The organism is Trichococcus sp. TS_SC_9, from assembly GCF_056156325.1.
On sequence record NZ_CM149591.1, the window covers coordinates 288357 to 403699 of the forward strand.

The window sequence follows — 115343 nt, forward strand, 5'->3', positions numbered from 1 at the left end:
TCCGCCAGCGGTCCGAAGATCAGCATCCCTAGCGGCATCATCGAGCTTGCGACCATGCTTTGGACGCCGAAGACGCGGCCAAGGAAATCTTCCTCGACTTTTTCCTGCAGCAACGTCATGCTCGGCGCGTTCAGGAGAGGGATGACGAGACCGACGAGACCCATCAGGAAGAGGTAAATCCAAAAATTCGGGATCACGCCCATCCCGAAAGTGCACAGGCCCATCGCCCCGATCGCAAATGCGATTGAATGGATCCGGTTCTTGAACCCTCCCCATGACGCAATCCAGAGGCCCCCGCCTATCATCCCGATGGAAAAGGCGATTTCGATCGCCGTCAAACGCCAAACATCTTCACCGAATGAACGCGCGACCTGCAGCGGGGAAAGAAACGATACCGGAGCTGCCATCAGGAAAGCTAAGGAAAAATACAGGAACAGCCTTTTGATGAAGGCGTGATTTTGGATGTAGCTGAAACCAAGCTTCATGTCCTCCAGATAATTACTGATCTGTTCTTGGCTGGCTTTTTCATGCGTAGGGACTTTCAGAAGGAACACCATAATAGCGATCGCCAAAGCCGCAGTCACGATATCAATCATGAAAATACCTTCCATCGGCGCAAATTGGTAAAGCGCGCCGCTGATCATCGGGGAAATCAGCATGACGACGGCCTGGACGCTGCCGTTTAGTCCGTTGATCCGGGTCAATTCCTTTTCCGGAACGATCTGAGGCAGGATGGCGCCGACCGCCGGCATCTGGATGCCCGCACCGACTGCGCGGATGGCCGATGTCGCCAGCAGAATCCAGATTGAACGTTGCCCCGCTAAGAACAGCAGGACGAGCACCAATGTCGAGAGTGCGGTGATGCCATCGGAAAAGACAATCAGGCGTTTCCGGTTATAGCGATCGGCCCATACCCCGGCAAAAGGAGAGATGAAGAAAGTCGGCAGAAAGCCAAAAATGGTCGATAAAGTCATGATGACGCCGGATTGCGTTTCCAAGGTCAGGTACCAGAATATCGTGTATTGGACAAGTGACGAGCCAAACAGGGAAATCGTCTGGCTGCCCAAAAAGAGAGCGGTTTGACGCTGCCACTTTTCATATTTCATTTGCTTGATCACACAGTTTGCACTTCCTTGCTGGAGAAACGGTTTTTTTCCCCTGAATGACTGCGTCAACCGTCCTTTTCGGAATCAAACGGCTGAACGTATGTTTCCATTCATGTTATACTATTCTTAACAAAAAGTAAAAGGATTGAAACGGATGAGCAGAGAAGAAATTAACCAAAAATTGGCGTTGCTGCCCGACTTGCCCGGCTGCTACATTATGCGGGACAAGGATGACGAAATCATCTACATCGGCAAGGCCAAAAATTTGAAGAACCGCGTGAAATCCTACTTCCACAGCAAGCACGAAGGCAAGACGCAGCTGTTGGTCGCGGACATCGACCGTTTCGAAACGATCGTCACCAAAACGAACAAGGAATCGCTGTTGCTGGAGATCAACCTGATCAAGCGTTACCAGCCCAAATACAACATCAAGCTGAAGCAAGGGACGATGTATCCTTATCTGAAGGTCACGAACGAAAAGGATCCTCAGCTCATCATCACTTCGACGGTCGAGGATGACGGTGGCCTCTACTTCGGCCCCTATCCGCACGTCTACGCGGCGACTGAGACGCAGGAGTTCATCCAGAAGATCTACCCGTTGCGCAAGTGCGCCAAGAATTCCAAGCGCGCCTGTCTTTATTACCATTTGGGCCAATGCATCGGCTGCTGCGACCACGAGGTGTCGAAAGAGGAATACGATGCCCAAATCAAACGCATTGCCGCTTTCCTGAACGGCGAAGTCAAGGAGATCAAAAAGGATCTGCGGGAAAAAATGCACCGCGCCGCCGACATCCTGAACTTCGAACAGGCTGCCGATTACCGTGATCAGATCAGCTACATTGAAGCGACCGTCGAAAAACAAACGGTCATGTCCCGGGACTACACGAACCGCGACGTCTTTGCTTTCCATATGGACAAAGGCTGGCTGTCGATCCAGGTCTTCCTACTGCGCAGATCCTCGATCATCAAACGTGAGGCCGCCCTTTTCCCTTGCTACGATACGCCGGAGGAAGAGCTGGCTTCCTTCATTATGCAGTTCTATCAGGATCCCAATCACATCCTGCCGCAGGAGGTCCTCGTACCGAAAGGCGTCGACACGGAGCTGCTGCAGGAAGCACTCGGAACGAAAGTGCACACCCCTGTCCGCGGCAGCAAGCGCAGCATCCTTGAACTGGCAATCACGAACAGCGAGTTGGCATTGACTGAGAAGTTCATGCTGATCGAGCGTGACACCCACAAGACGGTCGGCGCCATCCAGGAACTTTCCGAGGCGCTCGGCATCGAATATCTAGAGATTATCGAGTCATTCGACCATTCGAACATCCAAGGAACAAATCCGGTCTCCGCGATGGTCGTTTACAGGGACGGCAAGCCTGAGCGCAAAAACTACCGGAAATACAAGGTCAAAACGGTCGAAGGCAGCAATGAATTCGCGACGACGCAGGAAGTCATCCGCCGCCGCTACAGCCGGTTGCTGCGCGAAGGACGTGCCATGCCGGACTTGATCCTGATGGATGGCGGAAAAGTCCAGGTGCATGCCGCCAAGGAGGTGCTTGAGGACGAACTCGGACTGGACATCCCGGTGGCGGGCATGGTCAAGGACACGAAGCACAAGACCTCCTCGCTCATCTTCGGCGAGAAGGATGAAATCGTAGAACTCAGTCCGAACAGCCAAGCCTTCCATCTCGTGCAGCGGATCCAGGAAGAGGTCCACCGCTTCGCAATCACCTTCCATCGCCAAGTGCGCGCCAAGAACAGCATCTCTTCGCAATTGGATGAGATCGAAGGCGTCGGACCGAAAACCCGCACGAAGATCCTGAAGCATTTCAAGACGATGAAGAACATCCGTGAAGCCAGCTATGAAGATTTCAAGGCGTTGGGTATCCCGGAGAAGACTGCGCTACTGATCAAGGAGGAGCTCGGCGAACTGAACGATTGAGCCTGGATTTTAGCAGAGGCTCGGCTCCTCTCGGGGAACCCTCGCGCCGAAATTTTCCAACCATCCGAAACGTGCTATACTGTTGAGTGGACCACGGAATATCCCGTGATAGAACTCGCGCTGGAGGAGGCGTTTATTATGAAAATATTTACCGATAGTGCTTGTGATCTGGCTTATGACTATCTGCAGGAAAATGATGTGGAAGTATTCCCGTTGACCACTCTGCTGGATACCGGCGAATACGAAGATATGATCGAAATCCAAGCCGATAAAGTCTATGAAATGATCGCGCGCGGCGGTCATCCGAAAACGAGCCAAGTGTCCTTGGAAAAATTCCATTCCGGTTTCCGGAAAGCGGCTGAAGCCGGTGAATCGGGCATCTACATTTCCCTTTCCGCCAAGCTGTCCGGCACTTACCAAGCAGCCTTTCTGGCTTACCAGCAACTGAAAGAGGAGTTTCCGGATTTTGATCTGCGTTTGGTCGACTCCATGAGCGCCTCCGTAGGTGAAGGCTTGTCCGTCGTTGAAGCAATCGAAATGCGCGAGGCCGGCTTCACTTTGGATGAAATTGAATCGCGTGTCCGTTTTACAGCTGCAAACGTCGTGTCTCTGTTTACGGTCAAGGATCTGAATTATCTTGCCGAAGGCGGCCGACTTTCGAAATCCAGCGCCTTTTTGGGGGGATTGCTGAATATCCAACCTTTGCTTGAAGTGATGAACGGCGAACTGATCCCCGTCGAAAAACTCCGTGGGCGCAAAAAAGTCATGAACCGGATGTACGAACGCTTGCGCGATGAGGCTGAGATGATACAGGAACAGAATGTCTTCCTCTGCCACAGCGACGATCCCGAAGCCATCGAAGAGATGCGCCAATACATCGAAGAACATTTCCATCCGCGCCGCATCTATGTGAACACAATCGGTTCCACGATCAGTTCGCATACCGGACTTGGGACACTGGGATTGTTCTTCCTGAAGAAATACGAATAACAGCAATTGTAAAAAACAGTGAGGCGGAGAATCCGATTCGGATTTTCCGCTCCACTGTTTTTTTGCTTATTTATTGATGTACGTGCTGATGATCCGGACAAAGATGGGCATCAACAGAATGACCGAGAACAGCCGTACGAGATGGATGGAGGAGACTATGATCGTGTCCGCCTCAAAAGCCGCCGCGAGGATAGTCATATCCGTCAACCCACCCGGTGATGTCCCTAGCAATGCCGTGATCAAATCGATTCCGGCCACTTTATGCAGGATATAGCCTGCAATCACCCCGACCGTCAACAAAATAAGCACGGAAGTGACGGCAGGGAAAAACACCTGTTTCATTTCGGCCAAGCTGCTCTTCGTGAAGTTCATGCCGATCGTCCCACCGATTATGATTTGGCCGATGATCTTCAGATTGGCCGGCATATAGCCCATCTGCGAAAAATAATTGTAGATTGCGACCGCGACTAGCGAGCCGATCATTCCACCAGCCGGTACACGGAAACGGATCCCAGCCCAGCCTCCGATGAATGCCACGATCAATGTACCCAATAGTTTCCCAAAATTCATATATTTATGCCCCTTTATGTCAAATTAACGCTCTCTTCCCATTTTCGACTTTCCGGCGAAATAGTCAAGTTCATTTCCGCGCAAAAAGAGGAACACCCTGTTCTTTCGGTGTTCCTCTTTTCCTTACATAAAGCAATTTATAAAATTATTCAAACCAAAAGAGCATCACCGCAGGTGTTTCACAGGATTGCAAAATGTTTCATGCAGTCCAAGCCGTTGGCTAGCTTCACGGGTTAGCCCTTCGGAAATTAGATAAATCTGACCCATTGCGCTCTACGATGCTCATTCAGGGCCAGATTTCCTAAATTTCTTTCAGGGCTGAACGAACCCGTTCAGCTTTTATTCTTATTCGTATTTCTTTTTCTTGGGCGGTGGGAACGGCAGGATGATGCCTTGGCCCTGCTCGGTCGGCTGCGCCTGGAAAAAGGTCCGTTTCAGAACGATGGTGATTTTCGGCCGTTCCATCTCGACTGTCGGCGATTCCAAGATCGCGTAAAGGCGCTCTTCGGCATCCAACAAATTGGCCAGAACTGCATTCTCCGACCGTGGCACATAACCCAACATGTAGCCGGCTTGCGTCGCAACGGCGATGGCATTCGCGTCGTAGGCATTATCGGTCTCGCGGACGAGCTGAAGTAGGTCCCCCGGTTTCAGGAAATCGGCGGCTCCGCTCAGCTCATGGAACTGTGTGCCGGCGATATACGTATGCAGTAATTCCTTATCCGTATGGGCATGGCTCAATGGCGGCTGCTTTACCTTCAAATAGCGACTTTCTTTTTGGTTCTTCAGATTTTCCGGCTGCAACAGTCTGTCGATTTGCCGCTTCAGTTTGATGTTCGGCTCTTTTTCAAGGGCAACCTGGAGTTCATGTTCCACCTGGTCGGACCATTTTTTTCTGTGTTGTTGCAGTACTTGGACTGCTTTTTTGCGCACGCCGGCATGGCGGTAATGGATGCCGCGGATGCACCAGGCTTCATTGTATTTGCGTTTCTCGCTCATCACTTCGAACAGGCGCAGCAACCATTCGTCGGCGCGCATCAGATCCGTAACGCTCGGATTTTCCGGCTCTTCTGTTTCCAAAGGGAGCGCATAAAGATCCGGGTTCAGGATCGCTTCGAGGTATTCGCAGACATCGTCGAAATAGAATTCGGGATTGATTTTCAGGAAGAAATCGAGCATGTTGAATCCCAAAGGTTGCCGACTCAGCACTTCCATGAAGGCCGGAAAATCGGGATGCATGTTCAGATAGACGAGCGCTCTCATGATCAGGCTATCCGATTCCTGAGGGGCAGAAATTTCTTGATACACGATATGGCGCCATTTGGGCTGATGCAGGAAACTTTCGACTTTATGCACCAGCTTTTCGTAGCGGGCGATGCGGGTATCCCACATGGTTTTGGTGCGACGGTATTTCGTCTCATTTTGACTGATGAAATCGTAATCCTGCTGCCAAAAGTCGACTACCTGATACCAGATGCTGACGAGCGCGCCCAGATCGATGAAGCTTGCCGCATAGTCGCGCTTGTCGATGAACTTATACAGGAAATCCAACTGGGCATCAATGGTCACGCTATCATTGTTGTAGTCCGCATAACAGATCAGATAGGCGAAATCCGTGAAATTGGCGGCCGTGATCTCCGTCTTTTTGAAATAGGCGCGCATGTCCGTTTTCTGAATGCAGAGATTGGTATAGATGTTGGCTAGGAAATCGCTCTTGATGCCTTCATGCAGCATCCAGTGCTGCTGTTCCCAGGTAACCGGCTTCAGCAGGAACATGGCCGCTAGCTTCCCGTAACCGACCGTGTGCTTGGCCAATTCGAAGATGAAATTGTTCTGCAGAGGGAAAACGAACTGGATGCTCTCGAGCACGTACAAGCTGTACTCGCTGTGGTAACCCAGTGTGCGCATGATCTGTTTGGTCGTATCATATGGAAAGAAACCCAAAAGGATGATGCCCAATTTCACCTGCTCCGGATCGGTGCCGCTGCGGGCCAGCCGCATGCCGAGGTGATAAAGACGTTCCCGCGCTCCCGATTCCGCTTCCAAAGTTATCCGCACCCTTTCGCGCAATTCCAGGAAATAACTGCAGATCGGATAATGCTCCAGGAAATGGCGCAGGACAGGATCTGTCAGGATCGCTTCTTCTTTGTTGACAAGGTCCTTCAGGATGCCGCAGCACTCCTTCGCCAAGTCCTCTTTCCGCCAAAAAGGGATCCCTTCGGAAGCAAGGACATAAAGCACATCTTTTTGCCCAGCCGTCCGCTCATCCTGAAATCGATAAGGCAGGCCCGGCTGTTCTTCCCGCAAACGGCAAATTGTATCGAAAATGCTCTGGTTATTCTCCAATTGGCAACCCTTCTTTCCCATTGACTCCGATGCTCTCTTACTTCAATATTACCATATATTATAGAGTGTCACTATATTAGTTTTAAAAATTATTAAATTAACAGGAGCAAAATGTACAAAAAAACTCCCCAGTTATAGGGAGTCCGTTGTGATAAAATATAAACAATATTTTAAAGTGCAGCCGTGTAGACGGCTCTTGCATCCTCTGTAGTAAAATCACCGCGCTCGGAAATGTTCTCTTTCTTGTGGCGGACGAGCGCTTCGACAAGACCCGGAATGTCGGTTTCATCCAACTCGACATCGGAGAAACGGATCGGTGCGCCAAGACTGGCAAAGAAGTCTTCGGTCTTTTTGATCGCCAAATCGATTTTTTCTTCATCGGTCAGATTGGATTCGCTGCGGATATCCCACACGCGTTCCGCATATTGAAGCAGTTTATCCCATTTCTGTTGCTTGCGGACTTTCATCATAGCTGGAAGGACAATCGATAAAGTGCGGGCGTGATCGATCCCAAACGCCAACGTCATCTCATGGCCCAGTTGATGCGTAGCCCAATCCTGGGGAACACCTGGGGAAATGAAACGATTCAGCGCATTCGTCGCTGTCCACATGAAATTGGCGCGCGTCGCATAGTCGTGGTTGTCCTCATCGACTACGTCCGGGCCTATTTCAATCAATGTTTGTAGCAACCCTTCCGCCCAACGGTCCTGCACTTTTGCGTCAACCGGATACGTCAGATAGGCCTCCATCACATGGATAAAGGAATCGATGACACCGTTCGCCAGTTGGCGTTTCGGTAATGTGTAGGTCGCTTCCGGTTCAAGGATGGAGAATTGTGGATAAGTATGTGGACTGGCGAAACTGATCTTCGCTTGCTTTTCCACAAAGGTGACAACCGAATTGTTGTTCATTTCCGATGCAGTGGCAGGCAACGTCAATACTGTACCGAAAGGCAGTGCTTGTGTGACCGGCAGTCCCTGGCCTACGCCGCTGCCGAACATATCGACAGGATCACCCGCGAAGACCGCAGCGGCCGCAACGAATTTCACGCCGTCGATGACGCTGCCGCCGCCGACTGCCAACAAGTAGTCATAGCCTTCCGCTTTGATCTTGTCGACTGCTTGTATCAGCGTTTCGTAGGTCGGATTCGCCTCGATGCCGCCGAATTCAGCCCACTCACGGTTGCCCAAGGCTTCGACAACGCGGTCGAAAGTGCCGAACTTCTTGACGCTGCCGCCGCCGTACAAAATCAGCACTTTTGCGTCTTTCGGGATCAAATCATTGATGCGCTTGATCTGGTCTTTGCCGAAAACTATTTTTGTAGGATTTTGAAACTCAAAATTACGGATTCCGTTTTCCAATCTCATCACTCACTTTTCGTTTTTTATTCTTTTTTCATTGTAGCACAGCCGTGTGGATAATCCGCTTAGGAAGCTTTAAGGTATGTGGCGGACGCCAGCGTCCACGTCAGTTCGCCTGAACTCCGGGGAACGTGGGCCTCGCCGGAGGACAGAAGCGCAGCTAAGACCCCAACTCCGATGAAGGAAGCCTCCCCGGAGTTCAGCCAAATCTTATTCGCACTACATTCGGTCAGCCATGCGCTCATCGGAGCTGACGCTCGTTTGCAACGCGGTGCTCCAATGAGCGCCGGAGCAGACAAAAAATAGGGACCGCTGGCGGCCCCCACATACTAACGATTATTTTTTCAGGATGCGGATGCTGTTGAGGACAGCCAACACGGTCACGCCGACATCGGCGAAGACCGCTTCCCACATTGTAGCGATGCCGAACGCACCGAGAACCAGAAACACCCCTTTGACCGACATTGCAAAAATGATGTTCTGCCAGACGATTTTACGTGTTTCTTCAGCCACGGTGATTGCGGTCAAAATCTTCGATGGCTGATCGTCCATGATGACAATGTCGGCCGCTTCGATGGCGGCGTCGGATCCCAATCCGCCCATCGCCATCCCGATATCGGAACGGGCCAGCACCGGCGTATCGTTGATGCCGTCGCCCACGAAGATGACTTTTTCGCCTTTGCGTTTGCTCGCCAACACTTCCTCCAGCTTCGTCACTTTGTCCTGCGGAAGCAGTTCCGCGTGGACTTCATCGATGCCGATTTCTTTGGCGACTGCTTCGCCTACCGCACGGGAATCCCCGGTCAGCATGATGGTGCGGATGCCTCTCGCCTTCAATCCGGCGATAGTGGCCTTCGCATCAGCTTTGATGGCATCAGCAATCAGGATGTAGCCGGCATAGTGTTTATCCACAGCGATATACACAACCGTCCCGGTTTCAGGAGCCGGGGCATGGATGATGCCGAATTTCTCCAACAGTTTGGCATTACCGACCAATATCTCTTGCTCATCGACAACGACCTGCAAACCCTGCCCTGGGATATCATTTGTGGTGCCAATCCGCTCTTCAGCTATCGCTTTGACGTAGGCCTCCTTGATGGAATCGGCAATCGGATGGCTGGAATGCAGTTCTGCATAGGCCGCCAGTTCCAGCAATCGATTCTCCGTCAACTCGCCGGCGCTTTCGATCTTGGTTACGGCGAACTTGCCTTCCGTCAACGTTCCGGTCTTGTCCATCACGACCGTTTTGACATCATTCAGACCTTCGAGGAAGTTGCTCCCTTTGACGAGGATGCCTTTGCGTGAGGCCGAGCCGATGCCGCCGAAGAAACCGACCGGAATCGAAACGACCAAAGCGCAAGGACACGAGATGACCAGAAAAATGCTGGCCCGGTAAAGCCATTCATTGAAGCTTTCGCCCGGGATGACGATCGGCGGTACGACCGCCAGCATAACGGCCGCGATGACGACAACTGGCGTGTAATAGCGGGCGAATTTGGTGATGAAGTTTTCCGTCGGCGCTTTTCGGCCGCTGGCGTTCTGCACCAAATCCAAAATCTTGACGACGGTGGACTCAGCAAACAGCTTTTCGACTGCGACTTCGATGACCCCGTTTTTGTTGATGAACCCGCTCAGGATGTTGTCGCCGACTTTCACGCCACGCGGTACCGATTCGCCGGTCAACGCCGAGGTGTCGACAGCGGAGGTTCCACTCACTACTTTCCCGTCCAACGGAACTTTTTCACCAGGGCGAATCAGGATGATGTCGCCGATTTTGACAGTTTCCGGTGCCACTTTTTCGATACCGGCTGCTGTTTTCACGTTTGCGTAATCAGGTCGGATGTCCATCAGTTCGGCGATGGAACGGCGGGACTTGTCGACAGCGATGTCCTGGAAAAGTTCCCCCAGCTGATAGAACAGCATCACAGCTACCGCTTCTGGATACTCCTGAATGTAGAAAGCGCTCAGAGTTGCAATCGTCATAAGAAAGTTTTCGTCGAACAATTGGCCGTTCTTGATGTTCAAGAGCGCGCTCCAAACGATGTCATAGCCCGCAACCATGTACGCAGTCACAAACAAGATCAGCGAAATCGTTCCGCTGACCGGGGCGAAAATCGCCGCCAACAAGATTCCAAAGCCTACAACCAATCGGATGACGGCTTTCCGGATTTCGTCCTTACCCCCTTCGCCGTGCGCATGCGTGTGTTCATGTGCAGCATCCTGGTCGTGATGTTCGTGCCCGTTTGTGGATAAGTCATCTTGGGGATGTTTCAATCCTATCGGAAACCCATCCACTCCAATAGGTGCGCCGCTTTTTTTCAGAGTCGGATGGATATCCGGCTCAAGTACACTGAGTTTTTGTTTCACTTTCGGTAAAATATCCGCCTCTTGATCCCCTTCGATTTCGATCCGCAGAGTCTTCGTCATGAAGTTCACATTGCTTTCGAGTATCCCTTCTATTTTCGCGATGCCAGCCTCAACTTTGCTGGCGCAATTGGCGCAATCCAATTCGTCCAAATACCATTCAATCTGCTTTACTTTCTCGGACATCTCATCACTCCTTAGCCCTAAGTATTCGTATTATTTATCCGAAAACGGAATGATTCCGCATTACATATGATTAACTGTTCATGTGTTAGTTATATTATAATCCTACAGACTGCTTGTGTCAATCGGATGGAAGTACATTGAATGCCCCCAAAAAAAGCCTGCCGCAGCGCGACAGGCTCAACTAAATTCTTCATAAATTAAAGTTCATCATATCCGATATTGAACGTATCTCCGCCGCTCAGGTTGCCGATTTCGAAACCTTTCGTGAACCAGCGCATGCGTTGCTCGGAAGTACCGTGCGTAAAGCTGTCGGGTACGACATAGCCTTGGTTCTCTTTCTGCAAGGTATCATCCCCTACAGCATGTGCTGCTGTTAAGGCTTCCTCGAAGTCGCCTTCCTCAAGGACGCCCTGCTCCTGGACATAATTTGCCCAGACACCGGCCAGGTAATCGGCCTGCAGTTCCAACCGCACATTCAGCTCATTGTATTCCGTTTCGCTTAACTGATTACGACTGCTTTGCACCTGATCCATAATGCCTAGCAAATTCTGGACATGATGTCCGACCTCATGAGCGACGACATAGGCCATCGCAAAGTCGCCGGACGCGCCATACTCTTGCGAAAGCTGATCGTAGAAACTCAAGTCGATGTATAATTTTTGATCGGCCGGACAGTAGAACGGTCCGACTTGTGAACCAGCTACACCGCAAGCAGATTGCACCTGTCCGCTGAACAGCACCAGTGTCGGTTCGACATATTCCATATTGTTGTTGGCAAATTCTTGTGTCCAGGCATCTTCAGTATAGGCCAATACAACGGATACAAATTCTGCCATCTCGTCCTCGGTCTTGTTGCTCGTTTCAGTGACACCTGTCTGTGGCGTTTCAGTCGGCGTGCTGCCGCCACCGCCAAACAGGTCTCCCCCTCCGAACAGGGCAATGATGATCATGATGATTATCCCAAAAATCCCGCCGCCTGCCATACCGCTCACGCCTAGTCCGCCGCCACCCGTCGAAAAGCCGCCACTGCCGCGTCGATCTTCCACGTTGGAACTTCTTCTTCCACCCTTCCATTTCATACGAATACCTCCAATATTCTATTTTTCACATCGCTGGCTCTGGTTCTGCCAACCTCACCCAGACAATCCGAAAATCGTTTTCATTTCATACCCTTATTATATATTATTGGCCGATAATTTAAAAAAAATACACCTGAGTCAAGTCTGTCTCGGCTCACTTCCGTTGATTGGCTGAAGCACTTGAATCCAGACAAGTCCCACTGATTCCTATCATGATTACACGCATATTGATCAAATTATTCCATTGTCGGCATAAAGGACATTTGTTCATTTTCTGTTCAAATGTTTAAATATGCCTAAACGGGCGTTAATAATGCAATGTTCACACCCACTCACGAATTTTGTGGAAGCACTTCATTTGTGAATAGATAAATATGCTGCAATAATATTGATTCCGATTCATTATAGGATTAACATGATTGTAAGCCTATACAAGTTATCCCAAACAATTAGGGAGCGGCAAAACAAAGAATCCAAAGGAGCTATCTACAATGGGTAAATTAGACAACAAAGTAGCAATCATCACAGGAGCAGCACAAGGGATGGGTGCCATGCACGCACGCAAATTCGCGGAGGAAGGCGCCAAAGTAGTCGTGACCGACATCAATGAAGAGGCCGGACAGGCTTTGGCTGAGGAAATCGGCGAAAATGCCGTCTTCATGAAGCTTGACGTCTCAAAATCAGCCAATTGGGAAGAGGTCATTGCATTGACCGAGGAAAAATTCGGTCCGGTTACGGTGCTCGTCAACAATGCCGGCGTCGGCATCTTCAAAACATTGGATCAATTGACGGAAGCGGATTTCCGTTTGACATTTGAAATCGACGAACTGGGCGTGTTCCTGGGCATGAAAACTGTCGTGTCTTCCATGAAAAAAGCGGGTGTCGGCTCGATCGTCAACATTTCCTCTGTTGACGGATTGGTCAGTGCGCCTACCGCCATCGCCTACAGCGCGTCCAAACACGCAGTCACTGGGATGACAAAGGGAGCTGCTGCTGAACTTGGCCCGTTCAACATTCGCGTGAATTCCGTCCACCCAGGCATCATCGAAACACCGATGGCTGAACAGGGTGATGTCTATGAATACATCAAACAATTGGAAAAGGACATTCCTTTGAGACGGACCGCTAAACCGGAAGAAGTCTCCAATCTGGTCATCTACCTTGCATCCGATGATTCGAGCTACTCGACCGGCTCGCAATTCGTCGTCGACGGCGGTATGATTTCCGACTTGTAGTATTCTTTCTCATGACACCAAAAAAAAAACGCGCAAACAGTTGCCGGGACAGTCCCGGCCGCTGCTTGTGCGTTTTTTCAACAGGTTAATCTCTGTGATCTTCCAAGTCTTCGACTTCTTCGATCGTCATGCCTTGGTGCTCCTGCATGTAGCGCTCGCGCTCTTTGTTGCGGTACTTGTCCATCTTGCGGCGGAACAATTCGCCGTTGGAGGGAGGCGTCCAGCTGATGGCATTGGCTCCGGCGTTGATCGCATCGAGAATCGTTTCATCCGTCGGTCCGCCCGTCGCGATGATCGGAACATCTGGGAAATTTTCCCGGATGCGGCTCACGATGTAGGCCGTATCCTTCCCGCCGCTGACGTTCAGAATATCAACTCCGGCATCCAACCGTTCCTGAATATCCATGTATTCCGTCACGATCGTACAGACGATCGGGATATCCACGGTTTCCTCGATTTGTCTGATGGTATCGATCGGTGTCGGCGCATTGACGACGACAGCCAAGGACCCCTGCGCCTCCGAAAACAAAGAGATGTTGGCACTGCGTTTGCCTTGGGTTGTCCCCCCTCCGACACCGGAAAGGATCGGAATGGTTGAGACATTGGCAATGCTTTGGATAACCGCCGGATGCGGGGTAAATGGATAAACCGCGATGACGGCATCCGCATCGTTATTCAGGATAATAGCAATATCCGTCGTAAAGATCAGGGATTTGATTCGTTTTCCAAAAATCCGGATTCCTGAACAGTTCCGGATCACGCCCGGGACTTGCACTGTATCACTGCGCAAATCGGTTGTGATGCTTGGTGCTTCTCTTTTTATTCTTTGCTCCATTATTTCGCTCCTTCTCTGAAAATTTAGTTAATAAGATATGGGCCGATCAGCCGATAATGAGATTTTCTTCCTTCAGAACTTCGGAATAGAAGACCGCGCGCGCAGCTTTCCTTCTCGGTTCAACGATGAAGGTCAGGATGCCGAAGATGGCGAACGCCGCCAACATCAAGCCAATCAACAAAAGCAGTTGGTAAAGCAAGGCATCGGGATCAGCGGTCGCAGATCCGGCATACATGTTGAAAGCGGCTATTCCGACACCCATGAACAACGCGACAGGAATCAGGTAGATGACAAAATAAGTCAGATCCAGTTGGAAAAGTCTCATCTTCTTGCCTTTCATGAAGGATTCGCTTTGTCTCAGGATGTCCGTCGTTTTCATATCCGGATTATCGAAGTAAATGAAGTTCGATAATGCCAGAGCGTAAAGCTTCATGATGCCAGGTATGATGAGCAACACGGACCATAGAATGACATAGATAGCCTGCAGCGCCAGAACGCCAAGCGTCTTAAACAACTGATTTTCAAATGGTTTCAGCAGATGGCCTGACGAAAGCGGCGTACCGTCCAGCATGTCCAGGTACCCCCATTCGTTCCCCATCTGCATGGAGCCGATAATCAGCGCCACGATGATCGAAAGGACCACATTCAGGGTCGTTTGGAAAGGTGAGGATTGCATCGAGAAGACGGAATCCCAATTCGGCAAGGTTTCCCCTGTCATCTGCATGTTCAACGCGCTTTCGCCCGTCAGCGTTCTGACTACCGATTGCATGGTACTATTCGCGATCGTGATAAGGATCAGGTTGATGACCGCCATTTTATAATTGCCGCGTAAATATTCTCTGGCCGTGGATCTGATTTCTTTATTCGTTAACATATAATTATGACCACCCCTTACAATTTTCGATAGTGATAGTATACCATAATTGGACATTTTGCAACGCTTACAGATAATCGTCTTTCATTTATTTCCTGGACAATTCCTTAACGATCCATTTCATCCACTTTCACTCCGCAATTCGGACAAAAATGTGCGCCCTGAGGATAGGAGGCACCGCAGTTGGGACAGCTACTTTCAAGCGGTTCGCCAGTCTGATACATTTGCAGATCGCTGTCGCGGATCGAGACCGTTTCTTTCCGTTCAATCGCTTTGCCTACATGCGGATCCAGCAGATACCATGTGTCGCAACAGGTTGTGCGGACGAGGTACTTTTTCCCGAAGGTGATGACCGGGATGAAAAATAGGCGGAAGCGATTGCCCACGAGATAGACCTCATAGCGTCCAAAATGACCGCAACGGCTACAGGTGATGGTCTGGTTGTATTCAAGTTGCTTTCGGAATGGCAATACGTCAAAAAATAAAAACATCAGTCAGTTCCCCTTTCAAATTCTTCGAATGCCTGCTCATAGGCGTACACTGTCGCATCGTCAAAGCAGACAAAGGTTATTTCTGTGATGTCGGATTCCGGCTGATTTTCCAGATATTTCAGAACGGTACCGACAGCGATTGCGGTCGCCTGTTCCAGCGGAAAGCCGTAAATGCCGGTGCTGATCGCCGGAAAGGCAAGCGTCCGGATTCCATGGGCATCGGCCAATTCCAGCGATTTTTGGTAGCACGAGGCCAGCAAATCAGCTTCACCATGCATTCCGCCTCGCCAAATCGGACCGACCGTATGGATGACATGAGCCGCTTTGAGCCGGAAGCCGGGTGTGAGCTTCGCCTCACCGGTAGGGCACCCGTTCAAAAGACGGCAGGCGGCCAACAATTCCGGACCGGCGGCACGATGGATGGCGCCGTCGACTCCCCCACCGCCGAGCAGACTCTCATTGGCGGCATTTACGACGGCATAGACTTCGCAACGGGTGATGTCGCCTTTCGCCAAGAATAATGTTGTTTGATTGAACTGCAATCTGTTCATTCCGATTCCTCCCTCAAAACCTGTTCAGTCCGGACATCTCAACACGTACACTTTACCAAAAATCCGTTTGATTATCCATTTGGCCGAATTGCGCGGAAAGGACATGCCTGAGTGGTCCCTCTGCTAGACTTTTTACCCGAAAAGGAATTTAATGAAGATGACGAAATAATCGGAAAGAAGGTTTTCGAGATGGCGGATAATCAGAAAAATAAAAAGCGGATCCTCGGCGTCGAGAGCAATATTTTCTTTGTCGGCTTGACTAGTTTCCTAACGGATACGACGACAAAAATGGTCTACAGCATCCTGCCTTTATTCCTGACGACATTGGGCGCTTCGAAAACGGAAATCTCCCTGATCGAAGGGATCGCCGAAAGCACTGCTTCCGTCCTGAAATCCCTCTCCGGCTGGTGGAGCGACAAGATCGGCCGCAACAAGCCATTCATGATCATCGGTTACGGCATCACTGCCCTCCTTTCTCCACTCTTCGCCTTCGTGACGACGCCGCTGCAGGTCCTGTCGATCCGCTTTGTTGAACGCGTCGGAAAAGGCATCCGAACAGCTCCCCGGGACAGTCTTGTGGCCGGCTCTTCGGAAGAAAACAACAATGCCGGCCTGAATTTTGGTTTCCATAAAGCGATGGACAATAGCGGCGCCATCGTCGGCCCACTGATCGCCTTCGCCGTATTGGCTTCCTTCCCCGGCGACTACCGGCGTGTCTTTCTATTTGCGGCTATCCCGGGATTTCTGGGGCTTCTGTCAATCATCTTTTTTGTTAAGGAAGCCAAACGCGCTAAATCGGAGCGGCTCGGAAAACTAGCCTTTCGGGATTTCCCCAAGGACTTCTACCTTTTTCTGGCCATCGTTTTCTTTTTTACATTGGGGAATTCGACGGATGCCCTGCTCTTGATCAAAGCCAGTGACGTCGGCGTCAGCGATGCGTTCATCCCGATCATGTATCTGGTATTCAACGCGATTTCGGTTACCTTTGCCGTTCCACTCGGGAAACTGTCCGATAATATTGGCCGCAAGCGGATCATCATCGGCGGCTATCTAATGTTCTCGCTGATCTATTTTGGTTTCGGCAAGGCCACTACCCCTTTCGCCATCGTCGGTCTATTCGCTTTTTACGGTCTTTACAGCGCCGCAACGGATGGCATCCAAAAAGCCCTGGTATCCGACATCATCGGCAAGGAAAAGAAAGGGACCGGTCTGGGCCTCTACAACGCTATCTTGGGGATGACGCTGCTGCCGGCCAGTCTGATTGGAGGATGGTTATATGATACTTTCAACAACCAGGTTCCTTTCTACTTCGGTTCCGCCATGGCATTACTTTCCGCCTTTTTGATGTTCCTCTTCTATCAACGCGGAAAACGCAACGGATCGGCCCATGCTTAATATAATGCTGAAATCGAAAAACCAGCTGAAGCAAATACACTTCAGCTGGTTTTTTCGGTTATTTCAGGATTTTGGCGAGGGCCGCCATCTCTTCTTCGCTGAAGGTCAGTCCTTTACCCATCTTTTCGTGTTCTGGACTCCATTCGCGGATGTCGTATTTTGGTGGTCTGCCGTTCCAACTGACCAAGTTCAATTCTTTCGTCCAACCTTTTGCGGATGTGGACAGGATGCCGAGTTCTTCGACGATTTCAAATGTGATGTCTGCCATAGGGAGGATCCTTTCTTTTTGGAGTTTGAGGTTCGCTGCCTAGATGCTTTGTGGATTGGCAGCTTGCCACTTAATTATAACGCAAATTATAGTTCATTTAAAATATCCGCGGACTATTGAAAAATGGATTTCTTTTTCCTTTTCTTCTTCTGAGCGCCGGTTTATCAGATATATATGTTTTATCAGACAACCTCAGACGCAATGGCAATCGAGTTATCGGTCGGAGCCGCATATTGGGCTTCTGACGCCATCATTTCTGTGCATGCTGACAGGCTTCCCATTGATCCAGCACCTTGATAGCCAAAGCCGAGAAGTAATCCGCTGCGACCACCAAGGCTTCTTCTTTGAGATTGAATTCAGGATGGTGCCATTCACGCGTGCCTTCGACGCCCATGAACACAAAGAATCCGGGCATCAGCGTCTGAAAATGCGCGAAATCCTCCCCGCCAGCAACTGGGTTCGGCTCCACGAAACGATAGCCTTGTTCGGCAGCTGTATCTTCCATGATTGCTTTGAAGCGAACATCATTGTCCACGATGGAAACATACGGGTGCCAACGGAAATCGGCTATTGCGCCGAAACCGGCCGCGATCCCTTCGGCCGTCCGGCGCATCAAGGCCGGGATTTTCTCGCGGTCTTCTTTTTGGAAGGCGCGGACGGTCCCTTCCATGTAGACTTTCTCGGGAATGACGTTCCATGAGTTGCCGCCGTGGATCTGTGTGATGCTGATGACTGCGTTATGGAATGGACTTGTATTTCTGCTGATGATCGTCTGCAGACCGATGATGACCTGGCTTGCGATGACGATTGGATCGATGGTCGAGTCCGGAATGCCGGCATGTCCGCCGACTCCATGGATTTCCAGTTCGAAACGATCTGCGCTAGCCATCAGTCCACCTTCACGGATGCCAATCGTGCCGACAGGGAGATCCGGCTTGTTGTGCATCCCGAAAATGGCAGAAACGCCCTCCAAAGCACCGGATGCTTCGACCCACTTCGCGCCCTGTGCGATCTCTTCAGCTGGTTGGAAAATGAAACGGACCGTGCCTTTCAGTGCCACTTTTTTACCCTGAAGCAGGATTGCTGCTCCAATCATGGAGGCTGTATGATAATCATGACCGCAGGCATGCATGAGCCCTTCCGTTTCGGAAATGAACGGCAAACCGGTTGCTTCTTTGACTGGCAAAGCGTCGATATCGGCACGCAATGCGATGGTCGGACCAGGTAGTGCGCCCACGACTTCTGCAATCAGACCCGTCTCCAGCGGATAATCCAAGATTGTGATTCCTTCCTCCGACAGCCAGCGGCGGATACGCTCAGTCGTCGCAAATTCCTTTGCGGACAATTCCGGATGCGCATGCAATTCACGCCGGTAAGCGACCAACTTTTCGTAGAGTCCTGTTTTAGTTTGTGTTTCCGTTTGCGTTGCAGTCATCGTATCATGCTTCCTTTCGATGGTTCACTATATAAATCCGGGCATATCAAACCCGTTCAGCTTTTCTTATTCTCCAGTTGGTTCAAGAATTATTTGGTTCGGGCTTGCTGCGGATTATCGAATAGGCTCTCTTCTTCAGAACGACCTTATCCGGCTGCTCAAGGAAATACAGGCAGCGCAAAAAGGTCGATCTCCCGGAACCGGAAGCCCCGATAATAGCCAAAACTTGCCCTCGTTCCACTACTATATCGATTCCGTTCAGTACCGTCAACTTATAAAAATTTTTATTGAAACCTTTCACTTTAATCATCAGCCTTCCTCCATGATAGCCCGTGTTATCGAATTTCGTACTCGAATTCGGTTTCCCAATCCAATAACAACACAAGTCATCCCCGATCGCGCATCTGCAGTCTGGAAAAATATAAAACACGTACAAAACAAATAAGCCGCAAAACGCTCTTTCTCAGTGTTTTACAGCTTTATGACCATTCTATTTTTCTGAATTTTTCAGGTACAGCACCGTTTCCTTGTCGGAAGCAGTCGGTAAGGCATAATCCGTCTTGTATTTCTCATGGCCTTTGCCGGTTATCAGAATCCAATCGCCTGCCCGAGCCTCATTTACTGCTGCTTGGATGGCCAAGGTCCTGTCCATTATGATGTCGATTTTATGCTTCCCAGCAAATTTATGCTGATAATCAGCATATTCCTGCCTCATCGCTTCTTCCTTAACGCTATTCAAATCGTCGGTGGTTAAAATCACACGCGCACTCTGATCCATCGAAGCCGCGATCATTTCATCCCGCTTCGATGCATCCCGGTTGCCACGGAAGCCGAAAATGTGAGTGATTCTTTCCGCTCCGTCCTTATGCATCGACGTCAGAATCGAAGTGACCGCTTCCGGCGTATGCGCGTAATCGATGATACAGTGGACGCCATCCTTCAGATGGACGATTTCGTACCGGCCCGGCACGCCCGCAAACGAACGCATCTGTTCCGTAACATCCGCCAACGGATAGCCGAGATCCTGAATCACCGCACTAGCCATCGCAATATCATAGAGATTATGTTCGCCGGGCATATGCGGATCCAACACCGACGTTTCATCAGAAACGTCCAACGTGACATCCTGATTCGTCATCTTTTTGATCGACAAAGTGGCATCTTCCTGATGACCCACGGTGATGACCACTATCCCCTTGGCGACCAGCCGCTGCGTCAGTTTTCCCCCCCAGGCGTCATCGGTATTGACGACCGCTTTCCCATCCGGCTTCAGTTTGTCGAACAGTAGCGCTTTGGCTTCGAAATAAGCCTCCATCGTTTTGTGGTAATCCAAATGATCGTGCTGCAGATTCATGAACAGGGCGTAGTCGAAAGCGACGCTCTCCAGACGGTATTGGGTCAGCCCGTGCGAAGAGACTTCGATGACGACAAAGTCATCCTTTGACGCCGCAATCAACTCATGCACTTTTTCGGCATTCGGTGTCGTGTTCGGCGTTGGATATTGGATCCCATTGATTTCATTGTAGAGGGTACCGATCATGGAAACGGTAAAGCCTTGCTGCTCCAGCAAATGCTTGAGGAAAAAAGCAGTCGTCGTCTTTCCGTTCGTGCCGGTTATGCCGATGACGCGTTTCCTATCGGACGGATGATCATAGAATTTATCCGCCAATTGGCCCAGCGCTTGGCGACTGTTGGCAACTTTTAGGTAAGGAATCGGCAATGCCTCTGGGCAATCGTGCTCGCCAACAATCAAAGCGGCGCCTTGTGCGATTGCATGGGGAATATAATCATGGCCATCCTTTTCAAAGCCAGCAATGGCGACAAATACCATTCCGTCCGTGATGTCCCTGGAACTATCGGTAATGCCGGTGATTATTTGTTCTCCATCCCACTTTGGCTGCTCTCCCAGCTGATAATCAGACAGCATTTCTTTCAGTTTCATGGATATGCTCCTTTAATGATGTTTCTAGCGAGCTTCAGTATACTTATCAAATGCGAAGTTTGTGTGAATTTTTGTAAGTAACACGCGTTGCCTTGTATAGGATATAACATCACGGCGCTTCTCGGTACTGTTATGTTGCAGAATTTTTTTTGCGTTGGGCGGAAATATTATGATAGCTATGGGGCTTTCCAGTATACCTTTTCGATTCTGAAAGACGATCCCGTCAAGCCTTTTGTGAACTCAAGATTTCCCAGACGATCGTCACGGTATCGCTGTTGCTGATGTCTTCCGGCTCGAGATCGATCATCGGCGCGCTGTCATAGGCCATCTTCGATGAAGCTGCATAGACGCGGGAGCGCACTTCGATTTCGCCCCAGTCATAATCGATCGACAAGATTTTCCCAAGCATGACACCACCCGCAGCAGCCAGTATCTGCGCCTTCTCCTTGGCGTCACGCACGGCATCCTCCAGTAAGGCTTGCTCGACTGCATGCCGATTCTTCAGGAAAAAGTAGACCGAAAATTCCGGACTCGCTTCGCAAGTCGACAAAGCCAACAGAATTTCGCCCAGGCGCTTGCTGTCATTTTCAAAAGTTATCTTAAGATCATTCCGGTAGCGGTAGCCTAGGAAGTAGCGCTTGTTTTCGCCGCGGAAATCGTTCCTGTGCTCATACGCGCTGTCGATTGAAAAGTGTGTGGATCGGATTTCCTTTTTAGAGAATCCGAGCGGCAACAACGTTTCCCGGACTTGCTCCAGCGCCAAGGCGGCATGCTGCATCGCCAATTCGTACGTATCCTGGATATCCTCCAACTGCTGTGAAATGGCGATAGCATCTGGTGGCGCGCTGGCAAAACCTTTGCCCTTGACCGTCATTCTTGAAATTTCCATGTTGGTCATCCTCTTTTTGAATGGATCTGGTTCATTTTCCTTAAGCCTAGCAATAAGTAAGCGGTTTCACAAAATTAAGGGCTGACTATAAAAAAACAGCCGTTCAAGACGACTGTCGGGTTTCTTCCGCATTCAGTTTCTTTGCTGAGAGCCAATCTACAAATGTACGCACACCATACGTTAAAGGGATCGAAAGGTGCAAGGCTACCTGCAGACCGTGCAGCATCATAAATTCCACCGTATTGATCGGATTAGGGAGATCCATCCCCAGCTGATACAACTGGTAAGCCTGCTGCGCCTGCAGCCCAGCCATCACCAAAAAGAAAGCATTGCTCCAAAAAGGTCGGCGCGTATATTGGTCAAAGAAAGCATGCCGATAGACAACATTCACCAAAAAGAAAAGGGCACTAATCATGATGATGACCATGATCGCGCTTCGGTGAGCTATCCCGCCAAGTCTATCATCCGGCATTGAGATATAAACAAAAAGTAGTGCTGTCATGATCAACAAGCTATAAAAGCCGAATTTGTAACGAATCTTTTTTTGATCCTCATCGTAAAATTTCACAGTAATCCCTCCACAACATACTTAATCTGACGATGCATGCGTCTGATTTCAAGCAAATTTTTTTTCGAATCTACGCTTCCGCGTAAGATTTCACCAACACCGCCATCTCCTGCTCAAGCATGTCGATTTCGCAATAGGCAAGCGTCGGATTATTCGCGGCGAAATAGCGGTAAACTTGGTTCACGCGCACGCGGAATTGTTTTGGGCTGATCGGCAACTGGTTCGCGCGTTTCACGCCACCCTTCTCGTTCAAGAGGAACTGCCGGTTCAATGCATGGATGACCTGAACCCATGAACATGCCGCTTGGAAGAAGCTGCCGCTCGCGTAATGGATGCCCCCCTGCATAGCGGCACCATGGCCATTTTCGAGCGAAAGTGTTGCTTCCTTCATGAAATAAGCAATCGTCGCTTGGCGCAGCTTTTCCGGATATGTTCCCTGCATTGCAAGCATTTCCTTCATCGACTTAAGCGGATGGTCCGGTGCTTCCCAGAGAATCCGGCCATAATGGATTTCCGCCGCGTAACTGCTGTTCACGACGCCGAAAGGATGGCCGCTCTTATGCTTGATCGAAATCTTCCCGTCAAGGCAATCGGAAATGGCGTGCACAACAGGATCGATTTCCCTTAGTTTGTAATGTATGGACACCCCGGTATCATCCATCCGGCAGACCACATGTTCCAGTTCCTGGTTGGACAGTCCTCCGGCGACATGATACAGCAAGATGCCTGATTCCGTTATATTGTCTCCACCACCGTGCCCCACGATGCCTTTCAATCCAGGAATGCTTTTCAGTTCACTCACAATTTTCTCTCTGTTCACTTCGTTCACACATGCCACCTCACATTTTTCTGATGGAAAAACTTGTCGGAGCAGCCGGTCGAAAAATTGAATAGTCCCACAACTACGGGCTCCCAGCCTTAGATCGTGCAATTTGCTTACTTTTATCCTATCATTTTTAGGCAATTATCGCAATTTTGACAAGGTACACCTTCTCAGAGTAATTCGCTCTGGCAATAGCGCCAAAACAAGGAAGCGATTTCTGTTTCCCCTTGTCTGCCTTCTGAAAACATGCTATCATTCTATCTATAACGAGGGAATGAATGTCTCCCGAAGCAAATCGATTAAACCGCTTATACAAGCTGATGACTTCTGCGCAATAGGCGCAGTCCGTCATCAGCTTTTTTTAGTGGAAACAATATGGAGGTGCAGCTTTTGATTTACAGTATCGCGCTTATTCTCATACTCGGTTTTCTTCTCAGTTCGCTCTTTACCCGGTTCCAACTTCCCGGCTTGTTGGGCTTGATTTTGACCGGCATCCTGTTGGGCCCTTACGCAATGGATCAGATGGCGCCGGAATTGCTGGCCATTTCCGCGGATATCCGGAAAATCGCCTTAATCGTCATTCTCGTGCGCGCCGGCTTGACGATGGACTTGGGCGATCTTAAAAAGATCGGCCGTCCTGCTGTCCTGATGACCTTTTTGCCGGCTACGTTCGAGATCCTGGCGGTCATCCTGTTGGCGCCGAACTTGTTGGGCATCACTTTACTTGAGGCTGCCATCCTTGGGGCCGTTCTCGGGGCTGTTTCCCCGGCTGTCGTTGTTCCCCGCATGATTATGCTGATTGAGAGTGGCTATGGCAAGGCCAAAGGGATCCCACAGATGATTCTGGCTGGCGCTTCAGTCGATGATGTCTACGTCATCGTTCTGTTCACCTCGTTCATGGGCATGTACACCGGCAGCGGGTTCCAGGCAATCACGTTGCTTTCCGTTCCGGTTTCGATCGCCTTGGGTCTGCTTGGTGGTCTGTTGGTTGGTTTGGGTCTGGTTTTTCTCTTCAGGACGTTCCACATCCGTGACACGATGAAAGTCATGCTGGTGCTGAGCGCTTGTTTCCTGTTGGTGGCGACGGAGGATTCCTTTGCCAAATTCATCCCCTTCTCCGGATTGCTCGGTGTCATGGCTGTCGGAGCCACCTTATTGAAAAGACGCCCGGAATTGGCCAGACGTCTGAATGATAAATTCTCAAAAATCTGGTCCGCAGCCGAAATCTTCCTGTTCGTACTGGTCGGGTCGGCTGTCGACATCACTGCTTTGGGCGACGCCGGTTTAGCGGCTGTTGCCTTGATTTTCGGAGCTTTGATTTTCCGGATGGCTGCGGTCTTCCTGGCGGTTTCAGGCACAAACCTGAATGCGAAGGAACGTATTTTCTCCGCGATGGCGTACACGCCGAAAGCCACTGTCCAAGCGGCCATCGGTTCGATCCCTTTGGCTGCTGGAGTCGAAGCGGGCAGCATCATTTTGAGCGTCGCCGTCTTGGCGATCATTTTGACTGCGCCGATCGGAGCCACCTTCATCGACCGCACCTACAAGACCTTATTGACGAAGGATCCCGCATCAAGAAAATAAGAAAAGATACGCCCTCAAGTGCATAAGCGCTTGAGGGCGTATCTTTTCTTATTCATCCAATTCTTCGACCATGCGGTAACCGACTCCGATTTCAGTCAGGATATATTCCGGTTCCGCTTGATTTTTTTCTATTTTTCGGCGGATATTGGCCATATTGACCCGCAAAGTCCGGTTCTCATCCATATACGGCCCCCAGACAGCCTTCGTGATGAAGTCATGCGTCAGTACCCTTCCCGCGTACTGCGACAACAGGACAACTATTTTGTATTCGTTGGGAGTCAAATGGACCTCTTTCTTCCTTACGGTCACTTTCCTCTTTTCATAATCGATCATCAATTCTCCGACACTGAAACTGCCCTCTGGCAATGCTGAAGTATTCACTTGGTGCAGGCTATGCCGCAGGGCAGTACGAATGCGCGCCAACAATTCCGAAGTGCTGAAAGGTTTGGTGACATAGTCATCCGCACCGCAATCCAGCGCCTCCACTTTTTCCCGTTCATTGCCGCGCGCGGATACGACCATGACAGGAACAGCGGAGAAAGTACGGATTTTTTTCAGGACCTCCATCCCATCCATATCCGGCAAACCCAAATCCAACAGAATCAAATCTGGATTGTAAGAGGTCATCAGCGCCATCCCTTCCTTGCCGCTCGCCGCTTTCAGGACGGCATAATCATTCGAAAGCAGGATTGCTGTCAAAAAGTCGGTAATGTGCTGCTCATCCTCGATCAAAAGTATCGTGAGTTTATTATTCATGCTCTTCTCCTTCTGTCAATGGCAGTGTGAATTCGAAGACAGCACCGCCTTCGAGACGGTTTACTCCCTTCATTTTCCCGCCATGCGCCTGCACAATCGTCATGCAGATGGACAGGCCAATTCCCATACCTCTGGATGAATCTGAACTTTTTTGGTTAGCACCCGAATTTGCTTCAAACAGGAAAGGAAATTGTTCATCTGAAATCCCCTCTCCATAATCGACTACGGCAAAGACTGCCTCATCTTTCTTTTCATGCAGATAGAGATCAATGACAGAATCATCCGGGGAATGCGTAATGGCGTTCTCCATCAGATTGATCAGTACCTGCATGATCAATGTGGCATCCATAGGTACAAACAGCGCCTTTTCGGGAATACTGACTCTGAACTTGCGTTTCGGAAACCTCTTCTTGATTCGGCTGAGCGCATCGGAAATGACCTCCTCAGCGATCTCATCCGTTTTGTTTACGGACACGGAACCCTCTTGAATACGGGTAACTGACAGAAGGTTTTCCACAAGCCGAATCAGCCACTGCGCCTCGCTCTGGATCGAGGTCAGCAACTTATGCTGCGTTTCTTTGTCGAAACTTTCTTCGTTTTCCAGCATGGCGGAGCTCGCCCCCAAAATCCCTGTCAAGGGCGTCCGCAAATCGTGGGAAATGGAGCGGAGCAAATTACTCCTCATCTTTTCCCTTTCATTTTCCACAATCGTTTCCCTTTGTTGATCGGACAGTTGTTGGCGTTCAAAGGCTAAAGCTATCAGCGAAGAAATCATCTGGAGTGTCGAACGGCTTTCTTGGTTAACAACACCTTCTCTGCAGCCGATCCCGACTACGCCCAACACGTTCCTTTCAGATGCAATCGGCATGTAAAAACCATCCGCTCCGCTCAGCGTATCCGTACCTGATCCGGCAATTTTATTGTTCAAAAACACCCAATTGGCGACCGCTTCCTCGTCCCGGGTGAGTAGGTAGTCCGCCTCTGCCCTATTTGAGCTGCGGACTGAGGTCTTCGGGATGCCACCCTTTTCGTCGATGGCATAAAAAACAACCGGGCGATTGAACGAACGGCTGATATAATCATTCGCAATAGTAACGATGCTGTCGAGGCCGCGTGTTTTTAATAACTGCCTGTTGATATCATACAAGACTTGCAGGCGCTGCTCCCGCTCCACTATCAGACTGGCCTGGATCCGTGAACTCGTGATGAGGCTTGAAGTGATCAAAGCGATGATCAATAATATAAAAAAGGTGACCAAATACGATGGATCATCGGTTTTGAAATGGAAAATCGGATCTACGAAAAGGACATCGAACAAAAGCACACTTACCACGGAAGCAACAATTCCATAAGCATAGCCGTCCGTCGCCCGCGAAGTCAAGATGACCGCAAGCAGATAAACCATTGCCAAATTATGCTGTTCCACTCCCCAGGATTTCAACAGATAAGAAATCACGGTTGTCACAAATAAAATACCCACCATCTTGCTTGTCTGTGTGCTGGACATTGTCCACCAACTCAACCACCGCTTGAATGAAAAGCTGCGGAGCGCCGTCCCTTGGGAACCATCTGGGTCGTTGTTGGAAAGGATATGGATCTCGCTTTTATCCAACAAGGAAATGAGTCTGTCCTCAAAATCATGTTCCCATAAACTGCGGATGCCTTTTTTCTTTTTACTTTTTCCGATGACGATATTTGTGATTCCAGACATATTAGCAAATTCCGCCAATGCTTCAGCAACATCGTTCGCATGCAAAATCAATGTTCTGGCACCCAACTTGTCCGCCAGCTTCATATTTTCCTCTAAGTCATCCTGCTGTTGCGGAGACAGCCTGCTCTCGTCTCTGGTCACAACATGGACGGCTGTCCATTTGCAGTGAAAAGCCTCAGCCGTCCTTGCAGCCCAACGAATATTTTGCGCAGAGAAAGGCGAGGCAGTGACACATGCCAAAATATTTTCATTCACTTGCTTATCTAATGAACCTGCATTCGCCTGCTGCTCGGCACTGATCCGGTCAGCCAACTTGCGCATGGCAATTTCACGCAGCAGGCGCAGGTTTTCTTTCGTAAAAAAATTCTGTTGGGCCAGTTTCACCTTGTCTTCCCGATAGATTTTGCCTTCCTTCAACCGTTGGATCAGTTCTTCGGAATCGATATCGATCAGCTCAATACTGTCGGCCCGTTCAAAAATATAATCAGGTATTGTTTCATTTACGATCACATTGGTTATTTGAGCCACGACATCCTTCAAACTCTCGATGTGCTGCACATTGACTGTCGTATAAACGTCAATGCCCGCCCGTAGAAGTTCTTCGACATCCTGATACCTTTTTTTGTTCCGGACACCGATTGCATTCGTATGCGCCAATTCGTCGACCAAAATCAACTCTGGGTTTCGTTTCAACGCGGCATCCAAATCAAACTCCTGAAGCTTGATGTTCTTGTAGCTGATCTCTTGCGGCGCAAGGACAGGCAACCCCGGCAAAAGGAGATTCGTCTCAGGACGGGTGTGCGGTTCGACGTATCCGACGACGATATCCACACCTGCAGCCAGTTGATCATGGGCGTCTTCCAGCATCGCATAGGTCTTCCCTACTCCAGCCGCATAGCCAAAAAATATCTTCAGTTTACCGAATTTTTGGCTGTCCCGTTCTTCCGTTTTCTTGATCATTTTCAACAACTGCTCCGGGTCAGGGCGCACATCCTCCTGTCTTCTCATTGCCATCCTCACTTTCCTGTGTTATTGCTTCTTATTCAGCGGCGGATGCTTCATCCAGTGCTAAGTTCACTTCCAGTACATTCACTGCAGGTTCGCCGAAAACAAACAAAGCCCGTTCGGACGTCTTTTCATTGATGATGGCTTGTACCCGTTCCGGATTCATTTCACGTTCCGCAGCTATACGTTCCACTTGGTAGGCGGCTGCCTCCGGTGAGATATGCGGATCGACACCGCTTGCTGATGCCGTCACTAGCTCCATTGGGATATCTGCTTCATTCAAAGGATTCAAATCTTTCCAAAAGTCGATTCTTTCCGAGACTGCTGCCGCCTGCTCCCCGCTTGAAGGGGATGCGTTGCTGACGGTTTGCGGCCGTCCAATCAGATATTGCGGTTCCGTGAATGCTTGCCCCAACAAGCTGGAACCCACAAGTGCTTCTGAACCCTCCTGTGTTTCTATAGTTATCATACTACCATTCGCTTTGTCTTGAAAGAGCAACTGTGAAATCCCCGTAACAGCGGCTGGATACATAATCCCGCAGATGACGGTGAAGACTGCCATCACTCGGATGCTTGTACTAAATTTCTTCATGATTTCCTCCTATACTAATCCGAGCAATGTGATGATTAAATCGATCAGCTTGATCGCGATGAATGGCGCCACCAAGCCGCCTAGTCCGTAGATCAAGATGTTCCGCTTCAGCAGCTTTCCGGCAGGTATTTCTTTATACGGCACCCCTCTTAACGACAAAGGGATCAAGAAAATGATGATTAGCGCATTGTAGATGATCGCTGACAGGATTGCGCTGTTTGTGCTCGTGATGTTCATGAAGTTCAGCACACCCAGCTCCGGGTAGATGCTCAGGAACAGCACCGGGATGATGGCGAAGTATTTCGCAACGTCATTTGCGATGCTGAACGTGAATAAAGCGCCGCGTGTCATCAGCAATTGCTTCCCGATACGGACAATTTCAATCAACTTCGTCGGGCTTGAATCCAGATCGATCATGTTTCCGGCTTCTTTGGCTGCCTGCGTTCCGGAATTCATCGCCACGGCCACATCGGCTTGCGCTAATGCAGGAGCATCATTGGTGCCGTCGCCCGTCATGGCCACCAGATGGCCTTCCCGCTGATATTCGCGGATCAGGTTCATCTTATCTTCAGGTGTCGCTTCCGCCAAAAAATCATCCACTCCTGCTTCGGCTGCTATCGCCGCAGCGGTCATCGGATTGTCACCGGTGATCATGATCGTCTTAATGCCCATGCTGCGCAAATTATGAAATTGCTCCTTCACGCCGTTTTTCACGATGTCCTTCAAGTAGATAACGCCCATAACTTTATAGTTCTTCGCTACCACAAGTGGTGTCCCACCTTTTGTGGCGACTTCCCTGACGATTGCGTCACACTCTTCAGGAAAGGGTTCGCCGTGGTCAAGCACATAAGTCTTGACGGTATCAGCTGCTCCCTTGCGTATTTCATTCCCTTGGTAATCGATTCCGCTCATCCTCGTCTTCGCGCTGAATTCGATGAATTCTGCCTGCAGCGCGCCCATATTGCGGCCTCGAATGTTGAACTTTTCTTTCGCCAAAACGACGATGGATCTGCCTTCCGCTGTTTCATCCGCCAGCGACGACAGCTGCGCAGCATCCGCCAAGTCCTCTATGCTGACGCCGGCAACCGGATAGAATTCAGCGGCTTGACGATTACCCAAGGTGATGGTTCCTGTCTTATCCAGCAGCAAGATGTCTACATCCCCGGCTGCTTCTATGGCACGGCCACTCATTGCCAGTACATTCGCTTGATTCAAACGGCTCATCCCGGCGATACCGATCGATGACAGCAGCGCACCGATTGTCGTCGGAGCCAAACAGACAAGCAAGGCGATGATGTTCGTGATCGTAATGGCATTCCCTTGACCAGTTTGCTGCGCTGAAAAGGCGGTGAACGGAAAGAGCGTGCCGCTCACGACCAAGAAGATGATCGTCAGCGTGACCAGAATAATTTGCAGAGCAACCTCGTTCGGCGTCTTCTTTCGCGAAGATCCTTCAACCATTGCAATCATCTTATCCAGGAAACTTTCTCCGGCCTCCGCAGTCACTGTAATGACCAGCCAGTCGGACAAGACGGTTGTCCCGCCTGTCACAGCACTTCTGTCGCCGCCCGATTCACGGATTACTGGCGCTGACTCGCCAGTAATGGCACTCTCATCAACGGATGCGGCCCCATCAACCACATCTCCGTCCATCGGTATTTGCTCGTTGGCTTCCACGAAGACCAAATCGCCTTTCTTCAGGCTGCTCGAGATGATCCACTCAAATGTGTCATGATCTTCTTTCGTCAACAACCTTTTCGCTTGGACATCGGAGCGGGCACTGCGTAAGGTATCCGCTTGTGCGCGGCCGCGTCCTTCGGCTATCGCCTCCGCAAAATTCCCGAAGAGCACAGTGAACCACAGTATCAGCGTGATGATGAGCGTGTAACCTGAAGACTCATCCTTTGTTCCCGTCAGCGACAGGAAAAACAGGATGGTCGTGAAGATGGCACCCAAGTATACGACCAACATGACCGGATTACGCACTTGTATTTTCGGTGACAGCTTCTTGAAGGACTGTTTGACCGCATCCAGCAATATATCTTTTGATATGGCATTATTTTCCATTTTTTAGTTTCCCCTCATCATTATCGTGTGACAAAAAAATCTGCAATCGGACCCAGCGTCAATGCCGGCAAGTAGCTCAGCGCCCCAATGATGAGGATGACACCCAAAAGGAACGCCGTGAACAGGCCATCACTTGTGGAAAGCGTCCCTTCGGTTACAGCGACCTGTTTTTTCCCGGCAAAATTACCGGCCAAGTAGATGGCTGCAATCATCGGCACGAATCGCGCAATCACCATGATGCCTGCACCAACCAAGTTGGTGAATAACGTATCCGACGCAAAGCCAGCAAAGCTGCTCCCGTTGTTGTTGGCGAGTGAGGTGTAATTATAGAGCGCTTCGGTAAATCCGTGAGCGCCAGTAGTATGGAGCCATTCCGTGATCATCGGCAGCATTATGGCGACAGCCGTGCCGATCAAACTCAACAGCGAAGGCGTCAAGATGATAACACTCGCCATCTTCATATCGAATGGATCGACTTTCTTGCCCAGATATTCCGGCGTCCGTCCGACCATCAATCCCGCTATGAATACAGTCAGCAATACAAAGGCCAGCATCCCATAGATACCTGAGCCAATGCCACCGAAGACGATTTCGCCTAACTGCATCAAGAACAAGGGCGCTAGGCTTCCTAATGCGGTATAGCTGGACAAGCTGGAATTGGTCGCTCCCGTGGAAGTAGCCGTAGTTGCTGCTGTCCACAGCGCCGATCCGCCAATTCCATGGATCACTTCTTTCCCTTCCATGTTTCCGCTAGCCTGTACGCCTTCAAATATGGGGCCCAACGACCATTCACTGTAGGTCACCAAAGCCAGCAGACCCACGAATAATGCCGCCATCGTAATGAAAAGGGCCCGTGCATGCAATCTGTCCTTCACGGCTTTTCCGAAAGTGAAGAGCAAGGATACCGGGATCAGCAAGATGGAAAGTAGCTGCAGCACATTCGATAAGGCTGTAGGATTTTCCAAAGGATAGGCTGCATTCGTTCCGAAGAAACCTCCCCCATTTGTCCCCAGTACCTTAATGGCTGCTTGACTCGCTACCGGTCCTAAAGAAATAGAGAACAGCTCTCCAGATTCCAAAGCGGTTGCTTGTTGTGCGCCTTGAAAAGTCTGGATTACGCCCTGAGATGCGAGTAAAACGGCCAAGACAGTAGCCAATGGCAGCAGGATGTACAGGACGGCCCGCGTCAAATCCTTCCAGAAATTACCGATTGCTTGGCTTTCCTTTAAGATCAATCCGCGGATCACTGCAAAAAGAACAGCAAGTCCGACAGCTGCAGAAAGGAAATTCTGCACCGTCAACCCCAGCATCTGCGACAGATAGGACAAGCTCACTTCACCAGCATAGGCTTGCCAGTTCGTATTGGTGATGAAGCTGGCTGCGGTGTTCAACGCTAAGTCCCAGGACATCCCGGCTTTCCCTTCCGGATTCAACGGCAGGAAGCCTTGGAACATCAAGAGCATCCATAAACCGGCAAACCCAGCGAGCGAAAATCGGACGACTGCAAGGGCATAGGACTTCGCATCCATCTGTTCTTCTTCATCGACTCCGATGAGCCGGTATACAGCCTGTTCTATCGGCGCAAGAATTTTGGTCAACATCACTTTCTTTCCTGCCATCACTTTATAGATCCCATTTCCGACAACCGATGCCAGCAGCACCAACAGTACGAAGAAAACGACATATTGCACAACTATGAAACTCATAGATCTTCACCCCTAAACAAGACATAAAATAAATACAACAATAAGCTCACTCCCAATAAACAGGCAAAGATGGACACAATACCCACTATTCCCACTCCCAACTTTTAATTCTTTAGTTCTTTACTATGTCAATCATACTGCCAAAGCGTGTTAAGAAAGTGCTAAGGAAAGGGACGACGGTGTTAAGATTGCATATAGATGACGGTTTCAGTCCAAAAAAAGATTCCCTCTTTCGAAGGAATCCGTCTCTGATCTTACTATTTTGTTTCCCGTTTCTGCAAAATATAGAAAACATAGTTGTAGTAGGCACTGTATTTTTCGAAATGTTTCATTTCCTGGCGGTTCTCTTCCACCAGTGCTTTTGCGTCATCACTGTGGCCGTGCCTTTCCAGGAATGCCGCTTCATTGGTTTCATAGTAATGATAGTAATGGCTCGTCCAGTCCGATTCGGGCAGGATGAAATGCGCCACCGGAATATAGCCGGCTTCCTCGATTTGAGCGGTCTTCTCAGCAATCGTCGCCATTTCCGGGTAAACTTCGGTCCAATATTTGTCCACGATTTGAGGACGTTCCGGTGTCAGCCAGGAAATTTCGGAAACGACCAAAAACCCGTCTTTTTTCAACAACGGACGCCATTCCCGGATGCCTCTGGAAAAGCCGATGTTGTAGATGGCGCCTTCTGCCCAGATGACGTCCAAAGATTCGGGAGCGAAGGCAAGCTGTTCCATATCCATTTCCTTAACCGTCAAGCGGTTTGTAATGCCATGTTCCAGGACTTTGTGCTTGAGTATATTCAAAAATTCTTTGCTGCTGTCAACCGCCGTGATGTGGGCCGGCGTCTGTTCACTCAGCACCATGGTTTGCGCGCCGGTTCCACAGCCGACGTCCAATAATTGCGCTTGCGGGGTCAATTGCGGCAGAAACTGCAGTGCTTTGATGGTGCTCTGTTGGCTGCCGGGACCTTGGCGCGGGTTGCTTTTATGAAAATCGATGATCAAATCCAATGTTTCCATGAATTTCCCTCCTGATCTGCGTTTTCGTACCTGTTAGCGTAAGAATCTATTGTCGTTCGCCGACGACTGTGTAGCGTTGCCTTAGATGTCTTTGCCTTTCGATCTCGTCCACAAATGCAATCGCATAATCCGCGTAACTGATGTAACTCTCGCCTTCGCTGTTCAGCAGCAGCGTTTCTGCCCCTTCGGCGTAGTTTCCGGTCCGGTTGCCGTTTGGGTCAAAATAAGCGGATGGCGAAAGATAAGTCCAATTGACGTTGCTTTCCTTCAGTATGTTGAGGGCTTTTGCCATGTTCGTCGCAGTCGGTTTGAAAGCTTCGGGAAAATTGGCTGTTTCCATCACGCGGATCGTTTTTCCGGGATCCGCATAAAGGCTGCCGGCGCCGCCTACAACGATCAAGCGCGTTTCCGGCAGGTGTTCCAGCTCATCAATCAACGACTGCAGCGAGGTGACATGCTCCTCTTCCATCCCCGCTGGCGCATTGAAAGCATCCACGATCACATCGAATCCTTTCAGATCCTGCACTTGCACATCAAAAATATCCCGCTCCATGATAGTTACTTGTTTGTCTGCGAGCTTGGCGGGATTCCGGATGATGGCCGTCACCTCATGTCCCCTGGCATGCGCTTCCTCCAAAATCAACCTGCCTTGCCTGCCTGTCGCTCCGATGATTCCGATCTTCACTCAAATCCCTCCGTTCTGGTTTCAAACGTCCATCTGTCTCCTTCATTTTAGGATTCCGGGGAATAAAAGTAAAGCCGGACACTTATCCAGAAGCGAAAACACAGCCTCTCGCGAATCCAAGAAAAAAAGCCCCGCAGAATCCTTTCGGCTCTGCAAGACTTCGTTTTTCGCATCATTTTTCTGATTATTCCGGAATAGACTCCCCAATCGTATGCGGGTAGATGTTCGCAATGACCTCTTTGTCGATTTTCTTGTTGAAATATATGCTCATGACCAATGCGAAGACTTCCGCAATCGGAAACGCCCACCAGACAAACGCAACGTTGCCCATCAAGGAAAGCAGATAAGCTGCCGGCAGCAGCACCACGACCTGGCGGATCATGGAGACCCAAAGACTCAGGCCACCTCTTCCAAAGGCCTGGAACACAGAACCGGAAACGATGTTGTAGCCTGCAGCAACATAGCAGAGACTGATGATCCGCAAAGCCGGTATCCCGATTTCCAGCATTTCATCGGATGCGTTGAACAACTGCAGAAGTGTGCCGGGCATCAGCAGGAAAATGGCTGCACCGATGAACATGATTGCCATCGCATATCTTTTCGACAAGGTGATAGTCTGCTTGATCCGCTCTTTTTGATCGGCACCGTAGTTATAGGCAATGATTGGCACCATCCCATTATTCAGGCCGAAAACCGGCATGAATATGAAGCTTTGAAGCTTAAAGTAAACACCGAATACCGCAGTCGCAGTCGGTGTGAAACGGATCAGAATATTGTTCAGGCTCAAATTCAGGAAGGAGCCGACAGCTTGCATCAAAATCGACGGGCCGCCGATAGAATAGATTTTTTTGATTGTTTGCATATCCGGGCGGAACCCTTTAAACGATAAAGTGATTTCCTTATTGAACCGGACATTGAAAAAGAACGCCAGTGATGCAGCGGTTATCTGTCCGATGACGGTTGCGATTGCAGCGCCTCTTGTCCCCATTGCCGGAACGCCGAACCAGCCGAAGATGAAGATCGGATCGAGGATGATGTTCAGGATTGCACCTGTCGCTTGGGTCGTCATCGTGAACAAGGTTCTGCCTGTGGATTGCAGCAAGCGTTCCATGCTGACCTGCATAAAGACTCCGATTGAGAAGACGCAGATGACTTGCAGGTAATCGATTCCGTAGGCGATGATTTCTGCATCCTTCGTCTGGAAAGAGAAATAAAGCGGGATGAAGAACAGGCCCAACGCCAAAAATAACAGGAAATGCATGGCATTCAGAAAAATGCCGTTATCGGCTGTGCTGTTTGCAGCCGCGTAATCCTTTTCCCCGAGTCGTCTGGAAACCAACGCATTTATCCCGACCCCTGTCCCGACCGCCAAAGCGATCATCAAGTTCTGCACCGGGAACGCCAAGGATACCGCAGTCAGGGCTTTTTCACTGATTTGGGCCACGAAGATGCTGTCCACGACATTGTATAAAGCCTGTACCACCATGGAAATCATCATTGGTACGGACATGGAGATCAATAATTTGTTGACGGGCATGACACCCATCTTATTTTCCGCCATTGCTGGCTGTTTGTTTTGTTGCATATTTTTTCCTTTCCAAAAAAGTGGAGCCGTCTATTCGACGGCTCGCCTTTTTGTAGCTATAATTTTTTATGATTCATCTGCCTCTTGGATAGGCAATTCGATTTTGGTCAAGTATTCCTGCGGCGTGAAGCCTTCGCCGTTGTAGTAGGTTTCATAGGAGATGCCGTTCGTCTCGAAATCATGGAATGTCAACCACTGGTCCATTTCCTGATAAAGTTTCGGGATTTCATTATAAGGGCCGATGTTCAGACAGGATACACGTTTACCTGCCGGAATGATGGACATGCGGATATCATCCTGCGGCGGCAATAATTTTGCGATCGGATAACCAACTTCAATTTCGACATTTTGCTTCGTGAATGAGTAATAGATCGTGAAACAGGGACCTGCAGGCAGTTCTTCCAACAAATTCAGATAGGTCAGGACTTTTTCGCGGCAGTCCCCTATCTTCGTCTGCATATTTTTCAGCGTCGTTTCCGTTTTGATGGAAATGATGCGCTGCTCCGGTTGATTGGTCAATGTGATGTCTGAAATTCTTCCCATTTTACAAAACCCCCTTTAACAAGGCTTGCGATGCACCGACTTTGAAAACTTCAATATAAGGATAGCATACTTTTCAGAAAAAAACCGTTTTGGTGCATCAAGTGTCGAAAAACCGCCTTATTTCCGGGTGTTCTCAACGCAGGGAAGAGTTTTTTTGGAACAAATCAAAAAGCCCAAAACTATGTGCATAATTTTAGGCTTTTTGGTTTTTTTAAGAAGGATGATTCATCTCATCCTATTTAGTCGAACTCTGAATCCCAGAAATCTCCGTCTAAGTTGACAACCCCACGCGGACAAAAAACGTCCGCTCTGTGTCTGTCCCCTTAGTGCTCGATTTCTACCCGGGATTCATCGTATCCTACATTTTTTCTGGGGATTGGACGCCTAGGAGTCTTAGGCCTTCTTGCAGGACTGTGGCTACGGACTGGACAAGTGCTAAACGGGCGTTGCGTTTGTCGTCTTCCACCAGCACTTTGGTGTTGCCGTAATATTTATTGAATGCTTGGGACAAGTGGATCGTGTATTTCGCGATCACGGATGGCTCGAATTTTTCGTAGGCTTGTTGGATGATTTCAGGGAAACTGTTCAACAGTTTCACGACTTCCCATGCGTAAGCATCATCCAGACCAAGGTCGGCTGCTTCGGTTGTGTCCAGTTCGACTGCCGCTTTGCGCAGGATGCTCAAACCGCGTGCGTTTGTATATTGGACATAAGGGCCTGTTTCGCCTTCGAATTGCACGACTTCCTCCAAATCGAAGTCAAAATTGTTCAGACGATCATTTTTCAGGTCATGGAAAACGACAGCGCCGACGCCGACTGCTTTGGCGACTGCTTCTTTGTCTTCCAATGTCGGATTCTTCTCGTTGATTTGCTTCAAGGAAAGCTCGGTCGCTTCGTTCAGGACTTCCTCAAGCAAGATGACTTTCCCTTGACGCGTCGACAGTTTCTTGCCGCCTTGCGTGATCAGGCCGAACGGGATATGGTGCATGTTTTCTGCCCAGTCGTAGCCAAGCTCTTTCAGAACGGCTTTCAGTTGTTTGAAGTGGTTGCTTTGTTCATTGCCGACTGCATACAGTGACATCGCAAAATCATAGTTGCGTTTGCGGTAGATCGCTGCAGCCAAGTCGCGGGTGATGTACAAGGTTGCGCCGTCCGATTTTTTGATCAAAGCAGGATTCAGGTTGTATTTTTCCAAATCAACGATGGTTGCGCCGCGGTCCTGAGTCAGGATACCGGCTTTGTCCAGCAGTTCAACGACTTCTTCCATTTTATCGTTGTAGAAAGCTTCGCCGTTGAAGGAATCGAAAGTGATCCCCAACATATCGTAGATTTTCATGAATTCCTGCAGCGATTCAGAACGGAACCACTCCCAAAGATGCAAAGCTTCCTCATCGCCATCTTCCAATTTCTTGAACCAAGCGCGGGCTTCGTCGTTCATGGTATCGTCTGATTCTGCTTCCGTGTGGAAACGGACATACAGAGTCAACAATTCATTGATCGGCTCAGCTTTGACTTTTTCTTCGTCGCCCCACAATTTGTAGGCCACGATCAGCTTACCGAATTGCGTGCCCCAGTCGCCCAAATGGTTGATTTTGATTGGATTGAAGCCGACTTTCTTCATAATGTTGGCCAAAGAATTTCCGATGACCGTAGAGCGCAAATGACCCATCGAGATCGGTTTCGCGATGTTCGGCGAGGACATATCAATCGGCACATTGCCGCCTTTTCCGATATCGGCTGTTCCGAATGCTTGCTTCTCGGCCGCAATTTCATGCAGGACCGTATTCGTTACCGCTGCTTTTTCAAGGAACAGATTGACGTACGGGCCCACTGCTTCCACCTTTTCGATGTAGGGATGGTTCAGTTGTGCCGCCAAATCTACGGCGATGGCTTGCGGCGCTTTGCGCAAAGCTTTCGCTAGTGCGAATGCCGGAAATGCGACATCCCCGTGCTCTGTATATTTAGGTACTTCCAGCAATTGGTACACTTGATCGTAGCTTAAATGCTCCGGTACCAACTTTTGAATCTCTTCAGCAACAATCTTTTTATAATCCATATTTTTCTGCTCCTTTATTATATGCCTCTACTTATCCATATGATGAATGGATCACTTGTCTTCTCTTTAGGTGCCGCCAATCTGCGATAACGATAAAAAAAGCCCCTATTCTGCCCTGGCAAAATAGAGACGAATATCCGTGGTACCACTCTAATTCGATAAAGCAACACAGATGGGCTCTGATTATTTTATCCTTTTGAACCGCTAACGGGGCTAAACCGAATGACGCTACTCACAAACGTTCTTTCTCAGATGTCCGATGAACAGGGGGATCACGTTTGTCTTCAAGTCACTTTCTCTGAAGTGCGTTTCCTTCTTCGCTCCGTTGCGGGCTTCCACCTTCCCCGCTCGCTGTGAACATTGCACGAAGTACTTTCTTCATCAATGAATGTGTTTAGTATCTGTAATACTATATCAAAGCCAGCCCTGTTTGTCTAATTGATTTTTGACTTCCCCATCATTCCGATGGATTCGGCAAATGCTTCGGGCGGCTCATCCAAATGCTTTCCGAATAGTCCATGAAAATTTTTCCAATCCATGATTTTTTCCGATGCACTTCGCGGAAGCCGATCCGTTCGTAAACACTTTGAGCCCGTCCGTTGCTGTCAACGACATCCAAGGAGAAAGTTCGGTAAGGTTCCGTTTCGATCAACTTGAGCAGCATCTTACCGGCAACACCTTGGCGCCGATCCGCTTCATTGGTTGCCACGCACTCAAAATAAAGCGTCTCATCGTCGATTGGCAAGGGCTCCCCGTATTCTTTATGGAAGCTGAAATAACCGACATGCCCCCAGATGAATCCGAAGTTTGCCAAGAAATCTTCCTTGTTCACTTCCATGGCACGGCGTTGGTTGGTCGAACAACCTACCATCGCGACCGGGCGATCCCCGTCCATCGCAACCTGGATCAGGTCCTCCTGCAGCAGCCTGCGGAATCCGCCCAGCAAGCGCTCGGTATCCCGGTGCAACGTCTTCATGTCCTTGTAATAGCTGGTGACGAAAATTTTTCTGACTTCCTCTTTTTGGGCTTCCGTTAATTGGCTCATTTTCGCCATCGTTATTTCTGTCATATTTTCTTCCCTTCGTGCAAATCTTAGGTAAATTTTGCTTATTATTTGATCCGCTGCATTATGGCTGGCGGTTGTTTTCGATAAATGATGTGATGACTTCAACAGTCAGTTGTTGCTGCTGATTGGTAGAGATGGTTGCAGTCCCATCCTCCGCTTGCATTCCGTAATCGCCGAACTGGCCATGATTACCGCCATCCAGCACGATTTCCGTATAGTCATCCGGCAGCTTTTCTTGCGCTTCACCGTAGCTTTCGCGATTCAGGACTTCATCCTCCGAACCGTAGATGGAAAGAACCGGGAACGGCGCGTCGGTCAAATCACTGGACGGATAGGACGCCAGGAAAATCAAGCCTGCTACCTCATCAGCTTGGTCAGCCGCAAAACTGGAAGCCATGACTCCACCCAAGGAATGCCCGGCGAGATACCAATCCTGCACACTCTCTTCCTGTTCCATGATCGTTTCTGCCGCATTGGCATCAAAGACCGCCAAATGGAAAGGCATCTTGGCGACGACCACCAACAAATCCGCTTCGGCCAAGCTGCGCAACAAAGGCGCATAGGCTTCCGCTTCCACCTTTCCGCCCGGATAAAAGATGATGCCTTCCTCTGGATCTTCCCCATTCGGCGCAAAGGTGATCGCGTCATCGGTTTCGGTGATCGTGACCGATCCATCCGACTGCAGCGCCTCGACCGCACTTGCTGTCGCTTTATAATAGTCATTTACGTACCAAAAGAACGCACCTGCAACAATCACTGCAACTACAGCCAATCCGATGAGTAGTTTACGGATCCAGCTGGATTTCCTGTTTTTTTCCATAGTATCCTCCTTCGAATCATGATTGCACTTTTACAAAAACTGTTCTAAAGTGATTATGACGAGTGACTTACAAGTCGCATCCACCTATGAAAGGCAGGTTAACACCATGTGGTATGATGGCATTTTTGAATCTTTGCTGGCATTGCACGATGAAGAACGCGCTCCCCAGATGTCGGCCTATATGCGTAATCAATTCCCGTTCTTAGGAATCGCGACGGGCCCGCGGAAAGCAGCATATAAAAAATTTCTTGCAATTGCAAAAAAAGAAAAGAGAGTCGACTTCGATTTCGTCGATCAGTGCTTCGAAAGGGATGAACGGGAATTCCAGTATGCGGGCGTCGACTATCTTCTGGCGATCCAAGATTGCCTGGGTCCGGAAGACTTACCGAAGCTGAAGAAGTACATCCAGACAAAATCTTGGTGGGATACCGTCGACGGGCTGGATGGAGTTGTCGGATCGATCGTCCAACGTTATCCGGAATGCAAGCCGACCCTGCAGGAATGGAGCCTGGCGGACGACATTTGGCTTCGTCGCGTCGCCATCGACCATCAACTCGGTTTTAAATCCAAGACGGACACGGCTTTACTGGCGGAAATCATCCAGAACAATCTTAACCAGAAAGAATTCTTCATCAATAAAGCCATTGGTTGGAGTCTGCGAGATTTCAGCAAAACGAATCCCGATTGGGTCCGCGCATTCATTTCCGCGCATAAGGAGGATCTGGCCAATCTGAGCATCCGCGAAGGCAGCAAGTATGTCTGAAACGAGTAGCCTTTATTTTTGGATTGGCTCGTAGGTGAGCTGCACCAATCCGGATTCAAAAGTTGTTGCTTCAACCAATTTCAAAGACAGCTCCTTTTCGTTCTCTTTGAACAACGGAATGCCTTCTCCCAGCAAAATTGGGATGATGGATACAGTATAGCTATCAATCATCCCCTTTTTCCGGAACAGGTCGATTGCTTCAGAACCGCCATCGATAAAGATGTCTTTTCCGGGCTTGCGTCGTATCTGATCCAACAATTTTTCGGGAGATCCGCTGTAAAAATGGACCTGATCATCAGCGATGCGCTCCGTCCGGGAAAGGACATAACAGTCCCGGCCTGCATGCGGGAATTCCCCGCCGAAAGACAGCACTTTTTCGTAGGTCTTACGTCCCATGATGACCGTGTCGATCGTTTCGATAAAAGCAGCATAGCCATAATCTTCGTCATCTCTGGCAACACTATCAAGCCAATCGATATTTCCGTCCGAATGCGCGATGTAACCATCGAGACTGGCTGCGATATAGACTCTGACTTTTCTTTTTCCCATCTGAACACCCCTAACTTGTCTACCCCATACAGTCAACTATACGCTTGGTTGACAATCAAGGAAAGAATTTTTCGTTCGGAAATTGAGAAAACCGCAAAAAAGACGATTCTGTACGAATCGTCTTTTTTGCGTGGACCGCGATTTTTAGGTTGACAATCAGTCATTGTCCCATTCATTTATTTGCATAAACTTCCCAGCGGGTAGGCAAGGACCAAACGTATGGCGGAATTTGCCGCAGCAACTTCCTTGAATAGGCGGACCAATGCATCCCCATAATCGCCGAGTTGATTTTGCACCCATTGCGGATTCTGAAGGATGATCATTTTGCCGGAAAAATCGGTCGTCAGACAATCCCATAAGGCATCCAAATTGTTACCATAATATTCGGGTAGGTGCAATTTCATTTTCAGATACGCATGCGTTGCTTTCCGGTCGGTCATTTCGCCGCCTTCCAAACGGATGATTTCCATCTTCAATCAGTCCCCTTCCCCGTACAGCTGTTCGAACGATTCGTAATGATCATCCGTGTAAAAAATCAAGCCGTCATTCGAGTACACAATGCGCTCAGCCCCGCGGAATCCGCCGTCATAATCGATATCGGCCTCGTAATAGGTCCTGCCCGATTTCTTTGGGAGCAGGCCCTCCCGATTGCCGAAGAAATCACCGCCGATGGACATTCTATCCGTGACTTCCCATAAGTTGCCTTCGGAGTTATCCCAACCCAGTTCCTCGGCTTCGTCCTTCGTCAGATAGTTGGGCGGCAGCTCGTTGAACTGGTGAATGTAGGCGGCCACTTCGTCTTTCGTTGAATAGGATTGCCCTTCCATGACTCCGCTGCTGGTTATCGTTTCAGCCGATTCCTGCGTCTCATTTTGCGGGATAGCTTCTTGGGTACCTTCTTCAATTGCTTGCGAGCTGCTGGCGGCGATGCTGATCGAAGAATCGGGTGTTTGATCCTCTAAAAGCGAATCTACGCCATTGACCCATACGGCCAGAATGATCGCCAATAAAGCGAACAAGCCTTTCAAGCCGCTTTTTAAGTTTTTCATGCATTAGTCCCCTTTATGTTAAGTGTGTTCCCTGATACGATACAAAAGGAACGCCGAATTGTCCAGAATTTAATCGGAATCCTGTTGATCCGTTCCGACCCGCACCATGATTTCGTTATGCCGGAACATCGGCGGCACGAACGGTGCGTTGAAGGACGCCAGCATATAGTTCGAAGTGGGCTGGTACTTTTTCTCGTGAAGCCACTGCGTCAATTTCTCCAGCATGTCGCGCTCTTTCCGATCATTCGAAAAGCCGCCGTACTGGATGACCGCAAAAAGACCGCTGTCGAACTTTTTGACGGTCAACGAAGGGCTGTTGGGCTGCGGAATATCTTCCCATTCCGACTTCGGGACAACGAACGCCATCTTCGTGCGATCGTCCGACAGTTCCTGTATCACAGGAACTGTCATGCTGATTTTTCGGTCCGCTTGATTGTCTTTTGAAATGTAGCGGAACAAGGTGCCGAACCCGCTGTCCACATCCGGATCAGCGGCATTGTCGTATTCAACGATAAAGAAATCGCGGTATTCCCTCAATTCAAATGGCTCCTCCGACAACAGTACCGTGTATTCCGGGCGTTCATATTTGGCCATGTCTTTCTCTTCTCCATTCTGTTCCCTATTCTACAAATGTGCATATTCGATAGGATATCGGCAGTTACTACTGTCTATTCTTTATGATTGAATTTTACCATGTTTTTCATTTTTCCCACAAACATAGGCTGCTTGACTAGTTTGGGGCTTGTGCTATCTTCTAACAACTGATATAAATATATTAAAGACAAATGAGAACGTTATCAAATTTGGGGATAGGGGGCGGAAGCCATGCTGAAAAGTTTTTCGTTGCAAGAAAAAAGTTGGATCATGTACGATTGGGCAAATTCCGCCTACTCCATCATCATTTCTTCGGTCATTCTGCCGCTTTTTTATAAATCGATCACGACCGGCGAAGGCATCGCCCCGAACCTGGCAGATTCCTATTGGGGCTATGCGACCTCTGCGGCGACATTGGTGATTGCGATCAGCGCCCCGCTCCTCGGGACGATCGGCGATTATCCGAAATGGAAAATGCGGCTGTTCAAAAGCTTCTTCCTGGTCGGAGTTGTCGCTACCGCAGCGCTCAGCTTCACGGACAATTGGCGCCTGCTGCTCGTTTTCTACATGCTTACGACAATCGGTTTTTCAGGCGCCAACATTTTCTATGACGCCTTTTTGGTGGATGTCGCGACGGAGGAACGGATGGACCGGGTCTCCACTTACGGCTTTGCGATGGGTTACATCGGAGGCAGTACGATTCCATTCGTGCTTTCAATTCTGCTGATCATGTTCGGGGAAAACATCGGCATTCCCCGGACGACCGCCATCAAAGTCTCCTTCCTGTTCACGGCATTTTGGTGGATCGTTTTCACGATTCCGATGCTGCGCAATGTGAAACAGCGCTATTTTGTCCCGGCCAGCGAACATATCATCCATGACAGTTTCGCCCGGCTTAACAAAACGCTGCACCAGATCCGCAGCCGCAAGAAAATGTTCCTGTTCCTGATCGCCTACTTCTTTTACATCGATGGACTGAACACAATCATCCACATGGCAGCTGTCTTCGGCGACAGTATCGGGGTTGTGTCTGACATGCTGATGATTGCCGTGCTGGTTATTCCGATCCTGTCTTTTCCTTTCACGATCCTCTACGGAGTACTGGCCAAGCGCTTCGGCAGCAAAAAGATGATTTTGGTGGGCATTGTCATTTATCTGCTTGCCTGTCTGCTGGCTTTCCGGATGACCACCGCTGTTGAATTCTGGATCCTCGCCACCCTTGTCGCAACTTCGCAAGGCGGTATTCAGGCTCTTTCGCGTTCCTATTTCGCCAAGCTTGTGCCTAAGGAGAACGCCAATGAATATTTCGGTTTCTACAATATCCTCGGCAAATTTGCCGCAATCATGGGTCCGGCCCTTTATGCGCTCACGAGCCAATTGACCGGCGACTCACGCAACGGGCTCGCTAGCATTTCCCTACTCTTCATCATCGGCGGCATGCTGATGTTGCGGACAGAGGAAAATTGATCCCGCGTTGCTTCTGATCAATACCCAAAAGGCTGACTCCCACGCGGAATCAGCCTTTTCTGGTTCTATCTCTTTTTGACGAAACCGGACAACGGACGTTTGACGAGCTCCGTAACGACAAGATAAGCGGAGGCGATCCCAAAAATGATCCCCAAATGCGCCAGTGTCGGCGTTTGGAATTCAAAGAAGGCGGCAGTAGCGGGAATCATCGGCAAGCTGACGGCAAGTACCATGGCAATCACCGATAGGACCACAATCGACGGCGCCGGCCAGCCTGCTTTGGTGATTGGCAACAAGGAACGTATCGAGAACATCAACAATATCTCCGTCAATACGCTGGCGATGAACCAATTGGTCTGCAGCACTGCAGGGGAAATCCGATAGAACAGCCCGAAACAGATGAAATCGAAGACCGTGCTCACGAGTCCCATCGTGACAAAAATGATGTAGAGGGAATGCAGATCATATCGCTGTGGCCGTTCCACTTCCTGGGCCGATACCCGGTCAAACGCGATGGCCATCATCGGAAAATCGGAAAGCAGATTCAGGAGCAACAGCTGTTTCGGCAGCATCGGCAAAAAGCTGATGAAGAGCGAGCCGATGGCGACTGCATAAAAATTACCGAAGTTCGAGATCAAAGTGGCGCGGATGTATTTCATTGTATTGGCGTGCGTTTCTCGCCCGAAGCGGATGCCTTCAATGATCACCCGCAGATCGTTCTGGAGCAATACGATATCAGCGGTCTCGCGGGCGACATCGGCCGCGGATTGCACGACCATCGAGACATGCGCAGCCTTCAATGCCGGCGCGTCATTGATCCCTTCACCCAAGTAACCGACCGTGAACTGTTCCTTCAGAAGTTGGATCACTTCCAACTTCTGCTCGGGCGTCGTCCGGGCAAAGACGCGGATTGAGGATAGGCGTTTCTTCCTTTCGGCCAGAGATAATGCCAAAAACGCAGCCGCCTCCGTAACTTCAGCGCTCTCCGTCACCAGACCGGCTTCCCTTCCGATGGCCTCGGCAACCTTCAAAGCATCTCCTGTGATTACCGTGATAGCGACATTCATTTGTTTTGCGGCCGCTACGGTCGCAATAGTGGAATCCTTGATGCGGTCCACGAAAGAGACAAATCCGCCGAAATGTGCACCACTGCCGTCATCGTAGCTCACGCCCAGTACCCGGTGCCCTTTTTCTTCTTCCGCCTCTAGCCAATCCGCGACTGCATCCCGGGAAATCTGCCCTTCGCCAAAGAAATATTCAGGGCTTCCGCGGCGGATATGCAGTGTTTTGCCGTCCGCCTTTTTCACGAACGCACCGTTGCTGCGCAGCGCCGGATCGAAAGCCTCCTCCTGCACGAGACTGTAGCGGTCCACAATTTGCCGTTGCTCGGGTGTGAGGGCCTCATCGCTTGCATGGTCGAAAGGTTCCGGTATCCGATCATGCAGGTTGATGGCGCTCAAGCGTGCCAAGACCAACGGATCGTAAGGTGAGCCCGCCATTAGGTAGACATTGCTGAAAACAAGATGGTTTTCCGTGATTGTGCCGGTCTTATCGGTGCACAACAGATTGACTGATCCCAAGTCCTGGACTGCGGAAAGCCGCTTGACGATAACGTCGTGCTTGGCGAATTCCAAAGCTCCACGTGAAAGTGAAAAAGTCAGCACCAATGGCAAAGCTTCAGGTATGGCCGATACGGCCAGGGCAATCGCGAAAATCAGCAGGTCTGTGACATCCGCTTGACTGCCTTCGATCAAGATGTTCGCCACCACAACGAATGCGAGCGTCAATAGTGTCACTTTCATGATGAAGTTGCTGATTTTGTCCACGCTCTTGACCAGTTCGCTCTCAGCCTGGACGGTTGATGCCGTCGAAGCGATATGGGCCAACTTCGTCTCCTGTCCGATAGCCGTGACCTCCGCTAAGACATTTCCACGCACGATTACAACCCCTTGCAGCAGGAGTTCTTCATCGGTGGCGACCGTATCCTTGTCGGCGGCTGTTGCGCTTGATGAGGACGCCCGTTTCGTAACCGGAATGGACTCTCCCGTAAAGGTCGTTTCATCGACCAACAGATCGCGGTCTTGGCGGACGATGGCATCGGCAGGGACGATATCGCCCGACTCGAGCTTCAGGATGTCCCCGGGCACCAACGAATCGGTGGGAACTTCTTTTTCTTGTCCATCCCTCACCACCGTAATCGTGCTCAACAGGTAAGCTTTCAATTTATCGGCCGCCTGATTCGATTTGTGTTCCTGATAGACGTTGAGGGCTGTCCCAAGGAACACAAACAACAGGATAAAGGCGCCGTCGATTGGCTCTCCTAGCGAAAAGGTCACTCCCGCTGCAATCAGCAGCATCAGATTGAAGATACCCCGGAATTGCCTCAGAATCAGGCCAAGGAGCCGATGTTTTGGTACCGGCAAGGCGTTCGCTCCGTATCGGACTCTCCGTTCAGCAACTTCGGCCTCAGACAATCCTTTCCATTCATTCCAATCATTCTTGTTTGCCATAGCTAATCACCGCAGCTTTCGCATCAAAGTAAGTGAAATCCCCTTCGTCATAGTGCCAGACCGCCTTCAGTTCTGTCGGCTGACGGATTCCGTTGATTTCCTTGTACCCGCCGCAGATGGCCGACCATCTGACTTTTTCGCTTTTCCCATCCATTGTTGTGGCTTCCCGGTCGTTGGTCGAAAAGGCAATCATCTCATCATCTTCATTGAATGTGAAAATCCCTTCAGCAGTGGTACCATGCGCCGTGATCACCGCCTTGGCATGGTGCGCGTCGATTGCTTCCCAGTGGATGTAGTCCTGAAGAGCCGCATTCGGAACGAAGAGGCATTCGGAGAGAAACGTCACCAAGCTGGCCTTGTCCATCGCTTTTCCGTCAATATCGAACAGGGTGATATTTTTAGCCACAATCCCTTTCATCGATCCTTTGCCGTTGACATAGGCATCCACCCCTTCGAAAGGTATGCCATAGAGTGAACTGTCGATGTAGGCGATCCGGTCAGGTCCGTCCACAAAATTATATTGTGTGTAGGCAATCTTGATGGTCTTTTTTCCTTTTCCGAGCGAAAAAACGACATCCGGAAAAACTACCTTCATGTAGGCCATTTTCGGTTTCCCGAGATGTCCGCAACGGCGCAGATGACGTCGGACTGGTCCAGGCAGCGTCGCAATATCAGCTTCCTTGAAGCGGCCTTTGACCGGCTTCATTTCCTTCAATAAATCCTCCGCTAAATCGGTAAATTCTCTAGCAGCCTTCGAAGGAGCAGTGCGCAGATAGGCATGCACAACGCCGGCAGTCCCGAGCAAAACCCCACCGACCGCAATGATTTTCTTTATCGCTATCATTTTCTCTTCCATCCTTTCGAATCCTCAAAATCGTTTTATTATTTTCTATGCAGAATCACTTCACAACAACACTCACACGTAAATAATGCTTACACGAAAGAAACTTTCCGTAGCATCAAAAGTGAACTTTAAGTGTACTTTTTCCGAAACAGATTGACGACAGCAATCAATATGGATATAATCACCCTGACATTATTTTCAGATTTGAAATCAAAGGAGAACAGACTACTAATGAAAAACGCATCAAATACACAGAACAACACGATCGTGAGCTTGAAAGAATTCACTGCTAATCCAGCGCCGCTTGGCTTATTGGGCTTCGGAATGACAACAGTCTTGTTGAATATCCACAATGCGGGTTACTTCCCGATGAACACGATGATTTTGGCTATGGGCATTTTCTTCGGCGGTATGGCGCAAGTTATTGCCGGTATTATGGAATTCAAGAAAAATAACACTTTCGGTGCAACTGCCTTCACTTCTTACGGCTTCTTCTGGCTTTCACTTGTGGGAACGATCGTTATGCCAGGCCTTGGCATGGGCGAAGCAGCATCAGCTCAAGCGATGGCCGCTTACCTGTTCATGTGGGGACTGTTCACATTGGGCATGTTCGTCGGAACGTTGCGCATCAGCAAAAACCTGCAGATCGTCTTCGGTTCTTTGACATTGCTTTTCTTCTTGCTTGCTTTAGGAGACTTTTCGGGCAATGAAATGATTTCAAGAATCGCTGGTTACGAAGGCATATTCTGCGGACTCTCAGCAATCTACGGCGCTTTGGCACAAGTTTTGAATGAAGTCTACGGCGAAGAAGTCCTGCCGTTGGGCAATGTGACGACTGTCAAGAAAACAGCAAACGTTGAAGTAGCTACAAGCAAATAAACAACTGAATCCAATAAAAAAACGGGCGCTATGCAACATGATTGCATAGCGCCCGTTTTTTGCCTTTTCGGTGGCGTTCCTCGACTATCTGTCTAGGAGTGTCATTCGAAGTCAGCAGCAATTTTTTTACGGGGCTGGCTTGTGCAACCTGACCTGAAAATTTGCCTACTGCTCTGTCCTGAATAATGACTGGTTTAATTGATTACTGCTGGTTGCCTCTTGGTAGTCTATCTGCTGACTATCCGGCAGCAATGGATTCTGGCGGCTTTCTTTTTGCCCTCTTCGATTTCCTGATCGAATGCTGCCCGTTCTTCCGGCGTCAAGTCATTGATCGACAACAAGCTCAGATTGGACAGTCTGTATGTTTCCTTCACATCACTGTCGTTTCCGAAGGCTGTCGCTTCGATGTTGTTCAGCACCTTTTCCGGATTGCCGGCTCCCATCGCATCAAGGTTCTCTTTATCCTGTTCGGAGAAACGCATTGCCAGATCAAGTGTCGTCGTCTTGTAGACGGTGCTGCCCATAAAGGTGACCCTCGTCAGATATTCATTCGTGATTTCATTGAAAAGGATGTATTCTTTCGCTTTTGACTGTTCCATGATTAAGTTGTTCCCTCCAAAAATACCGGTCCGCCGCTCAGCGGGAACCCGTTCTGTTTGCAATTCCATTATAGACCATCCGTTCCGCTTTTCACATACCCGTGCCAATTGTTTGCCGGTTCAGGCCGGCTTTTTGCTATTTTTGTAGGCATCATGGAACCCCTCAAAGGAGTCCAGCAGGAAGATGAAAAGGAAGACAGCTTTGATTGAGTTGAATGCAGTATTAAGTACCCTTTGCCCATCCGTGGCTTCCGCGATTTTCGCGACGAGCTCGGGATTCAGAATGGCTGTATCTCGAAGGATGAACCACAACAACAGAAAGGACAGGATATTCAGGATCAGATTTGCGGTCGCGACCGGATAAGTCCACTTCCTGAAAACGAGCTTGCTAGCGGAGAAAAGCAATTGCATCACCAACATGCCGTCGATGTAAGGAAGATAACTGCGGAACACTTCCTGATTCAACATCGGAATCATTTCCTGGATATTGCCATCTAGCGTATAGTAGAATCCCAGCAGATGACTGTATTGGTTGACGAGGACGATGAAAAGCACCGTGAAGATGATGCCGACGATGACCCCGACCCTACTGAATGGTTTCTGAGGGACTTCCTTTTCGGGCAGATCAGCCAGGCTCCAGTCCTCTTGGATTTCCGTCAGAATCTTCTCTTTTGCCGTCCTTTCCATGATGGCGAACACGAGCGTCACCCATCCGAAAGCCCCGATTGCCACACCGATTGCTGCCGCAAAACTTTGGGCGAGATAACGCAAAAGGGTTTCGCCGTTGACGATGAAATCGACGGTATTCCCAATCAGCGTGCCGATGACCGCCACCGTCATGACTATTTTAACAATCAACATATAGGTGCCGTACAATTCAGGTCCGATCAGATGGGGCGGTTCCTTCAGTTGCTTTTCAGCCAGAATCCTTGGACTCCCCAATCCTCTCAACACTTCGCGTTCCGTCTCTTCGGAAGGATCGCCGCGTCCTTCAAGCCGCTCCGCGATGATGCGGCGCATCCCCTTTTCAACTTCATCCTTTTCGGTCGGCGGAATATGTTTCAGGCCCGCCGCGATGTACCTTTCCTGCAATTCCATTTTTTGTACCTCTTTTCTTTTCAACCCTTGATTACAGCGACGGTCTTGAGGCGGCGAACCGGTTCGACGAGATCCATTTCCTGTGAGAGCACAAAATCGATGGCCTTATAGGCAAAACGCGATTCTGTGCCGACGTCGGTCCGTTTGGCTTTCGCCAGAAAAACGCCTAAAGCCCTCAAATCCAGAATGGTGTCCTGGACACTGAACTGTTCCCTGGCATCCAAACGGCTCATGCGCCTGCCCGCCCCATGCGAACAGGAAAGGAAGCTTTCCGGATTGCCCTTGCCTTTCACCAGATAGGAATACGTTCCCATCGCTCCCGGGATGATGCCCATTTCGCCCGCACCGGCGCGGATGGCTCCTTTGCGGTGGACCCAGACTTCTTTGCCGTAGTGTTCTTCCAGTGCGGCATAATTGTGGTGGCAGTGGACGGCATCCGACAAATTGACGTGGTTGATGCCGGCGTACTTTTTCACCCAGAGTCGGACGATATCGAGCACCTTCTCCATCATCTGGTTGCGGTTTTCTTCGGCGAAATCCATCGCCAATTTCATCCAACGCAGATACAGTTTCCCGAGATCACTTTCGGTGGAAAAATAAGCCAGATCCCACTCGTGAGGGACCGGAGACTGGTCCTGTCTGTTCACTTCCTTGGCCAGATCGTTGAAATAATGGCAGATTTTGAAGCCCAGATTGCGTGATCCGGAATGCAACATGATGCCCAGCTTTCCTTGGTCGTCCGTCTGCAGTTCAATGAAATGGTTGCCGCCTCCGAGTGTGCCTACCTGATAAGCTGCGTCATCCAGTTCCTTCATCAATTCCTGCGGCATCGTTTCTTTTTCCTCGGGCGTCAGTCCTTCCAGGAAGCGGGTAACCGATTCACATTGCTGTTTTTTCTTGTGGTGTTCGAAACCAGTCGGAATGTTCCGCAAAATGTCGCCCGCAATCGCCTGGGCCAGTTTCCCGTTCGGTGTCTCGATTTCAATCAGTCGTTCGACCGGGATGTTCGTCTGGACAAAGCTCATCCCGCAGCCGATATCCACCCCGACCGCATTCGGAATGATGACCTTTTCGGCAGCGATGACACCCCCTATCGGCATCCCATAGCCGGAATGCGTATCCGGCATCAGCACAACCCATTGATGCAGAAACGGTAGATTCGACAAATTTTTCGCCTGTTGCAGGCATTCCTCACCCATTTGTTCCTCATTCTCCAGCCACACCTTAATCGGCCACTTTTGTTCCTCGGGATTGAAGATGGTAATCATCTCTTGATGCCCCTTTCCGGATAACTTGCGCGGCTTCCTATTTTATTTTTTTGTCCATCCGCGTTGCCAACTCGCTGAACTGTTGCAGCAAATCTATGATTTGCCTTTCGCGGTGCGGATTCTTCCAGTTGATAACGCCGCTGCCGATGACGTCGACGCCGTGTTCTGCGCAAAGTACCGTCATCTGCTTCAAGGCATTCTTGCCGCCCATCCAAGGGAATGGGAAAAACTCAGTCACAAACAGGAGCGTCGGCTTATTCTCAAATTGGCCGATCCGCGAAAAATAATGCTTCAGGATAGGGGAAGCCGAAGCTCCTCTAACCGGTCCGGCAATGATCAGGAGATCATGCGCTTGCGGATCCGGATAGGACTTCAGTGTGATGTTCCCGCTGTTGGTTTCGTTCGTGTTTTCCTCCCCAATAGTCTTGAGCTGTTCGATTTCTACGTCATGCCCGTCAGCTATCAGTCTTTCCTGCAGCCGCTCCGCTACCGACAATGTATTTCCTGTCAACGAGTGGATGATGATGCCGATTTCCATATTCTTTCCCACTTTCTGTTTTTTAATCTTAACTATTAATGGATGTGTTTCGTCTGTCCGAATGGAGACCTTACCGCAACCTCGACTTTGATCCGATCGGGGTCTTCGAAAAACACAGCGTAGTGTTCCTTTCCGCCTGCGAAAGGATGCCTTTCGGGATACAGCAACGGGATGCCGAGACTTTGCAGTTCCCTGTACAGTTCGTCCACCTCATGATTTGTATCGGCCGCGAAAGCGATATGGTTCAATCCGGTCTGGCCGCGGTGATAGGATTCGGCCAGGAAGCGGTCGGCTGTCTGGACGAAGACGATGTAGGTATCGTTTTCCCTGTAGCTGAACCCTTGATCCCATTCCTGGTATTTGCGGAATCCCAGCTTTTCCAGCAGCCAAGACCAAAATACCTTACTTGCAGCCAAGTCGCTGACATTGATTTCGATATGATGGATGATGCTCACATTCCCACTCCTTTTCTGTTAAGTCAGTTTCTTGAACTTGGCGTACAGGATCGGCCCAAGGAAGACCCCCAGCAACAAGATGTAGAAGCCGTACGAGCCGAAAACAGGCCCGACATTATCGTTCCCTACTGCGATGATCGTGTACAACCCCAACACCACAGCCGTCCAAATGATGCTCTTACGGTAGGCGCTGACGATGGTCGGCACCTTTGTGACCATCGCCGCCGTATAAGTGAGGATTGCGGCCGGAATTGCGGTCAACAGGAATTCCCGATTCAGATAGACGGCAAGATCTCCACTCTCATTGCCAGGCTCCCCGAACGGCAACGTCACCGCAAATTCCAACACCATAATCAGTACAAAAATAAGTAAGCCCGACAGTACATCTTTTATGATTGCTTTCATTTTCGACCCTTCTTTCGCTATTTTCGCTTACATTTTAAAAGCTGATTCTTTGTCCCAACCGACTGGGTTTGTTATAGTCATCTTATCAGCATTTCGTACAAAGCCTGCACAAATTTATTCAGAATAAACAATCGGAGGAAAATATGAAACTCAGTATCTTGGACCAAGTCCACATCACCGCAGGAGGCACTGCCGAGCAGTCCCTGCAGAACGCCAAAGAACTCGCCCGTTTGGGGGACAACCTCGGGTACGAACGCATCTGGTTCGCCGAGCATCACGGCAGCCAACTGATGGCGAGCGCAGCACCTGAAATCATCGCCGCCTTCATCGCGGCCGCGACGGATCGGATCCGTGTCGGGACCGGCGGCGTCATGATGATGCACTACTCCCCTTTGAAAATAGCGGAAGTCTTCAAAACATTGTCCGGCTTTGCGCCCGGCCGGATCGATCTGGGTGTGGGCCGTGCCCCCGGAGGCGATCGCCAATCCATGCACGCATTGGCGCAAGGCAACACGCCCCAGTTGGATAATCACTACGAAAAACTGCAGACGATTTTGGATCTGTTGGAAGACCGGAAACCCCAGGATCCGCTTTACCGGGACACTCCCGCAGCTCCAGTCGCTGTGACGATACCTCAGACTTGGTTGTTGGGGTCAAGCGGCAATAGTGCCGTACAAGCCGGTAGAATGGGCGTCGGCTATTCCTTCGCGCAGTTTTTCACCGGGACGCTCGACAAGAGCATTTTCGATCTCTATAAGCAGCATTTTGTTCCGTCCGCAGCCATGCCCGAAAAACAGATCAGCGTCGCTTTCCATGCCATCGTCGCGGATACGCGCGAAGAAGCGCTCTACGAAGAGTTGCCGTATGCAATCTTCAAAATGCAGCTCTTCCGCGGCATGATGCGCAACCATCTGATGACCCCGGAACAAGCCGCCGCTTACCCGTTGACGGAAATCGAGAAGCAACTCATCAACGACATCCGCAAAACGCATATTCTTGGGACCGCAAAAGAGGCCGGTGAAACATTGCTGAATCTGCAGGACCAGTACGGATTCGACGAAGCGATGATCATCAGCATGCCGCATTCCCAACAGGCGCGGCTCAAAACCTATTCCCTATTGGCGCAGGAATTGCTTTAGGCAGCCTTAGAATCAAGCTTAGTCATCCTCTTCACGGGGATGGCTTTTTTTGGCTTTTGCCCGTTCCAATGTTTCGGTAATCCTTTTTTGCCGGGTATCGGGACGTTTTGCGTGGGCGATCCAGAAAAGATAGTGGGCCTTTTCGCCGGTCGGCCAGCCTTCGAAATGCTCGCGGGCATCTGGGTCATCCTTGAATGCCTGCTCCAATTCCTCGGGCAGATCCGGAACTTCCTTCGAGGAATAGGCCGCTTGCCATTTCCCGCTGTCCTTTGCTGCTTGGATCGCTGCCAAACCAGACTCAGTCATCCTCCCAGCCTCCATCAAAGCCTCCGCACGCCGCCGGTTGACCAACGACCAGACGCTTCCTGATCTGCGAGGCGTGACGCGAATGATGAAACTTTCTTCATCCAAACTGTACATCTTGCCGTCGATCCAACCGAAACAAAGAGCCTCTTCGACCGCTTCCGCTAGCAGGATACCCTCACCTTTAGCATGGGCTTTTTTGATTTTTAGCCAAATCCGATCTTTTTGGTCATAATTTTTCGCCAGCCAGTCATGCCATTCCTGTGGGTTACGCAAAATGAGCCACTCCTCGGGAAATCCGGATTCCGTCATAACCAGCTCTCCTTCCATTTCAGGGATGCTTCTGCTTATTCATGGAACTGTCAATCTCTGTCATAATATTCCAACACCCGCAGGCATCTGAGCGTATTCCAGCGGCTAGGCTTTCCGGCCTGTTCCATCAAGAAATGCACCTCGCCGGGATGATGAGCCTGCGTTTTCCAACGTCCGTCCGGCAAGCGTTTAGCGTTCAGAACGTCCAAAGCATCCTGTAGCCTTTCATCGTATGGGAAAAGAGCATTTTGGAAATAATCGAGTGCGCGCAAAATATCGTAGCGCCAACGCGGCGGATAGACCAGTTTCAAAAAGCTTGGGTGGATGATTGCGCCGGTATGGTCGGATTTGTACAGCCTATGCCGCAGTAGGAATTCCTGGCCTTCGCTTTCCATCTTCTTCAACTCATCCAACCGATAGGCATAACCGGCAGCGATGTATTCCCGGATGCCCTCAAGGACGCTCAGCGTGGAATGCACCGAACTGTGGCGGGCACCGGAACGGTTCAGGCGGCAATTGGAGCCACCGTCCGGCAACTGCTGGCTCAGGATGAAATCGACAACTGACTTGAGTTTTTCCTCTTCCGTACCGAAATAGCAGGCGTAGTTCAGGAACATGCCATTTAGGCAGACGTCGCTCTGATTGATGTCTTTCGACGGATTGACGCCACCGTCCGGTCCAATTGCAGTAGCAAGGATGAGTTCCAACGCCTTCTCGATTTCCGGTGTCACCGGTGCGCACAAATTCCGCAAATCCAGTAAGGTGTAATGACTGCTCGTCCATTTCGGTTGATAGAACGCACGGCCCCAATGCCCGTCAGGCTGTTGCCGTTCCAAAAAAGCGCGGCCCCAACCTTCCTCCGCAATTTTGTCCCTTAAACCGGACAAAGCGACCGGGTCTTCGTGCAACAGATCGCGCCTTGTCTGATATTGAATCGCTGCATCGCCTTCCAGAAGCCACGCGATGATTTCTTCCCTATTCATTTCCATCGGCCTTTCCTCTTTCGGTTCAATCATAATAAATGCTGCCGCCGATGAATTCCCTCAGAATGGAATTGAACGGCACTTTTGATACGTCCAGCGGCTCGAAGAAACTCAGCAGATTCAACAGCCGTTCGCGAGTGTCGTAATAGGGGCTGTCGGCAGGAATCTTCTGCAGCGCCGTTTCCGCAAAGGGGCGCAAGGCGTTCATTTCGTAAATCATGCTGGAATTGAACATGACGTCGGCCTCTTCCTGGAACTTGAAGATATTCTGGTACTCGCCGCGGCGCACGCTGTCCCATTGGTGGATCGTATTTTCCGGGGTGACGCCCCTGTATTTGTCGTCCCTGACCAAACGGCGGAGCAGACGGATTTCCGAAGTCGGAACCCGGCTCATTAGATCTATATTGAGGCCGCCGAGTGCACTGATGTAGATTTTATAGATGAGGTTGCGGTTGATGCTCGTGACCAATTCCGGATTCAGCGCATGGATGCCTTCAATGATAAGGATCTCCGATGGACCGACCTGCATCGGTTTATATTCAATCAGACGCTTGCCGGTGACAAAGTCGAATTGAGGAACAGCTACTCGCTCACCCGCGATAAGCTGCGCGATTTGTTGCTTCAGCAAGGGGAGATCCAACGCCTCCATACTGTCGAAGTCGTATTTTCCGTCTGCATCCCGAGGCGTATGCTCCCTGTCCACGAAATAATGGTCCAAAGACAGTGCGATCGGCTTCAGCCCGTTCACTTCCAGCTGCGTCGACAATCTTTGGGTGAAGGAGGTTTTCCCTGAAGAGGAAGGCCCCGAAACCAAAAGTAGGCGCAAAGCGCGCCGATGCTGCAGGATGGCGTCCGCAATGATGGAAATTTCTTTTTCATGCAAAGCTTCGGCGATGCTGACCAACTTCATCGTGCGGCCGGATCGGATATAGTCATTCACGTCTTGAACCTGTTCAATGTTGATATTATCCATCCATCGTTGATTCTTTTCGAACGCAGCAGATAGCTGCACCGGCGGAATCAGTGGTCTGTCGCTGCCTTTGTCGATGTCCCCGAAATCCACGATGAACCCATAGGAAAACGGCAGAATGGTAAATGGTTCCACGAGGAAGGTATCCGTAAAAGCCGGATAGACGGCCTTCACGATGATATCACCCACCTGATAATGGTAATAGCCGCCTTCTTTCCGGAGCAACACGATGCTGCTGTCTTTTTTGACCCACTCCCGCAATTTCCATTCGATCTGCTTCACTTCCCTTGTCGACAGAATCGATCCGTAAAGGTTGCAGAAGACCCCTTCCAAAATGGAATAGGATGTCTTCAGTGTCTCCTCCGGAAAGAGTTCATGCACAACCTTGATCAAACCCAATTTGACTGTCTGGCGTCCTTTGTGCAGATGCGTCTCACTCATGATGTTTCCCCCTTGCGCTCGCTTTGCGGTTGCTTATATCTTTGAACCAGGCTGCCGGCCCCGCGTTTCCGAGAACCGGTACGCTTCCCGCAGCCAAGCATCGACAACCGCCGTCAGATCCGCTTCCTCCGCGATGATGACGTGGTGCGTCCATCTGCCGGGGTTCGGTTCGATGGCTTCGACAATCTGATCATGCACAATCTGGCGCCCGCAGCCGAAGCTCAGCACTAGGCTGTGCAACGGCCGCTTTCTGTCCGTCGGCTGGGGCATCCAGACCCAAGCGAATTGTGTCCGCGTGGCAAAAGAAATCTGGGTCTTTGTCACCGTGATGATGGCTGGTCCGATCGCCCGGATTTTCCTTTCTACCGCCATGAACAATGCTCTCACTTCAGGTTTCCCGGCAAAAAATGCTTCCACTTCTTTGTTGATTATTACGTCCGTCATGTTATCGCCTCATTTTTTAAATAGGGATTGGCGGATTCTCACTCCACCAGGAATACGATTTTCGTCAGCAGTTCGCTTTCGGGAACCTCTTCCGGAGAATTGTAATAGTGTTCATAGACCGGACCAAGCGGCTTGTAGCCTTTATCCTTGATCCATTTCTGGATTTCCTCATAAGCGGGCGGCATCTCCCTATACGGACCTTTGTACATGCACGTGACCTGTTTTCCGGCCGGGATGTTTCCGGCTAGGATATCGCCTTTGCCGGGCAGCGCTTTGGATACCGGAAAACCGATTTCCAATTCGAGCCTTTCCATATCCATGTTGAAATAGCCGACGAAAGCCGGGCCAACCGGCTGTTCACCCAACTCCATGATGTACGTGACGATGTCCATGAAGGACTTCCCCAATATTTTCGGAAGCTCACTTACCGGAGTAACCGTTTTCAAAATTAAAGTCGGTTGTTCCTGCGTTTCCACCATTTCGATCACAAAGCTCATTTTCTCCACGTCTCCTTTTCTGAAGCCCATTGTCTCATGCTTATTTTATCACTTCCGCATCCGCACGACCATCAATACGATGGCAGCCGAAAGGAGCTGAAACGGCGCAAATACAGGGCTGTTCCCGATGTTCCCGAGATAGCCGTATTCCTTTTTCACTGCAAACAAAAAGACGCCCTATAAGAGCGTCTTCCTTACTGCACAAGTGACTGATCCGAACAGAATACGGACCCTATTCGCCTTCAGCCAAAAGTGCCGTAATCGCGGCCTGCGAATCCGCGTGGTCAACATAGTCTACTATTTCGCCCTTCTCGAGCTTCACCAATTTCGGTAATGTCACGACCTCATGAGCATCCAGAATGTCCTGAATATCTTCATCGGCTTTATGCTCGTCCGTGTCGTAGTGGTAAACGATGGCATCCGTTTCGGCGATGGCTTTCTCCAAAAGTGGCTCGAAGGTGCGGCAGTCGATGCTCGTGTCCCGGCCAAAGTAAATATAGGCGATATCCTGACCCATCACTTCGGCATATTCTCCCGGTCCATAGATATATTGGTAACTTTTCCCCGATGCAGTCGTCAGACCGAACAACACCCACAAAAACGCCAGCGGGAATAACCATTTCAAATATTTTTTCATCACTGCTTTCCTCATTCCGAAGCTTATTTCGTCGCCAGGCTTCTCTTGATCCTTACGGAAACAGCCTCAAGCAAGAAGCATGTCAAAAGGATCAGGAAAGTGACAGCCCCGACTTCCCGCATATTGTAGTAGAAATTTCCGGCCATAAACAGGTTGAAGCCGATCCCGCCAGCGCCTGCGGCCGCCCCCATGCCCAAAGCCACGATGTAGTTGATTTCGAAGCGCATGAAGGTCCAAGCCACCAGCGAACGGATCGTGGTCGGCAATACGCCTTGGAAGACAATCTCCCACCAGCTGGCTCCGGTAGCTTTCAATGCCTCAATGACGCCGCCATCCATTTCCTCAAAACTTTCCGAAAACATCTTCGTCAAGTAGCCCAACGAGTGGAAGGAGATGCCGATGACTGCTGCAACGCTGCCCAAACCGGATACGATGGCAAAGATCAGCACCCACATGACGGTAGGGATCGCGCGGATCAGTGCGACAAACCCTTTGATCAACGCAGAGGACCGCTTGCCGCCCAGATTCCGTGCAGCCAACAATCCCAAAACGACCGACAGAACGGCGGAGAACACGGTCGTCAAAAAGGCGATCGCAAAGGTGATGAGCACCTGCAGCAGGGCATCTGTCAGGCTGATGCTGCTCAATTCCGCTTCCAGAAAGATCGTCTTCAGGTTGGCAAAGGTTCCACTTATCGCAAGTCCCCAATCGATGTTCCCGTAGTCGAAACTGACGAAGGCGTACAGACTGACGAGCGCCAAACCTGTCAGGACGAACCAGACATTGCGCAGGCTGCTTTTTGGGCCGATTCCATTCGACAGCTGAGGCTCTTTGGATTCGCTTCTGCGTTTTTTCTCGTTCAGGAGCGCCTCCAATGGCAAACCGTTATCGCTCATAAGATGGACCTCCTTACTTGGTTCGAAATGGCTTCCAGCCCGAGCACAACGATCATGATGCAGAGCACAATCAGGCTGCAGGAATGGTAATCCAGGTTTTTGTAATAAAGATTGAAGATATGGCCGATCCCCGATCCGGTCAGCATGCCGATCAAAGTGGCGCTGCGGACGTTGTTTTCGATGCTGTACAGGATCCAGGAAATGACACCCGAGATGCTGTTCGGGAAAATCGCCTGGCCGATGATCTGCCAGCGGGTGGCACCGGTGGCGGTCAAAGCTTCGACAGAATCCTTAGAAGTTTCATCGATGGTTTCGATGAACGCGCGGTTCAAAGTCCCGAATGTCACGAAAAACAATGCCAAGAAACCGGTCATGATGTTCATCCCGAAGGAGAACAGGAAAATCATCGACCAGACGATATCCGGCACGTTCCGGAAAAAGGAAGCGAACAGCTTGGACGCCCAAGCCAGTCCGTTGTTCATTTTGGTGGCCTCCGCTCCGAACAAAGCGAAGACGTAGGCGAAAAGGCTCGCGGCAGTGGCCGACGCTACCGACATCAGCACCGTTTCCGTCAGCTTCTCCAGAATATCCGGGAGCTTGATCCAAGCGGCTTGATTTGGGTAAAAGTTTTGGATGAGCCAAACAGTCGCAGCCGGGAAGGCACCGAGCGCTTCCCCATATTCAAACTCCAACAGTACGGAGGCTGCCACCACCAACAGCAGCAGCACCAGGAAGGCGAGTGTTCTTCTGATTCCGCGCGTGTGCAGCGGGTTCGTTGTAACTTGCATCTTGTCCTCCTTCTAGGCCGAAATATCGGTGATGAGTTCCCCGGCTTCGGAACCATAGATTTCATGGATCTTTTCCTGCGTCAATTCTTCAGGCGTGCCGTCGAAGACGATCTGGCCGCCGTTCACGCCGATGATGCGTTTCGAATAGGCTATGGCGACATCGACTTGGTGCAGGTTGCAGATGACGGTGATGCCCATCTTTTTGTTGATGTCCTTCAAATATTCCATGATGATGCGCGAAGAGCTCGGGTCCAAGGAAGCGATAGGTTCGTCGCAAAGGATCAGTTTCGGATTCTGCACCAACGCCCGGGCGATGCCAACACGCTGTTTCTGCCCTCCTGACAATTGGTCGCAGCGCTGGTGGATCTGCTCTTTCAAGCCGAGTTGTTCAAGGATCGTGACCGCATGCGTTTTGTCCTCGTTCGTGAAAGCTCCGAACACCCCTCTGAGTGTGCTCGTGTAGCCGAGGCGGCCGTGGCAAGTGTTGTCCAGCACGCTCAAGCGGTTGACCAAATTGTAGTGTTGAAAGATCATGCCGATCTGCCTTCTCAGTCCGCGCAACTCTTTCGTGTTCAGTTTTTCGGTATCCACACCATCGAACATTACCACTCCTTCGGACGGATCAATCATGCGATTGATACAGCGAAGGAGAGTCGATTTCCCTGCACCGGACTTTCCGATGATTGAAATGAACTCCCCTTCTTCGACCGAAAAATGAATGTCCGACAATGCTTTTGTGCCCTTTGTGTATTCTTTCGATACATGGGTCATTTCCAGCAATGGCATTCTATTTCTCTCCTTTATGTTTCCTTAGTCAGTGACTCAGTTTTCGGACAATGCGCGGATCGGGTCAAACCAAGCGTCTACCGCCGTCACGAATTGGGATTCGCCATCTTTTTCGAACAGAGCAGATTCTTCCGATTCCGGATCTTTCCAAATCGATGGGTCGTTGTTCATTTCTTCGCTCGTGAAGATCGCTTCCAAAGCTGCTTGGTCTTCAGGAGAAGTAACGTCGTTGTTGATGACCATCGGCGCGTTCAATACTGGTGTCACCGCGATTGAAACGAATTCTTGTCCAGCCAGGCCGGTGAACGGATCAGCTGCGTCTTCCTTGACCGCGTATGTCGTTCCGACTGCGTTCTTTTCGCCTTCGACCGGTTCCACATAGTTGATCAAAGCAGTGTCACAGAAAGCCGCCAGGTCCGCACGGTCAGTCAACAAGTTGACTGCAGATCCTTGGTGCGATCCGCCGAACAGGACTTCGCTGAAGAATTTATCTTCTCCGCCCTCCATCAAGGCTTCTTGCGACAGTTCTTCATCAGGGAAAGCCGCGATTATGCCGGAAGTCGGCACTACGAAACCGGAAGTGGATGAGTTGGAAACGAATGAGAAGCGTTTGCCTTGGATGTTATCCAATGAGTATCCGCCGTTGCCGTCGCTGTAGGCTTCTTCATTGCCTTTTTTGACGTTGATCCAGCTGTAGTAGATGGCATCTTCCAACGTGCCGGATTCTCCTGATGGCACCACCAATGGGATAACGTTTTCGTTCTTGTCGTGGGCTTCGACATATCCTTGCGCACCCATGAAGGCCAGATTGGCTTGTCCATTTGCGATTGCTTCGATGGCGATGGCATAGTCAGTCGTCAGTTGATGCTCGACTTTTTTACCTGTCGCTTCTTCGATGTAGCTGCCGATTGCTTCACGCGAGGCTTCCATATCATTGCCTGATTCATTCGGGTACCATACGATCGTGATCGTGTCCGTGTATTCGCCTGTCGTTTCGGGTGCAGTGGATTCGGTTCCTGTTGAAGAGTCTTCTGTTGCTGACCCGCTGGTTCCGCATGCAGCAAGTGCCAAAGCGCTCATTGAGAGCAGTGCGATCTTCGATAATACGTTTTTCATGATAGCCTCCAGAACGATTTTTTATTTTTCCTACAAGATTAAAATTAACATATGGATATAAATTATCGGTTAAACAAATGTAAATCTGTGTTAATAAACTGTTAATGTTTCCAAACAAGGGGATGCAGTGCATCATCGGGCGCCAACGTGTGCCCCACTTCCAATGGGATCCAATAGTTGCCGTGGTAGTCAGAGCCCCCGGTCAGGAACAGGCCGTATTGTTCGGCCAGTGCTTTGATCCGCAATTGGTCCTCTTCCGAATGATCCGGGTGGTTGATTTCAAGTCCGGCCAACCCATTTTTGATCAGTTCAGGGATGATGTCAAAGGAGTCCAATTGGCCGGGATGCGCCAGCACAGGCAGGCCGCCATCCGCTTTGATCGCTTTCACGGCCAGGTTCGCGTCGATGTATTCGATGTCGTTTGCGCAGATGCCGTCCCCTTTGAAGAGCGCGCGGTAAAGCGTCTTGTATTCGGCCGAACTGTAAGGTGCATCGGTCATGGATTCCATGATGTGCTGTTTGTAGAGGGTCGGCTGCTCCCCTTTTGATTTTTTCAACTTGCTGGTCCGGATTGTGTATCCTTGGTCGATCAGGGTTTCCACTTGGATCCAGGAATGGTCATCGCGCCGCTTCAGCAATTCCCCGCAAAGATCGTTAATGTGGATTGCTGGAGAGTTGTAGCCGTAGCCGAGGATATGCACTTTGCGGTTTCTTTTGAAATCATAGGCGGAGATTTCGATACCGGGAATGACGATGATGCCGAGTGCGTCGGCGACTTTTTTCGCCTTTGGGTATGTGTCAGTCGTATCGTGATCGACGAAGCTGATCATCTCGATGCCGTTCTTTTTTGCCTGAGCGAGAATCGTCTCGATGCTGTCATAGCCATCCGAATAATCGCTGTGTACATGCAGATCTGCTCTCATCTAGTTCGCCTCCATTCGTCTTTCCTGCATCTGGTAGGTATAATCGCAAAGGCCTTCCATGAATTCAAGATCATGGAAAATGCCCAACAGCGTCGTGCCGCCTGCCTTCAGCTTTTGGATGACTTCGCGGACTTTCTGCTTGGATTCGTTGTCCAGGCTGGCTGTTGGTTCATCCAACAACAGCAAGCGCGGATTTTTGACGGTCGCACGGGCGATGTTCAAGCGCAGCTTTTCGCCTCCGGAGAAGGTATTCGGATAGCTGTCCCACAAGGCTTCCGCGATGTCGAAATGGCGCAACGCCTCTTTTGCGCGCAGTGTGGCGGTTTTTTCGTCCACACCGGTCTCCAGCAGGCTCTGTTCAACCAGTTCCAATGTTGTCGTGCGCGGCATCACGCTCAGAAATTGCGATACATAACCGATTTCATTTTTGCGCAGATGGATGATTTGCCTTTCCGAGGCGGTCACGAGGTCGATTTTCCCGAATGCTTCCGAATCGTAGTAGATCTGTCCATCCTGGGGCAAGTACGTCCGATAAATGCACTTGATGATAGTGGACTTGCCGCTGCCGCTTTTGCCGACGATGCCGAGGAACTTGCCTTTCTCCAGGCCGAAGGAAATATCTGCGACTGCCGTCATCGTCTGGTTCAGGTGATGGGTCGTGAAAGCTTTCTGCAGTCCCTGCAGTTCAATCAATTTATCCATGGGTACCTCCTTCTTCCGCACAAGCCGGCTTTTTTTGGTATTTCTCGATAAAGTTTTCAATCGGTCCGCGGAAATCCTCCAACCGTTCCTTGAGCAACTCCGGTTCCCAATCCCACCACTGCATTTCCTCCAAAGCGGCGATGGTGTCCGGCTCGAAACGGTACTTCACGATCCGGGCCGGCACTCCGACTGCGATCGCATAAGGCGGGATATCCTTCGTCACGACAGCACCGGAGCCTATGATGGCGCCGTTTCCGACAGTCACTTCCGGCATGATGATGGCACCATGGCCGATCCACGTGTCGTGCCCGATCGTTGTGATGCGGCTGAGGCGGTGGTCGAAGAAGGCCGTATCCTCCTCTTCGGCGAAACCGTACATCTGCGGACGGTAAGTGAAATGGTGCAACGAAGCGCGTTCGTAGGGATGATCGGTCGGACCGATCCTAACGGCTGCCGCGATGTTGGCGAACTTCCCGATTTGGGTATTCTGCACGAAACAGAACTGACCGGTATAGGAATAATCCCCGAAATGACTGTTTTCGATGAAATTATGCGGGCCGATTTCGCAATATCTTTCGAAATTGACATTCGTCAAGCTGGCTGTGGAAGCGATCGTCGGATCTTCCGTCAGCCTTTTCTCATTGATGATCATCGGCGATACTCCGTTCTGTAGACGATTTTCCCGTCGATCATGACGGAGGTGATGGCCGGATAGTTGTCCTTCGTTTTGATCAGCAGCAGATCGGCTTTCTTGCCTTCCTCGATCGAGCCGATTTCGTGGTCCATCTTCACGGCTCTGGCGGGATTGATCGTCAGCATGCGGAACATCCGCGCCAAGCTGATGCCATGCTCACGATGCATGATATAGATGGCATGGATCAAGGCTGCCGGATAATAGTCGCTGCAGAGGATCGAGATGTTGCCTTCCTGGATCCCTTGGGCAGCGCTCAGATTGCCGGTATGCGAACCTCCCAAGAGGATGTTCGGCGCGCCGGCGATCGTCCACAGGCCGGCATCGTGGGCGGCATCCGCCACTTCCGATGTGATCGGAAATTCGCTGATGGTCGTGCCGAGCCGTTTGACCAATTCCAGCTTTTCGATGGAATCATCATCATGTGAAGCGACAGCCAAACCGTATTCCAGAGCTACTTCGGCCATTTCCGCAATCTGTTCGAAAGTGATTTTCTCCTTGCTTTGGCGTTTGACGATCACAGCTTCCGCCTCCGCATCTGTCAATTCCGAATACCCGGCTATCGTCTTTTTGTAGATTTCCAGGTTGCGGTATTGCCCTTGCCCGGGCGTGTGGTCCATGAAGGAAATCAGATGGATTTTGCCGTTGCGGATATGCTCCTTGACCTGTTCCACCATCTCGACATTGTCGATTTCGAAACGGGCATGGACGCGGTGGCGGATCATGTGGTCGCTGGTATGGGTGGCATTGATGGCTTCAATCAGCCGGTTCGCGTGCTTGGGTTGGCGGATCGCCTTCACCCCGAAGTCCTGTTCCTTGTAGAGGGAAAGCGAGTGGAACATCGTCGTGATGCCGTGCGTAATCAGGATGCGCTCACTTTCGCGCAGACCGATGTTGAAATCCATCATCGCGGTCGGCCGCGGCGATACGACAGTCTCGATGTAATCGGAATGGATATCCACGAAGCCCGGCGCAATCAGCCCGCCATCCGCATCCAGCACGTTGTATTCCGATCCGTACTGCTCCACTTCATGCTTAGACATGATTTTTTTAATGGTGTCGCCTTCGATCAGAAGCGCTGCATTCTCCAATAACGAATCTTCCAGCACTATGGTCCCGTTTGTGATAATGTACATGTCGTTCCTCCTATAATAATGAATAGACTAACTGTTGCGTGTAGGCGTGCTGCGGGTCTTCAAGAACCTGATCGGTCAGGCCTTCTTCGATGATTTCGCCGTTGTACATCACGATAGTCCGATCGGAGAGCATGCGGATGACGGCAAGGTCGTGGGAAACGACGATCATGCTGATCTGCAGTTCCCGTTGGATCGTCTTGATGAGATCCAATACGTCCGCCTGCACGCTGAGATCAAGCCCGGTCGTCACTTCGTCCAGCAGCAGCACCGGCGGATTGTTCGATAAAGCCTTGGCGATCTGCACCCGCTGCTGCATCCCGCCGGAGAAATTTTTCGGCGCTTCGCTCGAACGGAACGTCGGGATGTTCACTTTGTCCAACAGTTCATGGCCTCTGCTGAACATCTCTTCGACATTGCGGTGGTTCGCGGCGATCATCTTCTCGGCTATGTTGGCGATCGACGAAAATTCCATCCGTAATCCCAACAGCGGGTTCTGATAGACCATCCCCAGCAGCATATTGCGGATCCATTTCTGTTGCTGCAGGGACGAGCCGAAGACATTCTCCTGGCCGTCTTTGTAGTCCGCCAGCAGGTATTCGCCGTCCCTCACTTCGCTGTCGAAATAGAGCGACCGCATCAAGGTCGATTTTCCGGAGCCGCTCTCGCCGACGATGCCAATGATTTCGCCTTTGTAGAGGTCGAAGGAAATGTCGCGGCAGGCATAGACAGTTCCGCAATTAGGGCAATAATTCATCTCCAGGTTTTCCGGTTGTTCTATGCAACGGGAACAGCCTTCACCGAATTGCTTGTTCATGCCGCGCAGAGATAATACAGGTGATTCCTTAGTCATGTCTGATCCCTCCTGCTGCCGTTTCTTGTTTTGCATTCAACGTTTCCAACAGATATGATTGATCATTCGTCAGATAATAGGTTTCCCCGGTCGCTTCATCAACTAATTCATCAAGGAAGACATCCGTCTGCCCAGTCAATCGGCAGGCTGCTCCAGCGAAGCTTTCCACTTCGAAAGGATGGTCCTCGAAATCGATCGATACGACATCGGTATAAGGTGGAACAGCGTAAATTTTCTTTTCGCGCCCCGCCCCGAACAATACAAGCCCCTCGTTATGGTTTAGCTTTGGGTTGTCGAAACGCGGAATAGGGCTCGGTGCCATCAGGTAGCGCTTGTTTACGATGACGGGATAATCCGAATGCATCGCCGTCTTGCCGTAGCGGACGATCTGCTCGAAGAGGTGCAGCCAAGAGACGCTGTATTCCCCGTAGGCATGCATCGCCTTGGTCTTGCGTTCCGAAGGCTCGACCGCCCGCAGCGGTTCCGGCAACGGAACCTGCAGCACGAGGATCTGGTCCTCGGTCAGAGGAACTTCCGGAATCCTATGGCGCGATTGGATCAGCGTCGCTTCTCCGGTATGGATCGTCGTCGCCACACCGGTCGTATCAGCAATCATTTTTTTGATGTTGACAGCATTGACGCTCTCATCGGATCCTTGGTCGATGACTTTCAGCACATCTTCCTCGCCTATCAGCGACAGGCTGAGCTGCAGTCCGCCCGTCCCCCAACCGCGGGCGATCGGCATTTCGCGGGATGCGAAAGGCACTTGATAGCCGGGGATGGCCACCGCCTTCAAGATTGTGCGGCGGATTTCCATTTTGGAATTTTCGTCGAGGAAAGCGTAATTTCCTTGGTAATTCATTCTGTTCCTCCTTTGATCTTGCGGATGCCGTCCAACAACGACTGGAAGGTCACGTAATGCGGCAATTTCAGATGTGAAATGAACCCGGTCGATTCGACGGAATCCACATGCAATAGGACAAACTCCTCATCGGAAGTCGGATGGTTTTCAGCGGGATGCTCCAATGAATAATCCAGTATGCTCATGGCGATGGCCTTCGTTTCATTCTGACCGAACGTCAGCCCGTAGCCGATCGAAAAACTCATCTTCGTTTTCCCGGATTCGTCCGCCACATCGATCGGGATAAAGGACTCGACTTCGGTCACCGTAATCGATCCGATGTAATAGGCATCCTCCTCATCCTCCGCGCGGCGCGGATCGGCGACATGGAGCGGCAGTTGGCCGACCCGAAGTTCGCCGATGTTCGGGTGGTTCGCGACACCGTAGCCGCGGATCTCCGCATAGCCTAAGGACGTGACCGCCCCCGTCTGGCCGCGCGTCAAGGATTGCAGACGCTGACTCCGGGAAGTCGGGAATTGGATGCTGTGCTTGGTGATGTCGTCCGGTTCGCTGTCGTCAAACAGGGCTGTTTCGAACAGGCCCTGCTCCTCCAGGTAATCGACGACTTTCGGCAACCGGCGCAGATCCATCAGCGGCACATCATCATTTGCTGATTGTTCTTCGTAGTCTGCGGCTTTTTGGATTGCCTCCGCTTCCGTTTCAATCAGGAGATCGAAATCGAGGAAGCGCTGCGTAAAGTCATTGGCGATGCCGAGCAGTTGGCCTCCCGGGATGTCCTTGAAGGACGCCGAAATCCGCCGCTCCACGAACATGTCCTTCGTGCTTGTCGCCGTCGTGTAATACAAGCGGGACAGCGTCGAACGGTGTGCCCGCATGAGAAAGACCGCCTCCTCCATGCTTCCGCCCGCCTGCTTGATAGCCAGAGCAGCCAACTCTTCATCGTAGAGACTGCTCTCCGACATCACCTGATCGACCAGCGGACGCATCCCCGCCAGGATATCTTCCACAGCCAAAACCCTACCGCTTCTGACGCGCGCATAGGCCAAACCCAGATTCGATTGCGCAATGGCTTCCTGTCCACCTTTTACAGCTACATAGCCCATCTAGCTCACCCCTTCCAGAACCGTCGTCCGCGGCAAACCGATGCAGAAACCACCTTGATCGATGATGAAACAATCAATTCCGAGGGGAAATTCAGCGACCGCTTCATTGCGTGCCGCTATCCAGCTTTCAGCTGCTGCGATTTCCACCCATTGGCACTCCCTTACTCCCGGACCGCTCAAGACATAGGCTGCATCTGCAGAGATGGCTTCCGTCTCCAAAATCACGGTCGCGTTGTGGTTCGGGTCCAACAGTGTGCCTCTTTTGGCTTGGCGGAAAGCGACGGCTAAACCGGTTTGTTCGGTTGCCTTCGGGATAACGATGTAATCCGCGTCCTCCAAACGGGCAGACCGGGCCAAGGTGCGTATTTCTATTTCTTCGGTGGTCGCCGCATCCTCGCCAAGCAGGTGGAACGTCACTTCCCTATCCAACAGGGTCATCAGTATATCCATCGTTTCATCCAATAACGTCGTTCTGTATGCGAATGTCGTATCCAGCGCCACGATTTTCCCCGGGCGGGACAGACTGTCCAAAATTTTCCGGAAAACCCGTTGCGAATCTATCACTTTGTTGTGCATGTTATCCTCCTATTGGTTCATCGTCTCAAAATTCACTTTGGTCCGGGCAAGCTCTCTTTGTCTGCGGGCGATCGCTTCTTCCCCTGCAAGCTCCAGCTCGTCAAGAATCGCCTGCCATTCGTGCGTTTCCGGCAGTTCGGCACTGTAGGCCGCATCGATGACGGCCAACGCGCGCGAAAGGTCTGTTTCATTGCCTTTAACGAGGCCGATGCCAAGTTTCCCAGCGACGCGCACTTTCGTTTCCGTGACAAGTAGCTCACCCAGGTAGAAGAGTGAATTCTGAGCCGACTCCCTCACTTTGATCATCGTCAACGCTTCGTTCGGTCCGGAAATCATTTCTATAGGATAGCTGCCTTCGATAGTCTCGGCCATCCGCAGTGCAGCGGCCCTTCCGTAATCGATCAAAATCCGTGTTCTGCTTCTTTTGTTCAACTGGAACACCCCTTTCGAAAATCAGTGTAACTTGTCGCCAAGTTCGAAACCATGAATTTCCGGTTAAGCTTGTGTAAACACTGTAAGCATTTTGTAAACGCGAAAGAGTGTATTTGTGGATAGGAACATCCGCAATGCAGTGCATCCGCCGTATTCTTCGTGCTCAAATCCCCGCCCCAAACGGCAGCACAAAAACACCGCCGTGCCGGTTTTTCTGCGCCGGCACGGCGGTGTTTCTCTTAAACATTTATTTTGTAGCTGAATCGGTCGGAGCGGTAGACGATTTTGGTCAGCTCAAGCTGCTTCCCGCTCGCTTGGTCACGGCAGTCGCTTTCCAGGATCAGCAGCGGCACCAGTTCACCGCACTCCAGCAATTCCTGTTCCTCCGAATGCGGGAAGGAGACGCTCAACTCCGAACCGCTGCTTGTGAATGTGCAGTAACCTTTCGAAAGGTAATAGCTGAACATCGATCCGATGTCTCCACCCTCAGCCTTGATGTCCGGGAACATCGCTGTTGAAACGTAGGAATAATGCAAGGCAGCAGGCACATCATGGACGATACGCAAGCGGCAGATTTCATAGAGTTCGCCTTCGCCGCGCAGTTGCCACAAACGTTCATCCCTGCTCCCCTCGTCCATCAATTTGCAGTGAACGTTGAGCGAGCGGTAAGGAATATTTTGCCGGTTCATCTTTTCGGAAAAACTGACATCTCCGCGCAGCGCCAGTTCGATAACCGGACGTTTTTCGCGAGGAAAATGCCCCAGCCCTTGTTTGGAGCTGATGTAGCCCATCGCTTCCAGCGTCTCATAGACTTTTCGGACACTATTGCGGGTCGTCCCGAAAAAGTTCGCCAGTTCATTTTCGCTCGGCAATTTTTTATTTTCCGGAAAACCATGGTGGATGATTTTATCCAGCAGATAATCACGAATTTCACTTTCGATCGTACGCAGTTTTCATCATCCTTTCTGGAGACTTCATTTCAGGATGGGTGGAGCTTGTTTCTTCGCGAAGAGCACGTAGCCTATTGCAACGCCCATCAGCACAATGGAGGCGATGACGGTCATGATGATGCCCGAATATTGCCCGGCAAATCCGTCTTGGGACATGTGTTTGATCAGGATGCCCGCATAAGCCCAAATGATCACGAGCCCGTATGCGATATCGTGATTGCGGATCATTGTGACCGCTCCGATCGCCAGTCCGATAATGAGGATCAGGATTGTCCAGACTGACTCGGAGATCCCGAAGCCCTTCCAGCCGATGTCGACCAGAAGCGTCGTGATGTTCGCGATGGTCGCCACCGTGATCCAACCGAAATAGACGCTGAACGGCAGACGGATGAACAGTTTTTCCCTCTGATCAAGTTTCTCCTTCAGGATCAACTGGTTGATGTAGATCAGGCTAAGCAGAATGACCAACATCAGTAACACTGACAAACCAATCATACCGTAATGCCAACTGAAGATCCATGCGGCGTTTACTAGTGAACTGATTGAAAAGACGATACCGATTTTTCTCAATAGGTCAGTCTTCACCTTACTTTTATCCCCTTGGAAAAAACCGAATTGGTACAGCGTATAACCCACCAATAACAAATAGATGACGCCCCAAATCGAAAACGTCAATCCGGCGGGCGCAAACAGGTTCGGATAGGAATCCGATACCGCTCCGGTGTCGATGCCGTTGATTGGCAGGATGTTCGCCATGGCATTGACGACAATCATGATCAGATACGTCACGACCACTGTGATTTTGATGGGCGTTTCCAGTTGTTTCGTTTCCATATTTATTTCCTCCTTTTTCGATGTCCCAGATAAGAAAAATAATTGCCTATGGATAGTCTGAAGCACAGCATTTTGAGGAATAAATAAAGTATTCCCTAAGTCAATAGTACTCAAAACAGCATGCCTATGCAAATATTGAGACAGCTCGGAAGCCGAATTTTTTTCTTCCACATACCCCAATTTTTTGACATTTCCCCAATTTAGACGTACTTTTAGGGTGACAAATTCTTCGTTCGGCCTTACCCTTCATCATTTGAAAATGTTGAGCCCCGCCCCCATCCCAATCGCTCCTATCACTTTGAAATGAAAGGACAAAAAAATGAACAGGAAGCAGAAACTTTACGGCTCGGCCACATTTTTGAGTCTATTGCTGTTGGTCGGTTGTACCGCGGCCGATGATACCGCGACAAATGATTCTTCAGCAGCCGGCTCATCGGAAGTGGTCGAAAGTAGTTCAGAAGCAGCCAGCAGTTCCGAACAAGATGAATCCATCATGGAAGACAGCGACACAGAAGAATCGAATGACGCGCCATACATCTACGGTGCAGTCGGTGCCTTGGGGGACGACGATCTGACGATGGAAGAGATGTTCACCTATGCCATTCAAGATGAACAATTGGCCCATGGAGAATATACCTACGTACTGGAAAATTTAGGCGACCAAGCCCCGTTCAAGAACATCGTAACAGCTGAAGCCCAACACGTCGCCGAAATGACCGTTCTGTTCGAAAAATACGACTTGGCGGTTCCGGCAGACGCATCAGCCGATCACATCCAAATGGCTGCAGATATCCAGGAAGCGTTGGAGAACTGCGCCTCAGGGGAAGTGGACAACATCGCGATGTACAATAAGTTCCTCGAACAGGACATTCCGGATGACGTACGCGCAACCTTTACGGCTTTGCGCAATGCTTCGGAAGGACATCTGGATGCGTTCAATAAAAGCCTCTAAAAATATTGATAGCTCCAATACCGACAAAAGCCTTTCCCTTATTTTGGGAAAAGGCTTTTTTGCATCGTTCGCTGTTGATTGGCAACAAAAGTGCTTTTCTTCACAAGGTGTCTTGACACCTGTAAAGCTACGTGATATAGTCGTTTTCATTAAACTATCATAAAAAAGGGGTCGCACAAATGGATGAACTTACGGAAAGAATATTGCAGCTGAAAGCAGAAAAAGATGCCGTCATTCTCGCACACTACTACGTTCCTGGAGCCGTTCAAGATATCGCAGATTTTATCGGGGATTCGTACTATTTGAGCAAAATTGCAGCACAGGTCACGGAAAAAGTGATCGTTTTCTGCGGCGTCGCCTTCATGGGCGAAAGCGCGAAGATGCTGAATCCGGATAAAATCGTCCTGATGCCCGACCTGAAGGCTGATTGCCCGATGGCCCACATGGTAAAAATCCGCGACATCCAGAAAATCCGCGCAACTTACGAAGACGTGGCTGTCGTCTGCTACATCAATTCCACCGCCGAAATAAAGGCCCACGCCGATGTCTGCGTCACGTCATCCAATGCAAAAAACGTCATCGCCGCCCTTCCCAACAGCCATATCTATTTCATTCCCGATGAGCACTTGGGCAGATACATTTCCCATCAGCTGCCCGAGAAAACGTTCCTTTTCAATGATGGCTACTGCCCGATCCATACTAGCATCCGCGTTGTCGATGTCCTGAAGAGGAAGCGTGACCTTCCGCAAGCCGAAATTCTGGCCCATCCGGAATGCAAGGAAGAGATCCTTGATTTAGCGGACTTTGTCGGCAGCACGTCGGACCTCGTCGCCTACACCGAAAAGAGCTCATCCCAGGATTTCATCATCTGCACGGAAATCGGTGTCATCCATGAAATGAAAAAACGTTCGCCTAGCAAAAGGTTCCACGCCCCTTCCGTCGGGCAGGTCTGTCCCGACATGAAACTGAACACCTTGGAGAAAATCATCTATGCTCTGGAAACCTTCGAATCTGCTGTGAAAATGGATGAATTGTTGCGCATAAAAGGACTGCAGCCGCTGGAACGGATGCTGGCATTGGCCGAGGTGAAGACCCATGCAAAACTATGATGTCCTTATCATCGGAACGGGTGTAGCCGGACTTTTTGCGGCCCTCAATCTCAACAGCGCCAAACAGATTCTGGTCGTCACCAAGGGGACTTTGGAGGATAACGATTCCTTCCTTGCCCAGGGCGGCATCTGCGTTCAGCGCGACGAAACGGATTTCGAGCCTTTTATGGAAGACACTTTGCGTGCCGGTCACTACGAAAACAACGAGGCAGCCGTCTCCGCAATGATCGGCTCCTCGCAGGAAATCATCGCAGATCTGATCGGTTGGGGTGTCGCCTTCGACAAAAAAGGAGACGGTTTCTCCTACACCAAAGAAGGCGCCCACTCCAGAGCCAGGATTCTGCATTGCAAAGACATGACCGGCAAGGAAATCAACAGCAAACTGATCGCCCGTATCAAAGAACGGAAAAATATCACCATCCTAGAAAACAGCACGCTGGTCGATCTTCTAGTGGCAGACGATCGTTGCCACGGCGCAGTGCTCCGCGACCAGTCCGGAGCGTTATCCAACGTTTATGCACAAAACACCTTGCTTGCCACCGGCGGAATCGGCGGCCTGTTCAGCAAATCGACCAACTTCGCGCATTTGACAGGCGACGCCATCGCCGTTGCGCTGAAGCACGGCATCCGCGTCAAAGACATGAACTATGTCCAAATCCATCCGACTTCGCTCTATACCGGTCTGCCGGGAAGAGCTTTCCTGATGTCGGAATCGCTGCGTGGGGAAGGCGCCATCCTTGTCGGCAAGGACGGCAACCGTTTCGCCGATGAACTCTTGCCACGGGACCTGCTTACGAAAGAAATCTATGCCCAGATGGAGAAAGACCGTTTGCCCTATGTCCGGATGCTTTTGAAAGGCCATGTGGAGGGATCGATTGCCGAAAGGTTTCCGGGCATCCACGGCCAATGCCTTCGGGAAGGCTATGATTTGACCGAGGATCATATCCCGGTCGTGCCCGCCCAGCATTACTTCATGGGCGGCATCGAAGTCGATCTGCAGAGCAAAACTTCGCTAGCTAACCTATACGCGGCCGGGGAAACGAGTTGCAACGGTGTGCACGGACAGAACCGCTTGGCGAGCAACTCGCTATTGGAAAGCTTAGTGTTCAGCAAGCGCGCCGCCCAAGCCATCAACGCGAAATTCCAGCGCGCGCTTCCTTATCTGTTTCCCGAACCGGATGCCCAAGCCATCGCGGATGGCTTGAAGGAAGCTACAAAGAATTTATTAGAATTAATCGGAATCGAGGAGGAATCCCATGCAAAGTAATATGAATCGCCTAATTTTGGCGGCACTGGAGGAAGACATCCCAACCGAGGATTTCTCGACCAATGCCATCATCTCAGGCTATACAAAAGGCAAGGCCGAGCTATTGTGCAAACAGGACGGTATCATCGCAGGACTGTCAGTTTTTGCTAGGACCTTCGCACTCCTTGACGATACGACCGAAGTGCTTTTCCATTTCCATGACGGAGATGCTGTCAAATCAGGAGATTTGTTGGCTGAAGTAATCGGCGATATCCGCGTAATCTTATCTGGTGAACGCACCGCCCTGAACTATCTCCAGCGAATGAGCGGCATCGCCACCCATACACACAAAATCGTCGCTTTGCTTGAAGGCAGCGGCATCACGCTGCTCGACACCCGCAAGACTACACCGAACAACCGGATTTTCGAGAAGTATGCCGTGAAAGTCGGCGGCGGTCACAACCACCGCTTCAGCCTGTCCGACGGCATTATGCTGAAGGATAACCACATAGCAGCAGCGGGCGGTATCAAGCAGGCTGTCACTGCGGCGCGGGGATATGCTTCTTTTGTGCATAAGATCGAAGTCGAAGTGGAAAACTTGGATATGGTGAACGAAGCTATCGAGGCGAAGGCCGACATCATCATGCTGGACAATATGACCCCGGCGGAGATGAAGGAAGCCGTCCATTTAATTGACGGGCGCGCATTGGTGGAGTGCTCCGGTAACCTCACCGCTGAAAACATCTCCGCCTTGCGCGAAACCGGCGTGGATTACCTTTCTTCAGGCGCCTTGACCCACTCTTCGGCGATTCTCGATCTGTCGCTGAAGAACCTGGAACGGGTCTGACGGAAAGTTATACCCATCAAAACGCAGATAAGCTGTGGAAAAGCCATAAAGAATGGTTTTCCACAGCTTTTTTTTGCGTTATCCACAAACAGAATGATTTCAGTTCAAGTCCATCCTCAGAAACTGATGATTGATTTCTTGAACAGCCCATCGATCATAGCATGTAGCAAAGTCAGCGGCAAATAGACGATGATGCTCAACATCATTGTGATTTCATACAACAAGCTGCTCTTTTTAACTACTTTGCCTCTTAAACGGCTAGCGAAAGCACTGAACGCGATTCCATGCGCATTGCCGACCATGATGGCTCGAACAGCGCCCAAAATGCCTTTGGCCTTGTCCTCCCCATAAAGCGAAACAATCCGATCCCAGGACTCTTCGGTCGGATACCCTCTCCTGTCGGCATAATGCTGGGCAAAAAGGTAGGCCGGCATTTCGTCCACAGGGATTTCGTTAGTGGATCCCGCCAACAACTTCTGGATTTCTTCCGCAGCCATCCCTTGCTCTAGAGCCATTTTCGTGTGGGCATAGGAGCATACTTCACAGCCGTTGACTTCAGTAACGCCCAACATGATCCGCTCGATGAATTCCGGACTCAATTCTTTTTTCTTTTTTGCCTTGATCATGTACTTCATCGTGCGGACTCCGTCATACAAAATTGAATAAAATTCCCGCACCGAGTATATTTTCTTGTAGAATTCCTGCGCCATTATTGTCTCCTTTACACTGTACGTCTTCGCCATATTTGTTAAAAACCATTATACCCCTATAGGTATGTATAGTAAAGTAGACAATTTGGCTGACCTATACGTTTTTCCAGTTCCACCACTTCAGCTTTTCGGGATCCGGATTCGGTTCGGTCGCGTAATAGACGGCGCATCGGAAAGTGTACAGTACGCAGGGATCTTGCCGCTGACCGGTTATCCTGTTCAAACGCTCATAGAGTTCCTGCGGATCTTTGTTGCGCAGATCGGCGATTGTATTTATCCCCAATGAAACAAGGGTTGCCGCCATCTTCGGCCCGATGCCGGGAATTTGCTGCAGCTCTTTCATCTTATGTTCCACCTCACTTTGATTCCTTTTTCCTCAAAACCATTGTAGTCCTGGTTTCTCGTGATTGCTACTAACAGCATTATGCCTGAAAACCGCAAAAAAACGGACAGGTTGGGCATCCATCAGAAGCTTTCTGGTGGACGCCCAACCTGCCCGTCTGTGGCATATAATCATTCGAGTGCAAGCAACACAGAAAATAGTCACCTTTCCTCTACATATTCAATATACACTTCTTTTGTAAACTGTATTGAAAAATACTGTCATTTTTTTGTAAAGTCTATCGCCTATGGCCAAGCTTCATCATGGCTGCATCGCACCGAAGAGCACAAGCCAAGCAAGGATTGATTTCGCAACCAGACTGAGCACGATGTAGACCCGTTCTCCGTAGAGGTAGTCCGCCCATTTACCGACTTTCTTGTACTGCAAAATCATATTGATTGGGAAAGTGTTGAAGGCAACGAAATAAGTGCCGACGATTGCCCAGACAAACCACGGCACTTCACTAAAATTCCCGGTCCCGAACATGTAGAGCAAGATGGCGATCCAGGGTGCAATACCGGCAATCGAACCCCAAATGAACGGGCCCCATTGGATGTTATCTTTTGAATGTCCAACATTCAGCTGTTCCATCACGAGACCGAAGAGATTCATAGTGGCGTTGACAATGAATATCAGAATAAGTGAAGCGATATCGTAAATGCCGAACAGCGTAGCGATCAGGACAATCATGATCGATGAACTGAGCGCATATTCGAACCAACGAAATTTATTGATGCCCTTGGCCAAATCGGCATTGTAGATCGCATTCAAATTTTTTGGAATGGAAATCAAGGCATGCGCGATGGCGGAAATGAATAAGAACGAAGCGACCAGGACTCCGAATGGTAATTCAAAAAGCACACGCGAAGCAGTCTCCAATGAGCGCGTTTCAGGATTGAAGGCTAGGTAGAACTGGCTGATTTCTGGACTGAACTCACCAATTTTCTGGATGACGTTCGTTGCCAAAAAGAGCATTGCAATGCCTTGGACCAGGTGGAGACCACCCATGATTAGATTGAAGCGCCGTAATTTTTCTGTGGTTATCTCTTTCATGATGATGTTCCTTCTTTCTGTAATGAGTGTAAAATAATAACAATTAACCGTTCCATTCACTGCATCCAACGATTCATCAATCAGAATGCCTTTTACCATCTCCCATCTTTTCCATTTGTTTATCATGAAAAGGCCCAAACCCAAACACGGCAAGGCTCGAGCCGATCAATGCCCAAATCATATCCCATAGGCTGTCGAAGGCGTCACCCTGCGTTCCCATGACAGCATCAGCGGGCACATCCATAATTTTGACGATCGCAAATTCGCTCAGTTCATAGGCTGAACTGAACCCGAGACAGGATAGGATGACGATGAGTGTCAGCACTTTGCCTTTCTTGACATAGCCGCCCCGCAGCAGGAATTCCTTGGCCATAAAAGCCGGCACGAATCCTTGTGCGAAATGCCCCACCCGATCGAAGTAGTTGCGCTCCCAATCGAACTGTTCTTTCCATTGATTGAACAGGGGATTCTGGGAGTAGGTGTAGTGTGCGCCGTAAACCAACAATAGCGCATGCAGAAAAGCCATCACGTAGACGAAATTGCTGAAACGGAATTTCCGGTAAGTCACAACTAGCAAGAAAACAAGCAGGAGCGCAGGTGTCATCTGCCCTGCCCAAGCCAGTCGCTCAAGTGGGCGGATGGCCGAAAAGATGTACGCTATGACGAAAAGCACCAAAAGGATTACATGCAAAGGTTCTGCCTTTTTGCCATTTACCACCATCCGTTTCGCCTCCCTTTACTTTCGTGACCGTTCCGCAACCTGATCCATATACAACGGCATGTCGAACTTGCGCTTCAGGCCTTTGTCGTTCATGAAGCGGACATTGCCGAAGATCGCCCGTTCTCCCCATGGCCGGTCATGCTTGCCGAAACACCAGCTCACTCCGGCGAAACCGTTCGGATCGCGGCCGTCCAACAGATATTTATTGTTCAGATAAATGGCTTTGCGATAGGCTTCCTCCGGGGTACTGCTCCACTCAAGGATTTTCTTAGCCCAATACATCCGCATATAACCGTGCATTTTCCCGGTCAGATTCATCTCCAGCTGCGCGGCGTTCCAGTAGTCGTCATGGGTCTTGGCCATTTCCAATTCCTCCAGGGAATACAGGTACTCGCGTTCATCCGCCAAATGCTTGGCCAGCGTCTTCTTGGCCCAATCCGGCACAGCCGCAAAGGAATCGTACTGTTCATTGTAATAAACGAAATTGATGGCCAACTCTCTCCTGACGACAAGTTCTTCCAGGAAACTCTGCTGACTTTCGCTGTCCATCCCCATCAGTCTGCGGTAAATATAGAGCGGCGAAATCTGGCCGAAATGGAGATAGGGGCTCAGGTTTGAGGTGAACGACTCGCCAGGGCGGTTCCTCCGTTCGCCGTACCCGGACAGTTTATTTTCGATGAAATCCTCCAGCCAGCGCTTGGCCTCGCTTGTTCCGCCGATATAATCGGAAACGCGCGGGACACTGCGGTCGATAGCCAACCCCGCCAAGGCCTTTTCGGTATCCGAAACGTCGTACGCCTCGAACGGTAGCTTCGATGCGAGCGATGGGTGCTGGCAGACAGTCGCTTCTAATGGAGCTAAACACTGCGGCAGGATTTTCTTTAGTTTGGAGCGCAAGGTCGCGGCGGAATACTCCTCTTTAGGAGAGGCCAGCTCGACCGGGACGACAACGTTAGTTTCGATTTGCACGACGGCGCACTCGGCACCCTTGGCCAAGGCAGCGCGCCATTGCCGCTCGATCCTGAGATAACCGCGGTCGACCACCAATAGAGCCGCCAATCCGGAAATCTCCAAAGCGCCTTGTTCCGGCGATATTTTCCGGATCAGCAGTTGGATGCCACGCTGCTCCAGTGCGGCCTTCGTTTCCTTCAGCCCTTCCAGCATGAATGCATAGTGGCGCTCATTGGCTTCCGGAAAGCCGTCCGTGATGCCGAAGTAAACGACCAGCGGTTTCTCGAGCCGGTTAGCCTGCCGGATCGCGTATTCCAAGGCATGGTTGTACTCCGCTCGCTGCGAACTCTGCATCCAGTAGACGACATACGGTTGCTCCATCCCTATTTTCTTTTCGTTCAATTGTTTGATTCTTTCTTCCATTATCATCCGTTTTCCCCCGTATTTCTGCACGTTTATTGTCATTCTTATTATAGAACATCGCATCCGATCCGCCTATTTTGAAGATTCGGGTGTGAAAAGAAGAAGCGCCGTATTGAACACGCCTCACTAAATACATGCGCAAAAAAGCCGATTCCTTTTTTCGGAATCAACTTTTTTTAGTTTAGAATCATCGCACTCTCTTAAACGCGTTTTAAATCCCAGAAATCTGTGCCTAAGCTGCTATTACGTCACGACCAAAAAGCGGTCGTTCTCGTAATAGCCACTTAGTGCTCGATTTCTACCCGGGATTCATCACGCTCTCTTACATGTTTGTGCGAATTTGTTCAGCTAACGCTTCATACGCATCGTCCGTCAGTGTCACGCGGCCTGGGTTCATGTCGAAAGTCGAGCCCCATTCGAAGGCATCGTCTTTGTATTTAGGCACCAAGTGGAAGTGCAGGTGTTTACCGGTATCGCCGTAAGCGCCGTAGTTAACCTTTTCAGGGCTGAACGCTTTGTGCAACGCGTTCGCAACTGTGGCGATGTCCGCGAAGTAGCCGTTGCGCTCCTCATCCGTGATGTTCACCAATTCGCTCACGTGGTCTTTGTAGGCAACGATCACACGACCTTTATGGCTTTGTTCTTTAAAAACGTAGACTTTACTGTAAGGCAATTCGCAGCAAGGGTATCCAAAAGCCAACACCATTTCGCCTTCCATGCAATAGGCGCAATTTTCATCTTTCATCAACACAGACCTCCTAGAAATATATTTCCAGTTAATTATAGCATTTTTAAGCGCCTACATTTTGTCCATAATCCAACAGTATTGCGGACAAAATGTGAACACACTGGATCCGCACTCAATCCAAGTGGTGCTTCTTTTCCACATACCCGACCATGGCCCAAGCTGTCAAGTGCACCAAAATCAGAAATGGGGTCCCCGGAAAGAACAGCAGCACCGCATAGCTGGCGGTGTTATTCAGCGCATGCATGGCCATCGCGGTAGGGATCGACTCGGTCTTCTCAAATACAAAATTGGTCAGGTAGTTCATCGCAACAATACCAGCGGTGAATCCGATTAAAGAGGACAGCATCACGAACACTCCTTGGCCCGCATACATCAAAATTAAGAGTGGATAATGCCAAACAGCCCAGATGATTCCACCCTTCCAGGTAGCCTCCCAGAAGCTTTTTTCCCGTTTCCGCAAATAGGGATAAAGAAAGCCGCGCCAGCCCCATTCCTCCGTCCCACTCGTCAATAGGTTAGACAGAAAATACAGCCCAATCACACTTGCTGCACTTCCAAAAGTCAGCCTTCCTTCTGACGCCTTACTGAATAAGAGGCTCATGATCAAGGTCGGAATCACAATCACAAACGGAATCACTGATGCATAGGTGACGAAAGAACGTTCCTTTAAAGAAAAAAAGTCTTTAAACGGTTTCCCTGCAATCAGACTCCCCAAAAGCGGCCCAAACACCCCCAAAGCAAACAACAGCTGCGGAAAAGCGGATTTCTCTTTCCCGAGCGCTCCAATCACTTCGAATAGCGTAGCATCTGTGTCCAAAGCATAACCGTTCAGCTGGATGAGGAAAGCTCCTCCGATCCAACAAGCCCACGTCCAGCCGAAGGACACCAGCAGATATAGCCAGACATTTCGTTTCATCTCCTCACCTCCAAATGATGAGTTACCGATTTTTTTATTATTGATTTTTTGCCGACCCTCGACTATCTTTCACTGAATATAACGAACAGCGCTAGCGCAATACCGCATAGGAAATACTCTATCTTCCGCTTGACCCACTGCTTATTTTATAAATGACCCAAATCCCCGATGCTGTTCACGATCATGGCACTTATGGCAAATAACGCAACAAAAGAGAATGTACTACCTGTAAACATACCTTCACTCCCTGACTCATCCATTCCATAAAAGTATCATTCTTCGGAATAGCCAAAATAGGCCAGAATTTTCTCCAGCACTTGGTATTCGGGGACATAGCCATACCCCGCAGATTGATCTTCACTGATGCTGAAAGGCGCTGATCCAATCAGTGTTTCCTCATGGATGATGGTTCCGGCAGCCCTGTCCAGGATGGTTATTTGGACATAGCGCGTGTAGGCAATCCCTTCGTTCGAGTAGGTTCCAGTCTCCATGTAATAGCTGCGCAGCTTCACCAGCACATTCATCTCGGCATCCGACTTGGCCTGCAGTTCTTCCGGCAAATCGAGATAGTGCGGTGAATACATGTATTTTTCTCCGTCCCCTTCCTCAACGGATTCATCGTTTTCGATGATGAACACTTTGGCTGGCATCGGAGCAGCCGCTTCCGCAAGCACGCCTTGGATAGCCGCATATGCATCCACATTCCCGATCAGATTGCTGTTTTCCAGTGCGCTGATTTGGCTCTCCCTGATCGCTTCCGGATCCGAAGATGAGGCAGCTTCATCGCTCGATGAACCGCAGCCCGAAAAGATAAACAAAAACATGGTCATGATGAAGAAAAACGTGCATTGGCGTTGGTTATTTTTGATCATCTGTAGCTCCTCCTTGAATTGACAAAAGCCTATGGATTAAGGAAGACAATGGGCTATATATTAAATTTGTAACCGCTCTTTTTCCATCTCATTATAACATATACTCAGCCCCAGAATCGCGTGCAGCTTCGCCTGCTGCAATGCAAAAAGACCATACAGCCCTTTTTTTCAGGAAGTCTGTATGGTCTCTATCTTTGTTTATTTCCCCAAACGGTCCGGCATCATGAATTCCATGAAGCCCCAGACGCCGTTCGCGAGGAACAGTTCTTCGCGGTCGTATTTGGATATTTCTTGGCGAATCAGATCATCCTTTTTGTCGAGGGCTTTCGCACCCCAATGCGGATCAATCAGCAAAGCGCGTCCAACGGCAACAAGCTCCGAATTTTCCAATACGTTTTCTGCATCTTCACTTGTGCGGACATCGCCGACACCGACCAGCGGCACACGTCCGTTAATTTGTTCATGGATGTACGCCATCAGGCTTTTCTCTTTATGATCCTCAGAAACCGAAACAAGTTGATGATCCCTCAAGGAAATATGCAGATAATCCAATTTTGTGTCGGCCAATCGGTCCACAAGGAAGAGCGTATCCGAAAAGCGGATGCCAGGATTTTCGTATTCCTCTGGGGAAAAACGGTAACCGACGATAAAGTTCTCGACGCCGGATTCATCCACAGCTGCTGTCACTTCATCAACCAACTTGTCGATTAAGCGGAATCTTTTCTCAAGCGTGCCGCCCCATTCGTCGTCCCTGCGGTTGGAGTGCGGCGAGAAGAATTGTTGCAACAGATAAGTGTTGGCGCCGTGCAGTTCCACACCGTCGAACCCAGCTGCGATTGCGCGAAGGGTCGCGGCTTTGAAGTTTTCGATCAAGTCCAAAACTTCATCACCAGCCAAGGCTCTCGGCGTTTCGGCATTTGGTCTTTCGGCAGCGACCGCACTCGGAGCTACCGGTTGAACACCGCGCAAGACGCTTGAATCGGTCATGCGCCCGCCATGGAAAATCTGCAGAATGGCTTTGGTGCCGTTCTTTTTGATGGCCGCAGCCAGTTTGCTCAATCCAGGAATGAACACATCGGAAGCGACGCTCAATTCCCCTTCCCAACCTTTTCCGTCGTTCTGTACATTCGCTGCGCCTGTGATGACCGCACCGATTTCACCGGAACGAAGCGCGTAGTAATTGATTTCGTCGGATGTCACGACGCCGTCATAGAAACTCATCTTCGTCGTCATCGGTGCCATCATGATACGGTTCTTCAGCTCAAGGCCGCGTCTGAAAGTCAGTTTGCTGTTCATAGTTGACATATTTTTCTCTCCCCTTGATTCGCTTTATTTTATTTTACTGAGCTTGCCGGAAATTCCCAAACAAAACGCTCGCTCCAATCGCAATTCATGCGCATGCATATATTTTATTACAAGTGCTTCTCTTTTGCAAGAGGCGCGATTTTGAGTCGTACCCTTCAGAAATCAGACTGCCAGATTTTATCCGATCAGCAACCTCATCAGTTCTATCCACTCACGCAAAAATACTGCGGAAAAGGCGTCCCCGCCCACCTCCGCAGTCTTCATCATTCATATGTTCTTGACATCAGATCAGTAGTCCGTCTGTTTACTGACGGCACTCCAGTCTTCGATTTCCTGCAATCTTTCCTTCATCTCGGCGGACACGATTTTCACTGCATCCGATCCAAGCAACAAGCGTTTCGGAAGGTTTTCTTTCTGCATAGTGTCGTAAATGACTTCCCCTGCCTTGTCCGGATCACCAGGTTGGTCTTGGTTGTCGACGATGTTCTCTTTTCTGGTTTTCCAAGCGGTATCGGTATAATCTTCGATCTGCTTCTGCGTACCTTCCAGGAAAGCGTTTTATTTTCCATATAGCAAAATAATTCAGAAGTCATAATTCCTCTTCAAAAAAGAAATTGATTTCATCCATGAAGTCCAGATCCAACTCACTCGTCCAGAATCTGTCGACGCCCTCGTAATATTCCGCCTTGATGTCATCCGGGATCTCCCCATCATAGCGATTATATATCTCCTTATATTCCAGATTTTTAGCTTTGGTGTATTCACTTGCGGCATCGGATTCGAATAGATTGTTGTGTCCGTCATGATTCGCTGTGCTGCAGGTCTTGTAAACAATGTTAGGATTGATTATTTCGTCACTATGAGCAATGATTCCCGCTCCATCGTATGCTATCGATTCATCATTCACGCCATGGATAATCATGACCGGAGTATCCGTACTATTTATGCCGCTCGTAGCTGTAACCCAGGCTACTTTGCCGAAAAGCATGTTCTGATTTATCCACAGGAAAGGATAGGCTATTGGGGAAAACGCCCCTAAGAGGCTATCCGACTGCTCTTTTACCAGTTCCATGGGCGAATTGAATCCTGCAATGCTGGCGACGGCGGCAATATCAAAGCCGGAACCCAAAATTGCCGTGACCGCGTAGCCTCCCCAGCTGTGCCCGTACAGCATGACGGGTAAAATGTTTAATCGTTGATCTCCTTGGATGTAGGTCAAGGCAGCATCCAAATCAAGCAAAGATTGCGAAGGGCCAATGGTGCTCTCCCCCTCGCTTTCGTGTGTGCCGGTATTGTCGAAGGTCAAAACGCGCCATCCGTTGTCGACGAAATACATCGTTTCTGCCAGATAGTTTTCCGATCCGAATCCCAATCCAGGGGAAAGGACGACTAAGCCTTGGTCGTTTTCGCTGCCATAGACATGGCCTTTCAAAACATTTCCACTTGATTCGAATGCGATTTCCGTGCGTTCATAGGCATCCGCAACATCACTGTATCTGAGATAGCCTGAATATTCTGGATCCGGTTTTTCGACTCTGGAGAAACTTTCGTCATAGTTTATTTTGACGAAAACCATCACCCTTGTTGAAATGACGCCGATTAACAGCATCATGCTTATCAGCGCTATTTTCACTGTTTTCCATTTGAAATGGATGTTTTTCATGCTTTGATGCTCCCTTTCTTACTTTTGAAGAAATACGTATTCCTCTCGCTAACGAACAGGAATAGACAAAGGATACCGAATACTACGCTCTCGACTGCAAATAACTGCAGGGTAAATCTATCCCACAAAAAAAAGTGTGAAGTCACGTTAAAAGTAAAGTGCCAAACAGTCATGAGTACCAGATTCCCAGCTGATTTGTTGTAAAGCCAAGTCATCAAAATGGACATCTCAATGATAGTGAACGTATACAAAATGAACCCCAACAGCCCACCGGTAAAGTTCACATGCCATACACCCCACAGGATTCCCACAATGATACTGCTGCTAAACGGTGTGTACTTTTGTTGCAGGTTCGGCAACAGAAACCCGCGCCAGCCTATCTCTTCTGCAGCGCACCCGATCAGGATCGCAACAAAATTCAGCAAATAGAACAATGCATCTCCTTTCCAAGCGACGAAGGCCACTTCATAATAAGTCATGATGAAACTGCTGACGATGATACCTAAGGCCGGGACAGCAATGGCAGGCATCAGCCATTTCACAGCAGCCTTATCCACACGAAAATGGTCCCTTATGTCCTTGATGATCGGTTTATCCTTTAGAAGCAATGCCAGCGCAGCCACCGCAAAGGCGGGTGACAATTGGGTAAAGGAAACAGAATAGTCCCCTGCAGCTCGGAATACAAAATGTAACGTTAACAATAGGATACTGAACAAGAATGTCATAACATAAAAGGAACTCAAATAATATTTCCGGATTAGCTTTTCCAATATCTCTCCTCCTGGACCATACAAAACTGTGAAGGCATCGGGAAGTCTGCCTGTTATTGACAACTACAGCGTTTTTTTTCATATGATGCTCATTATGATACGAAAAAAGCTCTAGGACTGCGGCAACAGGCTAGAGCAAATCATACGACATTGTAGTTTCATTTCATGATCCATTTTACGTTTTTGTCCTGATAGGATGGCGCACGACCGTCTTCATCTTTTCTGGAGCGACTCTGCGCGGATCGTTCAGGTAAATTTCGTGGTGCCTACGGACCGTACCGTCTGGACTTACTTCCGAAATGGCATTGACGTATCCATTGGCTGCTGCAAAGTCGTCGATAGCCTTAACCGTCACGGCTTCGGTATCATAGGGACCCATATGCAGCATCTGAACGCAAATCCCTTCCGTGAACTCCGCCAACCTTGCTTTGGTGAGGTCAAGATCCGGTTTCTTTTTCTTCAGCCCTTCAACGGCCCATTGGAATACTTCATCGGTTACAAATTCCGGCTGCCGGATCATCGCTGTCCAAATCAGTTTGTCCTTTTGGCTCGTGTCAAAGGGACGATCAAGCTCCGTCCACCATAAGCCCTCCAATGGCGGAACGACGTATTCGAAGAAATCAGCGGGTGCATTGCCGCTTCTGTTGCTCATTTTGATGGTGTAGGACAGTCCGTAAAGTATTTCGATTGCTTTCGCGTATTCCCCCGATTCCTCATTGGGGTTTCCCTTGCCGTCAACCATGATAAATCTCATCTTCGGCACATCGACAATCGCGGGGACTGTCTTGGGCTGGTAGAGGTTCTTGGCTTCTTTTTTGAAATCTAATGGACCTGACATTTCATCGTTCCTCCCTTGCAAAAATATGGCTTTATCTGAGACCACCTGTAGGTCCAAATTGGTATTTGTGTCATCCAAATTATTGTATGCAATACCGCTTCGAGCATCATTTACCCCATATTTGCAACCGCTATTTTTCGGTCTCATTATAACATACCGCCCGCCAAGGTATCACGTATAGCTATCCCTCGTAAGGGAATTACAAAGGGCAAATAAAAAAGACGTCCTGCATCGAGGACGTCTAATAAGTTTTTTTTGGATAACCCTGGATTATAGTTCCTCAGCTTCGCTCTATTGGTTAATCAATCAATGCGCGGATGACTTCGGAAATCTCCGTATTATCCAGGTAAGCGCCTCTTACAGTATCCGTTTCGTCGGCAACTTTCTTGAAGATTTCTGCCCCTGCACCCTTCGCATAGAAAGGAATCAATTGGTTGGTATGGCTCCCGGAATTCCATGCCATCGTCGGCATCACGCCTGTTCCGTTGTTCACCACTTCATCATACACGCCTTCTGTTCCCGTCAGATAGCCGGTCTCATGGTCTCCGGTAACGATCAGCAGCGTTTCGCCCCAGTTGCTGTTTTCTGCTACCCAATCGTAGACAGCTTCTACGGAATTATTGAAGGCTGCTTGTTCTTCGATCAGACGTCCGCTCTGATTGGCATGCCCTGCCCAGTCAATCGCTCCGCCTTCGACCATCAGGAAGAAGCCGTCTTCGTCATTTCCCAAGACATTCAAAGCACCTGTAGTCATTACATCAAGGCCAGGCACGTTGCTGTTTTGCTCCACTGCATAAGCACCGGCTTGCGTATCTCCACCTCTTGCTTGCTGCAAGGTCGTATAGACTTCCGGCACGCCGATGACGCGGCTTGCTGTTTCTCCGGTTTGAAGCGCTTCGAAGTCCTCTTTGCTTTGGATCAGTGTCCAGGCATCATCAATCCCATCCCCGTCCGCATCGGAAACATCCAAAGTACCGTCAACCAATCCATTCCACGTAGCTGCTCCACCCACATATTTGTAGTTCGGAACGGCTGCAGCATCCCCATTATCGGTATACAGCGGATTTCCGGCACCCATGATGACGTCTGTCGCGCTATCCTTGATCATTTCGTTCGCCAAAACGCTGTAATCATTGCGGCTCTCATGATGCGCCACGAAACTTGCTGGCGTCGCATGGCTGAATTCCACAGAACTGACTACACCAGTCGCTTTGCCTTGCGATTCGAAATCTTGTGTCATATGCGTCAAATCTTCTGGTTGCTCATCGACACCGATTGCGGCATCATAGGTTTTCACGCCTGTTGACATCGCTGTACCGGCAGCGGCGGAGTCTGTTGGGTTATTCATCAAAGTGTTGAAATTTTCCCATACAGTAGTAGGATCGTATACACCCTCAGCATTGTCTGCCGTCGTTAGATCTCCCAGCGAATAAGTGCTCAAAGCCAATTGTGTCGGGAAGTTTTCGTATACTTGCGTGCCTGCTTTCCCTTCGGTATAGTAATCCGTCGCTAAAATTTGGTTGTATCCCCAGCCATCGGAAATCATCAGAATGACATTCTTGACATCTTTGCCGTTGCCGGTCAAATTCGCATTGTTGTTTGAGGCAGCCATAACCGGAACAACCGTCGCTGTGCTCATAACCCCTGCCATCAAAGCTGCCGTAATTGTTCTTCTGATTCTTTTGTTTACCATATTACAATTCCTCCTCATATCGCTTACCTAAAAATAACTTGCTTGTTTCTTTCGCTTTCTATTTCAGTGTACTCCTCGAATGTCATTTTCTTGTTAATAGCATTTATGTTTTCTGTAAAGTTTGTGAAAAAATAGTTAATTAAAATATCGAATTAGGTGGACGCAAAAGGAAAGCCTGGAGATCAACTATTGATCCATAGGCTTTCCTTTTGGTTACTGATTTATGTATTTTATGAACCGAACCCAATCCTCATATACCGAGAGCAGTTCCGCATCAAAATAGCTCAATGCACGTTCTTTGATTGGTTCCGGAATGCCATAAAAAGCTTCCGCGAGTGCACCAGCAATGGCGGCCAGTGTATCGCTGTCTCCGCCAATTGAAACCGCATTGCGGATGGCATCCTCAAACGAAGTGGATTCCAGAAAGGCCTCAATTGCTTGAGGAACCGTTGCTTGGCAATCCGTAGTGAAGCGGTAGGAGTCCCTTATTCTATCCAGCGGGTAATACTCGTCCGCAATCCTGTTTTTGATTTCGTCTTTCGAAGCGCCTTTTCGTGCCATAAAGATCACTGTTGCCGTTGCTTCCGCACCCTTCAAGCCTTCTGCGTGGTTGTGTGACACACCCGTTACGGTTTCGGAAAAATGTTGGATCTCTTTTTGGGTTCTGCCGACATACGCAACCGGGCTGATCCGCATGGCCGCGCCGTTGCCGAAACTGTGGTATGGTTGAGGATTGTCGCTGATGATCCATTGGTAGAACGCCCGGCTGAAGCCGCAATCAGGAAAGCGACGGCCGAACGCTTGCATGTGTTGGATGCTCATTTTTTCCAACAAGACATAATATTCACTGTTTCGTTCCTGCCTACTGGCCACGGATTCCATTGCATTCTCCGTCTCCATCAGTGCCTTGGCGACCGCTAGCGTCATGATGCTGTCGTCCGTCAACCGGCAATCTTCCGTGAATAGTTCAAACTCCTTGTCTTTATGGTTATGCCATTCGAAACGGGATCCGACGATATCCCCAATGATTGCGCCCAACATAGGAAGTCCTCCTTTTCTAAATTTCTGTATCCAATATAATTGAGAAATCACTATCTACATATCATCCACACATTGAAGGTGTATAACTATATTAAATTAAGTTAATAAGGAGATGACTATATGAATTGTTGCAAAAATAATAAACCAGAAGAAAAGAACCTCCCAACAGAATCCGTTGATCAGCAAAACATACATGACCGCAACGATGCAAAAGCATCAAAGCACAGCCACAAAAAACACTTCCTGCACTTGGCTTTATGCTGCGGCTTGCCGCTGTTGTTGCTGTTCGTCCTGCCGCTGATCGGCTATCAAGGAATTCTGCTGAGCATCGCGCCGCTAATCTGTCCGATTATGATGTTTGTGATGATGCCAATGATGATGAAAGGGCACGACCGCAAGGAAAAGTGATCAATAGACCTTAAAGTCCTTGAAAAATCCTTCCGTGCATTCTTCGACCCAAAGTGCGATGGCACCTTCCGCATGCGGACCATTTTTCAGGTCATTAACCACCAATACGAGATATTTTGAATTGTTTACGTAAAACTCGCATGTTCCCCAGCCACTTTGATTTTTAGGTCGATGCATTCATCCAGACCCATGTCGGCGTAGGATTCGTATTCCCCTGGGCTTTCGGTTCTGAATCTGTCGAATTTGTAGTCAGGGTAAGAGAAATATTGTGTGGATCGGTTCCTTCTCAACTGGTTTTCATCCCTGCCGTTCGTCGGGCGAATATACAACGATTCGAAATGCTCATTGTTCTCATCGATGCAGAATGCAATGCCAAGGAAGCCTCTGGCGAATTCCGGCGCGTCCGGCAAAAGACGGCTCAAATGTTTCAATTTTCGGATCTTTTATGATTCTGAGCACTTCGTTTCCGTCAAAATCGAGGTTGTCGATAAAGTAATTCACTGCGATAAAGTTCTCTGCTTCCATGGCTATGTTCATGCTTTATTCCCCTTTGGATGATTGATTTGTACTGTTCTTTTCATCAGTCTAGCACGAATTTTGAGGTTGTAAATTAGGCACAAAAAGGTATGTTTGTAAAAAAAACGCAAGGACAGTCAGAAATTCAGATTGTCGTTGCGTCCTTTTTTGTTGCACTTGGATTCAGCTGTTAACTCAAACAATGCCGCTGCTAAATCATCCAGCTTGATGGATTGAAACTATCATTTATTTTATTGATTTCCCTTCCTCTTCGGTATTGTACAACATGCGCTCAATTCTCCTATCAGGGATTAACCAGAGCAATGCCACAATAGCGTACAGTGCCTGGGCAACCCAAGGTTGTATCATTGCTAAACCAGCTGCTGCAATGTGGGCTAACATGGATATTTTCCCCTTTCTGTCTTTTCCGATGGCTTGTTTAAGTATCGAATTACCCCCTTCAGTATTGATGATCAGTTTTTGCAATACATGATAGGCAATCGAAGCCATAAGCAACACCATTCCATATAGCACTGAGGGCACTGCGGCAGAAGGGTTCGCTCCCATCCATCCCGATGCGAAAGGAAACAGGGACAACCAAAAAAGTAGATGCAGATTAGCCCAGAGAATAGGTCCAGTCACCCTGTGAAGAGTATGCAGCAGATGATGGTGATTATTCCAGTAAATCCCAACATAGATAAAGCTAAGTACATAGCTCAAAAACGTTGAAACCATCAACAAAAGCGCCTCTATCCCTTGCTCCTCCGGAATCTTCAATTCCAGAACCATAATGGTGATGATAATTGCCAACACACCATCGCTGAATGCTTCAAGCCGATTTTTCCCCATAGCAATTCCCCTTCTGTATAAAATACTTGGATGATTATTTAATCGCTGCCTATTACCTTCATTTTTACTGTGGATTCTTATATGTTCATTTTACCACTTCTGTAATCAAATGCTTAAGCCCTTGCATTTGATGTTATTGATTTGGATTTTTCGGACAATTCCTACGACAGATTCTCATACCACCAGTGCCGCCCAATCAGTTCATCAGCATAAAAGCAAAAAAAGCACCTTCACGAAGAAGATACTTTCCCCTTATATGCAGACATCCTTATCCCATTACGCTGCTAGTTCACTGTTTCTTTTCGCATCCTTAATCTGATGCAACTTAAGCAAAATTGTTCTGGCAATCGGTGGGGCAACCAATGCTTCTATCGCAAACGAAATGACAAAGTTGCGCGGCCATTTGTAGAAAAATGTCCGGATCAGTTCGATGCTGACATGTCTGCTGCGGATCCATGTGCCGATTACGGTCATGAATATCGACATCAGGAAAACTGTGTACAGGATATTCACGATGATGTGCGCATTGAAGCTATCGCCTTCTTTGACCAGCTTGTCGGTCATAAACTCAGCCGGTTTATATGTAATCAAAACGAGTGCGATGACGCTGCACCAAATCAGCGGAATCACTTTCAAGACGTTCAACCATACGTCCATTCGGAATCCCATTTCTTTTATTTCGAAATTTCAGGCAAAAAAAATGCGTGAGATCACAAAAGTGATCTCACGCTGATCCATTATACAAGTTGAAATTTCTATAATTAATATTATGATGATTTCCTAGGATTTTTGCCAGTGTATTTTCAAAAAAGATTCACCTTTTCTGACCCTCGCCATCCCGCTCTTTCTGCCTGAAGGATTTATGCTTCTGCACATTTAAAGGTACATAATGTGCCGAAGTGCTTGGATTCTAGTTTTTTTTCAGAAAGTAACAACCTTATCCGCCCATTCGACCATTTGGACGCAATCGATCATGGTGCTGATGGGGCAAACATCCGAGCCTTCCATGTTGCGCGACTGTAGGCACGTTCCACAAGCCAATATTTCACCATTCAGTTCGTCAAAAGCTTGCACTTGCGCGGCTACATCGTATGTTTCGTGGGTCATGTTTTCGATTTCAACTGCTTCTCCCATCAGGAAGACTTTCACTTCATGTCCGGTCTTCTTCGCGGTCACTGCGAACCTCATGGCGTTCCAAGATTTTTCATATTCCTTTGTTTCGATGATGATTCCTAATTTCATTGTGATTCCTCCAAATTTTATTATTTACCCTTATCTTTTGATTTGATGTACCGCTTGGCGTTCTTGATGCCTCCGAAGTCGGAAAACATGGTGCTGATTTTCTCTTTTTCGATCTGTTTGGAATTCATGCCCTCGTATTTGGCTTCCTTCTTGAGCTTTAGGTAGCTCTGCAGCCGTTCTTCGGTCAGTGCGCCATCCTCTATGGCCTTCCTGACCATGCAGCCTGGCTCGTTCTCATGCTTGCAATCTTTGAATTTGCATTGTTCTGCCAATTCATCGATGTCGACAAACGTCCTCGCCAGGTTGGCGCTTTCCAAACCGAGTTCGCGCATGCCCGGCGTATCGATGATGCAACCGCCAGTGGGTATGAGGAACAACTCCCGGTTTGTGGTCGCGTGCCGACCTTTGTCATCTCTTCTGATTTCCCGCGTTTCATTCAGTTCTTCCCCAAGGATCCGGTTGATCAAGGTTGACTTTCCCACACCGGATGAGCCGATGAAAACGACGGTCTGACCCAGTGTGATGTATTTCAGGACAGCCGTATATCCGTCCTCGCTCAGGCTCGAAGTGACCAGCACATCGACCCCGAAAGCGATCGTCTCGATTTCACGCAGCTTTTCCGGGATATCTGCGCACAGATCTGCTTTCGTCAGCACGATCACCGGCGTTGCCCCGCTGTCCCACGCGATCGCCAGGTAGCGTTCCAGCCTCCGCAGATTGAAGTCATTGTTGAGTGACATGCAGATGAAGACAATGTCGATGTTCGCCGCCACAACCTGGACGTCATGCGCCTTGCCAGCTGCTTTCCGGATAAAGACGCTTTTCCTTGTCAGAGTGTGGTGGATGATGGCATGATCCTGGCTTCCCTCATTCCGGTCGATCATCACAAAGTCGCCGACTGCCGGATAGTCCGACATTTCGACTGCAGCATGGCGCATTTTCCCTGATATTTCCGCCAGCATTTCCGATTCAGCGGTCGCCACTCGATACAATTCCTTGTATTGCGCGATGACTCTTGCCGGATGCAGGTCCGGATAAAGGGTCGCCTCCTGCACGAACCTGTCCGAGAATCCTAAATTAATTAATCTATCAGTCATGATTCCTCTACCTCATTATCAGTAAATTTTATCTGCTTGATTTAATCCCTGATACTAGTGTACACCATTTGAAGGCATTTCATCCATTCCACCTTCACCAATGAATACAGGGACTAATCCTCAGTATAATTCGAGTAACACGATGCAAAAAAGCTGTCCAAAATTAGACAGCTTTTCTCTGATTTATAGTCTATTTTCAGTTACTAAACGTGACCTCGACACTCCCTCGTCCCAGATTTTGGGAAAGTCCAGCGGGGTCTTCAATCCGGCCGATTGGGGTGTAGCTGTAAGAGGTCGAAAAATCTTTGTAGAAAATCACCAAACAGTCGGAACCGTACACCATCACATCCCCGGCCTTGATGCTGCCAACTCTTTTGGAGTCCGTCGGCAAGGTTTCCGAAAGATAATAAAATTTTTCATTCCCATTCAGTTCATCCATTTTTAGAGTCATCGGCAACTTTTGGGTCAGTGCCTGCATTGCCGCATTGTTATCCAGCGACACAGTATATCGGGTATTTCCGACTTGAATCGTCATCATTGACATGGAGTCATCCCTTTCTTGTGGACTTGGTTCGATGAGCATTTGGTCTGTTTCTGCAACAAGTCCGGCGTCTCCCTGTTCTAACAGCGAGAAAGTATTTGCTCTTTCTGAAGAGGCCGATAATGAAGCCTCATCTGATGGCGGACTAATGGTGCATCCAGTCAGCAAAAACACATAAAATACGCACGTAAAAATAAAATCAACTTGTTTAGGTTTTTTCATCTGATCCGCATCTTTTTACAAATTTTCCGTAAAGAACGACTCAAGTTTATCGAACGGAATCAGATCCGTTCTGTCGTACAGATCCACGTGACCGGCGCCGGCAATTTCATACAGTTCTTTCGGTTCGGCCGCCATTTTGTAGGCATCCTCACTGAAATATCGCGAATGCGCATGCTCACCGATGATGAACAGGATCGGTCTTGGTGAAATCGTTTGGATGTAGTTCATCAGCGGGAAATTCATGAAAGCCATGGCGCTCGTCTTCGTGAAGGCACCGATTGAGTTCGGATGGAAGCCACGTTTCATCGCATAGTAGCCAAAGAATTCACTGCCGATTGGATCCATTCCTTCAGGGATGGAATCCACTGGCTCGCTTGGGAAGGCCGGCGTCAATTCCGGTTCATCGCTCTGGAAATCTTTCCAGCGCTGTTCACCTAGTTGGTCAAAAAGCTGCGTGCGTTGCTCATCCGTCATGCTGTCTGCCCAGCCGTAGCGCATCACCCGGCTCATGTCGTACATGCTGACGGTCGCAACCGCTTTGATCCGCGTGTCGACCTGCGCCGCTGTCACTGCAAAACCGCCGTTGCCGCAGATGCCGATCACACCGATTTTATTTCTGTCCACAAAAGGACGCGTGCCGATGAAGTCAACAGCCGCACTGAAATCTTCAGCAAAAATGTCCGGTGACGATACGTGTCTAGGTGCTCCGCTGCTCTCTCCGTTATAGGATTCATCAAACGCGATCGCCACAAATCCGCGTTCCGCCATATTCTGTGCATAGATTCCTGCGGCTTGCTCCTTGACGCCACCGTACGGGGTGCCGACGATAAGGGCAGGATATTTTTGGGATGTGTCGATGTCTTTTGATAAATATAGGTCCGCCGCGACGGTTATGCCATAACGATTTTTAAAAGTGACCTGCTCAACGGTTACCTTGTCGCTGAGTGTGAAAGTTCTGTACGTATTCTCTGTCATATCATTTCCTCCAAATTATTCAAGATTATGTTCGTTTAATCTCTAAGCAGTGAGCTTAAGTTGATTCTACGACCTAACCTTAACGTGAAGTCAAATGTTTTTTAGAAAATAATTTTGGCGGGTGAATATAGGAGCGGTGGAGTTGCAATATGGCCTTAGATGATTTTGTAACTGATGTGCGTTCTGCCAGCCGGAAGTCCAACCAACTGAATCCTTTCCAACTTGACATCACTGTTATCAAAATCCTCAAATGGCCGAAATCCGGTCCGTAAAAACCAAGGCACGATATCCACTTGCAATTCATCGATCAAACCGGTTTTTAAACAGAGCGGTGTAGTAAGTGCGCTGCCTATGATATTCACATCTTTTTCACCCGCTGCCGCTTTGGCTTGGAGGATTGCATCGGCGACGCCCGTGGTTACAAAAGTGATAGTTACCTTGTCTGATTCTTTTGGATGTTTTTCTGGAGCCTTATCGGTGAAGACAAATATCGGAACTTGATACTCATAATCCACATACCAATCAGGATCTTCCGCCATTCCATATTCCTTTTGAGACATCACAACCGATCCGGTCGTCAAAATCGACTCCTTCATGACTTCCGTTTCCTTGAGCATATCCAAATCAGCGTACAACGTATTGACACTGCCTTTACTATCCTCGGCAAATCCATCCAAAGAAATGGTTAAACCTAAAACAACTTTTCCCATGTTCTTTCTCCTGTCTGAATTTATTTTGTTAGAATTGATAATCCTCATACAGACAATTCATCAATCTATTTTCAATAAGGATGATAATTTGGAAATATATTTCGATATAGTGATCCGAGCAACAGGTGTTAAATGTAAAATATGTTTAGCTTTGTAAAGATTATCGCACATATCTTTAGTTTTGCGAACTTTTGCGAATATCAAAAAAACTCTCCGAACAGTGCAGACTAGACGTTCGAGGAGTTATTTTCTGCGAATATTTTATTAGCTAGGGTCTTTATCAGTACTATCATCCATAGCCGGAAGTGCCAGTTCAAAGGACTTGACCCTTCTTTCCAGGAGGGTTTTTTGGGGACTGCCTAGCTTCGACTTGGCGTAGACGCCTTCGATTGAGGGCAGCAAACCGGCAAGCAGGATGCGGGCTTCCGCCAATTCTTCCGGTGAGTAAGTATGGGACTTTTCTTCCCAAACGTGTTCCAGCACAGCCAAGCCGATGCGGAGGGCCTTTAGCCGTTTCGCCACCACGTTCGTGTTGGCGCCTTTCTCGGTCATACTGCTCAATGCATTTTCGGATTTGCGGATGGTCGATCGGAAGGATTTCAGCGATTCCTCTTTAGTTGTTTCAGTCAAATTGTCCATAAACAAGCGTCCCCTTCTCGGTGGCATTCGCTAAATAGAGCGCAAAACCGGCGACGATCAGCTCGGAAAGTACAAAGGCCGACCAGATGCCCGTCATTTGCCACATATTGCTGAACACTATCGCCAAGGGCACAATGATCGCCAAGCCCCTCAGAATGGAGATGATGAAGGCGGCGCGTGCCTTTTCGGTGGCGCTCAGGAACATCGCCGTCACGATGTTTATGCCGACGAAGAAAAAGCCCAGGAAATAAATCTTCATGCCTTTATCCGCCAGTTGCGCGATCGCAAGATCATTTTCGTTGTTGAATAGGCTGATCAGCGTGTCCGAATAGGTAAATGTGCCCGCATAAATCAGTCCGGCTATCAGGACAGCTGTCAGCAAGGCATACTCCTTCACTTTTTTGACCAATTCCCACCTCTTCATCCCGTAGTATTTGCTGATGAGCGGCTGTACGCCTTGCCCCAGACCCGTGAAGATTGCGACAGCCACAAAAGCAAGATTCGCAACAATACCATATGCAGCGACTCCCCTATTCCCCTCGAGCCCCAAAATCAGCAGATTGAACGTCGTCAACACGACCGCGGAGGACACTTCCATGATGAACGTTGAAGAGCCCAGATTGAGGATATCCATAACCGCCGGACGGGTCATTTTGTGTTTAAGGAACGCCGACTTGCGCTTCCTCGCTGCGAAGTGCGTGGACAGGATGCCCAAACTGATGATCGGCGAAAGGCTCGTCGCAAAAGCGGCACCGAACATACCCATCCCGAACGGAAAGAGGAAAATATAATCCAGGATCACATTCGAAAAGCTGCCGACCAGCATCGCCGTCATGGCCAGTTTGGGATTATTGTCATTGCGCACAAAAGCGAGCACGGTGTTATTCAGGATGAAAAATGGCGCAAAGGCTAAAAGCGTAGCCATGTAAGCGTGGGTCAATGGTAAAGTGACCGCGTCCGCCCCGAGCGCCGATGACAGTGCTCTAGATCCGAATAAGCCGAGCACAACGAACAACAAGCCTGCGATGACACCAAGTTTGAGTGCACCCGCAAAGATCCCTTCAGCTTCTTCCCCTTTGTTTCGAGATTTCAATATGCCGAAACGGGCGGCCCCGCCGATGCCGATCATCAAGCCGACACCGTGAATCAGGCTGTATACCGGCACAGCAAAATTCAACGCAGCAATACCATTTGCCCCCAATGCTTTCGCTATATAGAACGTGTCGGCCAAAATGTAGAAGGACACGCCAATCATCCCCAAAATATTCAAGCTGACGTACTTCGAAAAGTCCCTCAGTAATGTTTTTTCCATGTTGCAATCTCCTTCCAAAATAAAAAAGATGCCCCGAAAACATTCCTTCAAAGACCTACGGAATGTTTCTGAACACCTTGAACTCTCTGCCCGGTGGCAAAAAGAGGATTATCTATTTGGTTAATATCACTTGATTATAATTTTTCGGAGACTGATTGTCAATGCCGCCATCAGATCAATTTGCCCTAGGCATTACTTCAAATTTTTTCACACTGAAAAATAAGCAGCCAACCATGACTGCGGCTATATCCACAAAAGTTCTTAACAACAAGTCAATCATATCAGCATCAAACACAAGCGGCATGAAGAAGTTAAACAGAAACAGATTCAGGCCAAACAACACGCCTCCAACAATCAGCACATTTGCGGTCCTGCTGCTCTGCTGAACATGTTTGTTGAACCAATCCAAAACACACGCAGTGGTAAGTCCAGTCACTGCGCACCAAATGAGGGTTTCCAAAGGTTTTTCTGCAAAGGACGAATAAATATCCAACACATAATACTGGATCAGTCGCCCGATAATAAACAGCCCCGTAATGGCAACAATCGCCATAATACTGCTGTTCCCTGGCAGCTTGCTATTACTTTCCCCCTCTTTTTTTCCAAGCATAATTCCTACCAAGGCACCCATGACCAGTAGGGAAAAACTATCAGCCAGAGGGTATGTGATTCTGTCAAGTGGCGCGGCGTGCGGTAACGGCTCGAGCAGATATACAATCCAAACAAGGCTGCAAGCAATACCGTATTTAAGTCCTTGTACTACCCTGCTCCCCGACAACTGATCGCATACCAGCAAAAACATCGCTGCTATCAGCGAGAAGGCAATGACACCATACACAGAAAAAACTAACGGCATCGTACCGTTGACCACAAACACACTTGGAGGCAAAAACGACTCTTCTCCAGGCGGAATCAATAGCTGTCCAATAATCCTCGAAAAGGTTGTCATCACGCCCACAAAAAGAATCTTGAGTATACATTTAGTCCTTTCTACCACTACCGCACCTCACTTATCTATCAACTTATGGTATCTTACTTCTGTAATTTGCTTGATGGAAATCTGGAACGTATACTTTAGTTAGAGCATCCACAAAACAGTTGTCCATCCCTCCGGTTATTATTATACGTCTTCATCCAGCTACATACCAAAGTTTTAACCGATTGAAAGGCCGTTCCGCCTGACTCATGACTGAAATCGGGAGCATGCGGTGGCACTCATTCAATCATGCAGATCAATAGCTAACCGGCTCTTCCGAATAAAGTATGATACATGGAGGTTATAATATGTCTGAGCAAGTAACAGTTGAAACATTGAAGAACTTTCTGGAAGCATTCAATCGTCACGACCTGGATTCCATCATGAGCTATTTCGCAGATGATTGCATCTTCTATATGCCCCGAGGCACCAAACCCCGTGGCGATCGATATGTCGGAAAAGCGGAGGTTAGAGCAGGTCTGGCAAGTCGATTCGAGGGTATCCCGGATGTACATTATGGAGAGGATCAGCATTGGATCTGCGGCAATTTGGGAGTATCGGAGTGGACTCTCACCGGTACGACTAAATCAGGGCAGCAGATTGAAGTGCGAGGTGTTGATCTGCTCGAGTTCGCTGGAGGAAAAATTATCCGCAAAGATTCTTTCTGGAAGATACTGGGATGATGGGCAGAGACTACTCTCGGAAATGTGTCAATCACCTATAATGCTCGTGATATTGTCAAAGGCAGCCAACAATATGTTGACTGCCTTTATTTATAATACTTTATCATAAACTCAAAGTTCCCTATATCAGTCTGTCTTTACGGAAGCCTGCCGTTATAAAACGCCAAGCAGCCTTTCGTTTTGTCAGCCAAGCGATTTGGGCGTCATTCCTGGTGTTGCTGAGTATTCTTGGTATTAAAAATTTTGCGACTGTGGCTGGAGCGATTTCCCTCTGCCGGACAGCGTAACATTACATCCGGCTCGCAGAAACTCGGTTGCCATAGAAAAACCAAGGCCACGAGTACTACCCGTTATCACAATGTTTTTCATAATATTCCTCCGTTAGTGTGGATTCAGCCATTCCCGAATTGGCAGGAGATTCCCTCTCTTGTGCCGTCAAAACCGTTCATTACAACATGGTTTCGCAATCGCTTTCTTCGCAACATATTATATCATACCGCTATAGACTGCCAGTGCGCAAAAAAAGCCGCAAGGAAAATCATTATTCATGACAGTCCTTGCGGCTTTACATAACGGTTAAAAATTCCTTTGATAACCTATTTTTTAGCATTTCTTCCTACTAACCAACCACTTTGTTCCTTCCGGACTTTTTAGCTTCATATAATTTCTTGTCTGAACGGTGAATCAGAGTCTCATAGTCTATCATTTCTTCGCTTGTTATAGTATAAAGTCCAAAACTTGAAGTTAGCTTGATCTTTTCTCCATTATAGCTAAAAACTGTATCTTCAATGGCTTTTCTCATTCTATCAGCGATAACTCCTGCGATTTTTTTATCTGTATTTGTTAAGCAGACAATAAACTCTTCACCGCCAAATCTGGCAATCCAATCCACATCTTGTCTTGTGTTTTTCCCAAGGATTCCGGCAACTTCTTTTAATATGTGATCCCCTGCCAAATGACCATAGGTGTCGTTGACTTTTTTGAAATGATCAATATCTGCCATCAGGACTGAGATTGGTTGATTTTCCAGATGAGATTTGACCATATCTGCAGGTAATCTTTCAATGATATATCTCTTGTTATAGATTTGTGTCAGCTCATCTGTTACTGCTGCTACATTGGCTTGTTCCAGCAGTCTTTTAATTTCCAAGCTTTCAGTTAACTCTCTGTCACCAAGAATCATGCTTTTTGTAACGTTTTTTAAAAGTTCAACTACAACCATTCTATCTTCTATTTTTACAGGTATTGCTGTAACCATAATGATTTTATCAAGAGAAGTTTCTATTTTGATAAAAGTGTCATTTTCATTGTAGGCTCTCATGGAAATACAATTCTTGCATACCGTACCTTTCCCCCATATGCCAAAACAGGCTTCCAGAACCGGCATGAGTTCTTCTTGATTTTTATTTTTAACAAATAAGACTTCCTTTTTAATAGGGTCTACAATCCTTACCTGTTCATACATTTTTTCAAATGTTGTCAATTGACTTATGAGTGTCTGAAACCCCTTCAAATTTATTTCTACCTTAATCACCTCTTCTTAAGATTTATCGTTACAGCAAAGCATACCCTATTTTCTCATTTTTTTCATTTCAATTATACCATAGGTAATTTCTACCGAAAATTCAAAGTTAACATATATAGGATTCTTCCTGATGAACAAATGGGTAAGAATGAACTTCCATATCCCATATTTCACCATTAGCCAATCTATGTCGAAAGTTAAAAGTCACTTAAACCGCGCTCAAAAAAATAACCCCTGAGAACAGCTAAATAAGCCATTCTCAAGGGTGTGAACATTTCTCTATCTGTAGAACATCTGATATTGATTTTACTGAAAAAGTAATTGTACTTATAGTGTGTCTCCAATACTCTGCGGTTTAATGATGGACACCACTCCTCAAATAAAGCCGCCATCATTTTGTTTAACTGTTCTTTTTTCTTTCTCTGTGTTTTGCAACATTATAAAAAAACATTCCCTAAAACCTTACCTAATCAAATTTCAATTTATCACCGCTAAGGCAGTACATTTTACGACCACATCAAACCTTAGCGAATCCTATACAAATCTAGTCTATAATAGTGTGAAAAAAAACGCAAGGACTGTCACAATGACTGTCCTTGCGGCTTGCTGTTTTATTCTATTATTTGTTGCGTGTCAGCGCAACGACTGATTCCACATGTCTCGATTGTCCCTGATTGATGTCGCCATATCAGAACATATCTACACATTTTATCCGATTTTCAAGTGTTCACGAAAACATATCCATACCAAGATTATCCGTCTCATTCATTCCCCTGCCTAAATCTCGGTAGTGATAAGTAACAGGTCGGGATTTTCTCTATACCTCTTTTCCTGCTCTTATAAAATGTCCTTCCTGAATCGCTGCGAAGGTTGCCATGCCACATACCACGATAGCAGTATACTTAAGTTCAATAAAAGATAATGTCAGCGGCAGCAAGAAAAGCAATACTCCCGTAAACTTGTTCATGATGGTATGTTCTGTCACAAACTTCTTCTGGCACATGAATCCTGATATAACATTAATGATTTTTATTACAGCAATCGCTAAAATCCATATCCAGAGCCATATGGGAATATCCAAAACAGGAAGCAGCTTAACCAAGCAAGCCACAATAAATATGAAATCAGCAATCGTATCCAGTTTGGAGCCAAACTTACTGTCGATGTTCGCCTTTCTTGCAACAGTACCATCAATCATATCCGTGAAGCCGCTTATCAAAAACAGTGCATAAAACTGCGGTGAAAATGCAGGAAAGAAAAACAGCAGAACGCTGCACAGGATACGACAGCCAGTAATGATGTTTGCCATTTATCCACTCTCCTTTCCCGTGGCACGTCAATGATAATTGGACTCTTGTCAGCTGTGCAACAGTCTCAAATCCAGATTTATCTCATCAGGCTATTCGCCAGCTTTTTTTCTTGACAAAGATTTATTTTTTGAATGAACCAATTTCAATCAGGTTCCCTTCTGGGTCAGCGATGTAGCATGTGCGTTGTCCCCAAGGCTGAGTCGTGGGCTCCAAGATAGGGATTGCACCTTTGGATACGACTTCATTAAAGGTCAAATCAACCGCATCATAGTTATCCACGCTTAGGGCAATTTCATAATGTCCATTAATTTCATTCGCATAACCAAAGGCTCTGTTTGTCATCTTTTCAAAGTCTGTCCGACGATACAATAAAAACAAGGTTCCATCCTTGACCAAATACACATTCGATGCGTTTTCATCTTCCCGGATTTCAAAATTCAGAACATCTCTATAAAAGCGGACCATCGTTGCCATGTCTTTTACGAAGATCCCAAAACCATCAAGTTTCATAGTGTTTCCTCCGATTATTGTTCATCGTATATTGCCCCTCGCAGTTTGTATTCTCCATTTCTTCCACTATTGAGACACGTACAACTCCCTGCCCCGATGCTTCTCTTTCTGCTGCTTCCTTGTATTCCTTTATATGTTTTGGAAAGGTTCTTTCAACCTTTCAAATTTCCAGTATATTCGGCGAGCGTCTTGACCTCACAGCCCTTGTCTGCGTAATAACGGAGCATTTCGTCCATCTTTTTCAGGTCATAACTGGTGACACAGTCAGAAATGACACGTACTGTGTAGCCGGCCTTAGCCATGTTGAAGCAGGTGGATTTCACGCAGGCGGTGGCATCCGCACCGGTGATATAAAACTCGTTTATGCCGTTTGCCTCGATAAATGCGGCAAATTCCTCACTTGTCAGAGCGTTGCCCTTGGTTTTCAGGAAGAAGTTTTCCGAAACGATCTTCATCTCGGGAACAAGCTCTGCGCCTTTTGTGTCCGGCTTGAAGGTGCGTGTACCTGCGGAAAGATTGTTGTGCTTGATGTACACAACGTGCATTCCCTTGCTCACAGCCCAATCTATGGCAGTATTGATGTTATCAATGATTTCCTTATAGTGCTTCGTGATGTCGTTCTGAATATCTATAATAACAAGTGCTTTCGTCTCCATATCTCTCCGCTCCTTATGTTTATTAGGTTATATATGTCTCACTGGAAACTGATCTGTCGTCTCATCCTATTCTCGTGACATCAACACTACCGCCTCAACATGGGTTGAGTGGACACAATGTATGTCATAGCACTACATACGTTCCAGGGAACATATCTACTAACCCTTTAACGATAGCTACGATTTTGCACCCAGTTGAATAATATTGTTTATCTTGTCTAGTGTAATCTTATAGTCATTAATCTCATTATCATCTAGATAATTAATAATTTTTTCTTGATTAATTCTATCATTCCAAAATCTAAGTGCTATCTTCACATATTCAAAAAATTGTTCTTTAGTAGTAATTAAGTGGCTTCCATACACTATCAAGTCCGTTGTAAAGCTTTCTTCAATTCCATAAATATCTTCAAAATAATCAAACACACTACAATAACTATCAAGAAACTTAGCCAATAACAGTCTTTGCCCAATTGTCATATTAATTGCCCCACCATTAATAATAGGGACTTTATAATCGTCATAATAATGACTTAACAAACAAGCAAATGTATCAAACCTATCATTTCCGATTGCATTTTTTATATTATTTAGTCCTCCGGTTTTAGGCATTATGCTTACATTCATTGGGGAATATCTAATAATTTTAAATAGTTCATTTAATTCATCGAACACTTCGTCTTCCATTATAATTGAACCATAAAGTGTATAAAACCTCACATTTTTCAAATTTAGATTAAAGCAAACATCCCCCCCGATTTCAATTAACTCTCCAGAGTGAGAATATAGGTACTCCTTGCCATTAGAAGACATATTGCTTCCATAGTACTTCATGTAAAATTCTATTGATTTTTCATCAAAATCTCCCATAGCTATGCTCCTTTATTGTGTATCCATCCTATCGTGTCAACCCGCCTTGACACTACACTTTGGACATCAACACTACCGTCTCAACATGCAGGGTTTGCGGGAACACCTCCTCTGGTTGGATGCTGCCTACGCTGTAGCCGCCTTCGTGGAATAACTATAGATCACATGCCATTGTAGCTGGGTTGCACGTGCAGAGGTTATTCCGAAAGCAGATTAAAAAAAAGATTTCAGTCCATCACAATCATTATAAACTCTTTGGATGGCCATCGCTAAGTGCAACATCTTTTTGAATGCAAAAAAATCCGCAAGAACCGTCATCACTCATGACGGTCCTTGCGGATTACTAATTTTTCCCTATTATTTGTTACGTGTCAAAGCCACTACTGACTCGACATGCAGCGTTTGCGGGAACAAGTCCACTGGTTGGATGCTGCCTACACTGTAGCCGCCTTCGTGGAATAACTGTAGGTCGCGCGCCATTGTAGCTGGGTTGCAGCTGACATAGACGATGCGCTCAGGAGCGATTTCCAAAGCAGCTTCGATGAATGCCGGTTCCAAGCCTTTGCGTGGAGGATCGACAACCAAGACATCCGCTTTGACGCCTTCTGCAGCCCATTTCGGCATCACTTCTTCGGCAGCGCCGATTTCGAAGGTAATGTTATCGATGTTGTTTGCTGCGGCATTCATTTCAGCCATTTTGACGGCATCGGGAACAACTTCCATCGCATACACGTGTTTCGCTTTTTCAGCCAATGACAAGGAGATTGTTCCGATTCCGCAATAAGCATCGATGACGGTTTCTTCGCCTGTCAATTGTGCAGCTTCGATCGCCAATTTATAAAGTTTTTCCGTTTGGATTGGGTTCACTTGATAGAATGAGCGGGAAGAGATGGCGAAAGTATGACCCATCAATTTGTCGCGGTACACGTCTTCACCGTGAAGGACGATGGTTTCGTCACCCAGGATGACATTGTTTTGTTTCGGGTTCACGTTTTGGACGATGCTGACCACTTCCGGTAAAGCCTCCAAGATAGCTGGAATGATTTTGCTTTGTGGGAACAATTTCGCCGTACGTGTAACTAGGACAACCATCATTTCGCCTGTGTAATAACCGCGGCGGATCATGATATGACGGATATTTCCGGTATGTTTCTTCTCGTCGTATGCTTTCACGTTGAATTCTTGCAGAATGTCACGGACTTTTACGATTGCTTCATCGATTTTTGGATCCTGGATCTGGAAGTTTTCCATCGGGATCAATTCATGTGTGTTGGTGCGGAAGAATCCGGTTACCAATTTGCCGTCTTTTTGACGTACTGGGATTTGTGCTTTATTGCGGTATCCCCACGGATTTTCCATTCCGATTGTCGGTTTGACTTCGACTTCAGGCATTTTGGCAATGCGTTTCATCACTTGCTCGACGTTGTTCTTTTTGAAAGCCAATTGGGCAGAGTAACGCAGATTCTGCAACGGCATCGTACCAACGCGTGTTCCTTTAACATCACGTGTCGGAATGCGGTCAGGAGAACTGCTCAGTCTTTCCTCAATGCGGGCGAATCCAAAAGATTTGCCGACTTTCGTCACTTTGATGATTGCCCGTTCGCCCGGTAGTCCATCCGCTACAAATAATGGATAACCCTCAACTTTTGCGACACCCATACCTTCTGACGTTAAGTCCTCAAATGTTACAGTCATCTTCTCATTTTTTATTACCGGTGCTACCGTATATTGTTTTTTCATATGTGCTCCTCAGTTCATAATTTATCATTCGGGTTCATTATACCAAAAAAGAAGGGGTCTCGATACAGCAAGCCCATTTGTTTGGAAAAAATAAGTACTTTCTCATAATATCGCCTGATGCGGCGCGTCTTATCGATAGGAAGTTTCGCTCGCGTTCAGTATAATAGAAATATATAGACCAGTTACTGATGGGTACAGGAAGAAAGCGAGGATGACAAAATGAGCGGACAACGGATTATTCCCTTTTTGACGTTACCGGGGACTGCAGAAGCAGCGATGCACTTTTATGTTTCCATTTTCCCGAATTCCAGCGTGACCTCCCTCACCAAAATCGATGAGGATGAACACGGTGAAGGCGGCCGTGTGATCAATGAGCAGTTTGTGTTGAATGGACAGGAATTCATGGCGATGGACATGGAAGAGGATTTTTTGCCGGATATGACTTGGGCCGTTTCCCTCTACGTGGACTGCGAAGATGAATCCAGCTTCGACAATTACTTTGATTCCTTATCCGCGGATGGCGTTGTGATGATGGGGCCTGAAGCAGTCGGCGAATTGCGTGCGGTAGCTTGGGTGACCGACCAATTCGGCGTCACCTGGCAATTAGTGTGGAAATAAAGCAAATGGGCTACTCCAGTTTTTTGGGGGCAGCCCATTCTTTTTGATTATCGGACATTCTCGCCTACTATTCTGCCGCCAATAATGCCGGCAGGTCCGCAACGGTGTCCAGATTGACGGACCCGACCGCTTTGCCATCCTCCAGTTTGATCAAAAGCGGCACAAACTCGACGCCGTAGGTATCCAGCACCTCATCATAGTTGGCATCATTGACACGCTTTTTCGTATTGTAATAATAAGCGGTCTGTCCGGTTTCCGTCAATTTTTCTTCCAGGATTGGACGGAACTCCTTGCAGTAAGGGCAATCATCGAAGCCGAAATAGAGGTAGGCCACATCCAGTGCGACCACTTCTTCGTATTCCGCTTCATTTGCGATGGCCACTATCGGGGAATTTGCCGCTTTCCCGCAGGCCACAAGCAGCATCAGCAGTCCGCTCAAAAATAAGATGGACAAAAATTTCTTCTGTTTTTTCGGCATACGGCAGGTCCCCTTTTGTGTGAAAGCTTCTTTTTTCCAGTATAGCAAAAAATGCCCGAGACCTCTCATCATAAGACCGAGTGGCCGGGCATTTTTTCCATTTTCAGTTTTTAGTTCTTGCCGTCGTAAGGCAAACGTTTGTCGTTTACTTCATCCGGATGCAAGGTTTCAACTTCCTTCATGAAGCCTGTGCCGGCACCTTCCAAAATACCTTCATCGACTTCTTCGATTGGATCAGCGTAATCGGAAGTATTCCCGATGATTTTGATGTGCTGCTGGTGGTTCGTGAACGTAGTCGGTGCATCACCGCCGTACTCCCCATCCAAGTTGATCATCAAACGTGAACCATCCATGGATTCTGCTTTCACAAAGCTGGTATGTGTATAAAGGACGTTCGAATTTTCAAGATGTCTGCCCCCGTTCAAAACTTGGGCCAACAGTTGCAGGATTTCGAAAATGTTCGCGGTCTTCACGACAAACAGCGTGAACTTGCCATCCCCCAAAACGATGTTCGGATCGATCGTCTCAAAGCCGCCGACCGAGTTGGTCAAGGCCACGAAGAACATGGAAGCCATGCCGTCGTAGACGCCGTCTTCATACTCGATGCGCATATGCATTGGTTTGAGCTGCGGGATTTTTTCGGCGCCTTTCACCAGATAGGCAAGGTAACCGAAAATGGTCTTCAGCTTCGCAGGGACGTCGTAGGTCAGGTCCGTCAGATAACCGCCTGCCGCGATATTTATGAAATAAGTACCATTGGATTGACCGATATCCATCGGGATGACATTTCCGTCAGCGATGATGCGGGCTGCATCCAATAGATTTGAGCGCGGAATCTTCAAAGCACGGGCATAGTCATTTGTGGTCCCTGCAGGTATGATGCCGACTGTCGGTCTGTGGTCCAATCCGGCGATACCGTTGACAACCTCGTTTACGGTACCGTCTCCGCCTGCTGCAACAATCAGGTCGAATCCGGCCAAAGCGGCACGTTCCGCTTCTTTTGTTGCGGAAAGCGGTTCGGGTGTAGTGGCGTAAGCACTGGTCTCATAGCCTGCTTCTTCCAATATTTGAAGGATGTCAATCATGCTTTTTTTCAGCATTTCTCTTCCGGAAGTAGGATTGTAAATTACTCTTGCTCTCATTCTTTTCCTCATCTTTCTAGGCTCATCTGTTATATAGATCACAATTTATCTTTTCTTGTCAAACCACTCAATTAATGATTATATCACCTAAATCATAATAATACTAATTGTTGAACTGGAAAAAGATAGGTTTATTGCGATTTTTTTGAGAGTTTATTATTTCAGAAAAATAGCCAACCTCCGGAAGGAAGTTGGCTGGAATGTGCTCAACGCAGACGCGTTCTGAATCTCGCTCTATCTTAGTTGAGTTCTGATTCGCAGAGTTCTCCGCCTAAGTTGACAACCACACGCGGACAAAAAACGTCCGCTTTGTGGTTGTCCTCTTAGTGCTCGAACTCTACCCGCGAATCATCACATCCTATTAGTCGAACTCTGAATTGCAGATAGAAAACGCATCTCTTGGCTTGGTACAAAGATTGCTAAAGACCTCAAACGTCGCACTGTGACGTTTGAGTGCCTAACGCTATTTAGACCCATCCAGCCAAACCCGGGCTGGTTGTTCCTAAATTTCGTTAGTGCTCGCCCCCTACCCGCAATTCATCGTATCCTATCTTTTTTCCAACTCCTGCGCCAGGAGTTGGTTGACCATGCCTGGGTTGGCTTGGCCTTTGGTTTGTTTCATGATTTGGCCTACCAGGAAGCCTTTGGCGCGATCTTTTCCGGCTTTGAAGTCGTCAACGGATTGTTGGCTGTTGTCCAAAACGGCGTTGATGATCGGCAACAGTTGCGACGGATCGCTCATTTGGATCAGGCCTTCTGATTCAACGACTGCTTTTGCGTTGCCGCCTTTTGTTGCCAACAGGCGGAAGACTTTTTTGGCGATCTTCGTGCTGATGGTGCCGTCTTCGATCAATGTGATCATGCCGGCAAGGTTCGCTGGCGTCAGTTTCGTGTCGGCCAGTTCCACTTTTTCACTGTTCAGGTAGGCTGATACTTCACCCATCAACCAGTTGGAAGCCAATTTGGCATCCGCACCGGCAGCAAGGGTACCTTCAAAGAAGTCGGACATTTCTTTCGATAGTGTCAATACCATTGCATCGTACTCAGGCAGATCGTATTCAGAAATGTATCTTTCACGGCGTTTTGCTGGCATTTCCGGAATGCTTGCTTTGACACGGTCGATCCATTCTTGGGAAACGGTCAAGCCCGGCAGATCTGGTTCCGGGAAGTAACGGTAATCACTTTCGCCTTCTTTGACGCGCATCAGGATTGTTTCGCCATTTGTTTCATCGAAACGGCGTGTTTCTTGTTGGATGACCCCGCCAGCGTTCAATACTTGTGCTTGGCGTTTTTCTTCATGAGCCAAACCTCTGCGGACGAAGTTGAAGGAGTTCAGGTTCTTCAATTCTGTCTTCGTGCCGAATTTTTCTTGGCCGAATGGGCGGATGGAGATGTTGGCATCGCAACGCATGGAGCCTTCTTCCATCTTCACATCGGATACATCTGTGTACATGATGATTTGGCGTACGGCATCCAGATAAGCATAAGCCTCTTCAGGAGAGCGCATATCCGCTTCCGATACGATTTCGATCAATGGCGTTCCTTGACGGTTCAAATCGACATAGGAATAGCCGTCCGATCCGTGCATGTTTTTGCCGGCATCTTCTTCAAGATGGACGCGCTCGATGCGGATTTTTTTCTTGACGCCTTCCACTTCGATTTCGACCCAGCCGTCATGGCCGATTGGGTTATCCAATTGCGAAATTTGGTAGGCTTTCGGATTGTCCGGGTAGAAGTAGTTTTTGCGGTCGAAATGCGTTTCCGTCGAGATTTCGCAGTTCAAAGCCAAAGCGGCCTTCATGCAGAATTCAATGGCGCTTTTGTTGATGACAGGCAAGACGCCCGGGTAGCCCCAGTCGATGACGTTTGTGTTTGTGTTCGGTTCTGCCCCAAAGTGTGCTGGAGATGGGGAGAACATTTTTGATTCAGTTTTCAATTCCACATGGACTTCCAGTCCGATGACTGTTTCATAATTCATAATGTTTTCCTCCTACAGGTTTGGGTGTTGATCAAGATAGTCGTTCGCTTGTTCCAAGGCAAAAGCGGCTTGATAGATTTTCGCTTCTTCGAAGTAATTACCGATCAATTGGATACCGATTGGCATGCCGTCAGCCGAGAAGCCCCCAGGAACGGAAATGGCCGGAACGCCCGCCAAGTTGATCGTTACGGTCAACAAGTCGTCCATATACATAGCCAATGGATCGTCGTTCTTTTCGCCGATTCCGAAAGCAGTCGTTGTAGTGGTAGGCCCCAGGATCAGATCGTAACCTGCGAAGATGTTCGCGAAGTCGCGTTTGATCAGCGTGCGGACTTGACCAGCCTTCTTAAAGTAAGCATCATAGAAACCGGCGCTCAATGAGAAGGATCCCAACATGATGCGGCGTTTCACTTCCATCCCGAAACCTTCGGAACGGCTCTTGATGTACAATTCATCCAATGAATTCACATTTTCTGCGCGGTAGCCATAACGCACACCGTCGAAACGTTGCAGGTTGGATGAAGCTTCCGAAGAAGCGATGATGTAGTAAGCAGGGATTCCGTAGGCTAAAGTCGGCATGCTGACTTCTTCCACGGTAGCGCCCATTTCTTCGAATTGGGCAGCTGCTTTTCGTACAGCCTCTTGGATTTCAGCGGATACGCCATCTTGGAAATATTCTTTCGGCAAAGCAATCTTCAAGCCTGCTACATTTCCGTTCAGGTTCGCACTGAATTTAGGCACTTCCAACTTCATGCTAGTGGAATCTTTGGCATCATAGCCGCTGATTGCTTCCAATAATAGTGCATTGTCGGTTACGTTGCGTGTCATCGGACCGATTTGGTCAAGGCTGGATGCAAAAGCAATCAAGCCGTAACGGGATACGCGGCCGTATGTCGGTTTCATGCCGACGATGCCGTTGAAGGCAGCCGGTTGACGGATACTTCCGCCTGTATCTGAACCCAATGAAGCGACAACTTCGCCGCTGGCAACAGCAGCAGCGGAGCCGCCGGATGAACCGCCGGGAACTTTAGTCAGGTCCCACGCATTTTTGGTTTTTTTGTAGTAGGAGTTTTCCGTGCTCCCGCCCATGGCAAATTCGTCCATGTTCAGTTTTCCGACGTTGATGGCGCCGGCTTGCTTCAATTTAGTGACGACTGTTGCATCATAGATCGGCATAAAGTCGCCCAACATGCGGCTCGCCGCTGTCGTAGTCACGCCTTCGGTTACGATGTTGTCTTTGATCCCTAATGGAATACCGTTCAGGACATTGCCGTCAGCGTAGCCTTTTTCGTCCGCAGCTTGCGCTTGTTTCAAGGCTCCTTCTTCGTTCAAAGCCAAGAATGCTTCCACTTTTCCGTCTGTTTCAGCGATGCGTTTGAAGGCTGCTTGTGTCAGTTCCACAGAAGAGAATTCTTTGTTGACTAAACCTTCATGCAGGCTCGTTAGCGTTTCATTGAAAATACTCATGCGCCTTCCACCTCGTTATCTAAAATTGCCGGCACTTGGATCATGCCGTCTTCGGCTGTCTTGACGTTTTTGAATAAAAGTTCGCGATCTGTTCCTGGTTCCGCTACATCTTCACGCATGACATTCTTCAATGCATAGCCATGAGAAGTCACGGGTACATCCGTTGTATCGACTGCTTCCAATTGTTCCACCATGTCGATGATGTCGCCCAATTGTTCTGTAAAATGTGTGATTTCATTAGGAGCGAATTCCAGCTTGGCCAGTTTTGCTACGTGACGCACTTGCTCTTCAGTGATTGCCATGTAATACCCTTCTTTCTGTCGTTTTGTGTAGTCATCGTTTTTTTACATACTTGTTCATTTTAGCATAAAAAGCATCGGTTTGTGGGAGTTTTCTCACGTTTCCACCACTTTCTGAAAACCGTTAAAAGCGGAACGGGTTCGTTCAGCCCTGAAAGAAATTTAGGAAATCGTGCCGACTGAGCATCGCAGAGCGCAATAGGTACGATTTATCTAATTTCCGAAGGGCTAACCCGTGAAGCTGGAGAAGAAAAGCGGTACGGGTTCGTTCAACCCTGATTATGGAAAACTATCCGCTAATCGAAGATATGGTAACTGAAGCCCTGGCTGTCGTTCTCTCTTGTAAGGAACGATTCGATGCCATTGATCGATTCAACGGTGATCTCAACAGGAATGTTTTGGGGCAGGAACCGCCCTGCCGCATCCGTTACGTGCTGGGTGAACGCGATGATTTCCGTTTCTCCATAGAACTGCGTCGTGATGTCGATTTCGAGCGACATCAGCTGTCCATCGATGTATTTGCCTTCACCGACTATACCGTTCAGATTCGGGAAGAAATTTTGCACTTCATTTTTGAAGTTGTCGAAGTTGGAAGATTCTTCCGTCTGCGTTCCGCTTTGCAAAGGGAAGACAATTTTGCTTTCATTGCGGGTAATCCATTCACCGATCGCATTCCCTTCCGTGGAGACGCCTTCGAACAGATAGACGCCGCCGACCGGGCTGTCCTGCGCCGATTGTTCATAAATGCCGATGACGATCGGAATGCTTTCCAATCCTTCGGTCTGGCGCAAACGCGTAACAATCGTATTTGCATAGGCTTTTGCCTGTTCTTCCAGTTTATCGCGAGAAATGGCTTGTTCCATTGGCACATCGTTCACCTTGTAATAGTCGACCGAATTCATTGCCAGTCCGATCGTCATCCCGGCCAATTCGAAGCCATTTTCATTTTGGATCATATAGTCCTGTTCCAAAATCTGCTCCAGATAAATCGGCTCTCGGGTCGCTGCGTCGGTACTGCCGTTATCGGTCGGATTCAAACCGTCCGGATTGGAATCGCTGTAACGTCCCAACCATAACCTCGTCGTATCATAATCGATGACTTGACCTTCCTGAAAAAAATATTGGTCGGTCGGAAAAACATTTTTTGATACATCCAACAGATCCGCCTCAAAGTCTTTGATGTTAGCTGTCGAGTTCAGCGAGAGGCTGACGCCTCGATTCTGGCTGAATTGGTACTTGCCGTCCACAATCAAGGCCGGGTAATAATCGGTCGACAACTGATTCTGTGTCGTTTGGACAGTCACTTTTTCAGGGCCGGTATTGGTTGTATTCTCCGTTGTTTGCGTCTCTGATAGCTGTCCGCAACTGGCTAACAGGAACATCGCTGCTCCGGAGACAGTCATAAGGATGACGCTTTTCGCTTTATTCACTGCTGTCACTTCTTTCCAAGTTTTTCACCATATCTTCTTCTGTCCAGACAGGGATGCCCAAAGATTGGGCTTTTGCCAATTTGCTGCCGGCTTCTTCTCCGGCAACGATCCAATCGGTCTTTTTGGAGACACTGCCAGTCACTTTTCCGCCGAGTGCTTCAATCATTTGCGTTGCTTCGGTTCGGTTATAGTGTGTCAGTTTGCCTGTCAATACAACGGTTTTGCCGTTCCATATAGAATCAACCGCGGCCACCTCAGCCTTTTTCTTGCCCAGGTAGGTCAGATTCACGCCATTCGACCGGAATTCTTCAATCAGGTCCTTCACTTCAGGCAATTGGAAATAGGCTACAACGCTGTCCGCGATGATGTCACCCATGCCTTCGACGTTCATAATTTCTTCTTTTGTAGCCAACATCAGGCGCTCGACGGTTTCGAATTCCGCTGCCAGACTGGCGGCCGCCTTCGATCCGACATGGCGGATACCCAATCCGAACAGTAGGCGTTCTAATGAATTTCCTCGGCTCTGATCGATGGCGGTCACGATATTATAGGCGGATTTCTCTTTGATTTTATCCAATTGATACAGGTCTTCTTCGGTCAGTTTGTACAGGTCGGCTACGTCTTTGACAAGTCCTTTTTCGAACATTTGGCTGACGACGCGAACACCAAGACCGCTGATATTCATCGCATTGCGCGAAACGAAGTGGGACAGGCCCTCTTTGATCTGGGCCGGGCACTTCGGATTGATGCAGCGCAGAGCTACTTCATCCTCCAGATGCACCAAGTGGCTCTCGCAGGCGGGGCACACTTCCGGAATTACATAAGGTTCACTTTCCGGATCTCTGCGGTCGATGAGCACATGCTGGATTTCCGGGATGATGTCGCCGGCCTTATGGATCACCACAGTGTCACCGATGCGCACATCCTTTTCGCGGACGAGATCGACGTTATGCAGGCTAGCGCGTTGCACGGTAGAACCAGCCAAGAAAACAGGATCCATAACGGCTGTGGGCGTCACGACACCGGTACGGCCAACAGTCCACTCGATGTCGCGCACGATTGTTTCGGCTTCTTCTGCCTTGAAC

At 48.9% G+C, this 115343-nt stretch carries 117 protein-coding genes, 1 riboswitch and 1 other annotated feature (2 of these 119 cut by a window edge); of the genes, 16 read left to right on the forward strand and 101 right to left on the reverse strand.

Features of this window, described 5'->3' with window-relative positions:
- Positions 1 to 1118 carry the 5' portion of an MFS transporter gene (locus tag AC0J5I_RS01245; RefSeq protein ID WP_475302481.1) on the reverse strand. The gene continues 130 nt to the left of window position 1, outside the view, so the window shows 1118 of its 1248 coding nt (coding positions 1-1118); it begins with the start codon at positions 1116 to 1118; its stop codon lies off the left edge, out of view.
- 142 nt (positions 1119 to 1260) lie between these two features.
- Here AC0J5I_RS01245 and uvrC point away from each other — a divergent pair, with 142 nt between their 5' ends.
- Both uvrC and AC0J5I_RS01255 read left to right on the forward strand, forming a co-directional pair.
- Positions 1261 to 3045 carry an excinuclease ABC subunit UvrC gene (gene uvrC, locus AC0J5I_RS01250; protein WP_475302485.1) on the forward strand — a complete coding sequence of 595 codons (1785 nt, stop codon included), beginning with the start codon at positions 1261 to 1263 and terminating at the stop codon, positions 3043 to 3045.
- 138 nt (positions 3046 to 3183) lie between these two features.
- Positions 3184 to 4035 (forward strand): DegV family protein, encoded by an 852-nt coding sequence (locus AC0J5I_RS01255; RefSeq protein WP_475302489.1) that lies wholly within the window; start codon positions 3184 to 3186, stop codon positions 4033 to 4035.
- A gap of 66 nt (positions 4036 to 4101) precedes the next feature.
- Here AC0J5I_RS01255 and AC0J5I_RS01260 read toward each other — a convergent pair whose 3' ends face one another.
- From AC0J5I_RS01260 to ypfJ, 5 genes are all read right to left on the reverse strand, one after another.
- Positions 4102 to 4605: an AbrB family transcriptional regulator gene (locus AC0J5I_RS01260; RefSeq protein ID WP_086985711.1), complete on the reverse strand. Its 504-nt coding sequence runs from the start codon at positions 4603 to 4605 to the stop codon at positions 4102 to 4104.
- A gap of 345 nt (positions 4606 to 4950) precedes the next feature.
- On the reverse strand, positions 4951 to 6951 hold the full coding sequence (locus AC0J5I_RS01265) for an HIRAN domain-containing protein (protein ID WP_475302493.1): 2001 nt from the start codon (positions 6949 to 6951) through the stop codon (positions 4951 to 4953).
- Positions 6952 to 7121: 170 nt separating this feature from the next.
- On the reverse strand, positions 7122 to 8312 hold the full coding sequence (locus tag AC0J5I_RS01270; protein ID WP_475302497.1) for an iron-containing alcohol dehydrogenase: 1191 nt from the start codon (positions 8310 to 8312) through the stop codon (positions 7122 to 7124).
- 336 nt (positions 8313 to 8648) lie between these two features.
- Entirely contained in the window at positions 8649 to 10862 is a 2214-nt protein-coding gene (locus AC0J5I_RS01275) for a heavy metal translocating P-type ATPase (RefSeq protein WP_475302501.1), read from the reverse strand.
- Between the two features lie 197 nt (positions 10863 to 11059).
- A complete protein-coding gene (gene ypfJ / locus AC0J5I_RS01280) occupies positions 11060 to 11941 on the reverse strand; it encodes a KPN_02809 family neutral zinc metallopeptidase (RefSeq protein WP_475302506.1) in 882 nt (293 codons plus the stop codon).
- A gap of 491 nt (positions 11942 to 12432) precedes the next feature.
- On the opposite strand from ypfJ, the gene AC0J5I_RS01285 reads away from it, so the two are divergent.
- Positions 12433 to 13176, forward strand: coding sequence for an SDR family NAD(P)-dependent oxidoreductase (locus AC0J5I_RS01285; RefSeq protein WP_475302510.1), 744 nt, complete (start codon positions 12433 to 12435; stop codon positions 13174 to 13176).
- Between the two features lie 85 nt (positions 13177 to 13261).
- Here the strand turns inward: AC0J5I_RS01285 and AC0J5I_RS01290 are convergent, their stop codons facing one another.
- The 4 genes from AC0J5I_RS01290 to AC0J5I_RS01305 all read right to left on the reverse strand — a co-directional run bounded on the left by AC0J5I_RS01290 (position 13262) and on the right by AC0J5I_RS01305 (position 15927).
- Positions 13262 to 14011: a hydrolase gene (locus AC0J5I_RS01290; protein ID WP_475302513.1), complete on the reverse strand. Its 750-nt coding sequence runs from the start codon at positions 14009 to 14011 to the stop codon at positions 13262 to 13264.
- 46 nt (positions 14012 to 14057) lie between these two features.
- A complete protein-coding gene (locus AC0J5I_RS01295; RefSeq protein ID WP_159072172.1) occupies positions 14058 to 14885 on the reverse strand; it encodes a DUF975 family protein in 828 nt (275 codons plus the stop codon).
- Between the two features lie 107 nt (positions 14886 to 14992).
- The gene (locus tag AC0J5I_RS01300; protein ID WP_475302519.1) at positions 14993 to 15376 is read right to left on the reverse strand and encodes a zinc ribbon domain-containing protein; all 384 of its coding nucleotides are present in this window, start codon (positions 15374 to 15376) and stop codon (positions 14993 to 14995) included.
- Positions 15376 to 15927 carry an O-acetyl-ADP-ribose deacetylase gene (locus AC0J5I_RS01305; RefSeq protein ID WP_475302522.1) on the reverse strand — a complete coding sequence of 184 codons (552 nt, stop codon included), beginning with the start codon at positions 15925 to 15927 and terminating at the stop codon, positions 15376 to 15378. The genes AC0J5I_RS01300 and AC0J5I_RS01305 overlap by 1 nt, the downstream gene beginning before the upstream one ends.
- A 189-nt stretch (positions 15928 to 16116) precedes the next feature.
- Here AC0J5I_RS01305 and AC0J5I_RS01310 point away from each other — a divergent pair, with 189 nt between their 5' ends.
- Entirely contained in the window at positions 16117 to 17322 is a 1206-nt protein-coding gene (locus tag AC0J5I_RS01310; protein WP_475302527.1) for an MFS transporter, read from the forward strand.
- Positions 17323 to 17380: 58 nt separating this feature from the next.
- On the opposite strand, the gene AC0J5I_RS01315 is transcribed toward AC0J5I_RS01310, so the two are convergent.
- The 7 genes from AC0J5I_RS01315 to AC0J5I_RS01345 form a co-directional block, all read right to left on the reverse strand.
- Positions 17381 to 17590 carry a YdbC family protein gene (locus AC0J5I_RS01315; protein ID WP_107995643.1) on the reverse strand — a complete coding sequence of 70 codons (210 nt, stop codon included), beginning with the start codon at positions 17588 to 17590 and terminating at the stop codon, positions 17381 to 17383.
- A 250-nt stretch (positions 17591 to 17840) separates the two neighbouring features.
- Entirely contained in the window at positions 17841 to 19025 is a 1185-nt protein-coding gene (locus AC0J5I_RS01320) for an amidohydrolase (RefSeq protein WP_475302533.1), read from the reverse strand.
- Positions 19026 to 19107: 82 nt separating this feature from the next.
- Positions 19108 to 19335 carry an ATP-binding cassette domain-containing protein gene (locus AC0J5I_RS01325; RefSeq protein WP_475302537.1) on the reverse strand — a complete coding sequence of 76 codons (228 nt, stop codon included), beginning with the start codon at positions 19333 to 19335 and terminating at the stop codon, positions 19108 to 19110.
- Positions 19336 to 19515: 180 nt separating this feature from the next.
- Positions 19516 to 20967, reverse strand: a complete 1452-nt coding sequence (locus AC0J5I_RS01330) for a UDP-N-acetylmuramoyl-L-alanyl-D-glutamate--2,6-diaminopimelate ligase (protein ID WP_475302541.1) — start codon at positions 20965 to 20967, stop codon at positions 19516 to 19518.
- Positions 20968 to 21190: 223 nt separating this feature from the next.
- Positions 21191 to 21856 carry an SIMPL domain-containing protein gene (locus AC0J5I_RS01335; RefSeq protein ID WP_475302544.1) on the reverse strand — a complete coding sequence of 222 codons (666 nt, stop codon included), beginning with the start codon at positions 21854 to 21856 and terminating at the stop codon, positions 21191 to 21193.
- Positions 21857 to 21959: 103 nt separating this feature from the next.
- Complete coding sequence (locus tag AC0J5I_RS01340; protein WP_475302548.1) at positions 21960 to 22424, reverse strand: hypothetical protein; 465 nt, start codon at positions 22422 to 22424, stop codon at positions 21960 to 21962.
- A gap of 70 nt (positions 22425 to 22494) precedes the next feature.
- On the reverse strand, positions 22495 to 23253 hold the full coding sequence (locus AC0J5I_RS01345) for a hypothetical protein (RefSeq protein WP_475302552.1): 759 nt from the start codon (positions 23251 to 23253) through the stop codon (positions 22495 to 22497).
- Positions 23254 to 23508: 255 nt separating this feature from the next.
- Positions 23509 to 23584: riboswitch (Fluoride riboswitch) on the forward strand.
- Positions 23585 to 23637: 53 nt separating this feature from the next.
- Here AC0J5I_RS01345 and AC0J5I_RS01350 point away from each other — a divergent pair.
- The gene (locus tag AC0J5I_RS01350; RefSeq protein WP_475302556.1) at positions 23638 to 24831 is read left to right on the forward strand and encodes a cation:proton antiporter domain-containing protein; all 1194 of its coding nucleotides are present in this window, start codon (positions 23638 to 23640) and stop codon (positions 24829 to 24831) included.
- Between the two features lie 48 nt (positions 24832 to 24879).
- Here the strand turns inward: AC0J5I_RS01350 and AC0J5I_RS01355 are convergent, their stop codons facing one another.
- From AC0J5I_RS01355 to AC0J5I_RS01410, 12 genes are all read right to left on the reverse strand, one after another.
- Entirely contained in the window at positions 24880 to 25587 is a 708-nt protein-coding gene (locus tag AC0J5I_RS01355; RefSeq protein WP_475302558.1) for a response regulator transcription factor, read from the reverse strand.
- Positions 25580 to 28312 (reverse strand): DUF4118 domain-containing protein, encoded by a 2733-nt coding sequence (locus AC0J5I_RS01360; protein ID WP_475302560.1) that lies wholly within the window; start codon positions 28310 to 28312, stop codon positions 25580 to 25582. The genes AC0J5I_RS01355 and AC0J5I_RS01360 overlap by 8 nt, the downstream gene beginning before the upstream one ends.
- 25 nt (positions 28313 to 28337) lie before the next feature.
- Positions 28338 to 28895: a K(+)-transporting ATPase subunit C gene (gene kdpC / locus AC0J5I_RS01365; protein WP_475302563.1), complete on the reverse strand. Its 558-nt coding sequence runs from the start codon at positions 28893 to 28895 to the stop codon at positions 28338 to 28340.
- A gap of 9 nt (positions 28896 to 28904) precedes the next feature.
- Positions 28905 to 30962, reverse strand: a complete 2058-nt coding sequence (gene kdpB / locus AC0J5I_RS01370; protein ID WP_475302567.1) for a potassium-transporting ATPase subunit KdpB — start codon at positions 30960 to 30962, stop codon at positions 28905 to 28907.
- Positions 30963 to 30982: 20 nt separating this feature from the next.
- Complete coding sequence (kdpA, locus tag AC0J5I_RS01375; RefSeq protein ID WP_475302569.1) at positions 30983 to 32668, reverse strand: potassium-transporting ATPase subunit KdpA; 1686 nt, start codon at positions 32666 to 32668, stop codon at positions 30983 to 30985.
- A gap of 257 nt (positions 32669 to 32925) precedes the next feature.
- The gene (locus AC0J5I_RS01380; protein WP_107995627.1) at positions 32926 to 33681 is read right to left on the reverse strand and encodes a class I SAM-dependent methyltransferase; all 756 of its coding nucleotides are present in this window, start codon (positions 33679 to 33681) and stop codon (positions 32926 to 32928) included.
- Positions 33682 to 33727: 46 nt separating this feature from the next.
- Positions 33728 to 34366 carry an NAD(P)-dependent oxidoreductase gene (locus AC0J5I_RS01385; RefSeq protein ID WP_475302575.1) on the reverse strand — a complete coding sequence of 213 codons (639 nt, stop codon included), beginning with the start codon at positions 34364 to 34366 and terminating at the stop codon, positions 33728 to 33730.
- Between the two features lie 184 nt (positions 34367 to 34550).
- Positions 34551 to 35951: an MATE family efflux transporter gene (locus AC0J5I_RS01390; RefSeq protein ID WP_107995625.1), complete on the reverse strand. Its 1401-nt coding sequence runs from the start codon at positions 35949 to 35951 to the stop codon at positions 34551 to 34553.
- Between the two features lie 66 nt (positions 35952 to 36017).
- Positions 36018 to 36494: a GyrI-like domain-containing protein gene (locus tag AC0J5I_RS01395; RefSeq protein WP_107995624.1), complete on the reverse strand. Its 477-nt coding sequence runs from the start codon at positions 36492 to 36494 to the stop codon at positions 36018 to 36020.
- A gap of 358 nt (positions 36495 to 36852) precedes the next feature.
- Positions 36853 to 38550, reverse strand: a complete 1698-nt coding sequence (gene argS, locus AC0J5I_RS01400) for an arginine--tRNA ligase (protein WP_107995623.1) — start codon at positions 38548 to 38550, stop codon at positions 36853 to 36855.
- Between the two features lie 122 nt (positions 38551 to 38672).
- Positions 38673 to 38944, reverse strand: a binding site (T-box leader).
- Positions 38945 to 39007: 63 nt separating this feature from the next.
- Entirely contained in the window at positions 39008 to 39619 is a 612-nt protein-coding gene (locus tag AC0J5I_RS01405; protein ID WP_475302584.1) for a GNAT family N-acetyltransferase, read from the reverse strand.
- Between the two features lie 58 nt (positions 39620 to 39677).
- Positions 39678 to 40436, reverse strand: coding sequence for an alpha/beta hydrolase (locus tag AC0J5I_RS01410; RefSeq protein WP_475302587.1), 759 nt, complete (start codon positions 40434 to 40436; stop codon positions 39678 to 39680).
- A gap of 106 nt (positions 40437 to 40542) precedes the next feature.
- On the opposite strand from AC0J5I_RS01410, the gene AC0J5I_RS01415 reads away from it, so the two are divergent.
- Positions 40543 to 41199 (forward strand): DNA alkylation repair protein, encoded by a 657-nt coding sequence (locus tag AC0J5I_RS01415; RefSeq protein ID WP_475302589.1) that lies wholly within the window; start codon positions 40543 to 40545, stop codon positions 41197 to 41199.
- Positions 41200 to 41211: 12 nt separating this feature from the next.
- Here the strand turns inward: AC0J5I_RS01415 and AC0J5I_RS01420 are convergent, their stop codons facing one another.
- From AC0J5I_RS01420 to AC0J5I_RS01435, 4 genes are all read right to left on the reverse strand, one after another.
- Positions 41212 to 41748: a dihydrofolate reductase family protein gene (locus AC0J5I_RS01420; RefSeq protein ID WP_475302591.1), complete on the reverse strand. Its 537-nt coding sequence runs from the start codon at positions 41746 to 41748 to the stop codon at positions 41212 to 41214.
- Positions 41749 to 41924: 176 nt separating this feature from the next.
- Entirely contained in the window at positions 41925 to 42218 is a 294-nt protein-coding gene (locus tag AC0J5I_RS01425) for a barstar family protein (protein ID WP_475305437.1), read from the reverse strand.
- A 6-nt stretch (positions 42219 to 42224) separates the two neighbouring features.
- Positions 42225 to 42797 carry a ribonuclease domain-containing protein gene (locus AC0J5I_RS01430; protein WP_107995617.1) on the reverse strand — a complete coding sequence of 191 codons (573 nt, stop codon included), beginning with the start codon at positions 42795 to 42797 and terminating at the stop codon, positions 42225 to 42227.
- Between the two features lie 69 nt (positions 42798 to 42866).
- The gene (locus tag AC0J5I_RS01435; RefSeq protein WP_475302596.1) at positions 42867 to 43391 is read right to left on the reverse strand and encodes an SOUL family heme-binding protein; all 525 of its coding nucleotides are present in this window, start codon (positions 43389 to 43391) and stop codon (positions 42867 to 42869) included.
- Between the two features lie 231 nt (positions 43392 to 43622).
- Here AC0J5I_RS01435 and AC0J5I_RS01440 point away from each other — a divergent pair, with 231 nt between their 5' ends.
- Complete coding sequence (locus tag AC0J5I_RS01440; RefSeq protein WP_475302599.1) at positions 43623 to 44858, forward strand: MFS transporter; 1236 nt, start codon at positions 43623 to 43625, stop codon at positions 44856 to 44858.
- 65 nt (positions 44859 to 44923) lie between these two features.
- Here AC0J5I_RS01440 and AC0J5I_RS01445 read toward each other — a convergent pair whose 3' ends face one another.
- Together AC0J5I_RS01445 and AC0J5I_RS01450 are read right to left on the reverse strand one after the other, a co-directional pair.
- Positions 44924 to 47368: a cation-translocating P-type ATPase gene (locus AC0J5I_RS01445; protein WP_475302604.1), complete on the reverse strand. Its 2445-nt coding sequence runs from the start codon at positions 47366 to 47368 to the stop codon at positions 44924 to 44926.
- Positions 47352 to 48224 (reverse strand): DUF6544 family protein, encoded by an 873-nt coding sequence (locus AC0J5I_RS01450; RefSeq protein ID WP_475302607.1) that lies wholly within the window; start codon positions 48222 to 48224, stop codon positions 47352 to 47354. Before AC0J5I_RS01450 ends, AC0J5I_RS01445 begins: the two co-directional genes overlap by 17 nt.
- A gap of 219 nt (positions 48225 to 48443) precedes the next feature.
- Here AC0J5I_RS01450 and AC0J5I_RS01455 point away from each other — a divergent pair, with 219 nt between their 5' ends.
- Positions 48444 to 49091 (forward strand): acetate uptake transporter, encoded by a 648-nt coding sequence (locus AC0J5I_RS01455; protein ID WP_107995612.1) that lies wholly within the window; start codon positions 48444 to 48446, stop codon positions 49089 to 49091.
- Positions 49092 to 49318: 227 nt separating this feature from the next.
- Here AC0J5I_RS01455 and AC0J5I_RS01460 read toward each other — a convergent pair whose 3' ends face one another.
- From AC0J5I_RS01460 to AC0J5I_RS01485, 6 genes are read right to left on the reverse strand one after another with little or no spacing between them, the layout of a single operon-like run.
- Positions 49319 to 49759, reverse strand: coding sequence for a hypothetical protein (locus AC0J5I_RS01460; RefSeq protein WP_107995611.1), 441 nt, complete (start codon positions 49757 to 49759; stop codon positions 49319 to 49321).
- Positions 49760 to 49810: 51 nt separating this feature from the next.
- Entirely contained in the window at positions 49811 to 50788 is a 978-nt protein-coding gene (locus tag AC0J5I_RS01465; protein ID WP_107995610.1) for a hypothetical protein, read from the reverse strand.
- 20 nt (positions 50789 to 50808) lie between these two features.
- Positions 50809 to 52056 carry an RtcB family protein gene (locus AC0J5I_RS01470; RefSeq protein ID WP_107995609.1) on the reverse strand — a complete coding sequence of 416 codons (1248 nt, stop codon included), beginning with the start codon at positions 52054 to 52056 and terminating at the stop codon, positions 50809 to 50811.
- 37 nt (positions 52057 to 52093) lie between these two features.
- Positions 52094 to 52594: a flavodoxin family protein gene (locus AC0J5I_RS01475; RefSeq protein ID WP_107995608.1), complete on the reverse strand. Its 501-nt coding sequence runs from the start codon at positions 52592 to 52594 to the stop codon at positions 52094 to 52096.
- Between the two features lie 35 nt (positions 52595 to 52629).
- Positions 52630 to 53043: a VOC family protein gene (locus AC0J5I_RS01480; protein ID WP_107995780.1), complete on the reverse strand. Its 414-nt coding sequence runs from the start codon at positions 53041 to 53043 to the stop codon at positions 52630 to 52632.
- A 24-nt stretch (positions 53044 to 53067) separates the two neighbouring features.
- Positions 53068 to 53454: a hypothetical protein gene (locus AC0J5I_RS01485; protein ID WP_107995607.1), complete on the reverse strand. Its 387-nt coding sequence runs from the start codon at positions 53452 to 53454 to the stop codon at positions 53068 to 53070.
- Between the two features lie 143 nt (positions 53455 to 53597).
- On the opposite strand from AC0J5I_RS01485, the gene AC0J5I_RS01490 reads away from it, so the two are divergent.
- Positions 53598 to 54593, forward strand: a complete 996-nt coding sequence (locus AC0J5I_RS01490; protein ID WP_475302618.1) for an MsnO8 family LLM class oxidoreductase — start codon at positions 53598 to 53600, stop codon at positions 54591 to 54593.
- An 18-nt stretch (positions 54594 to 54611) separates the two neighbouring features.
- Here AC0J5I_RS01490 and AC0J5I_RS01495 read toward each other — a convergent pair whose 3' ends face one another.
- From AC0J5I_RS01495 to AC0J5I_RS01595, 21 genes are all read right to left on the reverse strand, one after another.
- A complete protein-coding gene (locus AC0J5I_RS01495) occupies positions 54612 to 55208 on the reverse strand; it encodes a YdeI/OmpD-associated family protein (protein ID WP_475302621.1) in 597 nt (198 codons plus the stop codon).
- Between the two features lie 50 nt (positions 55209 to 55258).
- On the reverse strand, positions 55259 to 56197 hold the full coding sequence (locus AC0J5I_RS01500) for a hypothetical protein (protein ID WP_475302624.1): 939 nt from the start codon (positions 56195 to 56197) through the stop codon (positions 55259 to 55261).
- A 19-nt stretch (positions 56198 to 56216) separates the two neighbouring features.
- Entirely contained in the window at positions 56217 to 57602 is a 1386-nt protein-coding gene (locus tag AC0J5I_RS01505; RefSeq protein ID WP_107995604.1) for a uridine kinase family protein, read from the reverse strand.
- Between the two features lie 33 nt (positions 57603 to 57635).
- On the reverse strand, positions 57636 to 58046 hold the full coding sequence (locus tag AC0J5I_RS01510) for a DUF5655 domain-containing protein (protein ID WP_107995603.1): 411 nt from the start codon (positions 58044 to 58046) through the stop codon (positions 57636 to 57638).
- A gap of 38 nt (positions 58047 to 58084) precedes the next feature.
- Positions 58085 to 58543 (reverse strand): GyrI-like domain-containing protein, encoded by a 459-nt coding sequence (locus AC0J5I_RS01515; RefSeq protein ID WP_475302633.1) that lies wholly within the window; start codon positions 58541 to 58543, stop codon positions 58085 to 58087.
- A gap of 232 nt (positions 58544 to 58775) precedes the next feature.
- Positions 58776 to 59180: a thioredoxin family protein gene (locus AC0J5I_RS01520; RefSeq protein WP_107995601.1), complete on the reverse strand. Its 405-nt coding sequence runs from the start codon at positions 59178 to 59180 to the stop codon at positions 58776 to 58778.
- Between the two features lie 23 nt (positions 59181 to 59203).
- Positions 59204 to 60076 carry a PhnE/PtxC family ABC transporter permease gene (locus AC0J5I_RS01525; RefSeq protein WP_107995600.1) on the reverse strand — a complete coding sequence of 291 codons (873 nt, stop codon included), beginning with the start codon at positions 60074 to 60076 and terminating at the stop codon, positions 59204 to 59206.
- A complete protein-coding gene (locus AC0J5I_RS01530) occupies positions 60073 to 60864 on the reverse strand; it encodes a PhnE/PtxC family ABC transporter permease (RefSeq protein ID WP_107995599.1) in 792 nt (263 codons plus the stop codon). The genes AC0J5I_RS01525 and AC0J5I_RS01530 overlap by 4 nt, the downstream gene beginning before the upstream one ends.
- A 12-nt stretch (positions 60865 to 60876) precedes the next feature.
- Entirely contained in the window at positions 60877 to 61650 is a 774-nt protein-coding gene (phnC, locus tag AC0J5I_RS01535; RefSeq protein WP_107995598.1) for a phosphonate ABC transporter ATP-binding protein, read from the reverse strand.
- A gap of 36 nt (positions 61651 to 61686) precedes the next feature.
- A complete protein-coding gene (locus AC0J5I_RS01540; protein ID WP_234402589.1) occupies positions 61687 to 62766 on the reverse strand; it encodes a PhnD/SsuA/transferrin family substrate-binding protein in 1080 nt (359 codons plus the stop codon).
- A gap of 101 nt (positions 62767 to 62867) precedes the next feature.
- Complete coding sequence (locus AC0J5I_RS01545; RefSeq protein ID WP_475302647.1) at positions 62868 to 63689, reverse strand: PHP domain-containing protein; 822 nt, start codon at positions 63687 to 63689, stop codon at positions 62868 to 62870.
- Positions 63690 to 64391 (reverse strand): phosphonate C-P lyase system protein PhnL, encoded by a 702-nt coding sequence (phnL, locus tag AC0J5I_RS01550; RefSeq protein ID WP_107995596.1) that lies wholly within the window; start codon positions 64389 to 64391, stop codon positions 63690 to 63692.
- Positions 64384 to 65043 carry an LbetaH domain-containing protein gene (locus AC0J5I_RS01555; protein WP_475302653.1) on the reverse strand — a complete coding sequence of 220 codons (660 nt, stop codon included), beginning with the start codon at positions 65041 to 65043 and terminating at the stop codon, positions 64384 to 64386. Before AC0J5I_RS01555 ends, phnL begins: the two co-directional genes overlap by 8 nt.
- A complete protein-coding gene (gene phnM / locus AC0J5I_RS01560) occupies positions 65040 to 66218 on the reverse strand; it encodes a phosphonate metabolism protein PhnM (RefSeq protein ID WP_475302656.1) in 1179 nt (392 codons plus the stop codon). Before phnM ends, AC0J5I_RS01555 begins: the two co-directional genes overlap by 4 nt.
- A gap of 10 nt (positions 66219 to 66228) precedes the next feature.
- On the reverse strand, positions 66229 to 67068 hold the full coding sequence (locus AC0J5I_RS01565; RefSeq protein ID WP_107995593.1) for an ATP-binding cassette domain-containing protein: 840 nt from the start codon (positions 67066 to 67068) through the stop codon (positions 66229 to 66231).
- A complete protein-coding gene (locus AC0J5I_RS01570) occupies positions 67061 to 67930 on the reverse strand; it encodes an alpha-D-ribose 1-methylphosphonate 5-phosphate C-P-lyase PhnJ (protein WP_107995592.1) in 870 nt (289 codons plus the stop codon). The genes AC0J5I_RS01565 and AC0J5I_RS01570 overlap by 8 nt, the downstream gene beginning before the upstream one ends.
- Positions 67927 to 69033 carry a carbon-phosphorus lyase complex subunit PhnI gene (locus AC0J5I_RS01575; protein WP_475302663.1) on the reverse strand — a complete coding sequence of 369 codons (1107 nt, stop codon included), beginning with the start codon at positions 69031 to 69033 and terminating at the stop codon, positions 67927 to 67929. The genes AC0J5I_RS01570 and AC0J5I_RS01575 overlap by 4 nt, the downstream gene beginning before the upstream one ends.
- A complete protein-coding gene (phnH, locus tag AC0J5I_RS01580; RefSeq protein ID WP_107995590.1) occupies positions 69034 to 69609 on the reverse strand; it encodes a phosphonate C-P lyase system protein PhnH in 576 nt (191 codons plus the stop codon). It abuts the gene before it with no gap.
- A 9-nt stretch (positions 69610 to 69618) separates the two neighbouring features.
- Positions 69619 to 70041 (reverse strand): phosphonate C-P lyase system protein PhnG, encoded by a 423-nt coding sequence (gene phnG, locus AC0J5I_RS01585; protein ID WP_475302669.1) that lies wholly within the window; start codon positions 70039 to 70041, stop codon positions 69619 to 69621.
- Positions 70042 to 70280: 239 nt separating this feature from the next.
- Positions 70281 to 70991 carry a GntR family transcriptional regulator gene (locus tag AC0J5I_RS01590; protein WP_475305444.1) on the reverse strand — a complete coding sequence of 237 codons (711 nt, stop codon included), beginning with the start codon at positions 70989 to 70991 and terminating at the stop codon, positions 70281 to 70283.
- A 24-nt stretch (positions 70992 to 71015) separates the two neighbouring features.
- Positions 71016 to 71825 (reverse strand): lantibiotic ABC transporter permease, encoded by an 810-nt coding sequence (locus tag AC0J5I_RS01595; RefSeq protein WP_107995587.1) that lies wholly within the window; start codon positions 71823 to 71825, stop codon positions 71016 to 71018.
- A gap of 319 nt (positions 71826 to 72144) precedes the next feature.
- Between AC0J5I_RS01595 and AC0J5I_RS01600 the strand changes: the two genes are divergently transcribed.
- The 4 genes from AC0J5I_RS01600 (at position 72145) to nadC (ending at position 75979) form a co-directional block, all read left to right on the forward strand.
- Positions 72145 to 72777 carry a hypothetical protein gene (locus tag AC0J5I_RS01600; protein ID WP_475302676.1) on the forward strand — a complete coding sequence of 211 codons (633 nt, stop codon included), beginning with the start codon at positions 72145 to 72147 and terminating at the stop codon, positions 72775 to 72777.
- A gap of 179 nt (positions 72778 to 72956) precedes the next feature.
- Positions 72957 to 73886 (forward strand): quinolinate synthase NadA, encoded by a 930-nt coding sequence (gene nadA, locus AC0J5I_RS01605; protein ID WP_475302680.1) that lies wholly within the window; start codon positions 72957 to 72959, stop codon positions 73884 to 73886.
- Positions 73873 to 75153 (forward strand): L-aspartate oxidase, encoded by a 1281-nt coding sequence (locus AC0J5I_RS01610; protein ID WP_107995584.1) that lies wholly within the window; start codon positions 73873 to 73875, stop codon positions 75151 to 75153. The genes nadA and AC0J5I_RS01610 overlap by 14 nt, the downstream gene beginning before the upstream one ends.
- A complete protein-coding gene (nadC, locus tag AC0J5I_RS01615) occupies positions 75143 to 75979 on the forward strand; it encodes a carboxylating nicotinate-nucleotide diphosphorylase (protein WP_475302685.1) in 837 nt (278 codons plus the stop codon). Before AC0J5I_RS01610 ends, nadC begins: the two co-directional genes overlap by 11 nt.
- A gap of 116 nt (positions 75980 to 76095) precedes the next feature.
- On the opposite strand, the gene AC0J5I_RS01620 is transcribed toward nadC, so the two are convergent.
- From AC0J5I_RS01620 to AC0J5I_RS01690, 15 genes are all read right to left on the reverse strand, one after another.
- Positions 76096 to 76614, reverse strand: a complete 519-nt coding sequence (locus tag AC0J5I_RS01620) for a carboxymuconolactone decarboxylase family protein (RefSeq protein ID WP_475302689.1) — start codon at positions 76612 to 76614, stop codon at positions 76096 to 76098.
- A gap of 169 nt (positions 76615 to 76783) precedes the next feature.
- Positions 76784 to 77044 (reverse strand): helix-hairpin-helix domain-containing protein, encoded by a 261-nt coding sequence (locus AC0J5I_RS01625; RefSeq protein ID WP_475302692.1) that lies wholly within the window; start codon positions 77042 to 77044, stop codon positions 76784 to 76786.
- Positions 77045 to 77332: 288 nt separating this feature from the next.
- Positions 77333 to 78223, reverse strand: coding sequence for a heliorhodopsin HeR (heR, locus tag AC0J5I_RS01630; RefSeq protein WP_475302696.1), 891 nt, complete (start codon positions 78221 to 78223; stop codon positions 77333 to 77335).
- The gene (locus AC0J5I_RS01635) at positions 78201 to 78845 is read right to left on the reverse strand and encodes a DUF2238 domain-containing protein (protein WP_475302701.1); all 645 of its coding nucleotides are present in this window, start codon (positions 78843 to 78845) and stop codon (positions 78201 to 78203) included. The genes heR and AC0J5I_RS01635 overlap by 23 nt, the downstream gene beginning before the upstream one ends.
- A 15-nt stretch (positions 78846 to 78860) precedes the next feature.
- Positions 78861 to 80225, reverse strand: coding sequence for a deoxyribodipyrimidine photo-lyase (locus AC0J5I_RS01640; RefSeq protein WP_475302705.1), 1365 nt, complete (start codon positions 80223 to 80225; stop codon positions 78861 to 78863).
- A gap of 316 nt (positions 80226 to 80541) precedes the next feature.
- Entirely contained in the window at positions 80542 to 80964 is a 423-nt protein-coding gene (locus AC0J5I_RS01645) for an HIT family protein (RefSeq protein WP_086628466.1), read from the reverse strand.
- A gap of 115 nt (positions 80965 to 81079) precedes the next feature.
- The gene (locus tag AC0J5I_RS01650) at positions 81080 to 81883 is read right to left on the reverse strand and encodes a lysostaphin resistance A-like protein (RefSeq protein ID WP_475302711.1); all 804 of its coding nucleotides are present in this window, start codon (positions 81881 to 81883) and stop codon (positions 81080 to 81082) included.
- A 272-nt stretch (positions 81884 to 82155) separates the two neighbouring features.
- Positions 82156 to 82755, reverse strand: coding sequence for a hypothetical protein (locus AC0J5I_RS01655; RefSeq protein ID WP_475302715.1), 600 nt, complete (start codon positions 82753 to 82755; stop codon positions 82156 to 82158).
- A 198-nt stretch (positions 82756 to 82953) separates the two neighbouring features.
- Complete coding sequence (locus tag AC0J5I_RS01660; protein ID WP_475302718.1) at positions 82954 to 84060, reverse strand: NADH-dependent flavin oxidoreductase; 1107 nt, start codon at positions 84058 to 84060, stop codon at positions 82954 to 82956.
- Positions 84061 to 84348: 288 nt separating this feature from the next.
- Entirely contained in the window at positions 84349 to 84480 is a 132-nt protein-coding gene (locus AC0J5I_RS01665) for a hypothetical protein (protein ID WP_475302722.1), read from the reverse strand.
- 169 nt (positions 84481 to 84649) lie between these two features.
- Complete coding sequence (locus AC0J5I_RS01670; protein WP_107995573.1) at positions 84650 to 85723, reverse strand: alpha/beta hydrolase; 1074 nt, start codon at positions 85721 to 85723, stop codon at positions 84650 to 84652.
- The gene (locus tag AC0J5I_RS01675; protein WP_107995572.1) at positions 85720 to 86493 is read right to left on the reverse strand and encodes a CPBP family intramembrane glutamic endopeptidase; all 774 of its coding nucleotides are present in this window, start codon (positions 86491 to 86493) and stop codon (positions 85720 to 85722) included. The genes AC0J5I_RS01670 and AC0J5I_RS01675 overlap by 4 nt, the downstream gene beginning before the upstream one ends.
- Positions 86494 to 86668: 175 nt before the next feature.
- Positions 86669 to 87331, reverse strand: coding sequence for a GyrI-like domain-containing protein (locus tag AC0J5I_RS01680; RefSeq protein WP_107995571.1), 663 nt, complete (start codon positions 87329 to 87331; stop codon positions 86669 to 86671).
- A gap of 298 nt (positions 87332 to 87629) precedes the next feature.
- Complete coding sequence (locus tag AC0J5I_RS01685) at positions 87630 to 89024, reverse strand: alkaline phosphatase (RefSeq protein WP_475302734.1); 1395 nt, start codon at positions 89022 to 89024, stop codon at positions 87630 to 87632.
- A gap of 213 nt (positions 89025 to 89237) precedes the next feature.
- Complete coding sequence (locus AC0J5I_RS01690; RefSeq protein ID WP_107995570.1) at positions 89238 to 90065, reverse strand: ADP-ribosylglycohydrolase family protein; 828 nt, start codon at positions 90063 to 90065, stop codon at positions 89238 to 89240.
- Positions 90066 to 90185: 120 nt separating this feature from the next.
- Here AC0J5I_RS01690 and AC0J5I_RS01695 point away from each other — a divergent pair, with 120 nt between their 5' ends.
- Positions 90186 to 90473, forward strand: coding sequence for a hypothetical protein (locus tag AC0J5I_RS01695; RefSeq protein WP_107995569.1), 288 nt, complete (start codon positions 90186 to 90188; stop codon positions 90471 to 90473).
- Between the two features lie 125 nt (positions 90474 to 90598).
- On the opposite strand, the gene AC0J5I_RS01700 is transcribed toward AC0J5I_RS01695, so the two are convergent.
- The 11 genes from AC0J5I_RS01700 to AC0J5I_RS01750 all read right to left on the reverse strand — a co-directional run bounded on the left by AC0J5I_RS01700 (position 90599) and on the right by AC0J5I_RS01750 (position 99573).
- Positions 90599 to 90904, reverse strand: coding sequence for a hypothetical protein (locus AC0J5I_RS01700; protein WP_475302742.1), 306 nt, complete (start codon positions 90902 to 90904; stop codon positions 90599 to 90601).
- A gap of 331 nt (positions 90905 to 91235) precedes the next feature.
- Complete coding sequence (locus AC0J5I_RS01705) at positions 91236 to 91838, reverse strand: TMEM175 family protein (protein WP_107995568.1); 603 nt, start codon at positions 91836 to 91838, stop codon at positions 91236 to 91238.
- A 276-nt stretch (positions 91839 to 92114) separates the two neighbouring features.
- Positions 92115 to 92495, reverse strand: a complete 381-nt coding sequence (locus tag AC0J5I_RS01710) for a DUF2798 domain-containing protein (RefSeq protein ID WP_475302747.1) — start codon at positions 92493 to 92495, stop codon at positions 92115 to 92117.
- A gap of 264 nt (positions 92496 to 92759) precedes the next feature.
- Positions 92760 to 93080, reverse strand: coding sequence for a DsrE/DsrF/TusD sulfur relay family protein (locus AC0J5I_RS01715; protein WP_107995566.1), 321 nt, complete (start codon positions 93078 to 93080; stop codon positions 92760 to 92762).
- Positions 93081 to 93100: 20 nt separating this feature from the next.
- Positions 93101 to 94177 carry a ribosome small subunit-dependent GTPase A gene (rsgA, locus tag AC0J5I_RS01720; protein WP_107995565.1) on the reverse strand — a complete coding sequence of 359 codons (1077 nt, stop codon included), beginning with the start codon at positions 94175 to 94177 and terminating at the stop codon, positions 93101 to 93103.
- Between the two features lie 196 nt (positions 94178 to 94373).
- Complete coding sequence (locus AC0J5I_RS01725; RefSeq protein ID WP_475302753.1) at positions 94374 to 94940, reverse strand: cyclophilin-like fold protein; 567 nt, start codon at positions 94938 to 94940, stop codon at positions 94374 to 94376.
- Between the two features lie 15 nt (positions 94941 to 94955).
- A complete protein-coding gene (locus tag AC0J5I_RS01730) occupies positions 94956 to 95915 on the reverse strand; it encodes an alpha/beta hydrolase (RefSeq protein WP_475302756.1) in 960 nt (319 codons plus the stop codon).
- A 155-nt stretch (positions 95916 to 96070) separates the two neighbouring features.
- Positions 96071 to 96625, reverse strand: a complete 555-nt coding sequence (locus AC0J5I_RS01735) for a dihydrofolate reductase family protein (protein ID WP_475302759.1) — start codon at positions 96623 to 96625, stop codon at positions 96071 to 96073.
- Positions 96626 to 96889: 264 nt separating this feature from the next.
- Positions 96890 to 97264: a hypothetical protein gene (locus AC0J5I_RS01740; protein WP_475302763.1), complete on the reverse strand. Its 375-nt coding sequence runs from the start codon at positions 97262 to 97264 to the stop codon at positions 96890 to 96892.
- Positions 97248 to 98576, reverse strand: coding sequence for an MATE family efflux transporter (locus tag AC0J5I_RS01745; RefSeq protein WP_475302766.1), 1329 nt, complete (start codon positions 98574 to 98576; stop codon positions 97248 to 97250). The genes AC0J5I_RS01740 and AC0J5I_RS01745 overlap by 17 nt, the downstream gene beginning before the upstream one ends.
- A 175-nt stretch (positions 98577 to 98751) precedes the next feature.
- Complete coding sequence (locus AC0J5I_RS01750; protein ID WP_475302769.1) at positions 98752 to 99573, reverse strand: hypothetical protein; 822 nt, start codon at positions 99571 to 99573, stop codon at positions 98752 to 98754.
- Between the two features lie 287 nt (positions 99574 to 99860).
- On the opposite strand from AC0J5I_RS01750, the gene AC0J5I_RS01755 reads away from it, so the two are divergent.
- Positions 99861 to 100235, forward strand: a complete 375-nt coding sequence (locus tag AC0J5I_RS01755) for a nuclear transport factor 2 family protein (RefSeq protein WP_475302771.1) — start codon at positions 99861 to 99863, stop codon at positions 100233 to 100235.
- 619 nt (positions 100236 to 100854) lie between these two features.
- Here AC0J5I_RS01755 and AC0J5I_RS01760 read toward each other — a convergent pair.
- The 6 genes from AC0J5I_RS01760 to rlmD form a co-directional block, all read right to left on the reverse strand.
- Complete coding sequence (locus tag AC0J5I_RS01760; protein ID WP_199902987.1) at positions 100855 to 101769, reverse strand: GGDEF domain-containing protein; 915 nt, start codon at positions 101767 to 101769, stop codon at positions 100855 to 100857.
- Between the two features lie 808 nt (positions 101770 to 102577).
- Complete coding sequence (locus AC0J5I_RS01765) at positions 102578 to 103069, reverse strand: CDP-alcohol phosphatidyltransferase family protein (protein WP_475302777.1); 492 nt, start codon at positions 103067 to 103069, stop codon at positions 102578 to 102580.
- Between the two features lie 121 nt (positions 103070 to 103190).
- Entirely contained in the window at positions 103191 to 103580 is a 390-nt protein-coding gene (locus AC0J5I_RS01770; RefSeq protein ID WP_475302780.1) for a VOC family protein, read from the reverse strand.
- 152 nt (positions 103581 to 103732) lie between these two features.
- Positions 103733 to 104236, reverse strand: coding sequence for a cysteine hydrolase family protein (locus AC0J5I_RS01775; RefSeq protein WP_475302783.1), 504 nt, complete (start codon positions 104234 to 104236; stop codon positions 103733 to 103735).
- A gap of 177 nt (positions 104237 to 104413) precedes the next feature.
- On the reverse strand, positions 104414 to 105106 hold the full coding sequence (locus AC0J5I_RS01780) for a hypothetical protein (protein WP_475302788.1): 693 nt from the start codon (positions 105104 to 105106) through the stop codon (positions 104414 to 104416).
- 357 nt (positions 105107 to 105463) lie between these two features.
- Complete coding sequence (rlmD, locus tag AC0J5I_RS01785; RefSeq protein WP_107995552.1) at positions 105464 to 106846, reverse strand: 23S rRNA (uracil(1939)-C(5))-methyltransferase RlmD; 1383 nt, start codon at positions 106844 to 106846, stop codon at positions 105464 to 105466.
- Between the two features lie 219 nt (positions 106847 to 107065).
- Between rlmD and AC0J5I_RS01790 the strand changes: the two genes are divergently transcribed.
- Complete coding sequence (locus AC0J5I_RS01790) at positions 107066 to 107464, forward strand: VOC family protein (protein ID WP_107995551.1); 399 nt, start codon at positions 107066 to 107068, stop codon at positions 107462 to 107464.
- Positions 107465 to 107531: 67 nt separating this feature from the next.
- Here AC0J5I_RS01790 and AC0J5I_RS01795 read toward each other — a convergent pair whose 3' ends face one another.
- The 7 genes from AC0J5I_RS01795 to ligA form a co-directional block, all read right to left on the reverse strand.
- Positions 107532 to 107942: a thioredoxin family protein gene (locus AC0J5I_RS01795; protein WP_107995550.1), complete on the reverse strand. Its 411-nt coding sequence runs from the start codon at positions 107940 to 107942 to the stop codon at positions 107532 to 107534.
- Between the two features lie 110 nt (positions 107943 to 108052).
- Positions 108053 to 109084 (reverse strand): diacylglycerol kinase, encoded by a 1032-nt coding sequence (locus tag AC0J5I_RS01800; protein ID WP_475302801.1) that lies wholly within the window; start codon positions 109082 to 109084, stop codon positions 108053 to 108055.
- Between the two features lie 547 nt (positions 109085 to 109631).
- A complete protein-coding gene (gene gatB, locus AC0J5I_RS01805) occupies positions 109632 to 111062 on the reverse strand; it encodes an Asp-tRNA(Asn)/Glu-tRNA(Gln) amidotransferase subunit GatB (RefSeq protein ID WP_475302805.1) in 1431 nt (476 codons plus the stop codon).
- Between the two features lie 12 nt (positions 111063 to 111074).
- Positions 111075 to 112529 carry an Asp-tRNA(Asn)/Glu-tRNA(Gln) amidotransferase subunit GatA gene (gatA, locus tag AC0J5I_RS01810; protein ID WP_107995547.1) on the reverse strand — a complete coding sequence of 485 codons (1455 nt, stop codon included), beginning with the start codon at positions 112527 to 112529 and terminating at the stop codon, positions 111075 to 111077.
- Positions 112526 to 112831 carry an Asp-tRNA(Asn)/Glu-tRNA(Gln) amidotransferase subunit GatC gene (gatC, locus tag AC0J5I_RS01815; protein ID WP_107995546.1) on the reverse strand — a complete coding sequence of 102 codons (306 nt, stop codon included), beginning with the start codon at positions 112829 to 112831 and terminating at the stop codon, positions 112526 to 112528. Before gatC ends, gatA begins: the two co-directional genes overlap by 4 nt.
- Before the next feature lie 293 nt (positions 112832 to 113124).
- Complete coding sequence (locus AC0J5I_RS01820) at positions 113125 to 114258, reverse strand: CamS family sex pheromone protein (RefSeq protein WP_475302814.1); 1134 nt, start codon at positions 114256 to 114258, stop codon at positions 113125 to 113127.
- On the reverse strand, positions 114251 to 115343 hold the 3' portion of the coding sequence (ligA, locus tag AC0J5I_RS01825) for an NAD-dependent DNA ligase LigA (protein ID WP_475302818.1). Its footprint extends 938 nt past the window's final position; the window shows 1093 of its 2031 coding nt (coding positions 939-2031); the start codon falls outside the window, past its right edge; its stop codon occupies positions 114251 to 114253. The genes AC0J5I_RS01820 and ligA overlap by 8 nt, the downstream gene beginning before the upstream one ends.

Bases quoted from the DNA above. Each gene is read 5' to 3' on its own strand.
- uvrC (WP_475302485.1), top strand. From the start codon at position 1,261: ATGAGCAGAGAAGAAATTAACCAAAAATTGGCGTTGCTGCCCGACTTG.
- AC0J5I_RS01255 (WP_475302489.1), top strand. From the start codon at position 3,184: ATGAAAATATTTACCGATAGTGCTTGTGATCTGGCTTATGACTATCTG.
- AC0J5I_RS01260 (WP_086985711.1), bottom strand. From the start codon at position 4,605: ATGAATTTTGGGAAACTATTGGGTACATTGATCGTGGCATTCATCGGA.
- AC0J5I_RS01275 (WP_475302501.1), bottom strand. From the start codon at position 10,862: ATGTCCGAGAAAGTAAAGCAGATTGAATGGTATTTGGACGAATTGGAT.
- ypfJ (WP_475302506.1), bottom strand. From the start codon at position 11,941: ATGAAATGGAAGGGTGGAAGAAGAAGTTCCAACGTGGAAGATCGACGC.
- AC0J5I_RS01285 (WP_475302510.1), top strand. From the start codon at position 12,433: ATGGGTAAATTAGACAACAAAGTAGCAATCATCACAGGAGCAGCACAA.
- AC0J5I_RS01290 (WP_475302513.1), bottom strand. From the start codon at position 14,011: ATGGAGCAAAGAATAAAAAGAGAAGCACCAAGCATCACAACCGATTTG.
- AC0J5I_RS01295 (WP_159072172.1), bottom strand. From the start codon at position 14,885: ATGTTAACGAATAAAGAAATCAGATCCACGGCCAGAGAATATTTACGC.
- AC0J5I_RS01300 (WP_475302519.1), bottom strand. From the start codon at position 15,376: ATGTTTTTATTTTTTGACGTATTGCCATTCCGAAAGCAACTTGAATAC.
- AC0J5I_RS01305 (WP_475302522.1), bottom strand. From the start codon at position 15,927: ATGAACAGATTGCAGTTCAATCAAACAACATTATTCTTGGCGAAAGGC.
- AC0J5I_RS01310 (WP_475302527.1), top strand. From the start codon at position 16,117: ATGGCGGATAATCAGAAAAATAAAAAGCGGATCCTCGGCGTCGAGAGC.
- AC0J5I_RS01315 (WP_107995643.1), bottom strand. From the start codon at position 17,590: ATGGCAGACATCACATTTGAAATCGTCGAAGAACTCGGCATCCTGTCC.
- AC0J5I_RS01320 (WP_475302533.1), bottom strand. From the start codon at position 19,025: ATGACTGCAACGCAAACGGAAACACAAACTAAAACAGGACTCTACGAA.
- AC0J5I_RS01325 (WP_475302537.1), bottom strand. From the start codon at position 19,335: ATGATTAAAGTGAAAGGTTTCAATAAAAATTTTTATAAGTTGACGGTA.
- AC0J5I_RS01330 (WP_475302541.1), bottom strand. From the start codon at position 20,967: ATGAAACTGAAAGAAATGCTGTCTGATTATCAGCTGGGAGAGCAGCCA.
- AC0J5I_RS01335 (WP_475302544.1), bottom strand. From the start codon at position 21,856: ATGGAAATTTCAAGAATGACGGTCAAGGGCAAAGGTTTTGCCAGCGCG.
- AC0J5I_RS01355 (WP_475302558.1), bottom strand. From the start codon at position 25,587: ATGAATAATAAACTCACGATACTTTTGATCGAGGATGAGCAGCACATT.
- AC0J5I_RS01360 (WP_475302560.1), bottom strand. From the start codon at position 28,312: ATGGCAATGAGAAGACAGGAGGATGTGCGCCCTGACCCGGAGCAGTTG.
- kdpC (WP_475302563.1), bottom strand. From the start codon at position 28,895: ATGAAGAAATTTAGTACAAGCATCCGAGTGATGGCAGTCTTCACCGTC.
- kdpB (WP_475302567.1), bottom strand. From the start codon at position 30,962: ATGGAAAATAATGCCATATCAAAAGATATATTGCTGGATGCGGTCAAA.
- kdpA (WP_475302569.1), bottom strand. From the start codon at position 32,668: ATGAGTTTCATAGTTGTGCAATATGTCGTTTTCTTCGTACTGTTGGTG.
- AC0J5I_RS01380 (WP_107995627.1), bottom strand. From the start codon at position 33,681: ATGGAAACATTGGATTTGATCATCGATTTTCATAAAAGCAACCCGCGC.
- AC0J5I_RS01390 (WP_107995625.1), bottom strand. From the start codon at position 35,951: ATGCAACAAAACAAACAGCCAGCAATGGCGGAAAATAAGATGGGTGTC.
- AC0J5I_RS01395 (WP_107995624.1), bottom strand. From the start codon at position 36,494: ATGGGAAGAATTTCAGACATCACATTGACCAATCAACCGGAGCAGCGC.
- argS (WP_107995623.1), bottom strand. From the start codon at position 38,550: ATGGATTATAAAAAGATTGTTGCTGAAGAGATTCAAAAGTTGGTACCG.
- AC0J5I_RS01405 (WP_475302584.1), bottom strand. From the start codon at position 39,619: ATGACAGAAATAACGATGGCGAAAATGAGCCAATTAACGGAAGCCCAA.
- AC0J5I_RS01410 (WP_475302587.1), bottom strand. From the start codon at position 40,436: ATGGAAAAAAACAGGAAATCCAGCTGGATCCGTAAACTACTCATCGGA.
- AC0J5I_RS01415 (WP_475302589.1), top strand. From the start codon at position 40,543: ATGTGGTATGATGGCATTTTTGAATCTTTGCTGGCATTGCACGATGAA.
- AC0J5I_RS01420 (WP_475302591.1), bottom strand. From the start codon at position 41,748: ATGGGAAAAAGAAAAGTCAGAGTCTATATCGCAGCCAGTCTCGATGGT.
- AC0J5I_RS01425 (WP_475305437.1), bottom strand. From the start codon at position 42,218: ATGGAAATCATCCGTTTGGAAGGCGGCGAAATGACCGACCGGAAAGCA.
- AC0J5I_RS01430 (WP_107995617.1), bottom strand. From the start codon at position 42,797: ATGAAAAACTTAAAAAGCGGCTTGAAAGGCTTGTTCGCTTTATTGGCG.
- AC0J5I_RS01435 (WP_475302596.1), bottom strand. From the start codon at position 43,391: ATGGCCAAATATGAACGCCCGGAATACACGGTACTGTTGTCGGAGGAG.
- AC0J5I_RS01440 (WP_475302599.1), top strand. From the start codon at position 43,623: ATGCTGAAAAGTTTTTCGTTGCAAGAAAAAAGTTGGATCATGTACGAT.
- AC0J5I_RS01445 (WP_475302604.1), bottom strand. From the start codon at position 47,368: ATGGCAAACAAGAATGATTGGAATGAATGGAAAGGATTGTCTGAGGCC.
- AC0J5I_RS01450 (WP_475302607.1), bottom strand. From the start codon at position 48,224: ATGGAAGAGAAAATGATAGCGATAAAGAAAATCATTGCGGTCGGTGGG.
- AC0J5I_RS01455 (WP_107995612.1), top strand. From the start codon at position 48,444: ATGAAAAACGCATCAAATACACAGAACAACACGATCGTGAGCTTGAAA.
- AC0J5I_RS01460 (WP_107995611.1), bottom strand. From the start codon at position 49,759: ATGGAATTGCAAACAGAACGGGTTCCCGCTGAGCGGCGGACCGGTATT.
- AC0J5I_RS01465 (WP_107995610.1), bottom strand. From the start codon at position 50,788: ATGGAATTGCAGGAAAGGTACATCGCGGCGGGCCTGAAACATATTCCG.
- AC0J5I_RS01470 (WP_107995609.1), bottom strand. From the start codon at position 52,056: ATGATTACCATCTTCAATCCCGAGGAACAAAAGTGGCCGATTAAGGTG.
- AC0J5I_RS01475 (WP_107995608.1), bottom strand. From the start codon at position 52,594: ATGGAAATCGGCATCATCATCCACTCGTTGACAGGAAATACATTGTCG.
- AC0J5I_RS01485 (WP_107995607.1), bottom strand. From the start codon at position 53,454: ATGAAAGCAATCATAAAAGATGTACTGTCGGGCTTACTTATTTTTGTA.
- AC0J5I_RS01490 (WP_475302618.1), top strand. From the start codon at position 53,598: ATGAAACTCAGTATCTTGGACCAAGTCCACATCACCGCAGGAGGCACT.
- AC0J5I_RS01495 (WP_475302621.1), bottom strand. From the start codon at position 55,208: ATGACGGAATCCGGATTTCCCGAGGAGTGGCTCATTTTGCGTAACCCA.
- AC0J5I_RS01500 (WP_475302624.1), bottom strand. From the start codon at position 56,197: ATGGAAATGAATAGGGAAGAAATCATCGCGTGGCTTCTGGAAGGCGAT.
- AC0J5I_RS01505 (WP_107995604.1), bottom strand. From the start codon at position 57,602: ATGAGTGAGACGCATCTGCACAAAGGACGCCAGACAGTCAAATTGGGT.
- AC0J5I_RS01510 (WP_107995603.1), bottom strand. From the start codon at position 58,046: ATGACGGACGTAATAATCAACAAAGAAGTGGAAGCATTTTTTGCCGGG.
- AC0J5I_RS01515 (WP_475302633.1), bottom strand. From the start codon at position 58,543: ATGAGCTTTGTGATCGAAATGGTGGAAACGCAGGAACAACCGACTTTA.
- AC0J5I_RS01520 (WP_107995601.1), bottom strand. From the start codon at position 59,180: ATGAAAAAATATTTGAAATGGTTATTCCCGCTGGCGTTTTTGTGGGTG.
- AC0J5I_RS01525 (WP_107995600.1), bottom strand. From the start codon at position 60,076: ATGAGCGATAACGGTTTGCCATTGGAGGCGCTCCTGAACGAGAAAAAA.
- AC0J5I_RS01530 (WP_107995599.1), bottom strand. From the start codon at position 60,864: ATGCAAGTTACAACGAACCCGCTGCACACGCGCGGAATCAGAAGAACA.
- phnC (WP_107995598.1), bottom strand. From the start codon at position 61,650: ATGCCATTGCTGGAAATGACCCATGTATCGAAAGAATACACAAAGGGC.
- AC0J5I_RS01540 (WP_234402589.1), bottom strand. From the start codon at position 62,766: ATGAAAAACGTATTATCGAAGATCGCACTGCTCTCAATGAGCGCTTTG.
- AC0J5I_RS01545 (WP_475302647.1), bottom strand. From the start codon at position 63,689: ATGAGAGCAGATCTGCATGTACACAGCGATTATTCGGATGGCTATGAC.
- phnL (WP_107995596.1), bottom strand. From the start codon at position 64,391: ATGGATAAATTGATTGAACTGCAGGGACTGCAGAAAGCTTTCACGACC.
- AC0J5I_RS01555 (WP_475302653.1), bottom strand. From the start codon at position 65,043: ATGATCATCAATGAGAAAAGGCTGACGGAAGATCCGACGATCGCTTCC.
- phnM (WP_475302656.1), bottom strand. From the start codon at position 66,218: ATGTACATTATCACAAACGGGACCATAGTGCTGGAAGATTCGTTATTG.
- AC0J5I_RS01565 (WP_107995593.1), bottom strand. From the start codon at position 67,068: ATGACTAAGGAATCACCTGTATTATCTCTGCGCGGCATGAACAAGCAA.
- AC0J5I_RS01570 (WP_107995592.1), bottom strand. From the start codon at position 67,930: ATGAATTACCAAGGAAATTACGCTTTCCTCGACGAAAATTCCAAAATG.
- AC0J5I_RS01575 (WP_475302663.1), bottom strand. From the start codon at position 69,033: ATGGGCTATGTAGCTGTAAAAGGTGGACAGGAAGCCATTGCGCAATCG.
- phnH (WP_107995590.1), bottom strand. From the start codon at position 69,609: ATGCACAACAAAGTGATAGATTCGCAACGGGTTTTCCGGAAAATTTTG.
- AC0J5I_RS01595 (WP_107995587.1), bottom strand. From the start codon at position 71,825: ATGGAAACGAAACAACTGGAAACGCCCATCAAAATCACAGTGGTCGTG.
- AC0J5I_RS01600 (WP_475302676.1), top strand. From the start codon at position 72,145: ATGAACAGGAAGCAGAAACTTTACGGCTCGGCCACATTTTTGAGTCTA.
- nadA (WP_475302680.1), top strand. From the start codon at position 72,957: ATGGATGAACTTACGGAAAGAATATTGCAGCTGAAAGCAGAAAAAGAT.
- AC0J5I_RS01610 (WP_107995584.1), top strand. From the start codon at position 73,873: ATGCAAAACTATGATGTCCTTATCATCGGAACGGGTGTAGCCGGACTT.
- nadC (WP_475302685.1), top strand. From the start codon at position 75,143: ATGCAAAGTAATATGAATCGCCTAATTTTGGCGGCACTGGAGGAAGAC.
- AC0J5I_RS01620 (WP_475302689.1), bottom strand. From the start codon at position 76,614: ATGAAGTACATGATCAAGGCAAAAAAGAAAAAAGAATTGAGTCCGGAA.
- heR (WP_475302696.1), bottom strand. From the start codon at position 78,223: ATGGTAAAAGGCATTCTGATTGATGAATCGTTGGATGCAGTGAATGGA.
- AC0J5I_RS01635 (WP_475302701.1), bottom strand. From the start codon at position 78,845: ATGGTGGTAAATGGCAAAAAGGCAGAACCTTTGCATGTAATCCTTTTG.
- AC0J5I_RS01640 (WP_475302705.1), bottom strand. From the start codon at position 80,225: ATGATAATGGAAGAAAGAATCAAACAATTGAACGAAAAGAAAATAGGG.
- AC0J5I_RS01645 (WP_086628466.1), bottom strand. From the start codon at position 80,964: ATGAAAGATGAAAATTGCGCCTATTGCATGGAAGGCGAAATGGTGTTG.
- AC0J5I_RS01650 (WP_475302711.1), bottom strand. From the start codon at position 81,883: ATGAAACGAAATGTCTGGCTATATCTGCTGGTGTCCTTCGGCTGGACG.
- AC0J5I_RS01655 (WP_475302715.1), bottom strand. From the start codon at position 82,755: ATGATCAAAAATAACCAACGCCAATGCACGTTTTTCTTCATCATGACC.
- AC0J5I_RS01660 (WP_475302718.1), bottom strand. From the start codon at position 84,060: ATGTCAACTATGAACAGCAAACTGACTTTCAGACGCGGCCTTGAGCTG.
- AC0J5I_RS01665 (WP_475302722.1), bottom strand. From the start codon at position 84,480: ATGCAGAAAGAAAACCTTCCGAAACGCTTGTTGCTTGGATCGGATGCA.
- AC0J5I_RS01670 (WP_107995573.1), bottom strand. From the start codon at position 85,723: ATGAAAAACATCCATTTCAAATGGAAAACAGTGAAAATAGCGCTGATA.
- AC0J5I_RS01680 (WP_107995571.1), bottom strand. From the start codon at position 87,331: ATGTCAGGTCCATTAGATTTCAAAAAAGAAGCCAAGAACCTCTACCAG.
- AC0J5I_RS01685 (WP_475302734.1), bottom strand. From the start codon at position 89,024: ATGGTAAACAAAAGAATCAGAAGAACAATTACGGCAGCTTTGATGGCA.
- AC0J5I_RS01690 (WP_107995570.1), bottom strand. From the start codon at position 90,065: ATGTTGGGCGCAATCATTGGGGATATCGTCGGATCCCGTTTCGAATGG.
- AC0J5I_RS01695 (WP_107995569.1), top strand. From the start codon at position 90,186: ATGAATTGTTGCAAAAATAATAAACCAGAAGAAAAGAACCTCCCAACA.
- AC0J5I_RS01705 (WP_107995568.1), bottom strand. From the start codon at position 91,838: ATGGGGAAAAATCGGCTTGAAGCATTCAGCGATGGTGTGTTGGCAATT.
- AC0J5I_RS01710 (WP_475302747.1), bottom strand. From the start codon at position 92,495: ATGGACGTATGGTTGAACGTCTTGAAAGTGATTCCGCTGATTTGGTGC.
- AC0J5I_RS01715 (WP_107995566.1), bottom strand. From the start codon at position 93,080: ATGAAATTAGGAATCATCATCGAAACAAAGGAATATGAAAAATCTTGG.
- rsgA (WP_107995565.1), bottom strand. From the start codon at position 94,177: ATGACTGATAGATTAATTAATTTAGGATTCTCGGACAGGTTCGTGCAG.
- AC0J5I_RS01725 (WP_475302753.1), bottom strand. From the start codon at position 94,940: ATGAAAAAACCTAAACAAGTTGATTTTATTTTTACGTGCGTATTTTAT.
- AC0J5I_RS01730 (WP_475302756.1), bottom strand. From the start codon at position 95,915: ATGACAGAGAATACGTACAGAACTTTCACACTCAGCGACAAGGTAACC.
- AC0J5I_RS01735 (WP_475302759.1), bottom strand. From the start codon at position 96,625: ATGGGAAAAGTTGTTTTAGGTTTAACCATTTCTTTGGATGGATTTGCC.
- AC0J5I_RS01740 (WP_475302763.1), bottom strand. From the start codon at position 97,264: ATGGACAATTTGACTGAAACAACTAAAGAGGAATCGCTGAAATCCTTC.
- AC0J5I_RS01745 (WP_475302766.1), bottom strand. From the start codon at position 98,576: ATGGAAAAAACATTACTGAGGGACTTTTCGAAGTACGTCAGCTTGAAT.
- AC0J5I_RS01755 (WP_475302771.1), top strand. From the start codon at position 99,861: ATGTCTGAGCAAGTAACAGTTGAAACATTGAAGAACTTTCTGGAAGCA.
- AC0J5I_RS01765 (WP_475302777.1), bottom strand. From the start codon at position 103,069: ATGGCAAACATCATTACTGGCTGTCGTATCCTGTGCAGCGTTCTGCTG.
- AC0J5I_RS01770 (WP_475302780.1), bottom strand. From the start codon at position 103,580: ATGAAACTTGATGGTTTTGGGATCTTCGTAAAAGACATGGCAACGATG.
- AC0J5I_RS01775 (WP_475302783.1), bottom strand. From the start codon at position 104,236: ATGGAGACGAAAGCACTTGTTATTATAGATATTCAGAACGACATCACG.
- AC0J5I_RS01780 (WP_475302788.1), bottom strand. From the start codon at position 105,106: ATGGGAGATTTTGATGAAAAATCAATAGAATTTTACATGAAGTACTAT.
- rlmD (WP_107995552.1), bottom strand. From the start codon at position 106,846: ATGAAAAAACAATATACGGTAGCACCGGTAATAAAAAATGAGAAGATG.
- AC0J5I_RS01790 (WP_107995551.1), top strand. From the start codon at position 107,066: ATGAGCGGACAACGGATTATTCCCTTTTTGACGTTACCGGGGACTGCA.
- AC0J5I_RS01795 (WP_107995550.1), bottom strand. From the start codon at position 107,942: ATGCCGAAAAAACAGAAGAAATTTTTGTCCATCTTATTTTTGAGCGGA.
- AC0J5I_RS01800 (WP_475302801.1), bottom strand. From the start codon at position 109,084: ATGAGAGCAAGAGTAATTTACAATCCTACTTCCGGAAGAGAAATGCTG.
- gatB (WP_475302805.1), bottom strand. From the start codon at position 111,062: ATGAATTATGAAACAGTCATCGGACTGGAAGTCCATGTGGAATTGAAA.
- gatA (WP_107995547.1), bottom strand. From the start codon at position 112,529: ATGAGTATTTTCAATGAAACGCTAACGAGCCTGCATGAAGGTTTAGTC.
- gatC (WP_107995546.1), bottom strand. From the start codon at position 112,831: ATGGCAATCACTGAAGAGCAAGTGCGTCACGTAGCAAAACTGGCCAAG.